This window comes from Pseudomonas lutea, assembly GCF_000759445.1.
In the GTDB taxonomy this organism is placed as follows: domain Bacteria; phylum Pseudomonadota; class Gammaproteobacteria; order Pseudomonadales; family Pseudomonadaceae; genus Aquipseudomonas; species Aquipseudomonas lutea.
In genome coordinates this window covers 1439445-1548450 of the sequence record NZ_JRMB01000001.1, presented here as the reverse complement: position 1 = coordinate 1548450, position 109006 = coordinate 1439445, and the positions used below count along the sequence as shown (strand labels likewise).

123 protein-coding genes, 1 tRNA gene and 7 pseudogenes (1 of these 131 running past the window's edge) are annotated in these 109006 nt (G+C 59.5%); 87 read left to right on the top strand and 44 right to left on the bottom strand.

Translation table 11 applies throughout. The features are described from left to right. The first annotated feature begins 198 nt into the window (after positions 1-198). The 10 genes from LT42_RS06555 (at position 199) to LT42_RS06510 (ending at position 8676) form a co-directional block, all read left to right on the top strand. Positions 199-462, top strand: a complete 264-nt coding sequence (locus LT42_RS06555) for a DUF1652 domain-containing protein (protein ID WP_037010897.1) — start codon at positions 199-201, stop codon at positions 460-462. A gap of 243 nt (positions 463-705) precedes the next feature. Then, a complete protein-coding gene (locus tag LT42_RS06550; protein WP_037010894.1) occupies positions 706-1665 on the top strand; it encodes a sugar ABC transporter substrate-binding protein in 960 nt (319 codons plus the stop codon). Positions 1666-1753: 88 nt separating this feature from the next. After that, positions 1754-3304 (top strand): sugar ABC transporter ATP-binding protein, encoded by a 1551-nt coding sequence (locus LT42_RS06545; RefSeq protein WP_037010890.1) that lies wholly within the window; start codon positions 1754-1756, stop codon positions 3302-3304. Further along, positions 3304-4299 (top strand): ABC transporter permease, encoded by a 996-nt coding sequence (locus LT42_RS06540; RefSeq protein ID WP_037010888.1) that lies wholly within the window; start codon positions 3304-3306, stop codon positions 4297-4299. The genes LT42_RS06545 and LT42_RS06540 overlap by 1 nt, the downstream gene beginning before the upstream one ends. Position 4300: 1 nt before the next feature. Continuing rightward, positions 4301-5314 carry a LacI family DNA-binding transcriptional regulator gene (locus LT42_RS06535; protein WP_037010885.1) on the top strand — a complete coding sequence of 338 codons (1014 nt, stop codon included), beginning with the start codon at positions 4301-4303 and terminating at the stop codon, positions 5312-5314. 59 nt (positions 5315-5373) lie between these two features. Next, the gene (rbsK, locus tag LT42_RS06530) at positions 5374-6306 is read left to right on the top strand and encodes a ribokinase (protein WP_037010883.1); all 933 of its coding nucleotides are present in this window, start codon (positions 5374-5376) and stop codon (positions 6304-6306) included. Further along, the gene (gene rbsD / locus LT42_RS06525; protein WP_037010881.1) at positions 6303-6707 is read left to right on the top strand and encodes a D-ribose pyranase; all 405 of its coding nucleotides are present in this window, start codon (positions 6303-6305) and stop codon (positions 6705-6707) included. Before rbsK ends, rbsD begins: the two co-directional genes overlap by 4 nt. A gap of 44 nt (positions 6708-6751) precedes the next feature. Next, positions 6752-7780, top strand: coding sequence for a nucleoside hydrolase (locus tag LT42_RS06520; protein ID WP_037010879.1), 1029 nt, complete (start codon positions 6752-6754; stop codon positions 7778-7780). A 62-nt stretch (positions 7781-7842) separates the two neighbouring features. Next, positions 7843-8148 carry a hypothetical protein gene (locus tag LT42_RS06515; protein WP_037010878.1) on the top strand — a complete coding sequence of 102 codons (306 nt, stop codon included), beginning with the start codon at positions 7843-7845 and terminating at the stop codon, positions 8146-8148. A 201-nt stretch (positions 8149-8349) separates the two neighbouring features. Further along, on the top strand, positions 8350-8676 hold the full coding sequence (locus LT42_RS06510; protein WP_037010876.1) for an I78 family peptidase inhibitor: 327 nt from the start codon (positions 8350-8352) through the stop codon (positions 8674-8676). Between the two features lie 83 nt (positions 8677-8759). Here LT42_RS06510 and LT42_RS06505 read toward each other — a convergent pair whose 3' ends face one another. Together LT42_RS06505 and LT42_RS06500 are read right to left on the bottom strand one after the other, a co-directional pair. Continuing rightward, positions 8760-8972 carry a cold-shock protein gene (locus LT42_RS06505; protein ID WP_007905882.1) on the bottom strand — a complete coding sequence of 71 codons (213 nt, stop codon included), beginning with the start codon at positions 8970-8972 and terminating at the stop codon, positions 8760-8762. A 297-nt stretch (positions 8973-9269) separates the two neighbouring features. Beyond that, positions 9270-9584 carry a hypothetical protein gene (locus LT42_RS06500; RefSeq protein ID WP_037010873.1) on the bottom strand — a complete coding sequence of 105 codons (315 nt, stop codon included), beginning with the start codon at positions 9582-9584 and terminating at the stop codon, positions 9270-9272. Between the two features lie 383 nt (positions 9585-9967). On the opposite strand from LT42_RS06500, the gene thrS reads away from it, so the two are divergent. The 9 genes from thrS (at position 9968) to LT42_RS06455 (ending at position 17426) form a co-directional block, all read left to right on the top strand. Beyond that, a complete protein-coding gene (gene thrS, locus LT42_RS06495) occupies positions 9968-11890 on the top strand; it encodes a threonine--tRNA ligase (protein ID WP_037010872.1) in 1923 nt (640 codons plus the stop codon). After that, positions 11890-12441 carry a translation initiation factor IF-3 gene (gene infC / locus LT42_RS06490; RefSeq protein ID WP_172613086.1) on the top strand — a complete coding sequence of 184 codons (552 nt, stop codon included), beginning with the start codon at positions 11890-11892 and terminating at the stop codon, positions 12439-12441. The genes thrS and infC overlap by 1 nt, the downstream gene beginning before the upstream one ends. 60 nt (positions 12442-12501) lie before the next feature. Beyond that, on the top strand, positions 12502-12696 hold the full coding sequence (gene rpmI / locus LT42_RS06485) for a 50S ribosomal protein L35 (RefSeq protein ID WP_002553160.1): 195 nt from the start codon (positions 12502-12504) through the stop codon (positions 12694-12696). Positions 12697-12724: 28 nt separating this feature from the next. Beyond that, positions 12725-13081: a 50S ribosomal protein L20 gene (gene rplT, locus LT42_RS06480; protein ID WP_007905879.1), complete on the top strand. Its 357-nt coding sequence runs from the start codon at positions 12725-12727 to the stop codon at positions 13079-13081. A gap of 104 nt (positions 13082-13185) precedes the next feature. Continuing rightward, on the top strand, positions 13186-14202 hold the full coding sequence (gene pheS, locus LT42_RS06475; RefSeq protein ID WP_037010867.1) for a phenylalanine--tRNA ligase subunit alpha: 1017 nt from the start codon (positions 13186-13188) through the stop codon (positions 14200-14202). Between the two features lie 32 nt (positions 14203-14234). Then, positions 14235-16613: a phenylalanine--tRNA ligase subunit beta gene (gene pheT, locus LT42_RS06470; protein WP_037010865.1), complete on the top strand. Its 2379-nt coding sequence runs from the start codon at positions 14235-14237 to the stop codon at positions 16611-16613. Positions 16614-16616: 3 nt separating this feature from the next. Continuing rightward, positions 16617-16919, top strand: coding sequence for an integration host factor subunit alpha (ihfA, locus tag LT42_RS06465; protein WP_002553164.1), 303 nt, complete (start codon positions 16617-16619; stop codon positions 16917-16919). Further along, positions 16900-17256: a MerR family transcriptional regulator gene (locus LT42_RS06460; RefSeq protein ID WP_037010862.1), complete on the top strand. Its 357-nt coding sequence runs from the start codon at positions 16900-16902 to the stop codon at positions 17254-17256. Before ihfA ends, LT42_RS06460 begins: the two co-directional genes overlap by 20 nt. 93 nt (positions 17257-17349) lie before the next feature. Continuing rightward, positions 17350-17426, top strand: a tRNA-Pro gene (locus LT42_RS06455). An 88-nt stretch (positions 17427-17514) separates the two neighbouring features. On the opposite strand, the gene LT42_RS06450 is transcribed toward LT42_RS06455, so the two are convergent. The 7 genes from LT42_RS06450 to LT42_RS06415 form a co-directional block, all read right to left on the bottom strand. Next, complete coding sequence (locus LT42_RS06450) at positions 17515-18627, bottom strand: tyrosine-type recombinase/integrase (RefSeq protein WP_037010859.1); 1113 nt, start codon at positions 18625-18627, stop codon at positions 17515-17517. After that, a complete protein-coding gene (locus tag LT42_RS06445) occupies positions 18627-18839 on the bottom strand; it encodes a hypothetical protein (protein ID WP_037010856.1) in 213 nt (70 codons plus the stop codon). Before LT42_RS06445 ends, LT42_RS06450 begins: the two co-directional genes overlap by 1 nt. Before the next feature lie 20 nt (positions 18840-18859). Beyond that, on the bottom strand, positions 18860-19402 hold the full coding sequence (locus LT42_RS06440; protein ID WP_070356512.1) for a hypothetical protein: 543 nt from the start codon (positions 19400-19402) through the stop codon (positions 18860-18862). A 54-nt stretch (positions 19403-19456) separates the two neighbouring features. Next, on the bottom strand, positions 19457-19675 hold the full coding sequence (locus tag LT42_RS06435; RefSeq protein WP_037010853.1) for a hypothetical protein: 219 nt from the start codon (positions 19673-19675) through the stop codon (positions 19457-19459). Between the two features lie 4 nt (positions 19676-19679). Next, entirely contained in the window at positions 19680-20333 is a 654-nt protein-coding gene (locus LT42_RS26180; RefSeq protein ID WP_037010851.1) for a hypothetical protein, read from the bottom strand. Between the two features lie 662 nt (positions 20334-20995). Further along, complete coding sequence (locus LT42_RS26175) at positions 20996-21133, bottom strand: DUF4406 domain-containing protein (protein WP_081955330.1); 138 nt, start codon at positions 21131-21133, stop codon at positions 20996-20998. A 14-nt stretch (positions 21134-21147) separates the two neighbouring features. Beyond that, positions 21148-21927: a DUF2786 domain-containing protein gene (locus LT42_RS06415; protein WP_037010842.1), complete on the bottom strand. Its 780-nt coding sequence runs from the start codon at positions 21925-21927 to the stop codon at positions 21148-21150. 90 nt (positions 21928-22017) lie between these two features. On the opposite strand from LT42_RS06415, the gene LT42_RS06410 reads away from it, so the two are divergent. The 3 genes from LT42_RS06410 to LT42_RS06395 all read left to right on the top strand — a co-directional run bounded on the left by LT42_RS06410 (position 22018) and on the right by LT42_RS06395 (position 23467). After that, a complete protein-coding gene (locus LT42_RS06410) occupies positions 22018-22587 on the top strand; it encodes a hypothetical protein (RefSeq protein WP_037010840.1) in 570 nt (189 codons plus the stop codon). Between the two features lie 78 nt (positions 22588-22665). After that, entirely contained in the window at positions 22666-22884 is a 219-nt protein-coding gene (locus LT42_RS06405; RefSeq protein ID WP_152597600.1) for a hypothetical protein, read from the top strand. 361 nt (positions 22885-23245) lie between these two features. Next, positions 23246-23467, top strand: coding sequence for a hypothetical protein (locus LT42_RS06395; RefSeq protein WP_037010831.1), 222 nt, complete (start codon positions 23246-23248; stop codon positions 23465-23467). On the opposite strand, the gene LT42_RS06390 is transcribed toward LT42_RS06395, so the two are convergent. The 4 genes from LT42_RS06390 to LT42_RS06375 all read right to left on the bottom strand — a co-directional run bounded on the left by LT42_RS06390 (position 23442) and on the right by LT42_RS06375 (position 25171). Next, entirely contained in the window at positions 23442-23795 is a 354-nt protein-coding gene (locus tag LT42_RS06390; RefSeq protein WP_037010828.1) for a hypothetical protein, read from the bottom strand. The genes LT42_RS06395 and LT42_RS06390 overlap by 26 nt on opposite strands. 84 nt (positions 23796-23879) lie before the next feature. After that, a complete protein-coding gene (locus tag LT42_RS06385) occupies positions 23880-24194 on the bottom strand; it encodes a hypothetical protein (protein ID WP_037010826.1) in 315 nt (104 codons plus the stop codon). Next, positions 24191-24457, bottom strand: a complete 267-nt coding sequence (locus LT42_RS06380) for a hypothetical protein (RefSeq protein WP_052075147.1) — start codon at positions 24455-24457, stop codon at positions 24191-24193. The genes LT42_RS06385 and LT42_RS06380 overlap by 4 nt, the downstream gene beginning before the upstream one ends. A gap of 513 nt (positions 24458-24970) precedes the next feature. Then, positions 24971-25171: a hypothetical protein gene (locus tag LT42_RS06375; RefSeq protein ID WP_037010824.1), complete on the bottom strand. Its 201-nt coding sequence runs from the start codon at positions 25169-25171 to the stop codon at positions 24971-24973. 670 nt (positions 25172-25841) lie between these two features. On the opposite strand from LT42_RS06375, the gene LT42_RS06365 reads away from it, so the two are divergent. Beyond that, positions 25842-26162, top strand: a complete 321-nt coding sequence (locus LT42_RS06365; protein ID WP_037010819.1) for a DUF1654 domain-containing protein — start codon at positions 25842-25844, stop codon at positions 26160-26162. A 38-nt stretch (positions 26163-26200) separates the two neighbouring features. Here the strand turns inward: LT42_RS06365 and LT42_RS24870 are convergent, their stop codons facing one another. From LT42_RS24870 to LT42_RS06350, 3 genes are read right to left on the bottom strand one after another with little or no spacing between them, the layout of a single operon-like run. Continuing rightward, complete coding sequence (locus tag LT42_RS24870) at positions 26201-26818, bottom strand: hypothetical protein (protein ID WP_052075136.1); 618 nt, start codon at positions 26816-26818, stop codon at positions 26201-26203. A 2-nt stretch (positions 26819-26820) separates the two neighbouring features. Beyond that, positions 26821-27123: a hypothetical protein gene (locus LT42_RS06355; RefSeq protein WP_037010817.1), complete on the bottom strand. Its 303-nt coding sequence runs from the start codon at positions 27121-27123 to the stop codon at positions 26821-26823. A gap of 45 nt (positions 27124-27168) precedes the next feature. Then, complete coding sequence (locus LT42_RS06350) at positions 27169-28020, bottom strand: S24 family peptidase (RefSeq protein WP_037010814.1); 852 nt, start codon at positions 28018-28020, stop codon at positions 27169-27171. Positions 28021-28131: 111 nt separating this feature from the next. Between LT42_RS06350 and LT42_RS06345 the strand changes: the two genes are divergently transcribed. The 37 genes from LT42_RS06345 to LT42_RS06170 all read left to right on the top strand — a co-directional run bounded on the left by LT42_RS06345 (position 28132) and on the right by LT42_RS06170 (position 56881). Further along, on the top strand, positions 28132-28368 hold the full coding sequence (locus LT42_RS06345; RefSeq protein WP_037010812.1) for a helix-turn-helix domain-containing protein: 237 nt from the start codon (positions 28132-28134) through the stop codon (positions 28366-28368). Positions 28369-28439: 71 nt separating this feature from the next. Further along, on the top strand, positions 28440-28862 hold the full coding sequence (locus LT42_RS06340; RefSeq protein ID WP_037010810.1) for a phage regulatory CII family protein: 423 nt from the start codon (positions 28440-28442) through the stop codon (positions 28860-28862). A 146-nt stretch (positions 28863-29008) separates the two neighbouring features. Beyond that, complete coding sequence (locus LT42_RS06335; protein WP_037010808.1) at positions 29009-29671, top strand: phage antirepressor KilAC domain-containing protein; 663 nt, start codon at positions 29009-29011, stop codon at positions 29669-29671. An 11-nt stretch (positions 29672-29682) separates the two neighbouring features. Continuing rightward, entirely contained in the window at positions 29683-30465 is a 783-nt protein-coding gene (locus tag LT42_RS06330; RefSeq protein ID WP_037010806.1) for a helix-turn-helix domain-containing protein, read from the top strand. Continuing rightward, positions 30465-31121 (top strand): replication protein P, encoded by a 657-nt coding sequence (locus tag LT42_RS06325; RefSeq protein ID WP_037010803.1) that lies wholly within the window; start codon positions 30465-30467, stop codon positions 31119-31121. Before LT42_RS06330 ends, LT42_RS06325 begins: the two co-directional genes overlap by 1 nt. Next, on the top strand, positions 31118-31318 hold the full coding sequence (locus LT42_RS06320; RefSeq protein ID WP_037010801.1) for a hypothetical protein: 201 nt from the start codon (positions 31118-31120) through the stop codon (positions 31316-31318). The genes LT42_RS06325 and LT42_RS06320 overlap by 4 nt, the downstream gene beginning before the upstream one ends. A gap of 109 nt (positions 31319-31427) precedes the next feature. Beyond that, positions 31428-31733: a DUF1364 domain-containing protein gene (locus LT42_RS06315; protein ID WP_037010799.1), complete on the top strand. Its 306-nt coding sequence runs from the start codon at positions 31428-31430 to the stop codon at positions 31731-31733. Further along, the gene (locus tag LT42_RS06310; RefSeq protein ID WP_037010798.1) at positions 31730-31981 is read left to right on the top strand and encodes a hypothetical protein; all 252 of its coding nucleotides are present in this window, start codon (positions 31730-31732) and stop codon (positions 31979-31981) included. Before LT42_RS06315 ends, LT42_RS06310 begins: the two co-directional genes overlap by 4 nt. 222 nt (positions 31982-32203) lie before the next feature. Further along, on the top strand, positions 32204-32620 hold the full coding sequence (locus LT42_RS06305) for a VRR-NUC domain-containing protein (protein WP_037010797.1): 417 nt from the start codon (positions 32204-32206) through the stop codon (positions 32618-32620). Beyond that, the gene (locus tag LT42_RS06300; protein ID WP_037010796.1) at positions 32617-33912 is read left to right on the top strand and encodes a tyrosine-type recombinase/integrase; all 1296 of its coding nucleotides are present in this window, start codon (positions 32617-32619) and stop codon (positions 33910-33912) included. The genes LT42_RS06305 and LT42_RS06300 overlap by 4 nt, the downstream gene beginning before the upstream one ends. Further along, entirely contained in the window at positions 33909-34223 is a 315-nt protein-coding gene (locus tag LT42_RS06295; RefSeq protein ID WP_037010794.1) for a hypothetical protein, read from the top strand. The genes LT42_RS06300 and LT42_RS06295 overlap by 4 nt, the downstream gene beginning before the upstream one ends. Positions 34224-34226: 3 nt before the next feature. Further along, complete coding sequence (locus tag LT42_RS06290; protein WP_037010791.1) at positions 34227-34790, top strand: hypothetical protein; 564 nt, start codon at positions 34227-34229, stop codon at positions 34788-34790. 179 nt (positions 34791-34969) lie between these two features. Then, entirely contained in the window at positions 34970-35338 is a 369-nt protein-coding gene (locus LT42_RS06285; RefSeq protein WP_037010788.1) for a DUF3450 domain-containing protein, read from the top strand. Next, positions 35338-35676, top strand: coding sequence for a hypothetical protein (locus tag LT42_RS06280; RefSeq protein ID WP_037010785.1), 339 nt, complete (start codon positions 35338-35340; stop codon positions 35674-35676). Before LT42_RS06285 ends, LT42_RS06280 begins: the two co-directional genes overlap by 1 nt. After that, complete coding sequence (locus tag LT42_RS06275) at positions 35676-36173, top strand: DUF2514 family protein (protein ID WP_037010782.1); 498 nt, start codon at positions 35676-35678, stop codon at positions 36171-36173. The genes LT42_RS06280 and LT42_RS06275 overlap by 1 nt, the downstream gene beginning before the upstream one ends. Beyond that, positions 36170-36298 carry a hypothetical protein gene (locus LT42_RS26170; RefSeq protein WP_276209496.1) on the top strand — a complete coding sequence of 43 codons (129 nt, stop codon included), beginning with the start codon at positions 36170-36172 and terminating at the stop codon, positions 36296-36298. The genes LT42_RS06275 and LT42_RS26170 overlap by 4 nt, the downstream gene beginning before the upstream one ends. A 5-nt stretch (positions 36299-36303) precedes the next feature. Continuing rightward, positions 36304-36636, top strand: coding sequence for an HNH endonuclease (locus LT42_RS06270; RefSeq protein ID WP_037010780.1), 333 nt, complete (start codon positions 36304-36306; stop codon positions 36634-36636). A 157-nt stretch (positions 36637-36793) separates the two neighbouring features. Beyond that, on the top strand, positions 36794-37279 hold the full coding sequence (locus LT42_RS06265; RefSeq protein WP_037010779.1) for a terminase small subunit: 486 nt from the start codon (positions 36794-36796) through the stop codon (positions 37277-37279). After that, positions 37280-38962, top strand: a complete 1683-nt coding sequence (locus LT42_RS06260; RefSeq protein ID WP_037010778.1) for a terminase large subunit — start codon at positions 37280-37282, stop codon at positions 38960-38962. Beyond that, positions 38962-40392 carry a phage portal protein gene (locus LT42_RS06255; protein ID WP_037010777.1) on the top strand — a complete coding sequence of 477 codons (1431 nt, stop codon included), beginning with the start codon at positions 38962-38964 and terminating at the stop codon, positions 40390-40392. Before LT42_RS06260 ends, LT42_RS06255 begins: the two co-directional genes overlap by 1 nt. 2 nt (positions 40393-40394) lie before the next feature. Then, positions 40395-41279: a head maturation protease, ClpP-related gene (locus LT42_RS06250; RefSeq protein ID WP_037010775.1), complete on the top strand. Its 885-nt coding sequence runs from the start codon at positions 40395-40397 to the stop codon at positions 41277-41279. 3 nt (positions 41280-41282) lie between these two features. Next, complete coding sequence (locus tag LT42_RS06245) at positions 41283-42488, top strand: phage major capsid protein (protein ID WP_037010772.1); 1206 nt, start codon at positions 41283-41285, stop codon at positions 42486-42488. A gap of 42 nt (positions 42489-42530) precedes the next feature. Beyond that, entirely contained in the window at positions 42531-42782 is a 252-nt protein-coding gene (locus LT42_RS06240; RefSeq protein ID WP_037010771.1) for a DUF7210 family protein, read from the top strand. Position 42783: 1 nt separating this feature from the next. Continuing rightward, a complete protein-coding gene (locus tag LT42_RS06235; RefSeq protein WP_037010769.1) occupies positions 42784-43125 on the top strand; it encodes a head-tail connector protein in 342 nt (113 codons plus the stop codon). After that, entirely contained in the window at positions 43125-43445 is a 321-nt protein-coding gene (locus LT42_RS06230; RefSeq protein WP_037010768.1) for a head-tail adaptor protein, read from the top strand. The genes LT42_RS06235 and LT42_RS06230 overlap by 1 nt, the downstream gene beginning before the upstream one ends. Positions 43446-43452: 7 nt before the next feature. Then, positions 43453-43644: a DUF7210 family protein gene (locus tag LT42_RS06225; protein WP_037010767.1), complete on the top strand. Its 192-nt coding sequence runs from the start codon at positions 43453-43455 to the stop codon at positions 43642-43644. Between the two features lie 2 nt (positions 43645-43646). Beyond that, a complete protein-coding gene (locus LT42_RS06220; RefSeq protein ID WP_037010764.1) occupies positions 43647-44072 on the top strand; it encodes a hypothetical protein in 426 nt (141 codons plus the stop codon). After that, positions 44069-44455 carry a DUF3168 domain-containing protein gene (locus tag LT42_RS06215; RefSeq protein WP_037010761.1) on the top strand — a complete coding sequence of 129 codons (387 nt, stop codon included), beginning with the start codon at positions 44069-44071 and terminating at the stop codon, positions 44453-44455. Before LT42_RS06220 ends, LT42_RS06215 begins: the two co-directional genes overlap by 4 nt. A 79-nt stretch (positions 44456-44534) precedes the next feature. Continuing rightward, entirely contained in the window at positions 44535-45014 is a 480-nt protein-coding gene (locus LT42_RS06210; RefSeq protein ID WP_052075129.1) for a phage tail tube protein, read from the top strand. 83 nt (positions 45015-45097) lie between these two features. Beyond that, positions 45098-45457, top strand: a complete 360-nt coding sequence (locus LT42_RS06205; protein ID WP_037010760.1) for a hypothetical protein — start codon at positions 45098-45100, stop codon at positions 45455-45457. Positions 45458-45804: 347 nt separating this feature from the next. Continuing rightward, positions 45805-52044: a tape measure protein gene (locus LT42_RS24865; protein ID WP_052075128.1), complete on the top strand. Its 6240-nt coding sequence runs from the start codon at positions 45805-45807 to the stop codon at positions 52042-52044. Beyond that, positions 52041-52949, top strand: a complete 909-nt coding sequence (locus LT42_RS06195; protein WP_037010758.1) for a hypothetical protein — start codon at positions 52041-52043, stop codon at positions 52947-52949. The genes LT42_RS24865 and LT42_RS06195 overlap by 4 nt, the downstream gene beginning before the upstream one ends. Further along, positions 52949-54505, top strand: a complete 1557-nt coding sequence (locus tag LT42_RS25190) for a carbohydrate binding domain-containing protein (protein ID WP_081955329.1) — start codon at positions 52949-52951, stop codon at positions 54503-54505. Before LT42_RS06195 ends, LT42_RS25190 begins: the two co-directional genes overlap by 1 nt. Beyond that, complete coding sequence (locus LT42_RS24860; protein WP_052075125.1) at positions 54505-54867, top strand: tail fiber assembly protein; 363 nt, start codon at positions 54505-54507, stop codon at positions 54865-54867. The genes LT42_RS25190 and LT42_RS24860 overlap by 1 nt, the downstream gene beginning before the upstream one ends. A 54-nt stretch (positions 54868-54921) precedes the next feature. After that, entirely contained in the window at positions 54922-55347 is a 426-nt protein-coding gene (locus LT42_RS06180) for a cell wall hydrolase (protein ID WP_037010757.1), read from the top strand. Positions 55348-55421: 74 nt separating this feature from the next. Beyond that, on the top strand, positions 55422-55637 hold the full coding sequence (locus tag LT42_RS06175) for a hypothetical protein (RefSeq protein WP_037013040.1): 216 nt from the start codon (positions 55422-55424) through the stop codon (positions 55635-55637). 2 nt (positions 55638-55639) lie between these two features. Beyond that, positions 55640-56881 carry an SGNH/GDSL hydrolase family protein gene (locus LT42_RS06170; protein WP_420806899.1) on the top strand — a complete coding sequence of 414 codons (1242 nt, stop codon included), beginning with the start codon at positions 55640-55642 and terminating at the stop codon, positions 56879-56881. Positions 56882-57116: 235 nt separating this feature from the next. On the opposite strand, the gene LT42_RS06165 is transcribed toward LT42_RS06170, so the two are convergent. After that, on the bottom strand, positions 57117-59138 hold the full coding sequence (locus tag LT42_RS06165; protein ID WP_037010755.1) for a hypothetical protein: 2022 nt from the start codon (positions 59136-59138) through the stop codon (positions 57117-57119). Between the two features lie 261 nt (positions 59139-59399). Between LT42_RS06165 and LT42_RS06160 the strand changes: the two genes are divergently transcribed. Next, positions 59400-59714 carry a hypothetical protein gene (locus LT42_RS06160; protein WP_052075124.1) on the top strand — a complete coding sequence of 105 codons (315 nt, stop codon included), beginning with the start codon at positions 59400-59402 and terminating at the stop codon, positions 59712-59714. A gap of 743 nt (positions 59715-60457) precedes the next feature. Beyond that, entirely contained in the window at positions 60458-61144 is a 687-nt protein-coding gene (locus LT42_RS25185; protein ID WP_081955328.1) for an FRG domain-containing protein, read from the top strand. A gap of 494 nt (positions 61145-61638) precedes the next feature. Here LT42_RS25185 and LT42_RS06155 read toward each other — a convergent pair. Then, a pseudogene (locus tag LT42_RS06155) lies at positions 61639-62375 on the bottom strand (tyrosine-type recombinase/integrase); the annotation flags it as partial. A 128-nt stretch (positions 62376-62503) separates the two neighbouring features. Here LT42_RS06155 and LT42_RS26000 point away from each other — a divergent pair. Beyond that, positions 62504-62862 (top strand): annotated as a pseudogene (locus LT42_RS26000) (chemotaxis protein). Positions 62863-62921: 59 nt separating this feature from the next. Continuing rightward, positions 62922-63199: pseudogene (locus LT42_RS26165) on the top strand (hypothetical protein). 46 nt (positions 63200-63245) lie between these two features. Here LT42_RS26165 and LT42_RS24855 read toward each other — a convergent pair. From LT42_RS24855 to LT42_RS06115, 6 genes are all read right to left on the bottom strand, one after another. Then, on the bottom strand, positions 63246-63734 hold the full coding sequence (locus LT42_RS24855) for a DUF6530 family protein (protein WP_052075123.1): 489 nt from the start codon (positions 63732-63734) through the stop codon (positions 63246-63248). A 424-nt stretch (positions 63735-64158) separates the two neighbouring features. After that, complete coding sequence (locus LT42_RS06130) at positions 64159-64509, bottom strand: hypothetical protein (RefSeq protein WP_037010753.1); 351 nt, start codon at positions 64507-64509, stop codon at positions 64159-64161. A gap of 181 nt (positions 64510-64690) precedes the next feature. Further along, on the bottom strand, positions 64691-64885 hold the full coding sequence (locus tag LT42_RS25180; protein WP_081955327.1) for a hypothetical protein: 195 nt from the start codon (positions 64883-64885) through the stop codon (positions 64691-64693). Between the two features lie 133 nt (positions 64886-65018). Beyond that, entirely contained in the window at positions 65019-65210 is a 192-nt protein-coding gene (locus LT42_RS06125; protein ID WP_037010752.1) for a hypothetical protein, read from the bottom strand. A 406-nt stretch (positions 65211-65616) separates the two neighbouring features. Further along, positions 65617-66417 carry a hypothetical protein gene (locus LT42_RS24850; protein WP_052075122.1) on the bottom strand — a complete coding sequence of 267 codons (801 nt, stop codon included), beginning with the start codon at positions 66415-66417 and terminating at the stop codon, positions 65617-65619. A 212-nt stretch (positions 66418-66629) separates the two neighbouring features. Beyond that, positions 66630-67058 carry a hypothetical protein gene (locus LT42_RS06115; protein ID WP_052075121.1) on the bottom strand — a complete coding sequence of 143 codons (429 nt, stop codon included), beginning with the start codon at positions 67056-67058 and terminating at the stop codon, positions 66630-66632. A 230-nt stretch (positions 67059-67288) separates the two neighbouring features. On the opposite strand from LT42_RS06115, the gene LT42_RS06110 reads away from it, so the two are divergent. Then, a complete protein-coding gene (locus tag LT42_RS06110) occupies positions 67289-67504 on the top strand; it encodes a hypothetical protein (protein ID WP_152597599.1) in 216 nt (71 codons plus the stop codon). Between the two features lie 87 nt (positions 67505-67591). Here the strand turns inward: LT42_RS06110 and LT42_RS06105 are convergent, their stop codons facing one another. The 5 genes and pseudogenes from LT42_RS06105 to LT42_RS06090 all read right to left on the bottom strand — a co-directional run bounded on the left by LT42_RS06105 (position 67592) and on the right by LT42_RS06090 (position 72893). Next, on the bottom strand, positions 67592-67819 hold the full coding sequence (locus tag LT42_RS06105; RefSeq protein ID WP_037010750.1) for a hypothetical protein: 228 nt from the start codon (positions 67817-67819) through the stop codon (positions 67592-67594). Positions 67820-68142: 323 nt separating this feature from the next. Then, positions 68143-69444 carry an Nramp family divalent metal transporter gene (locus tag LT42_RS06100; protein ID WP_037010748.1) on the bottom strand — a complete coding sequence of 434 codons (1302 nt, stop codon included), beginning with the start codon at positions 69442-69444 and terminating at the stop codon, positions 68143-68145. A 365-nt stretch (positions 69445-69809) separates the two neighbouring features. Then, a pseudogene (locus LT42_RS26510) lies at positions 69810-70247 on the bottom strand (methyl-accepting chemotaxis protein); the annotation flags it as partial. 120 nt (positions 70248-70367) lie between these two features. Then, positions 70368-71144 (bottom strand): annotated as a pseudogene (locus tag LT42_RS26505) (PAS domain-containing protein); the annotation flags it as partial. 123 nt (positions 71145-71267) lie between these two features. Further along, positions 71268-72893: a methyl-accepting chemotaxis protein gene (locus LT42_RS06090; RefSeq protein ID WP_037010746.1), complete on the bottom strand. Its 1626-nt coding sequence runs from the start codon at positions 72891-72893 to the stop codon at positions 71268-71270. A 331-nt stretch (positions 72894-73224) separates the two neighbouring features. Here LT42_RS06090 and LT42_RS06085 point away from each other — a divergent pair, with 331 nt between their 5' ends. Both LT42_RS06085 and LT42_RS06080 read left to right on the top strand, forming a co-directional pair. After that, entirely contained in the window at positions 73225-73452 is a 228-nt protein-coding gene (locus LT42_RS06085; RefSeq protein WP_037010745.1) for a hypothetical protein, read from the top strand. 146 nt (positions 73453-73598) lie between these two features. After that, complete coding sequence (locus tag LT42_RS06080; RefSeq protein ID WP_276209494.1) at positions 73599-73820, top strand: hypothetical protein; 222 nt, start codon at positions 73599-73601, stop codon at positions 73818-73820. A gap of 40 nt (positions 73821-73860) precedes the next feature. Here the strand turns inward: LT42_RS06080 and pseH are convergent, their stop codons facing one another. Next, entirely contained in the window at positions 73861-74415 is a 555-nt protein-coding gene (gene pseH, locus LT42_RS06075) for a UDP-4-amino-4,6-dideoxy-N-acetyl-beta-L-altrosamine N-acetyltransferase (RefSeq protein ID WP_037010741.1), read from the bottom strand. 167 nt (positions 74416-74582) lie between these two features. On the opposite strand from pseH, the gene LT42_RS24845 reads away from it, so the two are divergent. Continuing rightward, entirely contained in the window at positions 74583-74915 is a 333-nt protein-coding gene (locus LT42_RS24845) for an ElaB/YgaM/YqjD family protein (RefSeq protein ID WP_052075119.1), read from the top strand. Positions 74916-75120: 205 nt separating this feature from the next. After that, positions 75121-75252, top strand: a pseudogene (locus tag LT42_RS26500) (DUF2934 domain-containing protein); the annotation flags it as partial. 151 nt (positions 75253-75403) lie between these two features. On the opposite strand, the gene LT42_RS06060 reads toward LT42_RS26500, so the two are convergent. Both LT42_RS06060 and mltA read right to left on the bottom strand, forming a co-directional pair. Next, on the bottom strand, positions 75404-76615 hold the full coding sequence (locus LT42_RS06060) for an MFS transporter (protein WP_052075118.1): 1212 nt from the start codon (positions 76613-76615) through the stop codon (positions 75404-75406). 123 nt (positions 76616-76738) lie between these two features. Continuing rightward, on the bottom strand, positions 76739-77896 hold the full coding sequence (mltA, locus tag LT42_RS06055) for a murein transglycosylase A (protein ID WP_037010738.1): 1158 nt from the start codon (positions 77894-77896) through the stop codon (positions 76739-76741). 231 nt (positions 77897-78127) lie between these two features. Between mltA and LT42_RS06050 the strand changes: the two genes are divergently transcribed. The 3 genes and pseudogenes from LT42_RS06050 to LT42_RS26490 all read left to right on the top strand — a co-directional run bounded on the left by LT42_RS06050 (position 78128) and on the right by LT42_RS26490 (position 80989). Then, positions 78128-78877: a hypothetical protein gene (locus LT42_RS06050; RefSeq protein WP_037010737.1), complete on the top strand. Its 750-nt coding sequence runs from the start codon at positions 78128-78130 to the stop codon at positions 78875-78877. 105 nt (positions 78878-78982) lie between these two features. Continuing rightward, positions 78983-80113, top strand: a pseudogene (locus LT42_RS26495) (HAMP domain-containing protein); the annotation flags it as partial. A 30-nt stretch (positions 80114-80143) separates the two neighbouring features. Then, entirely contained in the window at positions 80144-80989 is an 846-nt protein-coding gene (locus LT42_RS26490; RefSeq protein WP_420806898.1) for a methyl-accepting chemotaxis protein, read from the top strand. A 442-nt stretch (positions 80990-81431) separates the two neighbouring features. Here LT42_RS26490 and LT42_RS06040 read toward each other — a convergent pair whose 3' ends face one another. The 3 genes from LT42_RS06040 to ppnN form a co-directional block, all read right to left on the bottom strand. Continuing rightward, a complete protein-coding gene (locus LT42_RS06040; protein WP_037010735.1) occupies positions 81432-81878 on the bottom strand; it encodes a CBS domain-containing protein in 447 nt (148 codons plus the stop codon). Between the two features lie 211 nt (positions 81879-82089). Further along, positions 82090-82683 (bottom strand): GNAT family N-acetyltransferase, encoded by a 594-nt coding sequence (locus LT42_RS06035; protein ID WP_037010734.1) that lies wholly within the window; start codon positions 82681-82683, stop codon positions 82090-82092. Positions 82684-82897: 214 nt separating this feature from the next. After that, complete coding sequence (ppnN, locus tag LT42_RS06030; protein WP_037010732.1) at positions 82898-84271, bottom strand: nucleotide 5'-monophosphate nucleosidase PpnN; 1374 nt, start codon at positions 84269-84271, stop codon at positions 82898-82900. 199 nt (positions 84272-84470) lie between these two features. Between ppnN and LT42_RS06025 the strand changes: the two genes are divergently transcribed. Continuing rightward, a complete protein-coding gene (locus LT42_RS06025) occupies positions 84471-84989 on the top strand; it encodes a sterol desaturase family protein (RefSeq protein WP_037013028.1) in 519 nt (172 codons plus the stop codon). A gap of 141 nt (positions 84990-85130) precedes the next feature. Next, positions 85131-85850, top strand: coding sequence for a dienelactone hydrolase family protein (locus tag LT42_RS06020; protein ID WP_070356511.1), 720 nt, complete (start codon positions 85131-85133; stop codon positions 85848-85850). 9 nt (positions 85851-85859) lie between these two features. Here the strand turns inward: LT42_RS06020 and LT42_RS06015 are convergent, their stop codons facing one another. From LT42_RS06015 to LT42_RS05995, 5 genes are all read right to left on the bottom strand, one after another. Continuing rightward, positions 85860-86579: an SDR family oxidoreductase gene (locus LT42_RS06015; RefSeq protein ID WP_037010731.1), complete on the bottom strand. Its 720-nt coding sequence runs from the start codon at positions 86577-86579 to the stop codon at positions 85860-85862. Between the two features lie 23 nt (positions 86580-86602). Then, the gene (locus tag LT42_RS06010; protein WP_037010730.1) at positions 86603-87583 is read right to left on the bottom strand and encodes a sugar-binding transcriptional regulator; all 981 of its coding nucleotides are present in this window, start codon (positions 87581-87583) and stop codon (positions 86603-86605) included. A gap of 36 nt (positions 87584-87619) precedes the next feature. Next, the gene (locus LT42_RS06005; protein ID WP_052075117.1) at positions 87620-88486 is read right to left on the bottom strand and encodes a carbohydrate ABC transporter permease; all 867 of its coding nucleotides are present in this window, start codon (positions 88484-88486) and stop codon (positions 87620-87622) included. Between the two features lies 1 nt (position 88487). Continuing rightward, the gene (locus tag LT42_RS06000; protein WP_052075116.1) at positions 88488-89390 is read right to left on the bottom strand and encodes a carbohydrate ABC transporter permease; all 903 of its coding nucleotides are present in this window, start codon (positions 89388-89390) and stop codon (positions 88488-88490) included. Positions 89391-89545: 155 nt separating this feature from the next. Then, entirely contained in the window at positions 89546-90880 is a 1335-nt protein-coding gene (locus LT42_RS05995; RefSeq protein ID WP_037010729.1) for an ABC transporter substrate-binding protein, read from the bottom strand. Between the two features lie 253 nt (positions 90881-91133). On the opposite strand from LT42_RS05995, the gene LT42_RS05990 reads away from it, so the two are divergent. Further along, positions 91134-92279, top strand: a complete 1146-nt coding sequence (locus tag LT42_RS05990; RefSeq protein ID WP_052075115.1) for an ABC transporter ATP-binding protein — start codon at positions 91134-91136, stop codon at positions 92277-92279. A gap of 75 nt (positions 92280-92354) precedes the next feature. Here the strand turns inward: LT42_RS05990 and LT42_RS05985 are convergent, their stop codons facing one another. Continuing rightward, positions 92355-93152, bottom strand: a complete 798-nt coding sequence (locus LT42_RS05985) for a CAP domain-containing protein (RefSeq protein ID WP_420806897.1) — start codon at positions 93150-93152, stop codon at positions 92355-92357. Positions 93153-93337: 185 nt separating this feature from the next. On the opposite strand from LT42_RS05985, the gene LT42_RS05980 reads away from it, so the two are divergent. Beyond that, positions 93338-93643, top strand: a complete 306-nt coding sequence (locus tag LT42_RS05980; RefSeq protein ID WP_052075114.1) for a GNAT family N-acetyltransferase — start codon at positions 93338-93340, stop codon at positions 93641-93643. Positions 93644-93651: 8 nt separating this feature from the next. On the opposite strand, the gene LT42_RS05975 is transcribed toward LT42_RS05980, so the two are convergent. Continuing rightward, positions 93652-94896: a M20/M25/M40 family metallo-hydrolase gene (locus tag LT42_RS05975; protein WP_037010727.1), complete on the bottom strand. Its 1245-nt coding sequence runs from the start codon at positions 94894-94896 to the stop codon at positions 93652-93654. Between the two features lie 246 nt (positions 94897-95142). Here LT42_RS05975 and LT42_RS05965 point away from each other — a divergent pair, with 246 nt between their 5' ends. Continuing rightward, on the top strand, positions 95143-97512 hold the full coding sequence (locus tag LT42_RS05965) for a DNA polymerase II (protein ID WP_052075113.1): 2370 nt from the start codon (positions 95143-95145) through the stop codon (positions 97510-97512). Positions 97513-97624: 112 nt separating this feature from the next. On the opposite strand, the gene LT42_RS05960 is transcribed toward LT42_RS05965, so the two are convergent. Then, entirely contained in the window at positions 97625-98572 is a 948-nt protein-coding gene (locus LT42_RS05960) for an AraC family transcriptional regulator (RefSeq protein ID WP_052075111.1), read from the bottom strand. Here LT42_RS05960 and LT42_RS05955 point away from each other — a divergent pair. The 3 genes from LT42_RS05955 (at position 98571) to LT42_RS05945 (ending at position 101104) form a co-directional block, all read left to right on the top strand. Then, positions 98571-98759: a hypothetical protein gene (locus LT42_RS05955; protein ID WP_037010725.1), complete on the top strand. Its 189-nt coding sequence runs from the start codon at positions 98571-98573 to the stop codon at positions 98757-98759. The genes LT42_RS05960 and LT42_RS05955 overlap by 2 nt on opposite strands. Next, complete coding sequence (locus LT42_RS05950) at positions 98756-99784, top strand: alpha/beta hydrolase (RefSeq protein WP_037010724.1); 1029 nt, start codon at positions 98756-98758, stop codon at positions 99782-99784. The genes LT42_RS05955 and LT42_RS05950 overlap by 4 nt, the downstream gene beginning before the upstream one ends. A gap of 138 nt (positions 99785-99922) precedes the next feature. After that, on the top strand, positions 99923-101104 hold the full coding sequence (locus LT42_RS05945) for an MFS transporter (protein WP_037010722.1): 1182 nt from the start codon (positions 99923-99925) through the stop codon (positions 101102-101104). 48 nt (positions 101105-101152) lie between these two features. On the opposite strand, the gene LT42_RS05940 is transcribed toward LT42_RS05945, so the two are convergent. Further along, positions 101153-102022, bottom strand: coding sequence for an isocitrate lyase/PEP mutase family protein (locus tag LT42_RS05940; RefSeq protein WP_037010721.1), 870 nt, complete (start codon positions 102020-102022; stop codon positions 101153-101155). 235 nt (positions 102023-102257) lie between these two features. On the opposite strand from LT42_RS05940, the gene LT42_RS05935 reads away from it, so the two are divergent. The 7 genes from LT42_RS05935 to xylB all read left to right on the top strand — a co-directional run. After that, on the top strand, positions 102258-102623 hold the full coding sequence (locus tag LT42_RS05935) for a type II toxin-antitoxin system RelE/ParE family toxin (RefSeq protein WP_037010720.1): 366 nt from the start codon (positions 102258-102260) through the stop codon (positions 102621-102623). Further along, positions 102607-102927 carry a helix-turn-helix domain-containing protein gene (locus LT42_RS05930; protein ID WP_037010718.1) on the top strand — a complete coding sequence of 107 codons (321 nt, stop codon included), beginning with the start codon at positions 102607-102609 and terminating at the stop codon, positions 102925-102927. Before LT42_RS05935 ends, LT42_RS05930 begins: the two co-directional genes overlap by 17 nt. A 332-nt stretch (positions 102928-103259) precedes the next feature. Further along, positions 103260-104765, top strand: coding sequence for a sugar ABC transporter ATP-binding protein (locus LT42_RS05925; RefSeq protein WP_037010715.1), 1506 nt, complete (start codon positions 103260-103262; stop codon positions 104763-104765). 343 nt (positions 104766-105108) lie between these two features. After that, positions 105109-106101, top strand: a complete 993-nt coding sequence (locus tag LT42_RS05920) for an ABC transporter permease subunit (protein ID WP_037010714.1) — start codon at positions 105109-105111, stop codon at positions 106099-106101. A 64-nt stretch (positions 106102-106165) separates the two neighbouring features. Continuing rightward, entirely contained in the window at positions 106166-107107 is a 942-nt protein-coding gene (locus LT42_RS05915; protein WP_037010713.1) for an ABC transporter substrate-binding protein, read from the top strand. Positions 107108-107133: 26 nt separating this feature from the next. Further along, positions 107134-108132 (top strand): LacI family DNA-binding transcriptional regulator, encoded by a 999-nt coding sequence (locus LT42_RS05910; RefSeq protein ID WP_037010712.1) that lies wholly within the window; start codon positions 107134-107136, stop codon positions 108130-108132. Between the two features lie 76 nt (positions 108133-108208). Beyond that, positions 108209-109006 carry the 5' portion of a xylulokinase gene (xylB, locus tag LT42_RS05905; RefSeq protein WP_037010711.1) on the top strand. The gene runs 687 nt beyond the window's last position, so only the first 798 of its 1485 coding nucleotides appear in the window; it begins with the start codon at positions 108209-108211; the stop codon falls past the right edge of the window.

The following is a 109006-nucleotide window of genomic DNA, read 5'->3' as shown; positions in this document are numbered from 1 at the left end:
AGAGCAGCCATTTGCGCCATCGGACAGGGTAAAAATGCTCGGACTGAAGCATCATGCCTCGCAAGGCATGCTACGGCAGGCTTATGGACGCCCGGGTTACTGAGCGCGTCATGTCCGTTCGTCCCCTGGTTGCAAGAATCGCGGAATTGCTGGCGCGGCGGGTTATCCACCGTGCATAACTAAATAAGGAAATTTGCCATGATCTCTACCCTTGAACTCTGCCATATCGTCGAATCGGGCTTCCTGCCTGCAAAATGCAAGTGCACCATTGATGCCAAAGACCAGATTATGGTGCAGATATTTGACCGCGAGCGGGGCCATGCCGACCTGCTTGCGTCAGGCATACCGGTCAGCTCTCTCAATTCGAGCCGCGCCATTGCCAACCTCATCGCCACGCTGAAAGAAGGACTGAAGTCCCATTCCACTGCCCGACGGTCCATGCAGCTTCAGGAACGCGCGTAACTTTTTACACCCATCTCAATCCTCCGGTCCGAGCTCCGTTTGCCCTGCGGCAACGCACAGACAGACAGCGATCGGAGGAGCAGGGCACTTAGGCCTTACCCCTCCAGTCCACGTTATCGTGGAGTTGACAAAACCCCCGCCGGTTCTCATAGTTTCGCTCACGCAAACGTTTGCGATTCCGTCTGTCCCACGCTGACGCGTAAACGCTGCCGATAACAACAATCATAATGTCGGAGTGATTCCATGAAGCTGCCATTCGCTGCACGTCTTCTTGCTGTTGCCATGCTCACCGCGTCCGCGGTAACCCTGCCTCTTTCATCCGCCTTCGCCGACGACGCGAAAAAGCCCACCGTCGCGCTGGTGATGAAGTCCCTTGCCAATGAGTTCTTCCTGACCATGGAAGACGGGGCCAAGGATTATCAAAAACAGCACTCGGCTGATTTTGACCTGATCTCCAACGGCATCAAGAACGAGTCCGATACGGCCGCGCAAATCGATATCGTCAACCAGATGATCGTCAAGAAGGTCGACGCGTTGGTGATCGCCCCGGCAGATTCCAAAGCCCTGGCCTCGGTGTTGAAGAAAGCCATGGACGCGGGCATCAAGGTCGTGAACATCGACAACCAGCTGGACGTCGATGTGCTGAAAACCAAAGGCATGGAAGTCCCGTTCGTAGGGCCCAACAACCGCAAGGGCGCCAAGCTCGTGGGTGACTATCTGGCCAAGCAGCTGACTGCAGGTGATCAGGTCGGCATCATCGAAGGCGTGCCCACCACCACCAACGCGCAACAACGCACCGCAGGTTTCAAGGATGCGATGGACGCTGCGCAGATGAAGATCGTCTCCACGCAGTCGGGTAACTGGGAAATCGACAAAGGCAACGCGGTCGCGTCGGCCATGCTCAATGAATACCCGAACTTGAAGGCATTGCTGGCCGGCAACGACAGCATGGCTCTGGGTGCGGTGTCGGCTGTGCGTGCGGCAGGCAAGGCAGGCAAGGTTCAGGTCGTCGGTTACGACAACATCAAGGCCATCCAGCCGATGCTCAAAGACGGTCGTGTGCTGGCAACGGCTGACCAGTTCGCTGCGCGTCAGGCGGTGTTCGGTATCGATACCGCGCTGAAGATGGTCAAGGGCGAGAAACTGGAAATGACCAACGGCGTGATCGAAACCCCGGTCGAGCTGGTCACCAAGCCGCAATAAGCACCTGCGGCGTCCAGTCGACAGTTTCCAACCCGTAGCTTCCAAATAAGTGCCGCCTGCCCGCAAGGGCAGGTGCGTGGAGATCGTTATGTCAGCGTCTGCTCAGGCCGCTGTTCTATCTGTCAGCGGTATTGGCAAAACCTACGCTCAACCCGTACTCGGCGACATTGACCTGACGCTGATGCGTGGGGAAGTGCTTGCCTTGACCGGCGAAAACGGCGCGGGCAAAAGCACGCTGTCGAAAATCATCGGCGGCCTTGTAACCCCCACCACTGGCCAGATGCAATTTCAGGGGCAACCCTACCAGCCTGCCAGTCGTACTCAGGCCGAAAAGCTTGGCGTGCGCATGGTCATGCAAGAACTCAACCTGCTGCCGACGTTGTCGGTGGCTGAAAACCTGTTTCTCGATAACCTGCCCAGTCGCGCCGGGTTCATCAACCGCAGCAAGCTGCGGGAAGATGCGGTCAAGGCCATGGCGCAGGTCGGTCTGGAGGCCATCGACCCCGACACGCTGGTCAGCGAACTGGGCATCGGTCATCAGCAAATGGTCGAGATTGCGCGCAACCTGATCGGCGATTGTCATGTGCTGATTCTCGACGAGCCGACGGCAATGCTCACCGCTCGCGAGGTCGAAATGCTCTTCGAGCAGATCACCCGTTTGCAGGACCGTGGTGTTTCCATCATTTACATCTCTCACCGTCTGGAAGAGCTGGCGCGTGTTGCCCAGCGCATCGCCGTGTTGCGCGATGGCAAGCTGGTGTGTGTCGACGCCATGGCCAACTACAACAGCGAACAGTTGGTGACGCTGATGGTAGGGCGCGAACTGGGCGAGCAGATTGATCTTGGCGTGCGCAAAATCGGCGCAGTGGCCTTGTCGGTCAAAGGCCTGACCCGCTCGGACAAGGTGCGGGACGTCTCTTTTGACGTCCGCGCCGGCGAGATCTTCGGAATCTCTGGCTTGATCGGCGCAGGGCGTACCGAACTGCTGCGCCTTATCTACGGAGCCGATGTAGCTGACGGCGGGTCCATACAGGTCGGCAGGCCGTTGCGGAGCGTGCAGATCAAGTCGCCGGTGGACGCGGTGGGTCACGGCATTGCCTTGATTACCGAAGACCGCAAGGGCGAAGGCCTGCTGCTGTCGCAGTCGATCAGCGCCAACATCGCGCTGGGCAACATGGACGCAATCTCCAGTGCCGGGCTGGTCAAGGGCGATGCGGAAATGGCTCTCGCCAGACGCCAGGTGGACGCCATGCGCATCCGCAGTTCCAGCCCGACCCAACTGGTCTCGGAGCTGTCGGGCGGCAACCAGCAGAAGGTGGTGATCGGCCGCTGGCTGGAGCGCGATTGCCAGGTGATGCTATTCGACGAACCCACCCGCGGCATTGATGTGGGCGCCAAGTTCGACATCTACACGCTACTCGGCGACCTGACTCGCCAGGGCAGGGCGCTGGTGGTGGTTTCCAGCGATCTGCGTGAGCTGATGCTGATCTGCGACCGCATTGGCGTGCTGTCTGCCGGGCGACTGATCGACACCTTCGAGCGCGACACTTGGACCCAGGACGAACTGCTTGCCGCTGCCTTTGCCGGCTACCAAAAACGTGATGCGCTGCTCTCAGAAGCCGCGCCCAGGATTGACTGATGAAAACCTCGACTTCAACTGCCGCGCTGCCCTCTGCAGGCAAGCGCAGCGGCAACTACTTCGGCCTGGGCACTTACCTGGGGCTGGCCGGCGCCTTGCTGGCGATGATCGTATTGTTCTCGCTGCTCAGCGATCATTTCCTTTCCTACGAAACCTTCAGCACCCTGGCCAACCAGATTCCCGACCTGATGGTGCTGGCGGTCGGCATGACGTTCATCCTGATCATTGGTGGCATCGACCTGTCAGTGGGGTCGGTGCTGGCACTGGCGGCGTCAGCGGTCAGTGTCGCCATGCTGGGGTGGGGCTGGGGCGTATTTCCGTCGGCATTGCTGGGCATCGCCTGCGCAACGGCGGCCGGTACGCTGACGGGTTCTATCACAGTCGCCTGGCGCATTCCCTCTTTCATTGTCTCGCTCGGCGTGCTGGAAATGGCCCGCGGCGTGGCGTACCAGTTGACCGATTCGCGCACGGCCTATATCGGTGATTCGTTCGCCTGGCTGTCGAACCCGTTCGCGTTTGGCATCTCGCCGTCGTTTGTCATCGCCCTGATCATTATCTTCGCCGCCCAGGCCGTGCTGACCCGCACCGTGTTTGGACGCTACCTGATCGGCATCGGCACCAACGAGGAAGCCGTACGTCTGGCGGGCATAAATCCCAAGCCCTACAAGATCCTGGTGTTCTCGCTGATGGGGCTTCTGGCGGGCGTCGCTGCGCTGTTCCAGATTTCGCGTCTGGAAGCTGCCGATCCCAATGCCGGCTCTGGCCTGGAACTGCAGGTGATCGCAGCGGTGGTGATTGGCGGTACCAGTCTGATGGGCGGACGCGGTTCTGTGATCAGCACCTTTTTCGGCGTGTTGATCATCTCCGTGCTGGCCGCAGGCCTTGCGCAAATCGGCGCCACCGAGCCGACCAAGCGCATCATCACCGGGGCAGTAATCGTCGTGGCCGTGGTGCTGGACACCTACCGCAGCAATCGCGCACGGCGGCGCGGCTGACATGGCAACCATCAAGGATGTAGCGGCGATTGCCGGGATTTCCTACACCACGGTGTCCCATGTGCTCAATCGCACGCGCCCTGTCAGCGAAGAAGTGCGCAAGAAGGTCGAGGCGGCCATCGTCCAGCTCGATTACGTGCCCAGTGCCGTAGCGCGTTCGCTCAAGGCCAAAGCCACGGCAACGATCGGCCTGTTGATCCCCAACGGTATCAACCCGTACTTCGCCGAGCTGGCGCGGGGCATCGAGGACTACTGCGAGCGCAATGGTTTCTGCGTGATCCTTTGCAACTCGGACGACAACCCCGACAAGCAGCGCAGCTACCTGCGGGTGCTCCTGGAGAAGCGCGTTGATGGCCTGATCGTCTCGTCCGTGGGCGGCGGCGACAGCCTCGTCGAAGGCCTCGCTGCGGTGCGCACGCCGCTGGTCATCGTCGACAGGGACCTGGACGGTGTAACAGCGGATCTGGTGCGTATCGACCACGAGCTCGGCGCTTACCTGGCCACGTCACACCTGCTGTCGCTGGGGCATCGGCACATTGCCTGCATTTGTGGCCCGGCGCAGACCAGTGTCGCCCAGATGCGTCTGGACGGTTACCATCGGGCGATGCGAGAAGGCGGCATCGAAGTGCCGGCCGACTGGGTCGTTGAAAGCGATTTCACCGGGCCGAGCGGCTATCTCGCTGCCGTTAAGCTGTTGCAAAGCGATCCGCCCACGGCCATTTTCGCGGCCAACGACATGGTCGGCATCGGCGTGCTGCGCGCCGCCGCCGAGCGCAACGTGCGGGTGCCGGCCGATCTTTCGGTCATTGGCTTCGACGACATTCAGATGAGCCAATATGTGTATCCAGCCCTGACCACCGTAGGCCAGTCGATCCTGCAACTGGGGGAGCGCGCCGCCGAGGTGCTGCTGCGCCGCATATCGACGCGCGGCGACACCGCTGTTGAGCACTTGATCGTGGCACCGAGTATTGTGTTGCGCGAATCCACCGCACCTCCACCCCCTGCATCACCCTGATTTCGTTGAGCCGAGCGCTTCGTTCGGTGTGAAAAGTGATCTGAAGAGTAAAAGACGTCATGCAAGCAAAAGTAGTGATAGTGGGCAGCCTGAACATGGACCTGGTGACGCGCGCGCCGCGATTGCCGCGTGCAGGCGAAACCCTGGCGGGACAATCGTTCGTCACCGTGCCGGGTGGCAAGGGCGCCAACCAGGCGGTTGCTGCCGCGCGGCTGGGTGCCAGTGTTGCAATGATCGGCTGCGTGGGCGATGACGCCTATGGCGAACAACTGCGCGCCGCGCTGCTTGCCGAGGGCGTCGATTGCCAGGCGGTTACCCCGGTCAGCGGTGAGTCCACCGGCGTAGCGTTGATTGTGGTCGATGACAGCAGCCAGAACGCCATCGTCATTGTGGCTGGCGGCAACGGCCATGTCACCGCGTCTGTGGTGGACAGCTTCGACGCGTTGCTGTGCCAGGCCGAGGTCATCATCTGCCAGCTCGAGGTGCCACTCGACACGGTTGGGCACGTGCTCAAGCGTGGACACGAGTTGGGCAAGACCGTGATTCTCAACCCGGCGCCTGCCAGCGGGCCGCTTCCTGCCCAATGGTTTGCCTGGATCGATTATCTGATCCCCAACGAAAGCGAGGCAACCGCGCTGACCGGCCTTCCAGTGGACAGCACCGCCAGCGCAGACGCTGCGGCCACGGCGCTGCTGGACGCGGGGGTGAGCAAAGTGATCGTGACGCTGGGCGAGCAGGGCGCCTTGTTTGCGAGCAAGTCACGCTCCGAGCATTTCCCGGCGCCCAAGGTCCAGCCGATCGACACCACAGCTGCAGGCGATACCTTTGTCGGCGGCTTTGCAGCGGCACTGGCCGACGGCAAGTCCGAATCCGATGCCATTCGCTTCGGTCAGGTCGCGGCCGCGCTGTCCGTCACCCGTTCCGGGGCACAGCCCTCCATTCCGACGTTCGCAGAGGTTCAGGCCTGTGCGGTTCAGGGGCAACCGTCATGAAGAAAACACCGCTGCTCAACATCGCGCTGTCCCGGGCCATCGCGTCGCTCGGTCACGGCGACATCGTGATGATCGTCGACGCAGGCATGCCGGTGCCGGCGGGGGTTGAGCTGATTGATCTGGCGCTGACCCACGGCGTACCCGATTTCGTCAGCGTGCTGAATGTGGTGCTGACCGAAATGCAAGTCGAAAGCCATGTGCTTGCCGAAGAAATGCTGTCCAGACAACCGCCGGCACTTGCCACGGTTGCGGCATTGCACGCTTCCGGCAGCTTGGGCGAGCAGCGTCTGGTCACCCATGAGGCGCTCAAGCAGCTCAGCCGAGGCGCTCGCGCTATCATCCGCACCGGCGAATGCCAGCCCTACACCAACATTGCGTTGGTGGCCGGGGTGGTGTTCTAAATCGCTGCTTTGCAGGTTCAGCAAAACGGAACAGGGAGTTTCTCATGTACGCAGGTCTTCAATTGTTTACCGGATTGATCAGGAGTGCCGCACTGTTGGCCATTTTATCCGCCGTCTCGGTGCAGGCCGCCGAACGGCGTGACGTGATCATCGACACCGACCCGGGCGCCGACGACGTCGTTGCGCTGTTGTTGGCTTTGGCGTCTCCGAAAGAACTCAACGTCATGGCCATTACCACCGTAGCGGGCAATGTGCGTATCGACAAAACTTCACGCAATGCCCGACTTGCCCGCGAGTGGGCCGGTCGCGAAGACGTGCCCGTTTATGCCGGTGCGGGCAAACCGCTGGTGCGTACGCCGATCTACGCCGAGAACATCCATGGCAAGGAAGGCCTGCCCGGCGTGCAAGTGCATGAGCCGAAACAGCCCTCGGCACAAGGCAATGCGGTGCAGTATTTGATCGACACACTGCACAAGGCTGCGCCGCACAGCGTTACCATCGCCATGCTCGGCCCTCAGACCAATCTGGCGCTCGCGCTGATTCAGGCGCCTGATATCACAGAGGGCATCAAGGAAGTCGTGGTCATGGGCGGCGCCCACTTCAATGGCGGCAATATCACCCCTGTGGCCGAGTTCAATCTGTACGCCGACCCTGACGCCGCGAAAGTGGTTCTCGCCAGCGGCGTGAAACTGACCTACGTGCCACTGGACGTTACCCACAAGATGCTCACCAGCGAGCAGCGTCTCAAGCAAATTGACGGCTTGAATAACCAGGCTGGCAAGTTGGTGAGCGACATCCTGAATGAGTACGTCAAGGCAGACATGGTCCACTACGGGTTGCCCGGGGGGCCGGTACACGATGCAAGCGTGATTGCCTGGCTGCTCAAGCCTGAGTTGTTCTCTGGCAGGCAGGTGAACCTGGTGGTCGACAACCGCGAAGGGCCGACCCATGGCCAGACCATCGTTGACTGGTACGACACCCTCGCTCAGAGCAAGAATGTATTCTGGGTCGAAAACGGCGACGCTCAAGGGTTCTTCGATCTGCTGACCCAGCGCCTCGCCACGCTTAAATAACCGACAAGGCCGCGCCGCAGGGCTTGCAGTCACGCGGCGCAGCGCAATCAAGGCGCAAAATCATGCCCATCAACCTCAACGACCCCGCCTCACTGACCCACGACGCCGTCCGCCAAATGATCGCAGCCGCACAGGACCAGGTGCATAACCAGTTGCGCGTAGCTCGCGACGGCCGCGTATGGATTTCCAGCGGCGCGGTGGGGGGTGTGGACATTGACGGCCTGTTGTTTCGCCTGGAAACCTGGGCGGCCGGCTCGGGTTGTGTAGGGCCGGTGGCTGCCAGTGATGCGGTCTGGGTGGCCCAAATATTCAACGCCATTCGCGATAACTGGGCCGATCCACGCACGGATTACGTCGATATCTATTGAGATAGCTTCCTGCGATGGTGCTCGGTTGAAGTCTTTCCTAACGTTTTGTGACGATTTGTCCAGGCAAGGCAGGCGATGCATGGGTCAGACTCCTGCTCGTTTTGAAGGAGCGAGCTGCCTTCGGGTATCGACCCCTCGGGAAACCAAGCCGCCAAACCGCTGTCGCAGAGGTTCTGCTTTAGTTAAACGTTAGGAGATTGTATGCCCTGGAAATACGCATCATCGGGTCTGGTGCTCGCCGTAGTGGTGCTGGCCGGTTGCAGCAGCACATCCGAGTCCTCAACCAAGCCCGACGAGGGCGTTGCCACCTCCGCCAGCGGCTATTCCCGTTGTGATGCAGCTGCCGTGCAGTACACGGTCGGGAAGCCGGCGTCTGCGGCTTTGCTGGATCAGGCAAAGGCAAAGGCGGGCGCGCAAACGGCCAGGGTGCTCGGGCCACACGATGTGGTGACGTTGGAGTACCGTTCGGACCGTTTGAATCTGAACACTGATGACTCCGGAACGGTAAACCGCGTCAATTGCGGTTGATGCTCCATTCCCGCCTGCTTGCCAGCTCGATTGCAGGCATAAAAAAACCCCGTCAGTGACGGGGTTCTTTCAGAACGCGTGGATTACTCCGCGCGAACCTGAGCAGCTTGCATGCCCTTTTGGCCTTTCTCAGCCACGAAGGAAACAGTCTGGCCTTCTTTCAAGCTTTTGAAACCGTCGGATTCAATGGCTTTGAAATGTACAAAAAGGTCGTCGCCGCCACCCTGTGGGGTGATGAAGCCGAAGCCTTTTTCATCGTTGAACCATTTTACGGTGCCGGTTTGGCGATTAGACATGGTGTATCTCCAGAAACATAATTTTCAGTAGTGCTGTGTTGCTCAGGCCAACTGGGCACACGAGCGCTATCATAGTCGAATTGTGTGAATGCTGGACTTTTTCGATTAGAACTTTGCGTCCGTGTCGTCGATATAACGCCCTGAACAGGCCCCGGTGGCCATATTTTGTCTGCTAGCGGGTGCGGCAACTTACACTCTCGGTGCGCCTGAAGGCCGCTGGAATCGCGGCCTTCAAGGCGTTGGGCTGCACCCGATTTCCAAGGTCTCAGCCCGGTGCATCAAGGAAATGTAAATTTTTTATTTTTTGCCGCTAAGGCAGTTTTTGCTGACTGCAGCCTGCAGGCGAGATGTCATATCGGCACTGGGAGGCGTCGTTTTGTCATTCAGCGACGCGATCTCCTTGTCCGAAAAATTCTTGTTGATCTGTTGAGCTCCGCACTCGCAATGCGCTTTGACGGCAGCTGCGTCCATCGACGGATTGCTTTGTGTGGCCGCAGTGGTGCATTCGTTCATGTAGCTGGTCTTGGTTTTCGCATCCATCGCGGCATGAGCGCTGAGAGGCAGTGTCAGGGCCAGCGGGGCGAGAAGGGCGGCAACGCGTAGAAGCTTCATGGTGATTTCCTTTTTGTCGGTGGCCTTGCTGTCAGGCCTTGAACGTGTGTTACCGATAATCTGAGGTCCATCAAGCAAAGCAGTTCCGTAGGTCTGCCATGGCTTGAGTCCGTCAGTCGCGGAAAAAGGCTCTGCAACCGATTAGCTGACCCTGCCGATGCGCTGTGATAGCATGCGCGCCTGCAGATTAGCTCGCATCTGGCGGGGCACGCGTCCCTGCTGCAAGTTCTGTCGATTTCGTAAGTTCCAGTCACTCTGGTTCGGTCATCAGGTTGGCCTTAGGGCTCCTGCCACTGTGAGGCAGGCACACCACCGAATCGCGTACTGGCTCTATCCCACCCACGTGACCTTTGGTAGGGGTCACCACTAGGAGAGGAGGCGCCATGCCAACTATTACTCTTCCCGACGGCAGTCAACGTTCTTTCGATCACCCGGTATCCGTTGCCGAGGTCGCAGCATCCATTGGTGCAGGCCTGGCCAAAGCCACCGTGGCCGGCAAGGTCAATGGTCAACTGGTCGACGCCAGTGATCTGATCACCACCGATGCGAGCCTGCAAATCATCACCCCAAAGGATCAGGAAGGCCTGGAGATCATTCGTCACTCCTGCGCGCACCTGGTCGGCCATGCCGTCAAGCAGCTGTACCCAACGGCAAAAATGGTGATTGGCCCGGTCATCGATGACGGCTTCTATTACGACATCGCCTATGAGCGTCCTTTTACCCCGGACGACCTGGCGGCGATCGAGCAGCGCATGCAGCAGCTGATCGAGAAAGACTACGACGTCATCAAGAAGGTCACGCCGCGCGCGGAAGTGATCGAAGTGTTTGCGGCGCGGGGCGAGGACTACAAGCTTCGTCTGGTCGAAGACATGCCGAACGAACACGCCATGGGTCTTTATTACCATGAAGAATACGTCGACATGTGCCGCGGTCCACACGTGCCGAACACGCGCTTTCTCAAGTCCTTCAAGCTGACCAAATTGTCCGGCGCCTACTGGCGTGGCGATGCCAAAAACGAACAATTGCAGCGTGTCTACGGCACGGCCTGGGCCGACAAGAAGCAATTGGCGGCCTACATCCAGCGCATTGAAGAAGCCGAGAAGCGCGATCATCGCAAGATCGGCAAGCGTCTTGGCTTGTTCCATACCCAGGAAGAAGCACCGGGCATGGTGTTCTGGCACCCGAACGGCTGGACGCTGTACCAGGTGCTCGAGCAGTACATGCGCACAACCCAGCGCGAAAACGGCTACCTGGAGATCAAGACGCCTCAGGTTGTTGACCGCTCGCTGTGGGAGAAGTCCGGTCACTGGGCCAACTACGCCGAGAACATGTTCACGACTCAGTCGGAAAACCGCGACTACGCCATCAAGCCAATGAACTGCCCTTGCCACGTGCAGGTGTTCAATCAAGGCCTGAAGAGCTACCGCGAACTGCCGATGCGTCTGGCCGAGTTCGGTGCCTGTCACCGCAACGAGCCGTCGGGTGCGCTGCACGGCATCATGCGCGTGCGGGCCTTTACTCAGGACGATGCGCACATCTTCTGCACTGAAGAGCAGATGCAGGCTGAATCCGCAGCGTTCATCAAGCTGACCATGGCGGTGTACGCCGATTTCGGTTTCAAAGACATCGAAATGAAGCTGTCGACCCGTCCCGAGAAGCGTGTCGGCTCCGATGAGCTATGGGATCGCGCCGAGTCTGCACTGGCTGCAGCCCTTGACAGTGCTGGGCTGCCGTACGATCTGCAACCCGGTGAAGGCGCGTTCTACGGTCCGAAGATTGAATTTTCTCTCAAGGATTGCTTGGGTCGCGTCTGGCAATGCGGTACTCTGCAGCTCGATTTCAACCTGCCGATTCGTCTGGGCGCTGAATTTGTGTCCGAAGACAACGGTCGCAAGCACCCGGTCATGTTGCACCGCGCAATCCTTGGCTCCTTCGAGCGCTTCATCGGTATTCTGATCGAGCATTACGAAGGTGCTTTCCCTGCGTGGCTTGCTCCAACTCAAGCAGTGATCATGAACATCACTGATAAACAGGCTGATTTTGCCCTTGAGGTGGAAAAAACATTGGCGCAAAGCGGATTTCGTGCCAAGTCCGACTTGAGAAATGAAAAGATCGGCTTTAAAATCCGCGAGCATACGTTGCTCAAAATTCCGTATCTCCTCGTTATTGGAGACCGGGAGGTTGAAACACAAACTGTCGCTGTGCGTACACGTGAAGGCGCAGACCTTGGCTCAATGCCGGTCGCCCAGTTCTCGGAGTTCCTTGCACAAGCGGTTTCCCGGCGTGGTCGCCAAGATTCGGAGTAATTATTATTAAGCGTGAAATGAGACAAGATAAACGAGCTGCACCGAAGGCCCCGATCAACGAGAATATCTCGGCACGTGAGGTTCGTTTAATTGGGGCTGAGGGTGAGCAGCTTGGGATTGTGTCAATTGAAGACGCGCTTCTTAAGGCTGAAGAGGCCAAACTGGATCTGGTGGAAATCTCCGCCGATGCAGTACCTCCTGTTTGCAAACTGATGGACTACGGCAAATCGATCTTCGAGAAGAAGAAGCAGGTTGCTGCCGCCAAGAAGAATCAGAAGCAGATCCAGGTTAAAGAAATCAAGTTTCGTCCAGGGACGGAGGAAGGGGATTACCAGGTAAAACTACGCAACCTGGTACGTTTCCTGAGTGACGGGGACAGGGCCAAGATCTCGTTGAGATTTCGCGGTCGTGAGATGGCCCACCAGGAGCTGGGGATGGAGCTGTTGAAGCGGGTTGAAGCTGACCTGCTCGAATACGGCTCGGTCGAACAGCATCCTAAGATGGAAGGACGCCAGCTGATCATGGTCATCGCCCCGAAAAAGAAGAAATAACCACCAGGGCACGGCAGGCCTTGCGGTTATGTTTATCAACTGAATGCGGAGTATCCGAACATGCCAAAGATGAAGACTAAAAGTGGTGCAGCTAAGCGGTTTCTGAAAACCGCGAATGGCATCAAGCACAAGCACGCTTTCAAGAGCCACATCCTGACCAAAATGTCGACCAAGCGTAAGCGTCAACTGCGCGGTAGCAGCTTGCTGCATCCGTCTGACGTGGCAAAAGTCGAGCGCATGCTGCGCCTTCGTTAATTTTGATCAAGAATAGAGGAAGTTACTCATGGCTCGTGTAAAGCGTGGCGTCATTGCCCGTAAGCGTCACAAAAAAATTCTGAAACTTGCTAAGGGCTACTACGGTGCGCGTTCACGCGTATTCCGTGTTGCCAAGCAAGCGGTAATCAAGGCTGGCCAATACGCCTACCGTGACCGTCGTCAGAAAAAACGTCAGTTCCGCGCTCTGTGGATCGCTCGTATCAACGCTGGTGCGCGTATCAACGGTCTGTCCTACAGCCGTTTCATCGCTGGCCTGAAAAAAGCGTCGATCGAAATCGACCGTAAGGTTCTGGCTGATCTGGCAGTGAACGAAAAAGCGGCGTTTGCTGCGATTGTCGAGAAAGCTAAAGCCACTTTGGCCTAAGTCCCCGGCAATCACCGGGCCCCGCTCGGGGTTCGGTGTTAAACGTCATAAATAGGGGAAGAGCCTTGTAAGCTCTTCCCCTATTTTGTATCTGGAGTCTGTACATGGAAAACCTGGACGCGCTGGTCTCTCAAGCACTTGAGGCTGTGCAAAGCGCCGAAGATATCAATGCCCTGGAGCAAATCCGGGTTCTTTACCTTGGCAAAAAGGGCGAATTGACTCAGGTGATGAAGACCCTGGGGAATTTGCCAGCTGAAGAGCGTCCGCAAGTCGGTGCGCTGATCAACGTTGCCAAGGAGCGTGTCACAGAGGTTCTCAATGCGCGCAAGGCAGCGTTCGAGCAATCCGACCTTGCGGCCAAGCTTGCGGCCGAGTCCATTGACGTGACTCTGCCTGGCCGTGGCCAGACCACCGGTGGTCTGCATCCGGTTACCCGGACTCTGGAACGAATCGAGCAGTTCTTCACCCACATTGGCTACGGCATCGCCGAAGGCCCTGAGGTCGAAGACGACTATCACAACTTCGAGGCGCTCAACATCCCCGGCCATCACCCGGCCCGGTCGATGCACGACACCTTCTATTTCAATGCGAACATGCTGCTGCGCACCCATACCTCCCCGGTTCAGGTCCGCACCATGGAATCGCAGAAGCCACCGATCCGCATCGTCTGCCCAGGCCGCGTGTATCGCAGTGACTCCGATATCACCCATTCCCCGATGTTCCACCAGGTCGAAGGCCTGCTGGTCGACCGCGATATCAATTTCGCCGACCTGAAGGGCACCATCGAGGAATTCCTGCGCGTGTTCTTTGAAAAAGAGCTGGCAGTGCGTTTCCGTCCTTCGTATTTCCCGTTCACCGAGCCTTCGGCCGAAGTCGATATGGAATGCGTGATGTGCAGCGGCAAGGGCTGCCGCGTCTGCAAGCAGACCGGCTGGCTGGAAGTCATGGGCTGCGGCATGGTCCACCCCAACGTGCTGCGCATGTCGGGCATCGACCCGGAAGAGTTCCAGGGCTTTGCCTTCGGTATGGGCGTAGAACGCTTGGCAATGCTGCGCTATGGCGTCAACGATTTGCGTCTGTTCTTCGACAACGACTTGCGGTTCCTCGCACAATTTCGCTAGGTCGCCCGTAACGAATTCTTTAGGAGAGCAGGATGAAATTCAGTGAACAATGGCTGCGTGGCTGGGTTAGCCCGCAGGTATCCCGCGATGAGCTGGTTGCTCGTCTGTCGATGGCCGGGCTTGAAGTAGACAGCGTTACCCCGGCGGCCGGCGCATTTACTGGCGTGGTCGTTGGCGAGGTGCTGAGCACCGAGCAACACCCGGACGCGGACAAGCTGCGCGTATGCCAGGTCAGTAACGGCGCGGAGACCCTCCAGGTGGTGTGTGGCGCGCCAAACGTGCGCCCCGGCCTGAAGATCCCCTTCGCAATGATCGGCGCCGCATTGCCTGGCGACTTCAAAATCAAGAAGGCCAAGCTGCGGGGCGTCGAGTCCAACGGCATGCTGTGCTCGCAAGCCGAACTGCAGGTGGGTGAGGGCAATGACGGCCTGATGGAACTGCCGGCCGATGCGCCGGTAGGCCAGGATTTCCGCGTTTACCTGGAGCTGGACGACGCGAGCATTGAAGTCGACCTGACGCCCAACCGCGGCGATTGCCTGTCGGTTGCCGGTCTGGCGCGTGAAGTCGGCGCACTCTACGATGCCGCAGTCACTCGCCCGACAGTAGCCACTGTGACGGCAGTACACGATCAAGTCGTTCCGGTCGAAGTGGTAGCGTCTGCCGCTTGCCCTCGCTATCTCGGCCGCGTTATCCGTAATGTCGACCTTTCACGGCCGACACCGTTGTGGATGGTTGAACGGCTACGTCGGTCGGACGTGCGCAGCATTGATGCGGTGGTCGACATCACCAACTACGTCATGCTCGAACTGGGCCAGCCGTTGCATGCATTCGACCTGGCCGAAATCAACGGCGGCATCCGCGTGCGTATGGCGGAAGAGGGCGAGAAGCTGGTGCTGCTGGACGGTCAGGAAGTCAGCCTTCGCGCGGACACCCTGGTCATTGCCGACCACCAGCGTGCGCTGGCCATCGCGGGTGTCATGGGTGGCGAGCACAGCGGCGTTTCGGCAACTACTCGCGATATCTTCCTTGAAAGCGCTTTTTTCGATCAGATCGCAGTCGCTGGCAAAGCCCGTTCCTATGGGTTGCACACTGACGCTTCCCATCGTTACGAGCGAGGCGTTGACTGGCAACTTGCCCGTGAAGCCATGGAGCGGGCCACCGGTCTGCTGCTGGACATCACCGGCGGCGAAGCCGGACCGGTCATTGAGACGGTCAGCGAGCAGCATTTGCCGTCTGTTGAGCCGATCGTGCTGCGTGCCGAGCGCATCGAGCAGATGCTGGGCATGAAGATGGACGCAGCAGAAGTCGAGCGTCTGTTGACTGCGCTGGGTCTCACCGTGAGCTCGCACGCAAGCGAACAGTGGCGCGTCGTAGTACCAAGCCATCGCTTCGACATCGCCCTTGAGGTCGATCTGATCGAAGAGCTGGCGCGCCTTTATGGTTACAACCGCTTGCCGGTTCGTTATCCGCAGGCGCGTCTGGCACCGCAGCCGCGCGCCGAGGCGCAGAGCGATTTGCCAGCGCTGCGTCGTCTGTTGGTGGCTCGCGGCTACCAGGAAGCGATTACCTACAGCTTCATTGACCAGAAGTGGTTCGAGCTGTTTAGCCCCGGCGTAGAGCCGCTGCTGCTGGCGAACCCGATCTCGGCTGATATGTCGGCCATGCGTTCGTCGTTGTGGCCGGGCCTGGTGAAATCGCTGCAGCACAACCTCAACCGCCAGCAGGATCGTGTACGCCTGTTCGAGAGCGGCCTGCGTTTTGTAGGTCAACTGGACGGCCTTAAGCAAGAGCCTATGCTGGCTGGCGTCATCTGCGGCAGCCGTCTGCCGGAAGGCTGGGCGCAGGCCCGCGATGCAATCGACTTCTTCGACGTCAAGGCTGACGTAGAGGCGGTACTCGGCTTCGCGGGTGCTCAGGAAGAATTCCGCTTCGTCCCCGGCAGCCACCCGGCGCTGCACCCGGGCCAAACCGCGCGGATCGAACGTGAAGGGCGCGAGGTTGGCTACCTGGGCGCGCTGCACCCTGAGCTGTCAAAAACCCTGGGGCTGGATCGTCCGGTGTTCGTTTTCGAGCTGGTGCTGGCCGAAGTTGCCGTGGGGCGCCTGCCGAAATTCCATGAGCTGTCGCGCTTCCCTGAAGTACGCCGCGACCTGGCGTTGGTGGCTGATCGTGAGGTATCTGCAACTGCGGTAATGGACGTTATCCGTGAGAGTGCAGGGGAATGGCTGACAGACCTCAGGCTATTTGATGTTTATCAGGGTAAAGGCATTGATCCGCTTAGAAAAAGCCTTGCGGTCGGCTTGACCTGGCAACATCCATCGCGCACTCTTACTGACGATGAGGTAAACGCTTCGACGCAGCAAATTCTCACCTCACTTGAGGAAAGGTTAAACGCCACGTTAAGGAAGTAGCGTATGGGGGCTCTGACGAAAGCTGAGATGGCCGAACGTCTGTACGAAGAGCTAGGCCTGAATAAACGAGAAGCCAAGGAACTGGTCGAGCTGTTCTTTGAGGAAATCAGGCACGCTCTGGAAGATAACGAGCAGGTCAAATTGTCCGGGTTCGGTAATTTTGATCTGCGCGATAAACGCCAGCGACCGGGCCGGAATCCCAAGACAGGGGAAGAAATCCCGATTACCGCTCGCCGTGTGGTCACCTTTCGTCCAGGGCAGAAGTTGAAGGCCCGAGTTGAGGCTTATGCTGGAACCAAGTCATAACGACGAGCTGCCGCCCATCCCCGGCAAACGCTACTTCACCATTGGTGAAGTCAGCGAGCTCTGCGCGGTCAAACCGCACGTTCTGCGTTATTGGGAGCAGGAGTTTCCTCAACTCAACCCGGTCAAGCGCCGCGGGAACCGTCGGTATTATCAGCGACAGGACGTGCTGATGATCCGCCAGATCCGCGGTCTGCTGTACGACCAAGGCTTCACCATTGGCGGCGCCAGGTTGAGGATGTCCAGCGATGAGGTCAAAGATGATTCGCTGCAGTACAAGCAGCTGATCAAGCAGATGATCGTTGAGCTGGAAGATGTGTTGGTGGTGCTACGCAAGTGATGCAGCGCGATCTACCGAATACTTCCATCTTTCAAAAGCTTAGGGTATATTCCTCGACGCTTTCGCAAGAACCCGCAACATATAACGCCTAGTCGGGGCGTAGCGCAGTCCGGTAGCGCACTAGCATGGGGTGCTAGGGGTCGAGTGTTCGAATCACTCCGTCCCGACCATATTTTGTAAACGGAATCAGCCACTTACGGACTTGATTCCCTTTTTCATTTCTGGCTTGCGCAAAACCCGCGCAAAACTGGCGCAAAACTATCCGGCGATTTCGCTGATATCGAGGTCCGGAACGGCCTCGGACCAGATCACCTCGGCGTGCTCCTTCTGGTAGTTTTTGGTCATCCCCTCGCTGGCGTGCCCGGCGATCTTCTGCCCATCTTTCCCGGCTTTCTTGTACAGGTGCAGCGACAGCGCCCTGACTTCATGGAAGCCTGGCATCTCTTCTTCCTTCCATCCCTTGTAGCAATCCGCTGCCTCCCTGGCTTCCTTGAATGCGCGCGTCAGATAGCGTTCCTCAACCTTGGTCCAGTGCTCTTTGGTCTCAGCCTGCTTTTGCCTCTTCCGATCAGGTCTGCGGTGCACCAGGAATGGGGAAACCACGTTGTCACGGCAATGGCTGATCACCCGCTGCAGCTCCGGCGTCACCCTGAACCTGATCCACGCCGCGTCACTGGCTTTTGAAGTCTTTTGCTGCACCACGTAGAGATAGCCGTCCTTCACGTCTTCGAACTTCATCGCGAGGATATCGGTGCGCCGCTGCGCAGTAATCAGCGCCAGGTCGATCGCGTTTTGCAGCCAGGCGGGTGCCTTCTCCCGAATAGCCTTGAGGCCGTCGACCGTATGCCGTTTGCGGGTTTTCTTCTCGATGCGGTTGATTGTGCTCGCCGCTGGGTTGTCTGGGCACAGCCCTTTCGCCGCCGCGTGATTGAAGATGTCGATGAGCAACGCCCGGCACTGGTTGGCCGTGCGCGGCGTCAACAGGTCGAGCATTTGGGCGATCATGCGGATGGAGATCTGGTCGACAGCCTTTCCTTCGAACTCACGCCTGAACCTTCGGAAATGCACGGCATAAAGACCGAGTGTGCCCTTCGACAGCTCGCGCGGCGGTAGCAAATTCTTCTCGTAATCATCCAGGAAGGCGGTGAACATCTCGGCTGATTCGCCCAGTACCACGCCGACCAGATCAGCGCCCTGCATGAATGCTAAGTTCAGTTGCTTGGCCGCATCAACAGCCTTGACCCGGTCGGTGCCGAACTGAAACCACTTCCCATCAGTCGGGCGCCGGTACCGGTATGTCCCGCGCCGGTCATCCAGGTAAAGGTTCTGCGGCAAGCCTTTGTTCGACTTGTTACGCGGCCGTGGGACCATCATGCAGCTCCTTTCAATACCATCGTGACGAGATCGTTGCCGGCGGCGTTGTTGAATGCCGCCCAGTCGATATACCAGAGTTTGCCGATCTGCTCGCCTGGAAGCTTGCCGTCTCGGATGTAGTTGCGGATTGCCTGGGGGCAGGGCGGTGTCCCGTTTTCGCCCCAGCGCCGGCGCTGGAACTCACTGATCTTGATCAGTTCGCGCTTCATGGGTTACCTCGGTCCGGGGTCTATGCGGGGTTGAGTGGCTGGTCCAGCAAAGCGTCGACGCTTCGGTCCAGGTCGTCGCCGTTGATCACTAGGTTGTCCGGCGTCAGGCCGGCGAATAGCCCACCTTTGTGTACGGATTCGACGTCGGCCTCGCGGAGCACGTTGTACCGAGCAGCGTCCCGACGTAGGCGCCGTACCTCGTCGCGCAGGGAATCAAGCTCCTGTCTATCGCCTCCGTGGTCCCGGCCTAAGCCCCAGAACGTGTGGCCCCAATGGTCCGCGGGCGGTGGGCAACGGTCGTCATAGCCGAACTTCATTGATTCAACGATGCTGTCGCATAGATCACGCTTGTAGGCGTTGTCACCGTCGATGCTCAGGCCCGCCCGCCGGAGCGTGCTGACTACCTCATCCAAGCTGATGCCCTTGTCCTTTAGCATGATGTCGAGGCTCGGCTTGCCTTCCTCGTAGACCACTAGGCAAAGCTTGGCGCCCGGCCACAGTTGATCGCTGATCCGGACAAGCGAGTCGTTCGCGACTTCGTGAAATCGTTGAGTTGCAGACATAGGAATTCCTCGCCCGCCGTACACCGGCAGGCATGTGGATAGATGGGGAAGGGGTTAAGCTCGGTTGCCGCGTTTGCAGAACCAGTCGAGCGCATCACAGATGAGGGGGCTTTCGTACCAATCCTCGATTTCTCGCCGCTCGTGCTTGTCGCGGAAGAAAAGCGGGCCGAGATAGCTATGCCAGCTCATATACACGCGGGTGCCATCGGCGAGCGGTAGCCGGAAGAATGGCGAGCCACAAACGAATCCGTGCTCGATGCGCATGCACGCCATGGGGCTACTCCGTACCGATCAGATATTTCGGCTCAGTTGCTTCGCCCAGCCATTGGCGGAGCGTTCCCACGACGAAGTGCTCGTCCTCGTCGCGCCACTCCTGATCCAAGGCGCTATCGCTGGCGAGTTCGACGTCGAAGTCATCCGTGTTTTCATGGAGCCAGTCGCCGCTCATTTCCGCCATAACCGCCAACGCCTGCTCTGGGTTCTGCGCCGCGACCCAGTCGCATTCGCCAACCTGGTAGCAGAGCAGTGGGCCATTTTCAGGATCGAAGGTGTAGCGCTCTCCTGCTATCGCCTCGTCGATAACCCTGTCGAGTTCGGCGCCGTGCAGGATGTCTTCATGGCCGGCCATGCCCACGACAATCCATTGCTCTTCAGGCAGCGTTACCGGTGCGCTAGCTTTTGGCTCCCGAAGGAAGCGGTAACGATCGGCAAGAGGGTGATCTTCTTCAGCGCTGCGTTTCAGCCCTTCGACGTTGGCGATGATGGTGCCAGGGCAGCGCCGGTGATTAGAGCCGATAGACTGCAGAGCCTCGAAAACCCCATCAGCAATTCGGACCAGCTTGTAGACGGCTTCGACCGGATCTTCGCCTTCCTGCAAGTTGAGCAGGCTCAGGAGATGTTGAAGTTCGGAGGGGTTGAGCTTTTCAGGCATGACTTCGTCCTCGCCGCATATGCAGCAGGCAATAAGTGGTAGGTAGGAGTAGGGTGGTCTGGCGATCATGAAAATCTTCATGAGATCGCTGGAGGTCTAGTTGTACGACATACAAGCGTTTCGAAAAGCGATGTGCGCCGCCCTGGCTGAATACCGAGCAGCGAAGATAGATGTGATCGAGGACATGCGCCGATGTAATTATGGAAGAGCTGGCTCGCAGGCAAAGCGAGCTAGGTTCAACCTAGCCATGGATGTTTGGATTGGGCTTCCCCGCTTCTTTTATGGCACCGGGTGAAACCTCGCGCTGAGTGGCCTTGGCGCAGCAGGCAATAGGGATAGGGTTATCAGGGGTGTGTAGCCAAGCTCATGACATGTTCGGGCAGTGTGGAACTAGGCATCCGTCTGAAACGTCGAAGATCAATGCGGTCGATGATCGACTGCCACCAAGGGGCATCCCCATGCAAGCCGCGGACGATTTTAGATACGACTCTCATCACCTCTTGCTCGCGCTTGATGCCTCCACTGTTCAGATGATGAAGCTAGTTATCTTATCCGATATGGGGTCGGTTATTTGGGACAAGGCCGTGCGTGTACATCACGAGGCTTACAAGGCGCTTCATGCACACTTAGAGCATCCTGATGCTGCTGGGCACATGGCAAATTTAGCGCGCTAGACACATCACCTTTTCTGCCATCTCCGTGATGGAGCCGCGTCCAATGCGCGGGGCTTTTGCGTTGAATGCCGGGTAGTTGTAATCGGGCAGGCCCGTCATGGGCCCGCTTAGGTAGATGCGTTGCATGGGGATTTCCTCGATCAGGCCGCGCCTGTGAGCACCAGCTGCTCATCACCGCCGCGCGACAGGCCCGCATGCAGTTCTACCCGCTGGCCCGCAAGCATCCCCGCGATCTGGGCGTTCATGTCGAGCTCGGTTTCTCGCGGTTTTCGCGACTTTCCAACCTTCTTGTCAGCCAGGTATTGATCGATGAGGCCCTTGTCGTGTACTTGCACAGCCACTAGGTCGCGGCTTTCACTCGCCCGAGCAGCGTTGTCGTCTTCGCCGCGTGGGACCAACGCCTTCAGCTTCCCGTATACCTGTCCAACCCAAGCCAGGGCGAAATGATCAGCCGCCGTCTCAGCGCTGTAGGCGCTTCGAAAGACTCCCGCTCGCACTCCTGACGCATAATCTTTGCGGGCCTGGGTTAGCTTGGTAAGAAGCGCTTCATAAGCGTAAAGAGCGATGTGCTGGGCGGGAGTTACGCCGACGAAAACGGCACGCTCAACGAGTCTGTCTTTGATCCTGCACCATTGCTTGCTCCGCAAAGAGGAGCATCCGAATACCTCGGCAACAGCGGCGCCTAACTGCTGATCCCACTGCAGCCGCCGCTCAATGCGGGAAAACTGCGACTCCACCTCTCCGACATCACTTAGCTTCACATCCATTTCGGTGAGGCGGTACTCGCGCATCAACGCCTGGGCCTGGCGAAGCGCTGTTGCTGCTTCGTTCTCGTTGGCGCTTTGAGCCAGAGCCAGGCAATGCTTGATCTTGCGGATCGCCCGCTCAAGCTTTTTATCGTCAATCGGTTCGGTGTTCATACGGGTTCCTCGCCAGTGGTGTGATTCGTGGAAGTCAGGTATTGGTGTGCTGGCCGACATGAAGCCGGTTGCCAAGTGGGGAATATTTAGATGGCTGAAAAACAGTTCCAGACTTTCCAGCTCGATACCCCGCTGCAGCTGTTGTTGAAGCTCGCTTGGGGCGTGAAGGAATTGAGAGCGTCAATGCGGTCTCCCGACGAGGCAGGAGAGTTTTTCCCGACGGTATATAAGGCATTCGACTGCGCCATCACCGCCTGGCACATGGCTGACTGGGTATGGGCAAAGATCGAGGACAAGGATGCGGTTTTGAAGAAAGTCCCTTCTCAGTACGCGAAGCGTCAGCACTTTGCACAGTTCCAGGCTCTGCTATGTCATGAGAACAAATACATTCGTATATGCAGACACATCGCCGACAGCAATAAGCATTTTGGTGTCGACCATCGCCCGGACCCAAACTTGAAGGTTTCCGTGGACTGGACCGTGAAATCCATTTTTGCAGCTGGAACTGCCGTGGGGAGGCCGCTGGTCGATCGATCTTACCAACTGATCGTCAATGACTCGGGGGAGCAGTACGAAGCGCTTGAGGTGATGATTGGCGCATTAGAGTACTGGGCGAACGAACTCGGAGAAACGGCAGTTCTGCAGCTGTTAGACGATTGACTGGCGGCAGCTCTTGGTTCGATCCATATGATGGAAAAAATGGCCTACGCTTACCGCTCCACAGGAAGGGATACGGTCATGAGCGAAGACAGGGAATTGGCATTTAAAATGGCGCTTGAGGCGGTGCTGAACGCTGCGCGCACCCTTTGTGTAGACATCGACGAGCTATGCGAGACGGCTATCAACTCGCTAACAATTATGCCGAGCAACATCTCGCCAGCTGTGGTCTCAGCCATACGAGAGATCGAGGTCGCTGCAGATGCCCTCGATTATGGTACCGGCCCACACCAGGAATGACCTGTGTGACACGTAGAGGTAACGCCGTGGAGCGGCCTGAAAGGGAAACGAGGCTCAAAGAGGCGACGAAGGATTTGCGGTTAGCCATCCGCTGCATACGCGAGCTTTCCAAAACGCCTGGGATCTCTAAGACCGTCTGGGATGCCGCTTGGCAGTGGCAGGATGAGTCGCACAAGCGGTGGCGCCATGAGCTCGATGAAGTCGGGCGGTTATCTTCCATCACGACAGCTACTTCCGACCTGGTGCAAGCCCGCCGCGTAGATGAAGTCTTAAGCCAAATACCCGCCACGTCGAGTGGCAAATAGGTTGGTGGTGGGCTATACGTGGTGACCGGCATTGGGCCGGGTTATGGGAGTGTTATATGGCAAATGTTCGTGAAATAGCGCTGGAGCAAGCATTGATTGCAGTACTGGGCGCAGTCCAGGATATGGGGATTGATGTAAACGAAGTCAGCCAGAAAGCAGGCAGTTTGGTCCTTGGGCACAGCAAGTACCGCCAAGTCGAGCACCCGCATGTGAGCAATGCCCATCAGGAGATTGACCAAGCCCGCGATGCGGTCATGGCGAAAGCGTTGACTGAATAATTTCGTCGCCCGGGTCGGCTCTAAGTTCGGCTTGCGCTTTGCTCTCGTACTGACGCGCTAGTTTCTGGCTAACCACGAAAGCTGGCGCGTCAGGCTTGCGCAGGCGCCGGGCCTGCTCCTCGTAGGGCATCGACAAGAACGACAGAGCCAGATCCTGCCACAGCTCCTGCACTTGGCTGTAACCATGTTCAGCCATCGCAGTATTAATGCCTGATCGTACGCTCGCTGGCGCCTCGATCTTCAGCACTTCGATGCCCATCTTTGCTTTGATTTCTGCCTGCCGCTCCCGGTACGCCGCCGAGTGCTTCGCGGCTGCTGTCTGCTCCATTGCGTGAGTCTCCGATCGGTTGCGCTGGCATGCTGAGCCAGGTCTGCCGCCTGCGCTGGTTGGCGCATTTGAATAGACGCCGCATCAGGTAGCCGCGGTGAATGTGATGCCGTGCTCCCGGGCGGTGAGCGCAACGGTGCGAGTGTCGACGCCGATCTTCATGCCGATCTGGCGAGCGTTCAGGCCGGCCTCTGCAAGCGCCAGGATCCGTGGCGCACGCTTGGCGCGCTTGGCCTTGAGCGTTTCCAGATGATTCGTGGTGCCCAGCAGCGGGGCGTTGGCGCTGACGCCTTGGTCGATGTGCTGGATGCGGTGGCCGGTTGCGAGGAAGTGATCGATCTGCGCGGACAGCTGCGCGATCGCCTGCTTGTGCTGGTCTGGCACGCTCTCGCCGATCATTGCACCAACCTCGAAACAGGCTGTGCCTCAAGTTGCTGCGCGAAGTTCACAGCTTCCTTCCAGTTGTTGAACCCGCCGCGCAGAGCGCCGGTTGCGAGCTCAACGACGCTGTACGAGTTGCGCGCTTTGCTCAGTACCTGAAAGCGGACATTGCTGCCAGGCATGGCCCGGTCGGTCCGTTTGCTGAACTCGCCGCGGGCGGCGCTTGAGCGTTGGAGCAAAGCGCCCAGCTCGACGATACGATCTTGAAATGCCTGGTGCATGGCGATTCCTCTTGTGGTTGTGCGTGTACTCGTCAGCACTCTGGCCACCTGACGAAGGCCGATTGGGCGCAGGGGAGAGTGCTGACGGGTAAACGCTGGGTATAAAAAAGCCCTGTCGACGCAGGGCTTTTCACATCTCGCTGGTTCACAACGCCTCCGTACGTGAACCTTGCTTGCCGGCGCCGCCTGATGCGGTAGGCCGGGGGTCTCTCGTTTACATGGCTGCAAACCCTCGGTGAGTTGATAGGCACAATGCAGGTGGGCGGTTATAGGCCGCATATTCGTCCGCATCGGAGAGTGATCGAAACACCAGGGCGCAACCCCTGCTTGTTTCCCGCCGCGTTTTTGGTATTGGCCGTCTCGCTTGTACCGGCCCAGGACATTCACGGGGCTTTGCGATCCTAGCGCTGCAGCCCGCTCGGGCACGCTTCGCTCACTCTCCGATGCGGCCTGGCGCTGGGGAGTACCAGGGCGTCGGGCAGTTAACGTCAGGCTGACGCTGGCGCTGGTTGTCTATCGATTGGTGCCTTCGATTTCGGCGTGGGCGGCCTGCAGGTCTTCGATCAACCTCAGCCGTTCCTCGCTGCTCAAGTGGCGCACTGCATGCAGCAGGCCCTGGTAGAGCTCGCCGTCGAACTCGGCGTCGCTGTCATGCCCGGTAATCGCGTAGGCGATTCGAGCGCGCGGCGTCGCGCTCCCTTTAGCTGAGCTCACTTCCAGCCGTCACGGTCAAACCATCGCCCGATAGCTGGGCCAACGTTGGCGCCCAGTATGCCAATTGACAGGGCCATGAAGGGCACGCAGAACAGCACGAATATGCTGCCAAGGCCCCAGAAGAAAAGGCTTGTAGAGACTATGAAGACCACGACCGGTAGGACCGTTTTCTTCTGCGTTGCGGTTATTGCCATTGGCTAACTCCGGTTGATTTCCCGTCTGGCCCTGTTGCCAAGGCCAGCCAGTGAAATCTTTCCCATTGCCGCCGGGGTGGCGGGGCGCAGTGCTTGCCGGGTCATTCACGCGGTTCGGACGTTTCGTCGTCGATCAGCCGTCCAGGGTTCTCCCTGTCGTTGGCAGGCTTTCCTCGTTCGCCTGTCTGATCGCCGGTCGCCGGTAGAGGCAATGCGGTCTGTTGATTTGTTGCGGCTGTTTTTTAAAGAGCGCCGCAGCTTTCGCCGCTGGCGCCAGGGTCGCTGGCGTTGAATTTAATTTAGCCCTGAGCTAAACGATAGTCAATAGCTCAGAGCTAAATAATTTCGCTTGTAGTGAAACTACAGTTCGCCAGTGGTTTTGCTGTGATCGCTTCAATTGGGGGTTGTGGCATCCATTAGCAGCCAGCTAATATTCGCCAATACTGTACATGCATACAGCTATCAAGGAGAGGATTATGGCGAAGACGCAAAAAACCGAGCCCCAAGAGCGCGTGACAATGTCTAGCTTGGAGCGCCTCAACCTAAGGGTGGCGAGCATGATCAATCACCCAATCGCCCAAGATCAGATGTGGGTAACGATCCATAAGCTGGAGACTGACGGGGAGAGGGAGTGGGGCGAGGTGATGGGTGCGATCGCGGAGGTGGACGGGATCGAGATGATCTTCAACGATGAGGACTGTTCCGTCACGCTGAAGTGGGAGGCGCCATCAGAGGAGGATCCCCGCGTTCAGCTGCGGGACGAATTCGAAGCGGTGGAGGAGGCTGCGCCTTTCTGACGGGCACAAAAAAGCCCGCCTAAGTTGGCGGGCATTTTTCAGTTTTTGGGCGTTGATGGAGTCGACGATAAAGGCTTGGCAGAGGGCGTAGATTGTGCGGTAGCCGATGAGGCCTGTTCTGACTTTCCTAGTTGGAACGCCGACATCATGTTAGAGGTTAGTGCAGTGTTAAATCCCGCTATTCCAAGCACGATGGCGATTACACTAGATACCGCAGTGACGATGAGCGTTGTTTTCATCGAGCTGATACTAGCCTTCGTCTCTCCATGATCTTTACTGATCTGAGTGAGAGCAGCATCTAGGCGCTTATCTCGTTCAGCCTGTGCAGCCAGAAATCCGTCGATTTTTGACAAAACAGACTCGGCCCGAGCGTCCATCTTAACTTCGATGGTCTCAAGCTTTGCGTTCAGCTCATCGCGAGTAATGTCGCTCATGCTATGACTTTTACCTCGTTGCGGCGGAGTTTTAGCAGTCGATCCTGAGCGGCCGTTCCACATCTCCAATAGCAGACCTTCGTGCAGGGCTTTGTACTCCGTTTCGTGCCAGCCTAACGCCGTGCGAAGATCTATCTCGGCTTTTTCTGTTACCCACCAACCTGATTTAGGCGCATTGCCAGGCTGCGAGCTTACCAGCGTCAGCGAAGGCGGAGGCTGCATTATTAGTCTTCCCGTTTAGGCTGGTTGGCAAGCATAGAGCTCAACAGTTCGACCAGCCCCCGTGCGGCAGTTTCAGACATGGTGATCGTAGCTACATCCAACCGATAAGTGAGGATGTCATCCTCATTCAATGTCAACTGTCCGCCGTCAAGGGTCTCGGAGACCACCTCCGCAGCATCTCTTCCCATAGCGATAGAGAACATTGTCGATTGAGGGCCTTGGAGTCCAGCTACGGCGAACCGTTCGACATGTTCATGAATGTGTGTGGCGGATTTTCTGTGCTCAATCTTTTTCGTATCAGTCATGAAATCGTCCCTTGAAATGCAATGTGATAATTTTAAAAGGCCTCGTCAGGCCTTTCTAGCGTTCCAGATCAGCAGGACCTTGGCATGAATCGTGACGTCGTCGATCCTTGCTGTCTGGTTCTCGTAATGCTGGTTGTCTGAGATCAGCCGGTAATTCTCTTCGTCCAGCCGCATCACGCGCTTGATGTACAGTTCTTGGTGCCAGGTCAGCACGTAGATCCCGTCACCGATGAAGTCTTGCACGCCTTTGTCGACGATCACGAGGTCTTTATCGTTGATGGTTCCTTCCATGCTCTGGCCCCAGCCACTGATCATGGCCAGCGCAGTTTTTGAGGTGTAGCTGACACCCTTCTCGCGGAGGATTTCTTCTCTCACCACCAGGTTACGCACTACCTCGGTGTAATCCGGCGGCACCTGTCCATGGCCCATTGCTGCCCGGATATCGTACTGGCGGATGACGATCTCTTCGTTGGTAGGTCGCAAGCTGGAAAAGTTGCCAGGCAGGATGCTCGACGACCTCTCGTCCGGCTCTTCAGCCGCTGCTACGATCCGATCTCGAGCCTCCAACGACAGCCCCTTCACCTTTGCCAGCATTTTCTTGACCAGGTCCGCTGCCGTCGAATTTTGAATCTCGTCGCCGGCTTGGCTGGGTGCTTGAGTTTGAGGAGCAAGTGCCCCCGCGCCAGCATCTCCAAGTGCGTCGAACCATCCTCTCGGTAGCCCTTCAACCGCTTCGATACGGCGGGCCACGTCATCGCCTAGGTTCTTCGCAGTCTTGTCAGACAGGATCTGGCTCAAATGCGCAGGTGCCATCCCCCAGCGTTCAGCGCAGGCGCCTTTCTTCTGGTTGCCAATTAGGTTGATCAGCTGCTGCTTGCGGATTGCATAGATGTCCATGCGCGCAAGGATGCCAGTGTTTAGCTCAATGCTAAATGTGCTCAAAGCTAAATATTCCTTGCTCTGTTATTAGCCCTAAGCTAAATTTCTCCTATGTTTTAGGAGATCCCTATGAATCACCACCTGCGTGAATGGCTTGCTGCCGCTCCTCCGCCGCGCCGTAAAGAAGTTGCAGCTGCGGCAAACACCACTGTTGGGCACCTCTGGCAGCTCGCCGGCGGTCATCGCAAGGCCTCTGCCGAGCTTGCCGAGCGTTTGCAGGATGCGTCGGGTGGAGAGATCACCATCGCTGGACTTCGTCCTGATTTGCTGTGCCTGGCTCACAAAGTCCTACTCGGCGCTGCATAGGCGCTAGGTGTGGAAACATTTTGCAATGTGTGATGGCACGCAGCCACTGAAACAAATTTGAGGGTTTACGAATGGAAGATTTCTTGCGGGCCTGCCACACGACCGTGAAGGAAAGTGGCGCCGAGGAGCTGGCCGGGAAAATGTGCCTAGCTCACGTGAGCCTGCTGCAGCGCTCTAACCCCGACAACGCGGCTCATCACCTGACCATCGAGCACTTGTTCGGGATTCTGCTGCACACCCAGGACATGCGTCCTCTGCTGGCGCTGGCTGCCGGGTTCAACTTCGACCTGGTGGCGAAAGAGCAGCCTGTGGCGATCGACGTTCACCAAGCGCTGGGGCACGTCGCGCTCGAAATTTCCGAAGTGACCGTGGAAACGCACCGGGCAATAGCTGACGGCCGCGTCGACCAGATGGAGCGTGCGCGAATCCTGCGAGAGATCGCAGAGGCTGAAAAAGCTCTGGACGTACTGAAGGCGTCGGTCAAGGCAGCCTAAATCGCGGGCAATAAAAAAGCCGGTGGCTAGACCGGCTTCTTCAACAACACTTGTGAGGTCCGATTATGCACACCACGAACCCCCAGAGCAATACCCGGCCTGATTCGTCAGTTTTCCACCCGCCTCAAGTAATGACGCGTCAGGTCATGTCGTCTCGCGAGATCGCCGAGCTGACCGGTAAGCAGCACAAGAACGTCAAGCGTGACATAGCGTCGATGCTGGCGGACCTGAAAAAAGATGCGCTCAGTTTTGAGCGCACCTATCTGGACGGTCAGAACCGCAACCAGACCGAGTACCTGCTCGACCGCGAGCATACCGACTGCCTGCTGACCGGCTACAGCGCACCACTTCGAATGGCTGTTGTTCGTCGCTGGCGGGAACTGGAAGAGCAGGCCGTCCCGCGCATCCCGGCCAATTACGCCGAGGCTCTCCAGCTCGCCGCAGACCAGGCCAAGGAAACGCAGCGCCTGCTTGGCGTGCTTGAGCTTCAAGCACCCAAGCTCGCAGCCATCCGCCGGCTTGCCGCAGCTGAGGGCGCGATCTGCATTACTGACGCTGCAAAACAACTCGGCATCGCCCCGTCGAAACTATTTGACTGGCTCCAGGCGAACCGTTGGATTTACCGCCGCGGTGGGTCAACTCGCTGGATCGCAATGCAGCCTCGCATTCGTGACGGCTTCATGAAACACAAGGTGACCGCTCTTAAGCCCGATACCGAAACCGGCGTCGAGCGCGCGGCATATCAACCCCTCGTTACCCCGAAAGGCCTTGCACGCTTGGCCGAAAAGAACATTGGAGCCGCGCTGTGAGCGTTCAAGCTATGTCATGGGCTCTCGCACTGCCGAAGGCTTCCCTCGAAAATCCTGCTGCCCGTCATGTGCTGCTTTGCCTCGCGAACTACGCCGGTAGCGATGGCCGCGGGGCGTTCCCCTCTGCGCTGACCCTGTCAGACGACACCGGCCTTTCCGAGCGCACCGTCCGCCTGAAACTGGATGAGCTGGAGAAGGCCGGCTTCATCACCGAGGGTAATCAGGCCATTGCCGCCGCGTACATCGACCGCCGTGACCGCCGCCCAGTCGTGTACGACCTCCAACTTAAACGGGGTGCAAATGCTGCACCCCGTAAAGAACGGGGTGCAGATAACCGCACGGGGTGCAGCTCACAGCAGAACGGGGTGCAGGAAAACGCAGAACGGGGTGCAGCAGCTGCACCCAATACATCACTTAACCATCAATTAACCGAAGAGCAGCAGCTGCAGCGCGATTTGGCCGCTGAGATTGCCGAGCAAGACCTCGCCGCCGCTGAGTGCCCATCCCCGAACCAGCGCTTCGCCATGTTCGCCGCCTGGGTGCCAAGCGCCAAAGCACTGGCCGACCAGATCGCAATCGCCGGCATCCCAGTCGACGCAGTGCCCGATGCCGCCATTCGCGCGTTCAAGGGCTTCTTCGCTGCCCGACATGGCACGGTCGATTCGGCATCCGGCTGGTGCTACCGCCTGGTGCAGTGGGTGAAGCGTGAGCGAGTCAAGGCGGCAGGCCAAGGCCAAGGCCAGGCGCCAGATTTCGACGACACCAGCTGGGCTGAAAATCTGGGAGGTCTGTGATGAAGTCCGTCGCGAGCATCATGCAGCAACTGCCGAACGTTCCATCTGCCGAGGTCGTGCCGCTCACGATCGACGCGGGCACCGTCCATGTGATCAACCAGCTGTTCCGTGAGCTGAAGGCGATCTTCCCAGCGTGGAAGCAGGCCTGGCCTGACAAGGAAGACATCGGCGCGGCAAAAGCCACTTGGGTAAAGGCGTTCATGGCCGAGAACATTACCCGCATCGAGCAGATCCGCTTCGGCATCGAGCAGTGCCGCAAGCTGGGTTCCGACTTCGCCCCGAGCGTTGGTAAGTTTATCAAGCTCTGCCAGCCCACCCCCGAAATGCTGGGTATCCCACCGCTGGAAAGGGCATTCCGCGAGGCCTGCCGTAACGCTCACCCGTCAATGGCCGGACAGGCAAAGTGGTCGCACCAAGCGGTCTGGCACACAGCCAAAGAGTGCGGCTTTGAACCGCTCAACCGCCTCGAAACTTCGCTGGCCATGAAGCTGTTCGAGCGCAATTACGTCATCACCTGCCGCCGAATGATTGAGGGTCTGCCATTGCAAAAGATGCCCTTGGCGCTGCCGGCCCGCGCCGAAGCCCGGCGCACTCCCGATATCGGAAACAAGGCCTTGGCCGAACTGCGCGCCCGCCGCGCCGGAGCATCAGCATGAGCGACATCAGACTTGCTGCACCTGACCCCGCCGCGTTCCGTTACGCGGTTTACGCGTGCTCTTCGAAGATCGATCTGTCGATTCCGCCGGATCCTGCGGTTGCTCTGTTCGATCACAAGGGCATTGCCGAGTCGTTTGGCCGGTTGATGTGGCCCAGCACCTTTGAAGTCGTCGATCTGATGGAGACCGCACGATGAGAAAGATCAAGGCGCTGGCCCATGTCGCCCGGTGCTTCATCGAGTTCATGGGGGCCAGCTACGACGGGTCTATTCCTCCGGTTGAATCTCAGTACGGGGCGTGGATTTGATGACCAAGCAAACGAAATTCACCAAGGCCGCGCGCGGTCGGGACTGCCAGATCCGTGTGCCCGGCGTGTGCAACGGCAACCCTGAAACCACGGTGCTGGCTCACCTTCGGATGGCTGGCACTCGCTGCGGCACTGGACTCAAACCGCATGATCTGCAGGCCGCCTGGGCTTGCTCTGCCTGTCACGAAGCAGTCGACGCGCGCCGTAATACCGAGTTTAGCCGTGAACAACTCCGCACGATGCACATGGAAGGGATGGTGCGGACCATCGACATTCTGGTGAGCGAAGGGAAGGTGGCGGCATGAACAGCCCAGCACTGATGTTCGGCGGCATCCCAGTGGTAATTTCCGAGCACCTCCCGACCACTAAAACGACCAAGTGGCGTACCGAGCGCAAGTGGTGCCACTGGAAGAACCGGCCACAGCTTCGGTACCGCATCAACGCCAAACAGGTGCCGTGCGAAACGGTGCTGATGTTCAACGGCGGCGCGGTCATGTCTCCCGCCAGTTGGACGAAGATCCAAGTAGAGCTCGCCGCGCGGGGTTCGGTATGAGCCCTTCACGAATCTGGATCTGCATAGCGGCCATCACCCTGGTAACCGCAGTCGGCACCGGGCTCAAAGTTGAGACAGTTATGAAACCGGCTAATTCGCAGGAGTTGTTTCGATGACTTGGACCCAGCTCAAAACACTTCTGAATAACTCCACGGTGCTCAGCTCGGGCCGGGACACCTTTGTCTTTAGCCCGGCGCGGGGCTCAGCGAAAGGCGCTGGCAAATGAAGCCCTTTGAGCCACGGGTAGCCCGCGCCAAGTCGGTGGACCGAGAAGGCCTGGAGCAGGCAGCGCTGATAAAGGAGCTCGAACTGCGCTTTCCAGATGTGGCTGCGTTGATCTACCACGTCCCCAACGGTGGGCACCGTCACAAGATGGTGGCCATCAAGTTGAAAGGGCAGGGCGTGAAAGCGGGCGTGCCCGATCTGGTACTGCCGATGGCGCGCGGCGGTTACTTCGGCCTTTACCTCGAGTTCAAGGCGACGCCGCCGAACGATGCAGCGGTGTCGGCCAGCCAGCACGCGTGGATCCGCCGGCTGAGCGATCAGGGCTATCTGGCGATCGTGTGCCCGGGCCACTTTGATGCGATGGAGCAGATCCGCGCATACCTTCGACTCGCTCCGACTGTGGTGGCTGCATGACGATGACCGTTGCGTTCTCCGACGCTGAGCTGCGGCGCCGTGCCGAAGACCCTGCTGCGGTGCTGATGCGTGATCCACGGCACCCCGGACTGTATTTCCGATTCACCGAGGCACGTCCGCGTGGCACGTGGAGTCTGGTGGTGCGCAAGAAGTGGCTGCGCATCGGCTCATACCCTGAGTTGTCCGCCAAAGCGGTGCTGGCCGCTCTGCCTGAAACTCGGCAGCGCCTGTCCGCCGATGCAAAGGCCACCGCCGCCATTTCCCCGTGGGCCACCCTTGGCGAGCTGCTGGCCTGGTACAGCGACAGGATGAGTCGCGACCGGCATCTGTCAGCCAAGCGGAAGGCTACGGCCAAGTCGGCCATCGCCTGCCACCTGATACCGCGCGTTGGCGACCTGGCGCTGGGCGAGATCGATCGAGCGACGTTGGACACGAAACTGATGTGGCCGCTGCAGGAGACGCTGTCGCTGGAATTCGTGCGGCTGATCTTCGCGCTGCTGGTGCTGGCCTGCCGCCAAGCTCACACGCTGGGCTCGATCCCGGCCAACCCAATGACGGGGATCAAATTCAGCGACTTCTCGAAGACCAAGATCAAAGCCAAGTCCGCGCGCCTGCGTGGTGTCCAGGTGGAAGGCCTGCTGGGTCAACTGGCCGAAGCCTTCGAACGGCGCCCGGCTCAGGGCATGTTGGCCTTGATGATGCTCTGTCACGGCACCCGTGTTGGCGAAACCCGCATGGCGCTCTGGTCGCACATCAGCCTGGCTGACCGCACGTGGCATCTGCCGGCCGCGCACACCAAGACCCGCGTCGAGCATTCGCTGCCACTCACCGAGCAGGTTTGCGCGCTGCTGACCCAGTACCGAGCCCGTCAGGCTGCCACCGGTTACACCGGGCAGTACCTGTTCCCGGCCCGACACGGCAAGGGCATGAGCGAGGGCCAAGCCAGCATGGTATTCACGCAGCTCGGGCAAGGCGAGTGGACCAGCCACGACCTGCGCAAGTTGGCGCGCACTGGCTGGGCAGATCTCGGCATCGACTTCCTGATCGGCGAGATGCTGATCAACCACGCCATGGGCCACAACGTGCAGGCCTACATCCACACCACCGTTGAGACCCGCAAACGCGAGGCGCTGGAGAAGTGGCACGCCCATCTAGACGCCAAGGGATTTACCGCCATTCACGGGTTGGAGGGAGTCGGAAACAGAGAGTCCAGCATCCCGCTACAGGCCGCGCCTCATATGGCCTGCAACCCCATTCAAGAATCAACCATAGGCGAGGTTTCAAAAGCATGAAAAAGAGCCATGGCCCTGCCTTTCGCCGGGAATTGAAGTTCATCGTTGAGTGCAACATCTGTCGAGGCACAGGCATTTACACCGGGGTCTTTCACCAGATGACCTGTGAAAACTGTCACGCCTCGGGCTGGGTGTGTGGCCGCACCCTGAAGACCCTGCCGCTAATCGACGTTGTCCAGGTGCTTAACGTCAGGCTGCGGGAAGCGCTTGCAGAAATAGCCAAAGCCAACCGCGCCATTGGCGGCGCGCACGAACAATACGAACAGAACAACCGCCGCGGTGCCGGCGGCTCGAACTACACAGGGGATTGATCGATGGGCATGTACAAAGATGTGATGAGTACCCTGGTGCGCGTGCTGGCCGCTGACAACATCGACAACAGCACAAAGCAGTCGTGGCAGAAGCTCATCGACGCCGATCTGCGACAAGGCGGAAATGGCAGCACTCTGTCGCCGCGAGACAAGTTCGATTACGACTGCTGCCTTTATGCGCTGTTGCATCGCCAGCTGGAGGTTGCTCACTGGGATGTGCTTGTCGCGAAGTACTCGACGCACAAGGCGAACAAGGTGGCCGCCATCGGGCGTCTCGTCAGTCGTATTTCATCGCCCGCGCCGCAGCTGTTCATCTATAAGGGGCTCACGGCCTGGGCAATCCCAAAGCTCAAGGGCGTCCAGAGCGGCAAGCGCTCCACTGACATGATCGTGCTCCCACCTGATTTCTACGACATGAACACATGGGACGTGGATGCCTCCCCTGAGCGGACTCGCCGCAACTGGAGAGCAGGCATCCACAAGCGGCTCGAACAACTGGAAGAGGCGGCCGTCATTCACGCGACCCACATCTTTGACGCCGAACAGATCTTCGTCGATGCCGCTTGACCATGATGGCCGTTTGGCCGTAAATTAACCCCATCATGTCGATCTTGCGTGCGGTGATGCGCGGCGACAAACAAACATCAGAAACCCGGCCCTCGCGCCGGGTTTTTTCGTTTTCAGCCCCGCCACACCCATCGCTCTGAGCTGGGAGTGCTGCGGGGCTGATTCATTCTGGAGTAGCAATGGACCCAACCGACCTCGGCCCAGGCACCGCCACCTGGCTGGGCGGTACTGGGACTGTGCTGCTGGCAGGTTTCCTATGGTTGAGGAAGTTCCTGTCACGTGACGCCGCAGATCGCGCCATGGACAACGCCGATATCGGCACCGTCCGGAGGCTTAACGAACTGCTCGACTCTGAGCGCGCCGCCCGGAAGGAGTCGGACGCTCGCGCTGATCAGTTCGCGAAAGAGCGCAACGAACTCGCTGCCGCAGTTGGCCGGATGGAGGGAAAGATTGAAGCCCTCACCAGCCAGGTCGCACAACTCACAGATAAGGTGGCCAGCCAGAGCTCAGAAATCGCCCGGCTGTCCCAGCTTGGAGGAGCAGCCTGATGGACAGATGCGCAATGGAGTTCATCGCACGCCGCTGGTGGCGTCGAGTGGAGGTATGGGTCATCGCTCTACTTATGGTAGCCGGATCGTTTTCTTTGGGATTCGGCGCATCGCAATGGTCGCTTGCGAGTTGGTACAGCAATCAGGTTGCACAGGTACGCACGGGCTACGACGAAGCTCTGAAGCAACGCGATCTGCGTCTGAACACGCTCGCAGACAAGGCGGGCAAGGCTGCGGAGAAGGTGGAAGCTGCGGCCAGTACGGCAACCGAAGCCGCCGGCGTTGCCAGCAAGGCTGCTGACAAGGTCAACGAGGCCGTCGACAGAGTGTCGCCGTAATGGGCGCGCTCAAGCTGGTGCCTGTGTGGGCCTGGCTGCTGTTGGTACTATTGGCAGCGGCCGGTTACCTGTACGTCCGGCTGGATCACACGACCACAGCCCTGGCCAATGTGACAGGCGAGCGTGACGTCGCCACTGCTCGCGCCGCGTCGATCAGCAAGACGCTCAGTCTGCAACGCCAACTCACTGAAGACTCGAACAAGGCAACAGACCATGCGACCGAACAAGCTCAACATGTTACGGCTGCCGTTGCTGTTGCTGATGGCCGCGCTCGCAGCCTGCAGCAACAAGTCACCGATCTGCTTGCCAACCGAAAGCCTTGTTCTACCGACCTTGCCAGCACAGGCAAGACAAGAGACGACCTCGCCGCTGTGCTCGCCGAGCTGCGTCGAAGCGCTGACGAAGAAGCGGGAAGCTTGGCAGCAGCGCTTGACCGAAGCCGAATAGCCGGCCAGCTGTGCGAGTCGATGTACTCGGCAGCCATGAAGGCCAGATGAAGAAGTCCTGGTACGTCACAGTGCCGGGCTACCCACCATTCCCCATGATCATGCCGGAAGACCACGACCAGCCAGCCGCGTTGGCATTTGCGCGCTGCAAGTGGCCGACCTGCTCCGTTGAGTGAACCCCATGACCCGCTTGAAGACGCTTGGCAATCGAGTCAGCACACAGGCGAGCAAGGTTCCTATCGCTCAGCCTGGGTCGTGGCGCAACGACAAAGCCACATCGGGCCAGCGCGGCTACACCTACGCGTGGCAGAAGGCGAGCAAGGCCTTCATCCTCGATAACCCGCTGTGTGTGATGTGTGATGCGTCAGGTCGAGTGACGGCGACGGCGCTGGTCGACCACATCGAGCCGCACCGCGGTGACATGACGCTGTTCTGGGACCGCACCAACTGGCAACCGCTATGCGTCACCTGTCACTCGTCCGTGAAGCAGCGCGAGGAGGCCGCCGGCCTGTAGCACGTCAACTCCCCGGAATGGGCCTGCCCCAAAACGGTGCGGCACGTCACTGGTGTGCGACAAAGGCAGGGGGTGCCTCGAAAGTTCGGAGCCTTGGCGCTCTAGACCACCCGGTCCCGCATTCAGAGTTTTTTTCCCATTTTGAGGTTTTTTGTTAATGGCTTTAACACCCAAAAAGCGCGCATTCGCCGACGCTTTGAGGGGAGGTGCGTCCAACAAAGAAGCAGCGATAGCGGCAGGCTATAGCGCTTCCAGCGCATCGGCCGCCGGATCACGGCTTGCAAAAGACCCGCACGTTCTGGCCGAGCTGGCGAATGGGGCCGTTAACAAAAATGTTAAAGCTCAGCCGAAGGCCAAGGCGCCCAAATTGGTCGAGCCCGAAGCGGACGATGAGGACTCAGGACCGACATTCGACCTGGCCCGCGCGCTGACCTTCACTGACCCCAAGGCATTCCTAATTGCCGCGATGAACGACCCGGAAGCCGAGGCAAAACTCAGAGTCGACGCCGCGAAGGCGCTCATGCCGTTCATGCACCAGCGCAAAGGCGAGTCGGGTAAGAAGGAAGACAGGCAGACCGCGGCGGAAGAGGCGGCGGCCGGCATGTACGGGACGAGCAAGCCACCGCTCAGATCGGTGAAGTAGGTGGAGTGGTCCACCGCGTGCCTCGATTGGGAGAGGCGGATTCTCTCTCGCCAATCTCTGATTCCGTTTCCGCCACTGTTTCGTTCTGAGGCGGACGCCGCGCTTGAGCTGTTCAAGTCGCTCAAGGTGGTGGATGTGCCGGGCCAGCCGACCTTCGGCCAGTGCTGCGAGCAGTGGGTATTTGATTTCGTGGCCGCCATCTTCGGCGCTTACGACGCCGAGACCGGCAACCAGAAGATCCGCGAGTACTTCCTGCTGATCAGCAAGAAGAACGCCAAATCAACAATAGCCGCCGGGATCATGGTCACCGCCTTGGTGCGCAACTGGCGCGACAACGAAGAGCTGTTGATTCTGGCGCCGACCATCGAGGTCGCGCAGAACAGTTACAAGCCTGCTGCTGCGATGGTCCGGGCCAATCCCCGACTGGAAAAGATGCTCCACGTCCAGGACCACATTCGGACCATCACGCACCTGACCACCAAGGCTGCGTTGAAGGTGGTCGCTGCCGACTCGGACACGGTGTCCGGTAAGAAGTCCGGCAAGATCCTGGTCGACGAACTCTGGGTGTTCGGCAAGCGCCCGAACGCTGACGCGATGCTGATGGAAGCCACCGGCGGCCAGATTTCGCGGGATGAAGGTTTCGTGATTTTCCTTTCGACTCAGAGCGACGAGCCGCCGGCGGGGGTTTTCAAGGAAAAGCTCGATTACTACCGCGACGTTCGGGACGGCAAGATCCAGGACAAGAAGTCGCTGGGCGTGTTGTACGAATTTCCGAAGGCGATGGTGGAGTCTGAGGAATACCTGAAGCCTGAAAACTTCTACATCACCAATCCCAACATGGGACGGTCGGTCAGCCGGGAATGGCTTGAAGACCAGATGGTCAAGGAGGCGAAGAAAGAGCCAGGCGCGCAGCGCAAGTTCCTCGCCAAGCACTTGAACGTTGAAATAGGCATGAACCTTCGCGCCAACCGGTGGGCGGGCGCCGAGTTCTGGCAGGCGCAGGCCAAAGCGAAGAACCTAACGCTCTCCCAGCTCATCGCCCGCTGTGAGGTTATCGACGTCGGCATTGACGGCGGTGGTCTTGACGACCTGCTGGGCTTCGCAGTGCTGGGCCGTGAGACCGAATCGCGCAACTGGCTTCTGTGGACGCATGCCTGGGCCCACCCTTCGGTGCTCGAGCGCCGTAAGAGCGAAGCGCCGCGGCTTCACGACTTTGCCAAAGACGGCAACTTGACGCTGGTGGAGTACATCGGCAAGGACGTTGCCGAGGTGGCTGAGCTGGTGGCAGAAATCTACGCGTCCGGGAAGCTCGACATGATCGGCGTCGACCCGGCCGGCGTCGGCGGCATCCTTGACGGCCTGATCGAAGCGGAGATACCGCAGGACAAGGTCATTGGCATCTCGCAAGGCTGGAAGCTGGGCGGCTCGATCAAAACCGCCGAGCGCAAGCTGGCGGAAGGCGGAATGGTCCACGGCGGTCAGCCGATGATGTCCTGGTGCTGCGGCAATGCGAAGGTCGTTCCGGCCGGCAACTCGATCCTGATAACAAAACAAGCGTCGGGGACGGCGAAGATTGACCCGTTGATGGCGCTCTTCAACGCCGTGGCCCTGTTGTCGCTCAACCCCGTCGCGCGGGGGAATGTCGACGATTTCTTTGATGACCCAATAATGGCAGGGCTCTAATGGCGAGCAAAAACAAACCGGGGCGTATTCGCTCTGCGCTACAGAGCTGGCTGGGTGTTCCTGTTGGGCTTACCAATGAGGCGTTCTGGCAGGAGTGGTTCGGCACTTCCAACAGCGGCAAGCATGTTACCGTCGACGGTGCGGTGCGCCTGTCCACCGTCTGGGCGTGTGTTCGGCTGCTGTCAGAGTCCGTCTCGACGCTGCCCTTGAAGCTCTACCGCCGGATGCCGGATGGTTCGCGCGAATCCGCCCGGGATCATCCGCTTTTCCGTGTCCTGTGCCGCTCCCCAAATGCCGAAATGACCCCGCAGCGTTTCATGTTGCAGGTTGTGGCCAGCATCTGCCTGCGCGGTAACGCTTTCGTCGAGAAGAAATTCATCGGGACACGGATCGTCGCTCTTGATCCGCTGTTGCCTCAGTGTATGACGGTCAAGCGGCTGGACAATGGGCGCTTGAAGTACACCTACAACGAGAACGGCACCGAGCGCGACATCCCGGAAAAGAACCTGATGCACATCCGCGGCTTTGGCCTGGACGGTGTGTGCGGGATGCTTCCGGTGACCACGGGCCGCGACGTCATTGGCACTGCGCTGTCATCGGAAGAAGCCGCAGCCAAGGTATTTGCCAACGGCCTGCAGGCATCCGGGTTTCTTACCGTCGAAGGCGGTGCGGCGCAGGGCTCTGGCACGCTGACCCCGAAACAGCGGGAGCAGTTGAAGAAGAGCCTGGCCGCGTTCAGCAGCTCGAAGAACGCCGGCAAGACGATGGTGCTGGAAGCGGGCCTCAAATACCAAAGCGTCACGATGAACCCAGAAGCGGCACAGATGCTGGAAACCCGGGCGTTCAACGTCGAGGAAATCTGCCGCTGGTTCCGCGTGCCGCCGTTCATGGTCGGGCACATGGACAAGCAGTCGAGCTGGGCGGCGAGTGTCGAGGCGCAGAACCTGCACTTCCTCACCAACAGCCTGCGGCCGCTGCTGGTCAACATCGAGCAGGAAATCACCCGCTGCCTGATCGGCGAGGCGGATGCCGAAGAGTTCTTCGCCGAGTTCGCAGTGGAAGGCTTGCTGCGTGCCGACAGTGCTGGCCGTGGCGCCTGGTACAACACCGCGCTTATGAATGGCTGGATGTCCCGCAACGAGGTCCGGCGTTTGGAAAACCTGCCGCCGATTCCTGGTGGCGACATCTACACCGTGCAGTCGGCGATGGTCGCGCTGGAGAGCCTGGAGCAGGGCGACGATATCTCGGCCAAGTTCAACCGCTTCATGTCCAAGGCGCTCCACGCGCACAAGGACGGCAACCACGAAGCAACCCGCGAATTGCTCCAGGACATCTGCTCTGCGCTTGAGGGCGGGGATCCAGACGCCCCGACCATGGCTCACGCCCTTATATCGATTTCACGCCTCAGCATCACCGAACCAGCGGAGTAACCATGACGATCAGAACCCTGCCTGCAGCGCCGGCGGAGCGACCGCGCGCGAGCGCTTCCTCGGATCTGCTGCCGATGGCGCTCGAGCGCTGGAACCCGGACATCCGCGCCGCGGCTGACGACGAGAACACCATTTCGATGTTCGACCCGATCGGCTACGACTACTGGACGGGCGACGGCGTTACCGCGAAGCGGGTCAGCGCGGTACTGCGCAACCTGGCCGGCGCGGACGTCACGGTGAACATCAACTCGCCGGGCGGCGACATGTTCGAGGGCCTGGCGATCTACAACATCTTGCGCGAGTACAAAGGCAAGGTGACCGTCAAGATTCTCGGCATCGCCGCCTCGGCCGCATCTGTCATCGCCATGGCCGGCGACGAAATCCGCATGGGCCTCGGGGCTTTCCTGATGATCCACAACTGCTGGGTGGGTGTGGCTGGGAACCGCATTGGCTTGCGGGAAATGGCCGACACGTTGGAGCCGTTCGACAAAGCCATGGCGAACATCTATGCAGCGCGCACCGGTGACGACGTCGCCGCGATGCAGACGCTGATGGATGCCGAAAGCTGGATCGGCGGCGGTGATGCTGTCGATCAGGGTTTCGCCGACTCGCTGCTCGACAGTGCCGACTTGAAGGAAGGCACCAAAGCATCCACACCGCAGCAGATCGCCGCACACCGCCTCGATGTGATCTTGGCGAAGCAGGGCATGCCGCGCTCCGAACGCCGCGCAATGATTCAAGAGCTCAAAACCGGTACGCCCAGCGCTGCCGGACCTGGTACGCCGAGCGCTACCGAACCCCCGGCCGTTTCGGCCTCCGTAATCGCTGATTTCGAAAAGGCTCTCGCCTCTTTCAAGTCGGCAGCCTCTACCGTACCCGGAGTTTGACCCATGTCCGATACAAACGAACTGCTCAAGAGCGTCTCTGCTGAACTGGCGAAGGCCACTAGCGAGTTCAGCACCAAAGCCGAAGCCGCATTGGCCGAAGCGAAAAAGGCGGGCAACTTGTCTGCTGAAACCAAAGCTACCGTCGACGAACTGGCGTTGAAATTCAACTCCTTGACCGAGGCCGAGAAGCAGCTCAAGGCTAAACTCGGCGAAGTCGAGCAGGAATTCGCGCGTCTGCCGTCTGCCAGCTCGCCGCAGAATCGCGACAGCCTTGGCCAGACCGTCATCAAAAGCGAGGCGCTTAAGAACTTCGCCGCCAGCGTCGAGGGCGGCAAACGCGTCAACATCCCGGTGAATGCTGCACTGCTTTCGACAGGTGTTGCACAGGGCGTCGTCGAACCGCAGCGTCTGCCTGGCATTGACGTCGCGCCGAAGCAGCGCTTGTTCATTCGCGACCTGATTGCGCCAGGCCGTACCGGTGCGCCGGCTATCTTCTGGGTTCAGCAAACCGGCTTCACCAACGCGGCGCGCGTGGTGGCAGAGGGCACCGCCAAGCCCTATAGCGATATCCAGTTCGCCACCAAGATCACACCGGTGAGCACCATCGCTCACATGTTCAAAGCCTCCAAGCAGATCTTGGACGATTTTGCACAGCTGCAATCCACCATCGACGTGGAAATGCGGTATGGCCTGAAATACGCCGAAGAGGGCGAGATTCTGTTCGGCGATGGCACCGGTGTTCACTTGCCGGGCATCGTGCCGCAGGCTTCGGTCTACAACCCGGCGTTTGAACCGGAAGGCATGACCCAGATCGATCAGCTGCGCTTGGCCATGCTGCAGGCCCAATTGGCCCGCCTGCCTGCCAGCGGCCATGTGCTGCACTTCACCGACTGGGCGAAAATCGAGCTGACCAAGGACACGCTTGGCCGCTACATCATCGGCAATCCGCTGAGTTTGGCCGGGCCTACCCTGTGGGGTCTGCCTGTCGTGGCAACCGAGCTGGCTGCCTTCCTCGGCAAGTTCCTCACCGGTGCCTTCCAGACCGGCGCGCAGATCTTCGATCGCGAAGACGCCAACGTGGTGATCTCGACCGAGAACGCCGACGACTTCGAGAAAAACATGATCTCGATCCGCTGCGAAGAGCGCCTGGCCTTGGCGGTTAAGCGTCCCGAGGCGTTTATCTACGGCACCTTCGCCCCAGCCGCTTAACTTCAAGCGGGCCGTCCGAGAGGCGGCCCACCGGAGCCAATCATGAAGCTGAAAACCTTGAAACCGCTGTACCTCGGCGGGGTTACCTTGACCGAAGGCAGTCCGTTCGAAACGCTTGAACAGCATGGTCGCGAGTTGATCCGCAAGGGCTACGCCGAGCCGGATACGTCCGACGATGAGCCTGTTGTGACCCTGAAAGACGAGGGCGCTGCGCCTGGTCTGGCGCTGACCAGCGATGCTTTGGTGACACCGCCAAAGTCCGAGAAGCCGAAAAAGCCTGCGAAGGGCGAGTGACATGTCGGTCATCGATATCGAAGTCGCCATGCGGCATTGCCGCGCCGAGGAAGGCGATCGGGCGGACGTGCTGCTGAAGCTAGAGGCGGCTGAGGAATCGGCGGCCCTCTACCTGAATCGCTCGTTCTACGCAGATAAGGACGCCATGGCCGCCGCCGTGCTGGATGGTACTGCTGGCGCCGATCCGATCGTTGTCACCAAGTCCATCACGGCTGCCTGCCTGCTGATTCTGGGAAACCTGTACGCCAATCGGGAAGATGTGGTGGTGGGTGTCAGCGTCGCCGACTTGCCGCAGGGCTCCCGCTCGCTGCTGAGCCCCTACCGCGTTGATATGGGGGTTTGATGAGAGCAGGAAACCTTCGGCATGAGTGTTCTGTGCAGACAAAGCAGCGCGTGCCTGACGGCATGGGCGGCGGGGTCGATGGCTGGATTGAAAGTCGCAAGATATGGGCTGAGATCACCGCACCCACTGGCCGGACGTCTCCCGTTTCCCAGCAACTCACCGCGCTGGTGACCGCAGAGATAAAGGTCAGGCCCGCGCCGGATCTGGTGGCTGGGGTTCGCTTGGTCAATTCGGGCGTTACCTATCTCATCGAGGCAGCGCTGCCGGACAACGACCGCTCCATGCTCCGTCTGTTGTGTTCAAACGTTCCCCACCCATGAGGTCATCATGAAAGTAAAAGCACTGGCAAGCCTGTCCACTGCCCAAGGCTGGAAAGCTGCGGGCGAAGAATTCACCGTGAATGCGGCCGACGCCGAAGAGCTGATCGAGCGCGGTTTGGTTGAGCGTTCTGCCGCCGAACCCGTCGCCGAGCCTGAGCCCGCTCCGAAAGCACCCAAGCCTTCCAAGTCGAAAGCCTGATCATGGCCCGGCGCTCAAGCGTTCAGGGTGATATCAAGCTTCGCAGCTTGTTGCGCCGGATCGGCAACGAGATCGAGAGCGACCTGCGCCCTGCAATGGTTCAAGCGGCTGACCTGGTGCTGCAGACCCAGACGTTCCTGATTCCCCGTGACACTGGCGACGCTGCGGAAACGCTGACGTCGTTCGTCTCCAAAAGCGGGCTGGATGCGGAAATCGGCCTCAGGGGCAAGAAGAACAACACGCGGTATTTCTATACGAAATTCCTCGAGTACGGCACCAAGGGTTACGCCCGCGGTGAAACGCAAATCCCGGCCCGGCCAGCGCATCCGTGGTTGCGCCCATCCTACGATCTCAACCGTGAGCAGATCATCTTGCTGATCAGCAGGGCGATCGATTCCACGTTGCGCAAGGCTGCGGAGGCTAAATGAGTGATCCAGGCCTCGCGCTACAGAAGGCGCTATTTGAGAAATTATCGGCCAGTCTGACGGCGCCGGTGTTCGACGCAGTCCCCGCCGGGACGCCGTATCCGTATGTGACCTTGGATTACGAGGTCACCGACAACACGACGCCGGTCAGCGGCAAGAAGCGCGAAAACCGCCTGTTCTACCTGTCGGTCTGGTCGGACTATCAGGGCCAGGCGGAAGTGAAGCGTATCAACGGCGAGATTGCTGACGCCTTGGACGAGGTTGCGCTGCCGCTGAGCATTGGTACGGCGGTTTCGGTCCGTGTGCTGCGCACGGAAACGAACCGCGAACCGGACGGCAAGACCTATATGGGATCGGTGACCCTTCGGATCATCACCCAGCACTGAAACCGCCGAGCAACACCAACACCCGCCATCGAGCGGGTTTTTTATTGCCAAAAAACCACCCGCGCCCTGGAGGGCAACCATGACTATCAAAACTTCCGCCGGCGTCCGATTCCTTATCGGCCCGGCCCACAACATCACCTATGCCGAGGACACCGCCGGCCGCGCCGCAGCGCTGACCGCCCTGAAAGGGCTGACCTTCGTGGAAGTTGGCGAAGTGGAAGACGCTGGCGAGCTGGGCGACGAGGCCAGCACTGCTGACTTCACCGCGCTGGCCAACCGTCGCAAACGCAAGGTGAAAGGCACCTTCGACGCCGGTACCCAGCAGATCACCTTGGGTTCCGATCCAGTTGATCTCGGCCAGAAAGCGTTGAAGGCAGCTCTGTCCAGCGACTCCAACTTCGCTTTCCAGATGGACTACGGCGACGGAACGGCCGATTTCTACCTCGGCCAGGTTCTGAGCTGCCGCAAGCAGATCGGTACTGCTGAGTCGATCCGCAAGGCCTCGGTGTCGGTCGCGATTAATTCTGCGATTTACGAGCAAGCGGCACCGGCAGCGTAAGGCCCGCTCTTCAACGCAATTACGGGCGCTGCCATCGCGGCGCCTGTTTGGAACCTTTCCCTCTCTGCAAGGAACACCGATCCATGTCCAAGACTGACCACGGCGCAACTGAAGTAATCGTCGGTGCTGAAACCTACAGCCTGGCATTCACCCTCAAGGCGGTGAAGAACATCGAACGTCGTTTTGGCGGCCTGTCCCCGGCTCTGCAGGAGGTTCAGAAACTCAGCCTCAACGTGGCAGCCTCCATCATCGCGGCCGGCGCGAATCTGACACTGAAGCCGAAAGAGTTTGAAGCCCTTGAGGAAGAAATCTACGAGCACGGCATCGGGGAGGTGACGCCGCCGCTGATCCAGTACCTGCTGGCGCTGCTTAACCCTGCGGCCAAGAGCGAGGAAGAGCTCGCCAAGGATGCCGAAGAGGGCACCGGCAAAGCAAAAAAGTAACCCGGCCGGGCAACGGTAGCTATGTGGACGAGGTTTTCTGTCTGGCTACCGGCAGTCTTCAATGGTCGCCGCGCGACGCGTGGGAAACGCCGGTGCCTCAAATTCTGATGGCTTGGGAAGCTCGCATGGAGTTCCTACGGGCCACGAATCCGTTTGGTAAGGCGGATAAACCAGTCGGCCCACCGCCAGGCGAGACACCTGAGGAAAAACGACAGCGAATCAAAGCGCAAATACGTGGTGCACGTGGCTGATGCCCGACACCGCCCAGCCATGCCCAGTCCCGCTGCGGCCATTTAATTTCATCGAACCGGCTCAACAGCCGGTTTTTTTTCGCCCGGAGAAAGTGCATGGCAGGTCAAGAAGTTCGCGGGATGCTGATCCGGCTTGAGGCGACAACTGCACAGCTCCGTCAAGAAATGGATCGAGCAGACGCGTCTGTCACGAAGGCAACCGGGCGGATCGATGCCCAGCTGAGCAAAGTTGATACCGCATTTGATCGTGCTGCCAAAAGTGCGCAGTCAGCAGCAGGGATCCTCAAGGGAGCCTTGACGCTCGCGATCGGCGGCGCAAGCGTAAGCGCCATCATTGATCAGGCGGAGGCATATACCACCGTCGCCAACCGACTGAAGCTGGTTACGTCGTCCAGCAAGGAATTCACCGAGGCGCAGAGCGCTGTCTTCAGCATCGCGCAGAAGTCAGGGCAGCCGCTTGGCGCGACTGCAGAGCTGTATCAGCGCATCGCTACAAACCAGAAAGAGCTGAAGCTCAGCGGCCAGGGCGTTGCCGGGATTGTCGAAACGATCTCCAAAACTCTCGTTATCAGTGGCGCTTCCGCTTCGTCGGCGGATGCTGCCCTTGTGCAACTCGGCCAGGCATTCGCTTCGGGGACGCTGCGCGGCGAAGAGCTCAACTCCGTTCTGGAGCAGGCTCCAGCACTGGCGCAAGCGATCGCTAAGGGCATGGGAAAAACCGTAGGCGAGCTTCGAAATCTGGGTACTGAAGGGAAGTTGACCTCCGCCGCTGTTGTGGCAGCGTTGCAAGCCCAAGCCGCCGCTGTGGACGGTCTTTTCAACCAGATGCAGAGCACCATCGGAACCGCGCTCACCCGCATCCAAACGTCCTTCACGCGAATAATCGGCGAGACGGACAAGCTGTCCGGAACCAGCGTCTCGCTCGCTGGCGCCGTCAACCAGGCGTCGCGGGCGCTTGACCAGATCAAGGTCCCTGAAGCGTTCGCGGTCATTTCGCAGCACGCCGAGACGTTGTCGACGGTGTTGAACGTTGTTCTGTACGCAGCCTTGGGCAAGGTCGCCGCAGGTCTCGCGCAGTGGACCGCCGCGTCTGGTGCGTCAGTCATCGCCAACCAGAAAGCCCTCTCAGCTGCTGCGAAGACTGCGCAGCAGGACCTGCTGGCAGCTGAGGCGAAGCAGTTGGATGCCCGCGTGCTTGTGTCGCGTGCTGCTCAGGAGCTGCAGTCCGCCCAGACAAAGGTCGCAGCGGATCGCTTGCGTCAAGAGTCGGACCTGGCAGGCGTGCGCTCGGTGCAGACGGCTTTGGCAGCGGAGTTGGCGCTTGAGCAGCAGCGGCTTAAGGCGCAGATCTCTGAAACGGGTCGCAACGCGGCGCTGGCGCGCATGGTGGAGATCCGCGGTGCTCAGATCGCGATCACTAAGCAGATGGAAGCCGCCGAGCGCTCGCTTGCCGCCACGACGGTAGCGACTTCAACCCAAATTCAAGCAGCGAACGCGCAGGTTACGGCCTCCAAAGTCGCCCTCGCTGAAACAACTCTCGCAGTAAATGCGGCATCTGTTGCATCACAGAATGCAGCCGCATCGGCATCTATCGCCGCACGTGCGTGGGGCAGCTTGAGGGCTGGCGCGGCTGGGCTTCTCGGTCTGCTGGGAGGTCCGGTTGGTTTGGCGTTTATGGCTGGCGCAGTAGCTCTGTCGTTCGTCGACTTCAGTGACAAGTCCAAAACCTTGATGGGAGATCTGGGCGACCTCGGCAAGTCCGTTGATCAGGTGCGTGCCGAATTCAACAAGCTGAACGAGGATCAACAGCGCGCTCAGGTCAACACATGGAAGGACAAGCAGCTTGGGGCAACGCTCGCCGTCGAGAATGCGTACAAGGACCTGAAAAGCGCGGTCCAGGGTGCGCTGATCGAGCCACCCAACCCGGACATGGTCGATACGGCAAAAATCGCCGACCAAGTTCGCTCGTATGACGAGCTTGTCGCCAAGATGGATGCCGCTCGCGCTTCGGGGCAGTCGCTTGGCCCCACCCTCCGGGAAGCCGCCGCAAACGGGCAGATATCGCCGGAACAGCTTCGTCAGTGGGAAACCCTTGCTGGCTCTCTGAGCGATAACGCTTCTGTCGCCGCCCAGGTGAAAACGCGTCTAGACGAGCTGACTGGCGCGCTCAACCAGAATACGGTCGCTACCCAGGCCAACAACCAGGCCAAAGCTGGTTTTTCTGCTGATGGGCAGAAGTACCTGGACACGATTCAGAAGCAGCTGGCTGGCCTGCAGGATGGTGGCGATGCCATCAAAGAGGCAAACCGATACATCGCAGAACATTCGGCGCTCTCTGAGTCCGACCGGATAGCAATCCTTTCGACGGCCAATGCAATCGAGGTGAACAAGGCCGCCACAAAGGCTTCGAAGGACGAAACCAAACTCGGGAACGCTGCTGCCCGCGAAGCGGCCACGGAGCTGAAGAACCAGCAAAAGGCTCTCGAAGATCTCACGACGAAATCGGGAATTTCCGCCAAGGCTGCCAACGATCTCGCAGACGCTTATCTCGCCGGGGTCGACAACATCCGCGCAATCACCCTTCAACAAAAGGTTGAAGAAGAACTGCTCAAAACTGGCGCCGCAGCGCGTGGAAGAGTCACGGCAGCCATAAACGCTCAGATGGCGGCGGAAGACCGCCGTGACGTGGCGAAGAGCATCGCGGATCTGCGCGTGGAAGCAACGCAGACTCTTGCTCAGGCAACCGCCACCCTGCAGGGCGCAGACGCACTTGAAACTTTCAATGTGCAGAAGTCGATGCAGCTGGCGTTGGTAGGGAAAAGCATCGAGTACGGCTCTAAAGAGTATGACCAGTTGCTTCAGTCTACGCGGGCCCAACTGGAGCACAACAAAGCTCTGGAGCAGGCGGGTGCTGCAAACAGCATCGTCGACCGGCTCTACCCGCAGACGAAGTTGTTGCGCGATTACACACAAGCGCAAGAAGCGCTGAACAAGGCGATTGAGCTATATCCAGAAAAAGCTGACGCCTATCGCGATGCGCTTGCGCGACTCGGTGTGGAGTACCAGCAGAACAAGAACGCCGCGTCGAGTTGGGGTCAGTTCACCGAAGGCGCGATCGACCGAATTGACGATGCATTTGCGGACATGTGGAAGTCCGTCCTCAGCAAATCCGGCAATTTCATGGACACGCTCAAGGACAGTTTTAGGCAGTTCCTCGCGGAAATGCTTCACATGGCGATCACCAAGCCGATTCTGGTTCAGTTTGCCAGTGCGCTGGGTGTTGGGGGCGCGCAGGCTCAATCCTCCGGACTGTTCGGAGATTTAACTGGTGGTAGTGGGGGCGGGCTGACGTCGTGGCTCGGAACCGCTAAAAACGTGTTTTCGGTGGCTAGCAGCAACTTCGGGCAGTCGATCATGGCTGGCTGGAATGCAGGCGAAGGTATTGTCGGCGGCATTCAAGGAGCGTTTGGTAACGGTGCTTCCTACGTCAAAGAGGCGATCGCCAGCGGTTTCACTGCAGGCTCGGCGACAGCCAGCGCCGTGGCATCCACGACAGCAGAAAGTCTGACAACCACTTTAGCCAACTCCTACGCCAGTTACGGCGCACAGTTCGGCACTGGTGTGGCTCAAGGTTCGTTCAGCGGTGCGGCTTCATCAGCCTCAGCGTCAGCGGCTTCCTCTAGTCTCAGCGCCTTGAGCGCCACGTTAAGTTACGTCGGCGCGGTGTATGCAGTGATTCAGTCGTATCAAGCCTATGGGGCCAAAGGCGCCGCTACCACGGCAGGTTTTGCCGCCGCTGGCGCTGCCATCGGTTCCGTAGTGCCAATTATCGGTACCGCACTTGGTGCCGCAATCGGCGCAGTGATCGGTTCGATCGCTTCCAGTTCGCTGTTCGGGAGCGGGGAGAAGTACCCAGATCTGAGCACATCGGCTACTGGGCGGTATGTCGGCGGCCAGTACGTGGATACAGGCATCGCCCAGTCCTGGCAGCGCAAAGCCCCCAAGTACGGCGCTGCGGCTGATAACGCTATGTCGTCCACGCTGAACAAGTTCAGCTCTACGCTCGGTAACTTGTATACAGCGCTCGGCAATGGCGCGCCTGTCGTTGCCTACAGCACGCTGCAGCAGCGCAAAACCTCGGGGAAATACTCGAGCACGTTCGGCGCTCAGCTTGATGATGGTTCGGTGATCACCGGCAAGCAACAGTTCAAGGCCGATGACATCGCGGCGGCGTTGACTGCCGATTATGACGACATCATGGGCACCTTCCTCGCGAAGGCAATCGTGAGTTCGAAGTCGCTGCCGGAGTACTTCAAATCTCAGTTCACGGCATTTTCCAACGACTGGAACACCACGGCTGACCAGGTCATCAAGGCAATTGAGGGTGTATTCACGCGCTTCAATGGCGTGAACGATGCGCTTTCGCTCATCAACGTGGCCAACCTGAAACTGGACAATACCGGGCTGATCGCGTCGGACTCGATCCTCAACATGATCGGTGCGATTTCTGACCTGGACACCACGACGGCTACGGCGAAGGAAAAGGTCGATGCGCTCAACAAGAGCGTAGGCACTTACTACCAGGCGTTTTTCAGCGCGGACGAGCAATTCGCCGACCTGACCAAAAGTCTGCAGGGAGCGTTTGCCGGATTCGGTCTGAAACTGCCGGACACTCGCTCCGCCTACCGGAAAATGGTTGAAGACATTGATGTCACGACCACGGCCGGCCAAGCGATGTTCGCGACCATGATGGGGCTGGCCACCAACGCGGACACCTACTACACCCAAATCGACAAGCAGGCGCAGGCCGCCGTGGACGCAGCCAACGAGGCAGCACAGGCAGCGGCAGGCGCATGGTCGAATTATTACGGCCTGTTCGCTACTGACACGCAGAAGGCTGGGGACGCCCTAATGCGCGCCAGTGCGGAGTTCGGCGCGCTTGGGCTTGGGTTACCAGCCAGTCGCGGCGATTTTGCTGCGATGGTCAACGCGATCGATCAAACAACGGTGGCTGGCAAGGCGCTTTTCAACTCGCTGTTGGGTCTGGCAACCGATGCCGATGCTGCCTTTGACGTGATGGAAGCCAGTGCGGCGACGGCAACTCAGGCAGCCCAAGATGCTGCAAAAGCTCAGGCTGACGCGGCACAGGCGGCCAAGGAGGCGGCCGAAGCCGCCGCGCAGGCAATCAAGGATGCCCTGGATCAGGCGGTCAGCAACAGCTTTGCCGCTGTACAGCGCGCAGTCAGTGCCCAACAGAAAGCAGCCGAGGCGGCCTACAACGCCACGAATGCCTCGCTCAGCGACATGCTTGAAACGGCGAACAGCCTGGTTGGCGATCTAACCGGCGTCAGCAATGACCTTGGCTCGGCGCTGAAATCGCTGCGCGGGGATTCGGAGGGCGCCGTGCAGATGTTGCGCCGCCAAGCACAGGCGACGCTGCAAAGCGCGCTCGCCACTGCGCGTGCTGGCGGATCGTTGGCGAACTTCACCGGTTTGAGTGACGCGCTCACCACCGTGAGCAGCAACAGTACCGGTCTGTATTCCTCGCTTGAAGAGTTCAACCGCGATCAAGGCCGGACGGCCAATGTGGTGGGGGAACTTAACTCGCTGAACGGGAAGCAGCTCACCAACGCCGAGAAATCGGCCGCAGCGCTGCAGGAGCAGTTGGATCAGGCGAAGAAGGCTTATGACGCCCAAGTCGCGCAATTTGACTCGCAACTGGCGTTTGCACAGTCACAGCTGGACGCGCTCAACGGTGTCGACACCACTGTGCAATCGGTGACAGACGCCGTGGATCGCATGAATGCTGACGTTGTTCGGGCTTTGGCCGGCCAAGCGCCTGGCGCTGCCACCGGTAACACCTACACCAACAATGCCGCTCTTGTTGAGTCGGTGTATCAGCGAGTGCTCGGGCGAACTGCCGAAGCTGGCGGGGTCTCGTACTGGTCGTCACTGCTGGCAAATGGATCTGTGACCTACGCAGACCTAGCTGATGCCATCGCTCGCGGCGGCAAGGCCAACGGCGAAACCGTGAAAATCCCAGGCTATGCCGCCGGCGGCAGCTTCGGTGGAGGGCTGCGCCTGGTTGGCGAGAACGGGCCGGAGCTCGAGGTCACCGGGCCGAGCCGGATATTCGATGCGCGCACAACAGCAGCAATGCTCAACGGTGGAGGTTCGGATGCCGCCGTTGTGGCAGAACTGCGCGCGCTGCGCGGCGAGCTGGAGATGATCAAGGCCAACACCCAGGCCAGTGCCGTGAATGTCAGCAAGGTCGCAAGGACCCTTGACCGTGTCACCGAGGGCGGCAACGCCATGCTAACCAAGGAACTTGCATGAAGGTCATAAAGCCGCACGTCATCACTGACCTGATGATGCTGAGTTCGTCGATTCAGGAAAATGACTACCCGGCATGGGTGTCCGGAACCTCCTACGTCTTGGGCGCGAGAGTAACTCGGACAAACGTCCACCGGATATTCGAAAGGCTGGTAGCGGGGGCGGGGACAGTCGCCCCCGAGCTGGATACCACCAGCCCGCCGGTGTGGCTTGACGTAGGCCCGACGGACAAGTGGGCGCCATTCGACGATGTGGTCGGGACGCTTGCCACCGGGCCGTCTCCGCTCAGCTACGTGCTCAGTGTGGGGTTCACCGACAGCCTGGCGCTGTTTGAGCTGAGCGGCCGGTACGTGGATGTCGTGATGAAGGACGGCACCGGCGGTGTCGTTGTGTACCAGGAAAGGATCGACCTGGAAGTCACCGATATCGAGACGATTTTCGACTGGTTCTTCAGCGATCTTGATTTGCGAACTGACATCGTCATAACCGACCTGCCCGGGCAATACGCGAGCGCCGAGCTCGCCGTGACGGTCACCTCGACCAGCGGGGGCGCGTCCGTTGGTGTCATAAAGCCTGGGCTGATCAGCGACTTGGGGGAAACCCAATACGGCGCCCGGGTCGGCATCGACGACTACAGCCGTAAGGAACGCGACGACTTCGGCAACACGGTCATCACCAAGCGGGCGTACAGCAAGCGCGGCAGTTTCACGATGTTGACCACGCTGGGCACCTTCAACCGGATATACCGAACGCTGGCGGCGTTGCGGGCAACGCCTTGCGTATACATCGGCACGGAGGCCGCCGGGTATGAGCCGCTGCTGATCTATGGGTTCTTCACCAGCTTCAACATCGACATTTCATATCCCAGTTACCACCTTTGCTCGCTTGATATCGAGGGCCTTATCTAATGGCAGTTACTCCACTTCCGTTCCTTGACCGAACGGCCGCAACGTTCAAATCCGATGTGGATGCGTTCTTTGCCCAGAAGCTGCCGCAGTTCTCCGTGGAGGTGAATCAGGTAGCCACCGCGGCTGACGCTTCTGCCGAATCGGCAAATGCCGCCAAAACCGCAGCAGCAACGAGCGCCAATAATGCTGGCACAAGCGCAACGAATGCTGCGAACTCGGCCAGCGCTGCGAGCAGCTCGAAGACAGCAGCGGCGGCCAGTGAAACCAACGCTGCGAACTCAGCCAGCGCTGCGAGCAGCTCGAAAAGCGCAGCGGCAACCAGTGAAACCAACGCAGCGCAGTCGGCAGCTGCTGCAAAGGCCTCAGCCGACAGTATCGGCAGTGGGCCAGTAACCAGCGTCAATACAAAAACCGGTGTTGTAAGTCTTAGTGCCGCTGATGTTGGAGCCTTGGCAAGCGGAGGAACGGCTGTCGCTGCTACAAAGCTCGCGACAGCTCGAACCATAGCAGTTGGCGGCGATGCGACAGGTTCGGCAAGCTTTGACGGCGCCGGGAACATCAGCATCCCGATTGTTGTTCTTGATGACAGCCACAATCATGTCATTTCAAATATTGATAATTTGCAGGAAGCTTTGGATGCTACTGCAAATTTGATGACCAAAAACTTCTTGATTAACGGTAACTTTGACATTTGGCAGCGAGGCGTATCGCAGACTGTTGCAGGGTTTGGATCGGCTGACCGCTGGAATATGGGTCACAGCGGTGGAAGTAAAACTGCAAGTCTTCAGGAGTTTCCATTTGGGTCATTGGTGCCTCTTGCGAGATTTTTTTGCCGGCACGTAGTTGTTGGGGGCTCTGCAGCTGCCGACTTTACAATAATGAGTCAGGCCATCGAAGATCTACAGCGATATAGTTCGGGGCAATATACTGTTTCTTTCTGGGCGAAAGCTGATGCTGCCCGAAGTATTTCTATAGAGGTTGTTCAGTCTTTCGGAACTGGGGGAAGTCCCTCTTCGGCGGTGACAGGAATCGGCTCTACGAAAATTGCCGTGACGACTACTTGGAACAAATATTCTGTCACGGTAACTCTGCCGTCCATCAGCGGTAAAACGTTAGGCACAAATGGCGACGCAACTCTTGTTTTGAACGTTTGGTACAGCGGCGGTACAGGTAACAACTCGCGCACTGGCTCGCTCGGCGTTCAATCAGGCACATTTGACATTGCGCAAATTCAGCTTGAGAAGGGCGCGCATGCAACCGCGTTCCAAGTCCAAAACTATAGCGATATTGTTCTTCAGTGTCAGCGCTACTATCAAGCGGGTAGTATCACCTTTGCCGGCTATTCAACTACCGGAGTAGCAAACGCATTCACAGTCAAGCTACCCGTCGTTATGCGAGTTGTACCTTCAATCGCATGGATGCAAACATCAAGCCCAAACATTTTAAGCAGTGGGCTGGCTAGCATGGGGGCTGATGCGATTCAACCAAATGCCCAAGTAGCTGCTAACGGCGGATTTGCTTTAAACGGAAATTATCAACTGAATGCGGAGTATTGATGGTGGGCGACTATCTGAGATTGACCAACGGAATAATCCGCCGTTCTGACAACATACTGATTCCAACAGATCCGGGTAACCGAGATTTTCAAGAGTACCAAGCATGGCTTGAGGCAGGTAATGCGCCAGACGAGCTGCCGCCCCCTACGCCTGCCGAAAACCTTGCAACGAATATCCAGGTGCGAAACTCGCTTTTGGGCATTGCTACTCTGGCAATCGATCCACTGAAAGATGCTATTGATCTTGATATTGCGACAGAGAATGACGGTGCCATGCTAGGGGCATGGAAGCTGTACCGAGTTCTCGTCAACCGAACGGATTTGAATGTGCTCGATCCAACTTGGCCCACCCAACCCATTTAATCAAATTTTTGAAGATCCCGCCTTAAGGCGGTTTTTTTTGCCCGGAGAAAAGTGATGACCGTGACTGATAAAGATCGCGATGTGCTCGCGCGCACGCTGTGGGGCGAAGCTCGTGGAGAAGGTCTTGCCGGGATGGTGGCCGTGGCCTGGGCAATCCGCAACCGGGTTGAAGACGGCAAGGACAAGTCATGGTGGGGTGAAGGTTACGCCGGCGTCTGCCAGAAGCCATACCAGTTCAGCTGCTGGAATCGGAGCGACCCGAACTATCAGTTTCTGAGCGGCGCGCGCCAGATCCCATTCCGGGATCTGGCGCAGTGCCAGATTGCTGCTGACCAGGTGATTGACGGCAAGGTGCCGGACCCTACGGGCGGGGCGACTCACTACTACGCGACCACCATGCCAAAGGCGCCTGATTGGGCGGCCAAGGCGAAGCGCACCCTGAGGCTCGGCAACCATGTCTTTTTTAAGGACGTGCCCTAAGCATTCGGCTGGTGCTGGCGCCGGGCGCACCCAGCCCCAACCACCCACCCATCTATGAAGGCCCCGGAGGCGCAGTGCGTACAGATCAATTTGTGATGAAGTACAGCTACGGACCGCACACGCTGTCTGTGAAAGCAAATGGCGGAAGCGTGCTTGTGGAAAAAGCTGTGGGCACTGACTGGGTTACCGCAGACACATTTGCCACTGATGGCGCTTGGCGTCTGGATCTGGGCAACTCGCCCACACGCTTCACGCCTAAAGGCGGCGCGGCTTATGAGGTGGCTAAGTGACCTTGGTAATTGGGGGTGCCCCTTCCACCAAAAGACGCATTCGGCGTGGGCTGGGCCTGCTGGGCGACAGCTTCAGCGCGAACTGCCACACGATTGATCCGAAGGCATACGGCACAGAGGCCTACGGTTACGCGGGCGCGATTGCCGCGAAGACAGGTCTGTTTCCCAGCTATCTGGACAATCAGGGCAAGGTGGGCGACCACTCTGGACAGTTCATGCCGCGGCTGCCGTCCTGCCTGACTTCAGCGACAGCCGATTTGTGGATGCTGCTGTCGCGGACGAACGACAGCACGACTCCCGGCATGACGCTCGCCGACAGCAAGGCCAACGTGATGAAGGCCATCACAGCGTTCCAGAACACGCCCGGGAAGTACCTGATCGTCGGCACTGGCACGCCGCGTTTCGGCGCGAAGGCTTTGACCGGCCAGGCGCTGGCGGACGCGATTGCTTACAAGGACTGGGTGCTGACCTACGTCATACAGTTCGTGCCGGTCGTGAATATCTGGGATGGCTTCACCCAGGCGATGACCGTTGATGACTTGCACCCGAATCTGATCGGCGCAGATTTCATCCAGTCCAAGTGCGTGCCGATCATCAATGCCAACTTCGAGTTCTTCGGCGTGCCACTGCCGACGGACGCCGCCGACCTCTACTCGGCGATTCGCCCGTTCGGCTGTCTGAACGCCAACCCGTTGATGACGGGCTCGACCGGTGTGATCAACGCATCGGTCAATCCGGTGGGCGGATCGGTGCTGGCGGACAACTACAAAGCCTCCGGCTCAGGCCTGAACGGAATCACTACTCGGTGGTACAAGGAGCCGGCCGCATATGGGGAGGCACAGTGCATAGAGCTGGCCGGTGCAATGGCGGCCGCCGGCGGCTACATCTATGTGCAGCCAGCTGCGAACGTTACGCTGTCGAATGTGCTGGCAGGGGATGTGATCGAGATGGTTTCGGCGCCGGAGATTGTAGGCAACAGCCGTGGGATCCTCGGCTGGGAGGCGGAGCTGATTATTACCAAGCCGGTGTCCAGCACTTCCACCACCATCTATTACCGCTCGATGGACAAATACCAGGAACCGTTCACGTTTCCGGCGAGCTGGAGGGGTGCCCTTGAGACCCAGCGGTATACAGGCGATGTCACCGAGACAGTCGTCACATCGCGCATGGGGCTGTACCTGGCTGCCGGCGTAGCTCAGGACTCCAGAGTGAAGGTGGCGCAGTTCGGAATCCGGAAGGTGTAAACGCGCCTCTGGTCAGAGGCAGTCGGATCGCCGCTGACCATGGGCCGTCAAATATTCTTCAAAGATGCTGCATGGATGCCAGTCTGGCGTTGCCACATAGGGTATGTCAGCCATCTTTGCAGCATTGACGTTTAGTGAACTGTTACGGCGCGCTGCCAACCGAGCGTGAGGGCGGGCAAAAGCCTATGACGCAACCACAATAGCGGCAATAGCGTACGAGCATGCATACGACTCTCTACTGAGCGGGCACTGATGTGGGGGGTTCCAACAGCAGAAGGGTGCCGAGATCATTTTGAGCGCTCACTGGATACTTCGAGATGAGTTTGTCGTCATCCAGCTTCAGTAATGTCTGCGAATATGAACCGACGCCAAGATAGATGCACTCCAACGGTTTGCTGAGGGCACCAGCCATGAGCCCATCAAGGTCACTCTGCAGGAGGGTTTCGATCAGACCTGGCCCAGTTAAAGGCGACGCTGTTTTCAATTCCGCGTGATAGATCGCTTGGCGCTGGGCCAGTATCAGGCAGTCGCGGCCCTTTGACGTTGCACGAAGGAACGCTAGCTCGCTTGCGATTACAGGATCTCTATCTTTATCGTAGTTCACGACATTACCCACACCGGCCAGGACCAGGTCTCGCGCTGAGAATGCCAGCGTTACGGTGCCAAGGCTCACGAAGAACACGAACGGCAGCGCCAGTAGGCCTGAAACAAAGGATGTTGAGCGTTTGCGCATCGAACGGAGTATCAGGTCGGTCAGGATGGCGCCAACGATAAGCGCAGGCCACAGCACCATCATCAGGCAATAAATATGAGATCTGCCCTGATAATAAGTAAACAGCCCAAGGCCCATTATCCCCGCACAAAACAACACATCATAAACGTGGTTATTAACGTGTCGACGCCATGCAGATACAGCTGCGACTGCCGCCGCAGCATACGCCACCAAAACGAGTTGCCAAGGATGGAACGTGAGCGGCATTGGCAGCATCATGAACCCCGACCCGTAAAACAGCTTCTGCGCCGAGGCGGCTTCCTGAATTCCGAGTGGGCCGCCCGCCTTGAGTCTCAGGATTGCCATCAATAGCCCAAAGGTAAGGGCTGCAAAAATCGAGAATGCGAACGCTGGCCCGAGTACCCTCCACCTCAACGGCTGGATAAAAAACGGCTTCACCAATAGCGTGGCCCCGATCGATACCAGCACCGGAATGCCGGAATCAAAATTCCAGAACACGGCGACGCCTGATGCGATGCCCAGCACCGTCAGCCTTGTACGCGTTGACTCCAAGCAATATCTGGCGAAAAGGAACAACGCCACTGAAGGGCAGATGAAGCGAATCGGGTAGTACTGCACATAGATCTCTTGCTTGATGTCGTTCAGGTACAGAAACAACCCTGTCGATATCAAAAGGCACAAGAACGTCATGGCCCGAAGTAGGGGATTGCGAACATGAATATGCAGGACGGCAGCAAGGCACGAAAGCGCGATCAGCTGAAGGACAATGAACAAGGTGCTGACCGTAAGAACGCTGATGTCTATCAATTTGAAGATCGGCGCAATTAGCTCCGGAAATAGACCGTATTGGGAAGGCAGGTCGTGCAGAAGAGTCTTTCCTCCGACGACCTGGGTGAGCGCATAGGTGGCAGCGTCGTAGCTGACCGACCATTGGCTTGCGAGCGTTACCATTCGGTCTGACGCGAGCCGGTAAGGAGCCACCTGAAATACTATCGCAGCGGCGACGGCTGTCCCGATGGTCCAACCCATGTACGAACGGCGGCCTGCAATGCCTTTGAAGCTAATTAACACCGCCGCGGCTGAAAGCAGCGCTGCTAGTACCAGCATGATCAGCCTGTTGGCGCTTATCAAGCTGGTAGGGAAAAACATCACTCCTGCGAAATCAGAAGTGACAAAAGGTGCTACTAGTAGAATGCAAGCGGCCGTGGACAGTAGGATGTAGCCCCAAAAGCCTGGGTCAAATCCCCGGAACAGCTTCCCAGCGATGACCAAGCCGATGGGGGCAAGCGCGGCTAGGAGGATGAACACTGATCTCTCAATGGGCTCGGGGTTTAGCTGAGAGGGTGCTGGGACACGCACTTCCGCAAACACGGGTATTTCGGCATTCATCCCTATGTGCCAATACTGGAAAAGATAGCTCAGTGCCAAGGCCGCAAGCACCAGACATGCGATGAAGAAGATAAGCCCGAGCGCCTTAGTGCGAATAACGTCATGTCTTGGCTGCGAGGCAGCATCATTGATCATTGTTGAGATCGGCCTGATAGGGAGCTGGTGAGGAAAGGGGTTAATTCAATCACAAGCAGCATTGGGAACGCCATCGAGGCGGAAAACCTCACCTAGCATCTAACATTCCTAAATCCCTAATCTCGGCATTGAACCTCGGCAGAACGCCGGGAACTTGGGCGTCGTAATAAGCTGGACGAGTCAGTCCTCGGGTCGGTAGCAATTGACGCCAGCATCGCCGCTTCTGTTAACTGTACGTATGTCCAGCATTCAGATATTCCCATGATCCCACTCACAAAGAACGTTGCCGACCCGCTGGTCGAATGGAAGCGCATGGTTGAGGAAAGGCAAGACCTTGTCACCGACCCTGACGGCCAGCGGGTGAAGCTCCGCGAATTGGCAATGCTTGCGTATCAGCGCTATCAGGTCGATGCGGATGAGCTGTCAGACATGCTGGAGATAACAGAGGCCGCGCGCGAGTGGGGTCTGCTGGAGCTAGAGGAAGGTTTCCGCCTGGGCATGTTCGACAGTCCTGAATTCGGCCTTCAGGCGGGGACGCAGTATTTCGACGGGAAGAAGATGGTGAGGGCTGGGTGATCGTCGGCAGGACGCCGGGGAGGGTTGCTGAAGTGTCTAATACTACGCCGGCCTACCTTGAATCTATTGGCCCTAAGCTTGGCTATCAGAACGTTTCTTTTTAGACAGATTAAATGCGCAGGCCCTTCAGCTGCTTGCCCGCGCATCGATTTTCACGCTACTGCTGCATCACTGGAGTGTGTACGAAGCGACGCCCAGCGCAGGAGAAAATCTCCCCCAAAACGCAACCGTTTGGACCAGTGTTTATTGAGTTTAGAAGTGTCGAAAAGAAGGGTGTTTTTGCAGGGCTTTTTTAGGGGTAAAGCATTGATTCAGAAGTGATTAACCGATTCTTATACCGAGTCCCATGCCTTGATGCGAGAGAGGGCTGCGCAATGGCTCTGGAGGCGTGTAGGCATAGCTGGCGGCCCATGGGTAGGACTGTATTCGACCCAGCAGCTGCCGCAGTTGGACGCCGCCGCCCCGCCAACTGTTGCCTTTCCCACCCCTAGGAAATTTCGACGATGGACAGCGTGGGAAGGAGAGCGGTGTGAAGGCCTTCCCCAGGGTCTCGCATTAGTATATAAACACGCTTTATTAGGTCAGGCGCTCCGTATTTCAAGGAGCTGACAAATTTTGATTTTGCTAATCATGGGTGGAAATTGGCTAGGACTTCAAGGTGGAAAATCGCTAAGTATGAAAGCGGCGTTGGGGAGTATGTGCTAAGTTCTTGGAAGTATTTTTCTGATTTCGTCAGCCAAGAAATGCTCAACTACACGAGCTACGTATATCGTGGGCACGCTGACAGTAGCTGGAAGCTGGAACCCACACTCGATAGGATTATAAAAACCCCGACTTCATCCAAGAGGGCGTCTCACCTTGAGCGATTCAAGTTTGAAACGAGAGGGCGCCGAGGCTCTTCTCCCGTAAAGATGGAAGATGATAATGATTGGTGGGCGTTAGGGCAGCACCATGGTCTAGCGACTCCATTGTTGGACTGGACAGAGTCGCCTTTTGTAGCTCTTTTCTTTGCTGCAAGTGCTGCTAGCGAGCTTTCTTCCGGTGGTTATAGTGTGTATGCAATACACCAAACTTCAATAAAGAAAATAAACGAACGAGTCAATAATGAAGTAGGCTCCCCGTTAGTCAACGGAAGGAGACAAACTGTGAAAGTTGTGAGACCGCTGAGTGATGAAAACAAAAGACTTGTGAGTCAGCGGGGATTATTTACAAGGGGTCCAAATAATGTGAATCTAGAAGATTGGGTTCGCAAAAACACAGATAAAACCTCAAAGGAACTTTGTATCATCAAGGTTACCATACCGAACCTGGACTCAAAAGAGTGTTTGCGGTATCTCAATCGTATGAATATTAGTCACTCCACGTTGTTTCCAGATCTGCCTGGAGCATCTGACTTTTGCAATATGCATCTTAGTATCGATAAGTATTGATATTCAAATTTCAGTGGCACCTGCGAGTGGGCGAAATCTGTTCCGAAACTCAACGAGCCCCCGGCGTGGAATGCGGCCTGTAGCCCAGTCGTTTTGAAGAAGTATGGGAACGCCAATCGCCTCCAAAGGGGCGGCCCGCTGGTTTTTCCATAACGGTCTTGAAAACCGGTGCCTTGATCGTGAGGTTGGTTTAATAGGTCGGCAGAACGCCGGAGACGTGCGCAAAACCTCCTCTGGAGGCCGCGTGTTTTCGTTTGCGAAATCACAAAAAGGGCCGTATTTTGCGGCGCTGATTAGGTGCATTTCTCATTACATTTCAATGGCTTGCGGTCCTACAGCCCCCAGCATGGGGTGCTAGGGGTCGAGTGTTCGAATCACTCCGTCCCGACCATATATTTCACTGACTGAGCCGCCTTTGTGCGGCTTTGTCGTTTCTGCCTCAGTGACTTTCCGAGTGACCCCGGGTGACCCCGGTCTTTTTGCCCATGCGTGCTTTTTCTCAGTATGGTGAGCGCTGGCGCGCGCGAGTCGGTTGCTGATACCTTATTTGCAGCTGCATTCAGTTGATCCAGTTCCGCTGCCGAGTAGTGACTGGTTACTGTGTCCGAGCAACGCTTTGCGATCATCTTCTGTCACCCCGGCCGCTCGCAACCTTCTGCCAAAGGTATGCTTGAGGTTGTGGATGCGAACTCGCAAAAACCCGTCATGGGCCTTTCGCAGAAAGTTCTCCCCCCATTTGGTCGCCGCTGTGACCCGCGCCTTCTTCCAAGCCGAGTCATTCATGCGGTGAGCCGTCGTCTCTTTCCCTTCTTGATCAGGCTTGCCGATCGGAAACACGAACGTGTCGTGGTTGCCGCGTTGCTGATGGCCTTCGCGCTTCGGCCGCCAAACCCCGCAGGGATCAGAAACACACTGGTCTCCAGCTCCGGTACCGCAATCTCCCAATCCGACTGCAATTTGCAAACTTCCTGCTCTCGGCAGCCCGTGTTCACACTTTAAACAGGGCCATCGTCTGCAGGTGAGCCGGCAGTTCGGCAAACAGCATCGATTGCTCTTCCCACGAAAGCGGGCAAGGCTTCCGACTTGCTGTCTTTTCGTCGAGCAGGCTGATCATCGGCACAACGTCCAACCAGGGCCGGCGCTCCTCATCCCGCCACTTGCGCGCGCACGGGTTTAGAACCCTGATCACTCGCTGCAGCGCGATATTTACCGTTCGGTTGGTGACCGGCTTGCCCTCGGCAGGATGAAGCTTGGACTGGACAGATCAATCCACTGCGGCATGCTGACATGAGTAGCGTGGCCGTAGTCGCACTTTATTTCGGGCATACGAATTCCCGCCTGCCGTACACCGGCAGGCATGTGGATAGATGGGGAAGGGGTACCCAGCTGGGCGGTACAGGAACCGTTTTGCTGGGTGGCTTCTTATGGCTGAAGTGTTTCCTCGCCAAGGAAGCAACAGAACATGCAATAGACAACGCCGACATCGGCACAGTACGCCGGCTTACGAGTTGCTCGACACTGAGTGGACAGGGGCCAATGCCGACGAAGCACGGGCAGATCAACTCGCCAAAGAACGCAACGAACTCGCCGCGGCATTAGTTCGGATGATGGGGAAGGTAGAAGCCCTCACCAGTCAGGTCGCGCAGCTCACTGACAAGGTAACCAGCTCAAGCGCAGAGAACGCTCGGCTACGGGCCCAGATCGGAGGCGCCACCTGATGCACTGAATCGCACTGGAGTTCGTGGCTCGCCAATGGTGAAGGCACGCACAGGTTTGGCTGATCCCGTCCTGCTGATAGCTGGCGGCTCAGTCCTGGGCTTCCGGGCGGCTCAATGGGCGCTCCCCAGCAACTACACTAAACAAGTCGCCGAGGTACGTTGCGCATACGACGAAGCGATGGGGCAGTGTGACCTTCGCCTGAATACGCTCGCGGACAAGCCAGGTAAAGCGGCAGAGAAGGTGGAGGCTGCAGCGAGTAACGCGACCCAACCCGCAGGAGTTGCCAGTAAAGCAGCAGACAAGGCAGACGAAGCCCCCGAAAGGGCCAGCCAGTAGCGCGCCACGAAATGAGATGCTCCCGTTTCGTGGCGCGAGACTTACGTCAAAGCTTGCCCTGCGTTTTCAGGGATGTAAGGAGCTGGTGAAGTTTGTTTAACCGAAGTTTCAAATCGTCACTGTGATTGTCCAAGAACACGTCAAATTTCTGAATCTCGCTCGCGTTCAATGGCTCCTGTTTGACTAAAAACCCTTCGGGCTGATCATCGAAAAGGTTCCGTTCTATTTCTATGCTCGAACGCTCCCGGTCTAGTAAAACCTTTGCCAAGAACACAGTCGAGTCAATCACGCGATGAAGGGGTATTTCTTCGGACTGCGGAGACCATTGCTTGGTGTAGCGCATGATCTTGAGAGACAGGTCCTCATGTCCCCATTGGGAAAGGCCAACGGATAAATAGCGAACGTCCGTTTTCTTTCGGTACATGCCGTCGAACCCCTGATAGGGCATCGCATAAACGGGTCTGTGACTTAGATTGTCAGCCAGCGCTGGTTTTAATGCGTAGAGTGATTTGCCACCAAACTCTTCGATGGGCATGCTGCGGGTCCTTTGCGTGTTGCTGGGATTGGATGTGCCGCAGGGTTAGTGCGGCACGGGATATCACCTCTTGGCAATAGCAGCCTGGATCAGGTCGCATATTCAGAGAGTTTCTTGAGCTCTGCAGACAAGAAGTTTGCATCGGTGCTAGTTGCCACTGCGACAGAGATCATCTCGAGCGCTGCTGCCACGGCGGCAGATCTTGCCGCGCTCGGATTGCTTTGAACGGAGGCGTGCCCCGATTTGATTACTGAGTCTGCGACGTTGGACATGTTGTGTTGCCTTCGCTAATTGGATCCATACCAATACCGACAACAACCCGTCATTACAATGGGCAGATATGACAACCAAGCAATCCGAATGGGAGGCGACAGAACGTGCCTGCCGGGCCGGGTCGCCTTGATTTGCGGCACCAATTCAAGGTTTAGCTATTCACGGCAATCAGCGCACGTTGCTCCGAGATTGGAGTCAGCACCGGATCAGCTCCTTGCACATGGGTGTAGGCGAACCAGCTAGTTGGCGGAGCGTGGACTACTCGATAGACCTCGAATGGCGCGTCTTTTCTGCCTTTCCTGCCTAGGTTTACATCGTCCTTGAGTATGACCGCCTGGCTCATGTCATGGAGACCAATTGCGGCGATAAAAGCTTCCTCAATCACTCGCTTGTTGCGGATCTTTAGCTCGCGGCCCGCAGCGAGGGCTTTGTAAGCCATGAGTACTGTTGGGACTGCCAGACAGCTGATGATCAAAACGTTAGTCGCGTATGCGGAGTTCATGACCTGTCTCTTGGCTACCTGCTCGTTGCCAATAGTATCAACAAGTGGTCTGTGTCCCCCGAGGGAAATTAATGACTAGGCCGCATCCTCCACTCGCTCCCTTGCCGCTTTCAGACCTTAATGACTTAGTGCCGAGGCTTTGAGCCTGCACCTAATGTGTGGGAGTGGGCGCAGGCGGTGACTAGGGACGAATTCGCACTTCGATGCTTCGACCTAGCATGGTGGCAGCAAGCGGTAGGGGAAGATCGCACACACGCATATCACGGGGCTTCCCGATCACTTCATTGAAGGGCAGGCCAAACCCAAAAATCGGGTGGGGACGTTCGGGGCGATCGAGTTGCTGGGCCGGCGAGGAATTACGTTGGGCATTGCTCATGTCGATATCCTCGGCCGGCGAGCTATAGCTCTTTTCAGCCTCTCGCAACAGTGAATGAATTCTTGTGGGGTATAGCGTTGCTATCGGCCAGATAAATGATTTGTTTAAGCATCAAGCTCTGGAGTAGTCGAGGTTAGTGGGGCTTGATAGCGCAGAAGCCAGAAGCCAGAAGCCAGAAGCCCAGTGCAACCCAGTCGTAACGCGCCTGGTCTCTGGCAAAGCCTTGGCAGCGTGCCAGGCGAAGCGCGATGTCTCGCATCTTGCCCCCGGACTTGACTTCTTCGATCTGCTCTTCGATCAGCGAGTTGACGATGGCCAGGTTCATGCTGCGCTCCTGAAATCAACAGCTTAGAAATATCGTCAAGGACGTCTCGGATCTCATGCCGGTGTCGCCTTGAATATTGTTAGGGCCAGTCTAGGTAGATCGATCGCCGACCATGCTTGCAGTTTCTATCAGCTTCAAAGCCAGGCTTTAAGTGGTGGAGTTGACGCTGCCGCTCATCTGCCCGAGCATTGCTTTCCGGGCTTCCTCACTGAGACCCGCACAAGCGGCACGCCAAACGTGGCCTTCAAATCGTGCACGCTGATGGGAGTGTCTCGAGTGAGCGGAGCAAAGTTTTCTCCCGCCAGAGGTTCGGCTGCGTGCGCCCCTGTTTTCCTCCATACCGAGGCGCCGGGAAGACGACCGGAACGCTCCGCTGCAATCAGCCACACTCAGAAGACGGCGAACGTCAGGGGCTTTTACTTTCCATATCTTTTGACAGCGCCTGGAGATTGAAGGGATCTAGACAATCGGGTGCTAGCATCTGGACCTGCTTGAAAAAGGCCCGAACCTTGGGGCTCGCGATATCGCCCTGAAGTGCTAACAAGTAATAACCGTCGCCGCGGAACTGTTCAAGGCTCAATGAAACGGGTTGCAAGGCGTCTCTCACGGTAGCCAACGGCTGTTTTGGATTGACTTGAGGCACCCCTAAATCCTGGAAACAGTACGAGCCTCTCGCTGGCAGCGGATAATAGTCAGAATACAAATCTGGCTGCTCTAAAGCGTTGACCAACTGGCTATGCTTGCGCAGGAGCTCGGGATCATCCAACTGGAATCGCAAAAACGCTTCGTCACAGTTGCGAAGCACTATCACCGCCGCGGCAATCAAGCCCTGATCCAGGGCGTGCTGGTACGTCGAGCAGGCCTCAGCATGCCTCTCCTTAGAGTCACCTAAAAATGTTGCCGCACGCCCGTCCTGCATGTTCGCCAATACATAAGTCGCAACACCATGTCCTCCTGCGCTAGCTTTGCGCAGTTCCGCCTCAACCTCCTCTGTACCTTTCGTTGCTTCCTGAATGGATTGGCTCATTGTGAACTTGTCAATTTTGCCTTCCTGTTCTTTTACAATCAGCTGACCAATCCGCTCCTGTATGGAATTACCTAAAAGCATCGCGTGCTCAAAGACAGCTTGGTTTTCGGGGGTTGGTGCAGCCTCTGCCTCAACGCACAAAGTGATGCTGAAAAGCAGAATTGAAAAACGGAACTTCAAAGGGTTTCTTCCCTGATTACAGTTGCATGAACCCCTGTCACTGCTCACGGGATGATGGGGTTAGGGCTACGCGCGCCAAGGCAGCATTACCGCATCATGTCCCACTGGAGCCTGGATTGCCGTGGATGGCGCCAGCCCCATAAGCCAGGCGCTTCAACGATTCAGACGCATAAAGAGCCCGCAGCGGCAGCGGGCTCGTCAACAGCTAGAAATCATTCACAGTCGGACTTTCCGACCTTGACGTCGTCTATCAAAGCGTCACTCGAATCGCTGAAAGTGTAGTTAACGACCAGGCCCATCTTCACAAACTGCCCTAATCCCTTCTCATCACAACTGGCAGTGACCAAAGGTGGTTTTCTATCAGCTTTAAACGCCGCAACGTCGATTTCGCTCTTGGTCACTTCCGTCAGTGTGTAGGGGATATGAAGCACTCCAGCGTCATAAGTGACACGCCCAAGGCGGACCGAGTCGTCCGGCATCTGCGGCGGGTTTACGTTCATGAAGATCGCCATCGCCTGAAACGTGCGTTCCCGTTCCAGCTTTTGCTCCTCTGGAGCTGATTTGAGATGCCAGACCTGGACCAGCACGAAGAGTGAAACCATTGTTGCGATGAAAAGGATGAGCCCGCGGTACTGCTTCATTGAATCCTCCATGGCGAAAGGCCAGCAGCTATTCGATCATGTTGCATGGCCTAACTCAAGTTCATCGCCATGAGGGGCCGCTTTCACGGTATGAACGATTACGTCCCGCGAGATACGAGGGTTCGCTCTCGATTGACGTCAAGCGGCTACCGTTCGTCAGGACGTCATGGCGATTTGCAATGAAGGGCCTATGCAGCGGTCCTAGCTATCCCATCGCCATGAGCAAGAATATGCGTGTCGCAGATATAAACTCGGAGAACAGCGAGTACCTGCTGAATGAGCTCAACCAGGCCACAGCAGAGCTGATGTCGATTGACAAGGCGTCTTTCGGGGGGGAGCAGTGGCAGATCGCGCATCGTCGTCAACAGGCGGCTTTTGGCACCTGGCTTCGTTTCATCCGTAAAGATCCAGTCTTCCAGACCAGGTCGAAGGCGATGGCAGGCTGAGGCGACCCTGACGAAGCCGCTGCTTACATGCTAACCGCGGCAGCCAGCGCCGCGCTTCAAAGGATTATCAAACCGACACTCCCGCCGTTATCTCGCGCCTTTGGCGATTCGTAACGCAGCGGATTTGATGTAGGTCATCGACTTCGCAAGATTGCCAGCGTGGCTTTCAAGAAGCTTAAGGTCCTCGTTTCCGCACTCGGTGCTTTGAGCTTTCAAGTACGTGGCGTGGCCGTCGAAGATCTGTGACAGAGATTCAAAATACGCAGCGGACTGTTCAAGATCCAAGCGCATATCTTTCAAGCTTAAAATTGACATCAAGACTCCAGAGACGCTATTGAAGCAGGCGTCCTGGCCTGACGGGGTGGGGGTGTTAAATCGCTATCCTGTTTAATGTATATCGGCAACTTGCAGGAAACTTGAGGTGATAATTTTCGCGGTCACGCCGGCCTTTCCATCACCGATTTCTTCGCACGACCCGAGCGTGGAGCCGATGCGAAGCGTCAGATAGAGGCAAGCAGCCGAAGTGCCTGAGTCGCAGGCCACGACGGCGCCGCCTCGGTGGTGAGCGTTCGTCGTCGCGACCGATTGGCCGTGTCGAAGATGTCCGGAGCGCGAACGCTCCGAGCACCAGCCACAAATCAGGTAAACAAATCCACACCCAGCTGGAAAGCGACCCACAGCGCAAGCCCGGTCGCAAATACCAGCGCGATGTTCTCCAGGATGTTGTTGCGGTACTGCTTATCCAGCAACGACTTCTGATTGGACATGATCAACAACCCCAGGGAAATCACCGGCAGGCCGATGATATTCAGGGCGTTGACGCCGATGGTCAGCGTGACAAAGTCAGGCATGCCTGGCAGCGACCAGACCAGAGGGGTGACGAGGATGAACAACATGAACCACTTGTGCATCGGGTCGCGGTGGAATTCTTTACCGTAACGTTCGCGGCGGCCGGGGCTGACGTGCTGGAAGGCGTCGGTGATCAGCATTGGGAAGGCAGTGGTCTTGCCCGCGATACTGGCGAACAGGGTGGCGAACACGCCGACGAAAAACACATACCAGCCGATCGAACCGAAGAACATTTCCAGGGCTTTGCCCAAGTCAGCCAGCGTGTTCACTTCAATGCCGTTGGGTCGCAGGATCTCGGCGCCGACGATCCAGATCGCCAGGTTGATGATGATGCCGACGAACACGGCGAACAGCAGGTCATTGCGCTGCACGCGCTTGTGCTCCGGTCCGACCCAGCCCTTCTGGCGCATGACGTAGGGATGTACGAAGTTGGCGACTGAGCCAGCCACGGCGCCGATGACCGAGACCGCCACCAGCAGAGCGCCGTGGACGCCTTCGTCGGGTGGAATGCTGAAACCAATGGTGCCCTTGATGATGCCTGTCACGTCCGGACCGGACATCACCGCGAGGGCCAGGAATGCCAGCGTCATCACAGCCAGCAGGGCCTTCATCACGCCTTCGATCAACGAATAGATATTACGGCCTACCAGCATCCATACCGCCAGCACGACGGCCACGGAGCACAGCAGCGGGTAATCAATCTTCAACAGCATGGCCAGGGCTTCGCCGGCGCCCTTGATCATGTAGGCATTCATCAGGTGCCCCATCAGCAAGGCGTACACCAGCAGGAACCAGCCGAAAAAAGGGTTCAACTGGGCGTAGCCCTGAAGGATGGTCATGCCCTGGTTATTGCAGAGCTGGAAGCGGGCAATGATGTTGACGATCAGGTAGCGGAGCAGCAGCGAGACGGCCAGCACCCACATCATGGCGTAGCCGTAGTTCGCACCTGCGACGGAAGAGGTAATCAAGTCACCCGCGCCCAGCCAGGCAAGGACGGCGATGATTCCGGGACCGAGAAGCTTGAACAGCTTGACGATGCGGCTTTGCGAGGACGTTGCAGCCTGTGCTTCAGCGGAGGGAGTGCTCGGCATCAGGAATCTCCATTGTTATATTTTTAGGAAGGAGCACAGTCGATCACAATACATATGACGTCGTACGACTTAATTTGTAACGAATTGCCACGACATTGGCCGCGACACACGACCGTAGGAGCCGGCTTGCTGGCGAACCCGTGAGCGGAGTCGATATCTACGCAGCTGACCCAACGCTTTCGCCAGCAAGCCGGCTCCTACAGGTTCCCGGTCAATACGTGGATCTTGCATTGGGCTTTTCACCCTTAGGCATGAAGGCGTCATTTGGCGTCGGCTGCGGGGGAGGGCCGCCCCTCCAGGGGCGGCATTTGAGCTGGAATGAGACAAGAGGGCGGAGCGGAAGGATCATCCGTCCAGGGGTTTAATCAACGAGCGTCGTTCTCAGACGCCATCGACTGATCAGTGAATTTTCCCACTGCAGAGACAATGCTGTTGGCGCCTTGGCGAATCTCGGTGATCACCCCATCCGCCTCGTTCGCCAACGAGAGCGCCGCTGCGGCTTGCTCCTTGCTTTGCGCAATGACGCTCACCGAACTGGACGCCAGGCCCTGATTTCTCATGACCACCTCGACAATCTCGACAGTGGCTTTTGACGTGCGAGACGCCAGTTGCCGAACTTCATCCGCCACCACGGCGAACCCTCGACCCTGTTCGCCCGCCCGCGCGGCTTCGATAGCCGCGTTGAGGGCAAGTAGATTGGTCTGGTCGGCGATGCTGCTGATGGTTTTGACGATGGTGCCGATGATCTGGCTCTGCGCGTCCAGCGCCTGGATGCCTTGCGCGGCATCTTCCATCAGGCCCGACAAACGATCCAATACCGCCACGGTGTTCTGGACGACCTCATGGCCCTGGGCTGCGCTGGCCTCGGTGCGGATGGACGTGCCATGGGCAATGTCTGCGGCCTCAACGACTGCCCGCTCGCGGTTCACCTGATCCGTGATCACCGTGGCGAACTTCACGATCTTGTACAACGTGCCGTTGGCATCCAGTATCGGGTTGTAGGACGCTTCCAGCCAGACTTCGCGCCCCATGCTGTCCAGGCGCTTGAAACGGCCCGCCACGAACGAACCCTGCCTGAGGGTTTCCCAGAACTGTTCATACTTCGCCGAGCGCGTCTCATCTTCCGGGCAGAACATCTTGTGATGTTTGCCCTGGATCTGGGTCAGTTTGTACCCCATGCCGTTGAGGAAGTTGTCGTTCGCCGCCAAGACCAAACCGTCCAGTGAAAATTCGATGACGGCGGTAGAGCGCATCAAGGCGCCCACCAGCGCTTCCTTTTCGCGGGATGCTTCGATGGTGCGGGTCAGCACGCTGGAGTAAATCGCAATTCGTTCCACGCGTCCGTGTTCACCCGCAAATGGCATGACCATGGCGCGCAACCACACGTGCACATCACTGCGGCTGCGCAGCCGCAGGGTGCCGCTGAAGTGCTTGCCACTGGCAATGGCTTCCAGCGCACGCCGCTGATGCACGTCACCCGCCAGCTCGACAGGGCTAAGCTCGCGCAGCAGACGTCCGCTCAGTTCGGCTTTGGAATAGCCCAGCTCCGTTTCAAACAGTGAATTCGCTTCCAGAATTCTGCCTTCCTGATCCAGGGTGACCGCAACTGTTTCACGATCAAGCGTTTCCTTTACGTGCTCTAACGCCGCAAGACGTTGTTCTAAAGACAGGATGTGCGACTTCAATCTGGAGTTGAACATGACGGGGCTCACTTGGGTTATCCAAACATATCGGCATGCCCCCGTATCGTCTTTAATGCGGCTGTGTCATCACGTACAAGAGGACCGATCAGGGGGCTTTGATACACAGCTTTCTGCGCAGCGCTAGATGCGGAATTTACCGACCATGTCATTGAGCCTGACGGCCAGGTTGGACAGCTCATTGCTTGCGATGAGGGTCTGTCGCGCACCCTCGGTGCTTTGCATGGCCAGGTCCCGGATGCTGATGAGGTTTCTGTCTACATCACGGGCCACATGAGCCTGCTCCTCGGAAGCGGTCGCAATCTGCATGTTTCTTTCGTTGATCTGCAGAACGGCATGAGTAATCAGGCGAAGTGAATCGCCGGCTTCTTTTGCAGAGGTCAGTGTGCTGTGGACCTCTTGCCGGCTGCGGTCCATCGAACCCACGGCGGCCGTTGAGCCTGACTGAACCTTGGTGATCATATGCTCTATTTCTTGAGTCGATTGCTGAGTCCGGTGCGCCAGCGCTCTGACTTCGTCCGCAACCACTGCAAAACCTCGACCCTGCTCGCCAGCCCGTGCGGCCTCGATCGCCGCATTCAGAGCGAGAAGGTTGGTCTGCTCGGCGATGGCTCGGATGACGCCCAGCACCTTGGTGATGTCCTCAGCCTGACTGGCGAGTGCTTTCACCTGAGTCGCCGAATCGTCCACCAGATCAGCAAGGTTGGTCATGGCCTTGACCGTGTTCATGACCTTGCCATCGCCGTCTTCAGCAGAAGTACTCGACGACTTTGCTGCCTCGGACGTGGAGTTCGCATTTCGCGCAACTTCCTCCACCGCTGCACTCATTTCATTGACCGCTGTGGCTGCCTGCTCGATTTCGCTGTTTTGCTTTTGCAGGGTACGGTCGGCGTTTTCGGTGATGGACGTCATCTCGACGGAGGCAGTGCTGAGCTGATCGGCAGCGCCTGATATTTCCATGATCGTGGAGCGCAGATTCCCGGCCATCACGTTGAGCGCAGTCATCAAGCCGGATATTTCGTCTCGCCCCGAGACCGCCAGCACCGCCGAGAGGTCTCCGGTGGCAATCCGTTGAGCGAACACCAGAGAGGTTTCCACCGGTTTAACGATGCTTCGGGTGAGCGCAAATGCCAGGCCGACTGTCAGGCCTGCAGCGATCAGTACAACGGTAATCAAAACAATGACGCTGTGGTTGTAAACATCGTCAGCACGCACGCCTGCGCTAACAGCGTTCTGTGCGTTGAGGTCGCGCAGCTTGGTCAGCTCTGCCTGATAGTGGGTAGCGGTTTGTGCCTGGGTGGTATTGGCGTAGGTTAACGCGCCGTCATGATCAGACGTGTTAAGCGCAATGATGTCCCTGACACCCGAGATGTATTTGTCCATCAGGGCGTTGGCGGTTTCGAATTGCTGTTTGTCCTGCTCGTCGGTGACCAAATGTTCCCGGTAGTAGGAGGTCTTTTCTTGCAGGGTTTTTATCTCCCTTGCGATGCTGTCCGTCACTCGGTTTTCTGCCTCTGACCCCGTCACCGCCAGCAACCTCACACTTTCCAGGCGGGTATGCAGCAATGCAATCTGGATGTCATCGATCACTTGAATGCTGGGCACTACATCGGTTTCCAGCGTCTGCTCGGTGGCTCGCATGTCACCGATCTGGAGGTAGGCGAACGCCCCCAGCCCCAGCAGGATGACGGTAATAAGGCCAAAGCACAGCAGAGCTCTGGCGGAAATCTTCAGGTTCTGTAACGGCATAGAGTTCTCCAGAGCTCCGTTTATGGGTGCTGAGGGTCCGTTCCAGCCATCATCTTGTCTGCTGTAGTTTCGATTCCTTTAGAGCGCGTTGAACGGCAAAAAAGCAAAAGGCCATCATCCCCGCACGCTGTCGCACTTCGGCATAGTCAATTAACTATTTGTTCATCTGGCGACCGCTTTCGGCTTGGCAAATCCTCATGAAAAAGCGGGCGAAAGCAGCCCGCCGAGCAAAGGCGTAGACAGCCATTCATCCCCCGCCGGGCACTTATTCCACTTTGTTCTGCTCTGTCCTTTAAGCGCAGATTTCCTGCGCCTTGTACTGGAGGTCAGAATGGGTATCGAAGACAACGGGCCAGAGAATGCTTATCAAGGCCCCGCAGAGCCGGGCAGCGAAGAAGAGATCTATCCTGATGTAAGCGAAGACACTGATTCCGGCGAAGACGCCGGCGCTTCGGAGGACGCGCAGACCGCGGCCCGAAACAAAGGTCTGGACGAGATGGAAATTCCGGACAACCCGCCTGTCGATGAGGCTGAGGAGCCATCTCCGGGCAACAGCTGATCATACGGTTCGCCGCGAACCCCACCTCTGGTGGGGTTTTTTTACACCTTGCGAACTGAAGTGTTAAGCAGATGAGCCACTCGTCGGAACGTATGCACTATCAAGGAGTTGGCTACTCAATTCTGTAGCCAAAAAAACAGGGATGCATGATGAGACCCCAGACCTTTGATATTCCCAACGCACTTGACCTGATCAACGAACTGGACCAGGCGACCGAACAGATGATGTCTATTCCGGTCGAGCATATTGGCGGGGCGCACTGGGAAGAAGCATTCGTCCGCCAGCAGAGCGCTTTCAGAAAATGGCGCGACTATCTTTACTGCAAGGCCGATGAACGTCCTGCCGTGCGGTTGCTGAACATTGCTTGAGGCGCGTCTCTTCATCGCTGCGCGCTTGCAGAGCCGTTCGCTAGCGGTGCCCCGCCAGCCGCTCCACGACAGGCAAAAGCCCCGGCCTACGTGCCTGCCACTCGCTTTTAGTGATCCCCAGTAGCGCCACGCCGATGCGCTTGCCGTTGCGCAGAATATTCTCCCGGCGCAGACCTTCAATCGAGAAGCCGAACTTCTGGTGCAGCTTGATCACTGCCGGGTTGATCTCCAGCACCTCGCAGTTGAGCTTTTCAAGCCCGGCAGACCCAAACGCGTAATCCAGCATCCAGAACTCCACCTGACTGCCCAGGCCTTTGCCCTGCAGCGCGGTGTCGAGGTAAAAGGCCCAGTCGGCCGTACGATGGATGGAGCTGATGGCGCTCAGGGACACCACGCCCGCCGGCGTGTCGTCTATCAAGATGACGAACACCTGCTGGCGCGTATTGCCGCTCAGGCTTTTAATCCAATTAGCGTGCTCGGCTTCACTGATCTCATGATCGGTGTACATGAAGCTGCGCACTTGCGGCTGGTTGCGCAGATGCCGGATCCGGGCTTGTCGGTCGGCGGGCAGGTCAAGGATTGGCACGAATTGCATAACGGTCCCTTTGACTGGACGGGAGGGCAGCGATTGCCCCTGGCAGGTAGCGCGTCCATTGGCCTGCAGGCCAGCGACGAACGCAGAAAGGCTAATTTCAAAGTCACTGGAACGAATGGGCTGGCACTTTAGTCAACCTTTCTCACACCCAGGAGGCTTTATCTACCATGGCAAGCGATATCACAGAAAAACTGCGTGACGATCTTTATCAGAAAACCCGTTCCGAGTTGAACACTTTTCTTGATGAGACCAATGCCTTGCTGGCGGCAGGTGATGCCTTGAACGAGGATCGCACCTCGCAGGCTCACGAACGGCTCAAGGATTTCCTGGCGCGGGGCACCAGCCCGGTTCTGGACGTCGAGCTGAACGCGCAGCCGACCCTGACCCGCGCGGTCAACAGCACCAAATCCTACGTCACTGCCCATCCATGGGCAGCAGTGGGTGTGGCCGCAAGCCTGGGTCTGGTGGCCAGTCTACTGCTCAAGCGCAACAGGGACTGAGGAGGCCATCGTGGTTCGCCGTCGATTTCCGGTGGATCCTTTGAGTCCCACCAGTGGCCGGCTCGCGTTCGCCGGTCTTTGCACGCCCGTCATTTACCCTCGTTACCGGCTGGTACTGTTTATGGCGGGTACCGTCTCGGACGATGGATTCGGCACCGCTCTGGCGCCGGCCAATGTCTTGCGCAAGCATAAATGGGGGATACGCATGAATGTCGACGAAGACACTGTTCGTCAGTTGGCCCAGTTGATCTGGGAGACCGAAGGCAAGCCCGAAGGGCAGGAATCGCGACACTGGGAAATGGCCACGCGTCTGGCTGAATCCGCAGCGATGGCACCGGTTCGCAGTTTAAGCAAGCACAAGGTCGATACGTTGTTCCCGTCGCCGGATCAAGCAGACAACGACGTATGACAGAGCCGAGTCGCGCCCTGCCGGATGGCGGGGCGCCGCTTCGAGTCAGAGACCGGAGCTTCTTAAAGGCGCTCCGACTTCAAACCGGGCCGGACGCCTGGCGCGTGAAGCTGTTATCCGCCCGCCGCGCGTCCACCAGCGCCCAATACCACATTCCCAAACCGCCAAGTGTCAACGCCGCCGCGGCATAGCCTGTGGCCGGCAGGCCGTAACCTGCGGATATCACCACGCCGCCCACCAGAGGGCCAATGGCATTGGCCATGTTGAAGGCGCTCTGTACCAGTGCGCCAGCCAGTGACTGCGCATGGGGGGCAACGTCCATCAGCCGGGTTTGCAGAATGGCCGCCAACCCCACGCCACAACCGATGAAAAAGACCAGCGGGATCAGCAGCCACAGGTTCTCGGTAGTCGAGGGGTACAGCGCAAGGACCAGCGCGGTGAAGCCCAGCGAAACGCCGGCGGCGAGCATGGTGGCCCGGTCGGCCGCCCAGCCGCAGACCAGGTTACCCACTGTGGTGCCCAGACCGAACACCGCCATCACCACTGGGATCATGAAGGCCGAGGCGTGAGTGACTTCGATCAGCGTGGCCGCCAGGTAGGTGTACACGCAGAAGATCCCGCCGAAGCCGATACCGGCGATGCCCAGGGTCAGCCAGACTTGCCGTGAACGCAGCGCGTTGAGTTCGCGCAACGGGCTGGCATCAGCCTCGGCGGGGGACGCAGGCGCCAGCCAGCGGATCAACAGCGCCGTGATCGCGGCAAGCCCGGCGACGATGGCCATGCCCCAGCGCCAGCCAATGGTCTGCCCGATCCAGGTGGCGAAGGGCACGCCGATGATCGTAGCAATGGTCAGCCCCATGAACACTCGGGAGACGGCTTGGGCACGGCGGTTCTTCGGCACCAGCGAGGCAGCGAGGAGCATCGCGACCCCGAAGTATGCGCCATGGGGAAAGCCGCTGAGGAAGCGGAAAAACACCAGCCACGGCAGCGACGGCGCGATGGCACTCAGGGCGTTGGCGATGCCGATGAAGGCTGCCAGTGCTACCAGTAACGCTCGTCGTGGCAGGCGCACGCCGAGCACCATGATCACCGGCGAGCCAACGACCACGCCTAACGCGTAAGCGCTGATGGCGTGGCCGGCCAATGGTTGCGTGCTGTGAAAATCGCTGGCGATGAAGGGCAGCAGGGTCATCGAGGCAAATTCGGTCGTGCCGATGGCGAACGCGCCCATGGCCAGGGCAAAAAGCAGCCAGCCCATGTTGAAATCATGCGGGGTTTGGGAGGTAGTCATGGGGAAATCGGGAGGAGGGTCCGGTGAGAAACATGCTGTTATACCTGAAACCGGTTTCAGATCAACCTTGAAGCGGCGCCGGCGAGCGCATTTCAAGCGACTCGGCCGGCAATCTGCCCCCGGTTATTCCTTCGGCTTGGCATCCGGCAGGGCAGCGCCCTTGGGCCATAGCATCCAGATCTGTCCTTGCTGCTTCATGTTGCCGGCCAGCTCGCCGGCGGCATCGCCCGTGCCCCAGAACATGTCAGCGCGCACTTCGCCAGCGATGGCGCCGCCGGTGTCCTGTGCGGCAACTGGCCGCACCAGTGGCGAGCCGTCCGGGCGAGTGGAGGACAGCCACAGCAAGCTGCCAAGCGGGATGACCTTGCGGTCGATCGCCACGCTGTAACCGGCGGTAAGCGGCACATTCAGCGAGCCGCGCGGCCCTTCGGTGCTGTCAGGCCTCAAGGTGAAGAACACATAGCTCGGGTTGCTGCCCAGCAGTTCATGCACACGCTCGGGATGGGCAATGGCCCAGTCTCGGATGCGTCCCATCGAGACCTCGTCCTTGGTCAGCTGCCCTTGCTCCACCAGCCAGCGGCCGATCGGCTTGTAGGGGTAACCGTTCTGGTCGGCATAAGCGATGCGCAATTGACGGCCGCTCTCCAGCTGGACCCGACCCGAGCCCTGGATTTGCAGGAACTGCAGGTCGATGGGGTTTTCCAGCCAGGCCAGTACAGGCGCATTCGCCCCCTTGTCGCCGATAGTCGCGGCGTCGTCATAAGGGCGCAGCACGCGGCCGTCGAGCCGCCCGCGCAGGCGTTTACCCTTGAGCTCGGGATAGATACTGTCGAGGTTGACGATGATCAGGTCATCGGGCACGCCATAGACAGCCACCGGGTGCTGGTCGTTGCGCTGCTCGCTGCCTTTGTAGATCGGCTCGTAATAGCCGGTGATCAGACCATTGGGGCCGTGCTCGGACGAGCGCAGGCTGTAGACCTGCAGCTGGGTTTTGAGAAATTCGCGGACAGCCGCAGGAGTTGGCGGCACTTGTGCCGCCAGCGCGCACGTGCCGCCCCAGACCGGGTCTTTGGCCAGACGCTTGCACGCGGAGAACCAGCTGTTGTAGCCGGCCATCAGGTCGGTGTCGTTCACTGCGGGCAGTTTGTCCCACTCGACGCTGACATAGGTCGTCGCCTCGGAGGGCTTGGTTTTCGGCGTACCGCCGTCGCACGCGGCGAGCAGGGCGATCAGTGGGGCGAGGCAGAATACAAAGCGGCGCCAGTGCAGGCTTGGGATCATCACGCGGGGTGTTTCCTGAAAATCATGCGAGGGCGGCTAGCTTGGTGAAAGCCGAGGGCTGCGTCAAATGGGCTGAGCCCTCATTTATACGAAAACCGCCTTCAGCGCGGCCTTGCGCCCGGGTACGGGCTGATTTGCCTGCCCGATTGCACTTTTTTGCTCCAGGCGGCTCTGACCTTGGCCGGGACGCCGCGACCCACGCAGCGCCCAGATCGTAAAAGCTTTGGATTGATGTTTACCGTGTTCAGCGTTTCAACCGCCTTTCGACGCCATATTGTCCCGCTTGCAGTGTGCATTCTTTGCTTGGGCGCATCAGGGTGTACGCGTCAGGACGGCAAGGACGTCGCCAGCCAGTTCAGCGAGACGCGTCCGCAGGAATTTTTCCAGACCAGCGTAGACCGAATGGCGACGCTGGCGATGCGCGATAACCTCGACAGCCTTTATCTGCTGATGAGCAAGCTGTACCTGCGTAACCCCAGTGAGTGGCGCAAGTCCGGCTTCCTGGATGCAGCCGCTGCGGAGCGCAACGTGCGCGAGGCCATCGAGCAGCAAAAACCGTTACCGCAACTGGGCAACCGTCGCGACCTTGCAGCGCTGAGCTACGCGTTGAGTCCGGAGTTTCTCGGGGATCGCGTGGGTGCCTTCATCTATGCCATTGGCAGCATGCTGGTGACCGCCCACGGTGGGCGCCTTGAGTTTTTCATGACGGACCAGATCAACCCTACGTTCGTCAGTAATGCCGCGCGCAATATCGAAAAGGCCACGTGGCTGTTGAGTCAGCGGCAGAACGCCAACGGCGAGTTGATGCTGTTCTCCAATGAGATCTCGGAGGAGGGCAGCAACCTCAGTTTTGCCACTGAGTTCGGCAAGATCGTGGCGCGTCTTGACCTGCTTACGCAGATGCTTGACGAGCGTTATAGACGGATCGGTCTCAACTACGCGCAAAGCCTGCTTTTCCTGAACTTCCTGCCGGTGCAGTGAGCGGAACCATTCCCTGAAAAAAGCTTTTTGACGGCCCCTCATCCTTGTCGGCTTTCGGTCGATAGCTAATTTGGCGTTGTGCAAAACAACAACAAATTTCACGGCATGGGGTCGACGATGTTTAAAACAGTGCAGGCGCGCTACACGGTCATATTTGTGGCCTTGATACTGGTGATAGCGGTCATCACCGAGCAGGGGATTGTGCACTTCGTAACCCCCAAGGTTCGCGCGACTCAGGAACAGGTGGTGCTCAGCCAGGTTGACCAGATCGGCACGCGGATTCTTTCGGACCTGGCCCGTGTCGAGGCCCAGTCCCGCGCGATCACCCAGGCGGTGCCGCTGCTGGACAGCGATGGGATCGATAGCGTGCTGCCGGGGCTGGTCGATCAATACGGCGATCAGAAAGTCTTCGGCGGTGGCGTTTGGCCGATGCCGAACAAGCGCACTCAGGGGCGCAACAAACACAGCTCGTTTTATCACCGCGACGGCAGCGGCCAGCTGGTGGTGAGCACCTACTGGAACTCCGACCCTGCGCCCAATTACTGGGAACAACCCTGGCACCGTGCCGGCCAGAACGCACCCAAGGGCAAATGCGCCTGGGCCGCCGCTTACCAGGACGAAGCCAGCCCGCAGCCGCGCACCAACTGCGCGATGGGTATCTACAAGGACGGCGCTCTGTACGGCGTCTCGACGATCGACGTCACCCTGGGCTTTTTCAACGGCCTGATTCAGGACAAGGAAAAGGAAATCCAGGGGCAGGTGATGATTGTCGAGCGCGACGGCAAGATCCTGACCAACCAGAGCCGCATCCCCGGCGAGATCATTCTCAAGAACATTTCCGGTTTCAGTGGCCAGTCGATGTTTGCCAAGGCCATTCAGGACGGCTTGGGCAAAGTCTCCGGCGACGCTGTGTATTCCCAGGAATACATCGACCCGCAACTCGGTGACCTGACCTTTTTCCTGCGCCCGGTTGCCGGTACGCCGTGGGTCATCGCCACGTCGCTGCCGACCGCCATGCTCACCGCCAGCAGCACCGAAGTGCTGAAAACCCTCGGTTGGTTGCAGATTCCGCTGGTCATCGTGTTGCTGCTGGTGCTGGGTTTTGCCTTCCATCGCTTGCTGGCGCGTCTGACTGTTCTGCGCACCAACATCGACGCGCTGTCCTCGGGTGAAGCCGACCTGACGCGCCGCATTCCGATCAAGGGCGAAGACGAACTCGACGCGGTCGGGCAGTCGGTGAACAAGTTCATCTCCTTCCAGCAGGCCATGATTGTCGAAGTGCGCAGCGGCACCGAGCAGATTTCCGCCGGCTTGGTGCAGTTGCAAGAGCAGTCGCGCAACATCAACCAGATCCTCAACCGCCACGCTTCGGAGACCGATCAGGCGGTGACCGCGATCAACGAGATGAGCGCCACCGCCGACAGCGTCGCCGAAAGTGCTACGCAGACGGCGAGCTTTACCCAATCGGCCAACGATGCCGCGCAGCGCTCGCGGGACGTGGTCGACGAAGCCTCAGTGAGCGTGCGGGCCTTGGTGGCAGAAGTTGAAGACGCCACCAAATACGTGCAGGAAATGCAGGTCGACGCCAAGCGCATCACCGATGTACTCGGCGTGATTGGCGGCATTGCCCAGCAAACCAACCTCTTGGCGCTCAACGCGGCCATCGAGGCAGCACGGGCGGGCGAGCAGGGTCGTGGCTTCGCGGTGGTGGCTGACGAAGTACGGGCGCTGGCCGGTCGTACCCAGCAGAGCACCTCGGAGATCAACGAGATGCTGGCACGGCTTGAGCAGGGCGTGAGCACGGCCGTCGGCGCCATGGAGAAGACCAAGGTCAGCTGCCAGTCCACCGCCGACCGCACCTCGCGGGTCAACGAAGGTCTGGATGGCATGGCCGGTTCGGTGCTGCGTATTCACGACCTCAGCGCGCACATCGCCACGGCGGCCGAGGAGCAGAGCGCGGTGACCGAGGAGATCAACCAGAACATGATCGCCATTCGGCACATGGTTGGGGAGCTGGTAGGCTGCGGTCAGCAGACCGACACCAGCGTTGACTCGTTGATGGCGTCCAACGAACGGCTGGTGGCGATGATCGATCGCTTCAAGGTCCGCTAGTCGACGCCGGTTTCGCAGCCAACAGCAAAGCCGGAGCCCCTCAAGCTCCGGTTTTTTTTGGCGGTCTATTCTCAAATGACGATTTCCCGGCTGAGGCCGGTTCTGGATGAATCCCAGTCCTGCTGATACACGCAATTTCACCGTAGGAGCCGGCTTGCTGGCGAATGCATTGGGTAAGACGCTGCAGCAGTGGGCGTCGAGATGGGGTTCGTCCGACCGCGGCCCGCAGCACGCCGGCTCCTGCAGGTCCATCGGCAGCGTCCATTTTGCGGTGTAGCAAATCACGCCTTCCCGGCTGAAGCCGGTCCCACTGACCAGACCACCCTGTAGGACCGGCTGAAGCCGGTCCCACTGACCAGACCGCCCTGTAGGACCGGCTTTAGCCGGGAATACGCAGGCGGTCACACTGCAAGTTTGATGTGGCCCGCCGATTGACCGCCGCTCAGTAGCTCTCGCCGCGGATGTATTCCTGCATCTTTTCGATGAGCCTCGCCTGTTCCGCGATGGCGGCTTTGACCAGGTCGCCGATGGACAGCAGGCCCACCAGTTGACCCTCGTCCACCACTGGCAAATGTCGCAGCCGCCGGTCGGTCATGATGTTCATGCATTGATCGACGGTGTGCTGCGAATCCACGGTTTTGACGTCGTGGGTCATGATGTCGCTGACCGGGGTGCCTGCCGAGGCGCGTCCTTTGAGTTCCATCTTGCGGGCGTAATCACGCTCGCTGACGATGCCCACCACCTTGCCCTCGCGTACAACCGGAACTGCACCGATGTTTTTCTCGGCCATCAACTTGATCGCCTCAAGCACCATCTGCTCAGGCCTGACGGTGTGTACTTCGTTCTGGTGAGTGTCTTTCAACTTCAGTAGTTCGGCTACGGTCGTCATGCTGGCCTCTCCGGCGCGATTCTTGTGAGCACGGCAGGAATCGCCGTGCATAGAGAATCGTAGAGAGATGCCATTCCGGCAAGTTTGAAAGAGCCATGCAGCGCGCCAAAAGCGTCAGCCCGCCAAATCGACGGTTGCAGCGGCGCCGCGCCGACGTGCCATCAGCCAATCCGTTGCGCGCGTGCGGGCGGCTGCCGATCTTTTAGACCCGTCACACGGACTTGTCGGGCGGCGCGCGGCGGGGACGGGAAATCACCGATTCGATGTTCTTGCGCCCGATCAACAACGGACTTTTGGCTCTGCGCGAGGCCGGCATGTCGGCCAGCCATTTGTACATCACCAGGCAATCCACCAGCCCAAGGCGAGCGTGGCGGTAGGCTCTGGGCAGGCGGCCTACCACCTCGAACCCCAGCTTTTGCCAGAGCCCGACGGCCACTTCGTTAGTGGCCACGACTGAATTGAATTGCATGGCCGAGAAGCCGCTGTCCAGCGCCAGTTGCTGGGAGTGCTCGCACATCAGCCGGGCAATGCCACGACCACGCGCAGCCTGGCTGACCATGTAGCCGCAGTTGCTGACATGGCTGCCCGGGCCCGCAGCGTTGGCCTTGAGGTAGTAACTGCCGAGCAGCACGCCGTCTTCCTCGGCGACCAAAGTGTGCAGCGGGTATTCAAGCCAAAGGTGCAAGGCTTGCTCATACGTCAGGTCAGCGTCGTAGGCATAGGTTTCCTGCGCCTGAACCACTGCCTGGAACGTGGGCCAAAAGCCGTCGAAATCGGCGGCGGTCATGGGGCGGATGTGGATCATGAGGTTTTCCATGGATTGCGAACATCACCCGTAGGAGCCGGCTTGCTGGCGAATGGGACGGTTCATTCGCCGGTAAAGTGTCTGGATGGACACCTTCGTCCGACCGCGGGCCGGCAGCAAGCCGGCTCCCGGATGCGCTACGTTCAATCGGCAGCGTGGGAAGCTGCCGATGATCGGGCGAGCGTATGTATCAGATAGCGCTACTTGAGTTAAGTCAGGACACCACCCGGTAGCAGGGCACATACGCCGCGCCGCCCGGCAGTTTCATCCGGTGCTGCTCGACGAACGCCTGCAACAGTTTGTCCAGCGGCTGCATGACCTCCGCGTCGCCGTGAATTTCATACGGGCCGTGTTCCTCGATCAGGCGGATGCCTTTGTCCTTGACGTTGCCCGCAACGATGCCGGAGAACGCGCGGCGCAGGTTGGCGGCCAATTCGTGAGGCGGCAGGTCTCGACGCAATTGCAGGCTGGCCATGTTGGCGTGGGTCGGGTCGAACGGACGCTGGAAGCTCTCTTCGATCTTCAGCAGCCAGTTGAAGTGGAACGCGTCCGCGCGGTCGCGGCGGAACTGGCGCACGGCGGCAAGGCCCAGGGTCATCTGGCGAGCCACTTCCGACGGGTTGTCGATGATGATCTGATAATGCTTGTGCGCTTCTTCACCCAGCGTGGCGCTGACGAAGGCGTGCAGTTGCTCCAGATACGGGGCCGTGCTCTGCGGGCCGGTGAGGATGACCGGGAACGGCAGCGCCTGGTTGTCGGGGTGCATCAGGATGCCGAGCAGGTAGAGGAATTCTTCGGCCGTGCCCGCGCCGCCGGGGAAGATGATGATGCCGTGGCCGACCCGCACGAAGGCTTCCAGACGCTTTTCGATGTCCGGCAGGATCACCAGTTCGTTGACGATCGGGTTCGGCGCCTCGGCCGCGATGATGCCCGGCTCGGTCAGGCCCAGGTAACGACCGCCGCTGATACGTTGCTTGGCGTGGGCAATGGTGGCGCCCTTCATCGGGCCCTTCATCACCCCCGGACCGCAACCGGTGCAGATGTCGAGCTTGCGCAGGCCCAGCTCATGGCCGACCTTCTTGGTGTATTTGTATTCTTCGGTGTTGATCGAGTGGCCGCCCCAGCACACGACCATCTTTGGCTCGACGCCGGGGCGCAGGGTGCGGGCGTTGCGCAGCAGGTGGAAAACGTAATCGGTGATGCCTTGAGAGCTGCTCAGGTCGATGCGCTGGCTGTCGAGTTCGCTCTCGGTGTAGACGATGTCGCGCAGGGCGCTGAACAGCATCTCGCGGGTGCTGGCGATCATTTCGCCATCGACGAAGGCATCGGCCGGGGCGTTGAGCAGTTCCAGGCGCACGCCACGGTCCTGCTGATGAATACGCACCTCGAAGTCCTGATAGGCCTCAAGGATGGTTTTGGCGTTATCGACATGGGCGCCGGTGTTGAGAATGGCCAGGGCGCACTGGCGGAAGAGGGTATAAGTGCTGCCGGAGCCTGCGGCGCTGAGCTGCTGGACTTCACGTTGTGACAGGGTTTCCAGGCTGCCTTTGGGGCTGACGGTAGCGTTGATGACGTGTCTTGGAGCCATTCTTGATTCCTTGAAAGCGGTGCCGGCCGCCACGTAGGGGCAGGGCACGAATACAGTGAGCGCCCGAGGCGTTCACCCATGAGCCATTTTTTACATCGGTTGGTCAGGAAAGCAAACGTTGTAAGCGTGAATCTGGAAATTTCCCATGACCCCGGTATGCTGCACCTCGACGCCCAGACCCATCGGCCTTCCCGACGCTATGATCTTCAACTTCACGGTTTTTCTCCTCACCCTTGTCGCCATGGAAGGTGTCGGCTTTCTGGCCCACAAGTACGTCATGCACGGCTGGGGCTGGTGCCTGCACAAGTCCCATCACGAAGAACACCTGGGCGCGTTCGAAACCAATGACTTCTATCTGCTGGCGCTGGCCCTAGTGGCGATTGCCCTGATCGTCGCGGGTAACCACGGCTACGATCCCCTGCAATGGGTGGGCGCCGGGGTGACGGCGTTCGGCCTGATCTACGTGTTCGTTCACGACGGCATGGTCCACCGCCATTGGCCGGCCCGGCCACGGCCGCGCAGTCGCTACCTCAAACGTCTCTATAGCGCGCACCTGTTGCACCACTCGGTCAAAGGCCGGCGCAACAGCGTGTCGTTCGGTTTCCTGTACGCGCCTTCTGCCGCTACCTTGAAGAGACAACTGCGCAACAGCCGCGCGGCCCCTGCTACCGAGAGCAGGGGTGACGACGCCATGGGTGCCGATTTGCAGAACGGTTGAGCCTGGTGCCTGTCGAAACGTTCACTGATCTGCCGCCGACGGTACAGCGCGGCCAGACTTTGGCTGTGCTGAAACGGCGGCCTGAACCCTGTGCTTCATACTCCTTAACGTCCAATTTCGTATTCCTGCCGGGAGCATCCCATGACGCAAGCACTGACACACGCAACGGGCACCACCGTCACGTTCAAACGCCCTGACGGCAAAGAAGTCAGCGGCTATCTCGCCAGTCCGGCCAAGACCGAAGGGGCGCCGGCGGTGGTGGTCATCCAGGAGTGGTGGGGCTTGAACGATCAAATCCGCGGGGTTGCCGATCGCCTTGCCGCGTCTGGTTATTTTGCGCTGGTGCCTGACCTCTACCGTGGCGAAGTGACGGTGGAGGAAGAAGAAGCCCATCACCTGATGGACAAACTCGACTTCGCCGACGCAGCAACCCAGGACATCCGCGGCGCGGTGGATTACCTCAAAGGCCACAGCCTGAAAGTCGGCGTAACCGGCTTCTGCATGGGCGGCGCGTTGACTTTGCTGGCCCTGAACTTTATTCCCGAGCTGTCCGCCGGGGTGGTGTTTTATGGCATGCCGCCGCTGGAATTCCTCGACCCTGCGGCCATCAAGGTGCCGGTGCAAGGGCATTGGGGCACTCAGGACGAGTTTTTCCCGGTGCAGGGCGTCGACCAGCTCGAAGCCAAACTCAGCGAAGGCGGCGTCGACCTGGAGTTTTACCGCTACCTGGCCCACCACGCCTTTACCAACGAAACGGCAGTCGGGCCTGGCCGGATTGCCGGTACGCAATACGATCCGGTCTGGTCGCAACTGGCGTGGGACCGCACACTGACCTTCTTCGGCCGGACGCTGTGGGGCTGAGTCCGGTCCTCAACCGGCGCTGAAGCCGCCGTCCACGGTCAGGGTGATGCCGTTGATCATGCCGGCGTCGTCGCTTAGCAGAAAGGCGATGGTCGCCGCGATTTCGCTTGGCTGAACAAAACGGCCCAGCGGTATCCGGGCAAGCATCGCGCCGGCCTTCACCGGGTCGCTCCAGGCCTTGTCGGCCATGGGCGTCAGCGTCACCACCGGGTTCACGCTGTTGACGCGAATGCCGTGGGGCCCCAGCTCCACGGCCATGACCCGGGTCATGGCGTCCAGGGCCGCTTTCGAGGCGCAATAGGCCAGGTGGTCACGGGTGCCGACCGCTGCGGCGAGGCTCGAGACATTGACAATGGCGCCCGGCATGCTGCGGGTCATCAGGTCCTTGGCGACGACTTGGGCGATCACCATCGGCGCGCGGGTATTCACTGCCATCAAGTGATCGAAGGTCTCGATCGACGTATCGAGAAACGATTGCAGTTCGACAACCCCTGCGCAATTCACCAATCCATCGAGCGGCAGCGCCGACATCACCGCTGCGCGGGTTGCGGCGACGTCGGCCAGGTCTGCCACCAGCGGGCGATCAGCGTACGCCAGGTCGTCGGGATTGCGGCCCATGGCGATAACCTCCGCGCCACAACGTTTTAGCCACTCCACGGTTTCCCGGCCGATGCCTTTGCCCGCACCGGTCACCAGAATCCGCTTGCTGTTGAAGTCATGCCGGGCCATCGCCGTCTCTCCCGTGATTAACGTCAGTCGTGCTGATCGAGCAGTTGCCGGGCTGCGCGTTCGTCGATGACCAGTTCGTGGATGAAGTTACGCAGCAGCACCGCGCGAATGATGTCGGCCTTGTACGGGCCACCGGACACCAGCACCACCTTCTTGATCCGGCGCAGGTCGTCCAGGTCCAGCGCAATGGCGCGGCGGTTCAGCGGGTGATTGACTTCGAGGCCTTCGCGGTCCAGCCAGCGGCCGAGCAGATCACCCACCGCACCGGCGGCACGCAGCGAGCGCGCGTCCTCAGCGTTGACCATACCCAGTTCCAGCATCAGTGAACGCTCACTTAAGTCGCCCACCGTGATGACCGCCAGATCAGCCTGCCGAGCTTTGCCCAGCACGCCCTGTACCGAGGGTTCCGCGAGGATCATGTCGCGGTATTGCTCGGACGGTGCGAACACCGGCGCCGCGAGGTAGTAATAAGCCCCTCCGAACAGCCCGGCGAAACTCGACGCGATTTCCACGGTGTTATTCGCCGAGCCGTAATGCAGACCGCCGAGCAGCGACAGCACGGTGAGGTCCGGCAAAGGGCGGGCGCGCAACTGGCGCACGGCCTGGCGCAACGTACGCCCCCAGCCCACCGCGACGGTGCAGCCGTCAACGAGGTATTCCTCAAGGCTCGGCGCAACGCCAACGCCCAGCACCCGGAACAGATTCGACGGGTCGTCGGGCGAGGGCACCACCGTCACGCGGCGCAGGCCGAAGCGTGCCTGCAGGCGGTCTTCCAGCGCGATGCACGCGGCCAGGGGCGAATTGATGCGGATCTGCACCACGCCGGTTTCGCGGCAGGTCGCCAGCGCCTTGTTCACCCGGACCCGGGTGATGCCGAGGCGGTCGGCGATCTGCTGCTGGGTCATGTTGTTGACGTAGTAGCACCAGGCGATGCGGATGTTGTGCTGGTCCTCGGCGTGCACCGGTTCGGTGTCGGCGCCGGCTTGCGGGTAATGACTGTGCACGATGGTGTCCTTGCGATGGCCGCTAAAACAGGGCGTTTACTTCACTGCACCCATGGTCAGCCCTTGCACCAGATGCTTGGAAACCATCAGCGCGAAGATAATCACCGGGAACACAATCAGCGTGCCGGTGGCCATGATTTCGCCCCACGGCAAGTCGTAGCCGCTCATGAAGCTCGTCGCAGTCACTGGCGCAGTGCGCGCGGCGCTGCGGGTCAGCACCAGCGCATACAGCAGCTCGTTCCAGGAAAAGATAAAGGAGAAGATCGCCGAGACCGCCACCCCAGGCATCGCCAGCGGCAGGGCGATGCGCCAGAAGATGGTAAAGCGCGATGCGCCCGACAGCCGCGCGGCCTCGTCCAGGTCTTTCGGTACGCCGCGAAACTGATCGGTGCAGATCCACACCACAATGGGCAGGTTGAAGGTCAGGTAAATGAGGATGAGCACCAGGTGCGTGTCGATCAGGCCCATGTTGCGCGCCATCAGGAAAATAGGCAGTGCCACCACGATCGGGCTGAGCATGCGGTTGGTGATGAACCAGAACCACAAGTCTTCCTTGCCCTTGAATTCAAACCGCGCCAGCGCATAGGCGGCCGGCGTGCCAAGCCCGACCGCCAGCACCGTGGTGCTCACCGCCACGATCAGCGAATTGCCGAGGCTGTGCAGCACGTCGCGCTCGAACAGCACTTTCACGTAATTATCCAGGTGCGGGGTAAAGGCCCAGATCGGCGGCGAGGCCAGCGCTTCGGCCTGGGTTTTGAGGCTGGTGGCGACCATCCAGTAGAACGGAAAGACCGCAAACAGAAAGATCGCCAGCAGGCCGACGAGGTGCCAGGCGTTGACCCTGGCGCGTGGCCGGACGAAGGCGGGGGAGGTCGGAGGTTTTGCAGCCGGTACGGTGGCCATGTCAGATCTCCCGGTAAACGAATTTGATGTACAGCCGAGCCAGCACGATGGTCAGGATCAGCATCAGGATGGCTTGGGCCGAGGCCACGCCCTGATCGAACACGCGAAAGCCGATGCGCTGGATGTACACGCTGACCAGTTCGGTGGCTGCGCCGGGCCCGCCACGGGTCATGGTGAACACGGTGTCGAACATCTTCAGGATGTCGGCGGTGCGCAGGATCAGGATCACCGTCGCGCTCGGCAGCAGGAAGGGCAGCTGCACGTAGCGCACGATTTGCCAGCGACTGCGGGTTTCCAGGCGCGCGGCTTCTTCGATTTCATTGGGCACCATGGTCAGCCCGGCTAGCAACACCAGCGCGCAGAAGGGCGTCCACTGCCAGATGTCCATCAACGCCACTGCGATGAACGCGTTGGTGGTGTCGCCCAGCCATTCGACGGGCCCGGCATTGACCAGCGTCAGCAACGCGTTGGCCACGCCGAAATCGCGGTTGAAGATCAGCCGGCCGATCAGCCCGGCGACGGCGGGCGCTGTGGCCAGGGGAATCACCAGGCTCATGCGCGCCAGCAATTTGAAACCTGACAGCCCGGGCTTGTGCAGCATCAGCGCGATGATCAGGCCCAGCGCCAGCTGGATCGGCACCACAGTGATCAGGAACAGCCCGGTTCGACCCAATGCCGCCCAGAACGAAGCGTCGTTCAGCACGTTGAGGTAGTTGTCGAAGCCAATGAACGGCGTCGCATCTTTGGGCCGGGCGAGGTTGTACTGGCGGAACGAGTTGACCAGCGCAAACACGGTGGGAAAGATGCCGATCAGCGCCAGTGCAACGGTGGCCGGCGCGAGAAAGGCAAACGCCGCGCGGGTGTTGTTCCACAAGGTCGGGAACGGTTTTTTGTTCTTCGGCATGGGGGTTGAGTCTCGAGGCTACACACATCTGGCGGCACTTCGCTGATCCCTGTAGGAGCCGGCTTGCTGGCGAATGCGGCAGGCCACTCAACGCAGCGGTGTCTGCCCTGTCGCGTTCGCCAGCAAGCCGGCTCCTACGGGTTGTGATCAGCCCGTCACTTCAGCAATTTGGCTTTGCCGTCGTAATACCCTGCCTTCTTGAGGATGTCCTCCATGCGGCTGCCGATCGCCTTGGCCCCGGCCTCCACGCTCATTTTGCCGAGCATGATCGCGGTGCCGTTCTCGCCGACCACTTCGGAAATTTCAGGCCACTGCGGGAAGCGTGGGCGGTAGTCAGGCACGCCGCCTTCCCACGAGGTCACCATCGGCTGCACGAACGGGTATTTCTTCTGCACCTCGGCGTCCTTGTACACCGACATGCGCCCGCTGACGCCGCCGGCTTCCAGGTACGGTTTGGCCATGGCTTCGGAGGTGACCCACTGAATGAACAGCCACGCCGCGGCTTTTTGTTTGTCTTCTGATTTGGCGTTAACGCCCAGGGAGAATCCACCCAACGCAGGTTTCAGCCCGGCAGGTCCTTTGGGTTCTGTGGCCACGGCAAGGCAGTCGGTGATTTTTGATTTCCCGGGGTCCGCCAGGGTGCTGTAGAACGCGGACCACTCGGTGATCATCGCTACTTTGCCCTGGGCGAGGGCGTTGACCGCTTCGTTGTGGTCGTAATCGACGATGCCCGGTGGCATGAACTTCATCAGGTCCTGGCGAAACTGCAGGCCCTGCTGAGATGCCTTGGAATTGAGGTTGGACTTGAACTGATCGTCCAGCAGTGAGCCACCGAATGGCCAGAGGAAGCGCATGAAGCTGTCGGCGGACTGCGTTTCACCGCGTCGAGATTGCAGGGCGTAGGCGTAGCGATCCTTGCTCTTGTCAGTGAGTTTGGGCGCGTAGTCCTTGAGCAGCTCATCCCACGTCGCTGGCGGCTTGTCGAAGCCGGCGTCCCTGAGCATGCATTTGTTGTAGAAGAGCAGGCCGGAATAGTTATCGAACGGCAGGCCGTAAGTCTGTTTATCCCAGCCACCGAACGACTCCAGCAGAATCGGAAAAAAGCCGTCGAGGTTGAGCGCAGGGTCGGCGAGCTTGGCGTCCTGCGTGAAGGTGGTGACCGGTTCGAGCCAGCCATTGCCGGCGAATTCGCCAATCCACACCACGTCCGTCAGCACCACGTCGAGCTGTTCGCCTGAGGTAAAGCTCAGCACCTCACGCTCGCGGCTGTTCTCGTAAGGGATGGTTTCGTAGCTGACCTTGATGCCCGTCTTCTTCTCGAATTCGGGCAATAGTTTGATCGCGGCGGCGTAACCGGGACGGTCGAGGAAAATCGCCTTGATCTCGGTGCCCTTGTACGGCGCGGCCGCTTCCTCCAGCGTCCAGGCCTGTGCAGCGCCGGACCCCAGCGCAATGGACACGGCAAGGGCATTCCATACCAGCTTCTTCATTTACGTGACCTCGTTATTGTTGTGGGTGAGGGTTACGCGGGATGTGGGGGCGATCTCGTTTTTTTCGCACGTCGGTGCGCCATGGCGCTCGGTGCTCGGGCCTGATCCGTCCGTCTTGGGGCAGCTCCTTGACATTTGTAATTTACGAATTACAAATGATCGTAGGACGAAATGTCTGGCTGTCAAGTCGGTGCATTGCTTCGTCAACGCAGGTGCCCATTACCCCACAACAATAACTTCAGGGGACACGATTTTGACTGAGCTCAGTTTGAGTGGCGTCGAGAAAGCCTACGGCGAGATCAAGGTCTTGCATGACATCCACCTGAGCATCGAGAGCCGCGAGTTCGTGGTCTTCGTCGGGCCGTCCGGGTGTGGCAAATCGACTTTGCTGCGCTGCATCGCCGGGCTTGAGAGCATCACTCAGGGGCAGATTCGCATCGGTGCGCGGGACGTGACTTATCTGGAGCCGGCCGACCGCGGTGTGGCCATGGTCTTCCAGTCCTACGCGCTGTACCCGCACATGTCGGTCTACGACAACATCGCCTTCGGGCTGAAGATGCAAAAAAACCCAAAGGATCAGATCGAAGCCAAAGTGCGCAACGCCGCGCGCATCCTGCAGCTGGAACCGCTGCTGGATCGCAAACCCAAGGCGTTGTCGGGCGGCCAGCGTCAGCGCGTGGCCATTGGTCGCGCCATCGTGCATGAGCCTGAAGTCTTTCTGTTCGACGAGCCGCTCTCCAACCTGGACGCATCGCTGCGGGTGCAGATGCGCATCGAGATCGCCAGGTTACACGCCGACTTGCAGGCGACCATGGTCTACGTGACCCATGATCAGGTCGAAGCGATGACCCTCGCTGACAAGATCGTCGTGCTCAACAAGGGCTGCATCGAGCAGGTCGGCTCACCGCTGGAGCTCTACCATCATCCGCGCAACCGCTTCGTCGCAGGCTTCATCGGCTCGCCGCAGATGAGCTTTCTGCCGGTCACCGCCGTCGCAGCCGATGCCACCGGCGTGCAGGTCAGCCTGCCGGGCGGTGGGCTGTTGCGGGTGCCAGTGAAGGGCGAGCAGATCAAGGCGGGCGATGCGTTGACCCTGGGCCTGCGTCCCGAGCATTTGTCGGAGCGCGGCGAAGGCGATGCGCAGATCCCGGTGAAAGCCCTGGTCGTCGAGCATCTCGGCGGGGAAACCTTCACCCATGCCCAGACCGACGAGGCCCATGACCTGATGATCAAGGGGGAGGGCATGTCGACGGTCAAGGCCGGTCAGCTGTTGCGGGTCGGTGTGCAGGGCCATCGCTGCCATCTGTTCGATGCGCAGGGGCAGGCGCTGGCCTATCAGCGGCATTACACGGAAGTGAGCGGCGATGACGCAGCGACTGGCTACGTCACACAGGCCTGAGCACTGACAATCTTGACAGGCCATTGGCCGGCGCCGTGCCGCCGACCGCAAGACACGCGCCTGTCACTGTGTCGGTTACTGCACGCCGAACAGCGCCGTCCAGTAGATGCCCGCGTCGCTTTTCGGGTCCACGGCGTAGGCGGCGCCCAAGTCGTGAAACTGCGGGTTCATCAGGTTGGCGCAATGCCCCGGACTGGCCAGCCAACCCTCCACCACCTTGCGCGCGTTGTCCTGGCCGGCGGCGATGTTTTCGCCGATCTGCTGGCCGATGTAACCGGCCAGTTCGGCGCGGTCGCCCGGGGTGCCACCGTTGCGGCCTTTGTGGTCAAAGTAATTGTTGTTGGCCATGGAGCGCGAATGGCTTTCGGCTGCGCTCATCAGCGTGTCGTTCCAGACCAGCGGCGCCGCGGCGGCGAATGGCTGGCCGCCGCATTGTTGCGGTTGCTTGCGCACGTCGTTGATCAGGCCCAGCAGCTTCTGGCCCTCCGCCTGGGCATTGCCCAAACCGCCTGCCAGCAGCGGGCGGGCCAGCACGATGCGCCAGTCGCGGTCGTTGCGGCTGACGCCGATATCAACGAACTGCGGGTTCAGCACCACCTGACAAAAACTTTCCTGAATGGCTGCCATGGCCGCTTGCGCGTCGCGCGGGCCGGAGAGGGTGATCGCCTGGACGCTGACCATTGGGTAGGACGCCCGCGACAGCATCGGCTGCAGATCCACCGTGCCACTGGCGGGCAGGTTCAGGCGCGGGTCGCTGTTGAGCGGCGGCAGCTCGGTGGACGCGACATTGGCGCAAGGCTGAGCCTGGCTGCGGTAGCTGTTGATTGACTGGATCAGCTGCGTTTCTTCGCTGGCAACGGCCGTCCCTGCCATCAGCAGCGCCAGCGGCACCGCAGCAAGACACTGGATGAATGATCTGAAACGCATGTAAATCTCCCTCGAAACTGACGCGCCCACGCTGCGCGATTTGCCGGTTGCGAATAGTCTGAGCCGCACAAACCGTGGAGGTTGCAGTCGGCAGCAGGGTTTTTGCAATAGGCGGCGGGAAAAGCCGCTGAATGAGTGCAGCGCCGGCACTGTCGTGGCGCCTTGCGAAGGACCACTGGATCTTCGGCGAACCTCAAGCACAGCGGGGCAAAGGCATCGGGGCAGAGCTTGTTAGACGCGTGCTGGACCATGCGCGCGCGCAGCCACAGCTGTTGCTGGTGCAGCTGACGGTGACGCAAGGCAATCACGGTGCGCAGGGCTTGTACGAACGGCAGGGCTTCACACCCTTTGGTGTGGAGCCCTGTGCCGTGGCGGTGGGAGAACGCTATGTGTCAAAAGTGCATATGTGGTGTGATCTACGCACAGCGCTGGGGTAACAGCCGGATCATTTGCCCGACAGTTGCATGATCAATGCTGCCGTCAGGTACAGCCGAGGGGCGATGCTGGACAGCTCCATGTACTCGTCGTCGGCATGCAGACCGGCACCGACCACGCCCATGGTTTCCAGCACGGCCGGCTTTTGACTGTCGGGCACATAGGCGTAACCGGCGTCGGTGCCGAAGCGCATGGCAATCGGTTCCAGCGTGCGGCCGATCTTGCCGTAAAGCGCTTGTGCCGTTTTCGCCAGATCATCGGTTGCAGGGTTTTTTGCCAGCGGCGGACGGCCTTTGTCGAGGCGGAAGCTGACCTCGGTGCCGTCGATCATTTTGCTTTGCACGATGCGCTGGCCGTCCGCGAGCACGCGGTCGGATTCACTCAGGTCCGAATAACGCATGTCACCTTCCGCCGCCGCGCTCGATGGGATGATGTTGCGCTTCTCGCCGCCTTTGATGAGCGTCCAGTTGACGGTGGTGCCCTTGGCGGGATCGCCCAGATCCTTGAGCTGCACCAGCTGATGCGCCAGCTCCATGGCCGCATTGCGCCCGGCTTCCGGCGCGGAGCCGGCGTGGGATGATTTGCCTTTCACGTCAACGAACACGCCGTTGATGCCGTTGGTCGCGACCGTGACGGCGTCCTTGTCCGGCGGCTCGAACGAGAACACGTAGTCATGCTTGCGGGCCAGTTCGGCGATGAGGGTTTTCGAGCCTGCCGAACCGGTTTCTTCGTCGGGGTTGAACAGCACCGTGAGCGTGCCGAAGTCTTTGAATTTCTCATCCTTGAGCAACTGCAAGGTGTGCAGCACCATGGCCACACCGCCTTTGGCATCAGCCACGCCCGGCCCGTAGGCGCGCTCGGCGTCAACACGGAACGGCCGTTTCGCTGCGGTTCCGGGGCCGAACACGGTGTCGTAGTGGATCATCAGCAGGAACGATTTGCTGCCCGTGCCCTTAATCGTACCGACGATGTTGTCGCCTGCCGATGGCGTGGCTGGCGAGGTTTCAACGCTCGCGCCCAAGGCTTTCAAACGCTCGACCAGCACCGCGCTGACCATCTTCAGGCCGGCGGCCTGACCCGTGCCAGTGTCGATGTCCACCAGTTGCTTGACGGTTGCCAGATAAGGCTTCTGTTCGGCCTGGGCTTTTTTCAACAGAAGGTCGGGGGCGACTTCGGCGGCGTTGGCGGCCTGGATGCCGCAGCTGAAAAGGGTGGCAAGAATGGAAGCGGTCAGTGCGTTGCGTCGAACGTGCATGCTGGATCCCTCAGATGATGTACGAGCCATTGTGATGCCCGCAGGGCTCACATCGTTCCCGAAGGATAGGCCGTCAGCGCTGACCGCCCAAGTGGCCTCGCTTCAAGTGGCCTCCCTTCTAGTGACCGCGCCTCAAGCGAACAAGGTGTGGCAGCGTGCTGACGCGCCTGTGGTCTGTCGCCGCGCTTTTCCTGTCGCGTTCACCGTAGAATCGCTGTCTGAAATGATGGCGACGAGGTTGCGAAGGTGGATTTACAGCAGGGCTTCGTCCTGACCCGGCATTGGCGCGACACCGACGCGGGGACCGAGGTGGAATTCTGGCTGGCCACCGACGACGGGCCGCGCCAGGTGCGCCTGCCGTACCAGACCTCCGTGGCGTTTATCCCGGCCCAGCATCGCGAGCGCGCCGAGGTGGTGCTGCGCAACGAGCGCAATGTCGAGCTCAAACCCCTTGAACTGTGTGACTTTCGTCATCGCCCGGTGCTCGGTCTGTACGCGCGTCAGCATCGCCAGTTGATGAGCCTGGAAAGCGATCTGCGCAAAGCCAGCGTCGATGTGTACGAAGCCGATGTGCGTCCGCCCGAGCGTTACCTGATGGAGCGTTTCATCACCGCGCCGGTGCAGTTCAGTGGTCGGCCGGATGCCAACGGCCTGCTGCTCGACGCTCAGCTCAAGCCGGCGCCGGGCTATCGGCCCACTCTGAAACTGGTGTCGTTGGACATCGAAACCACCGAGCGCGGCGAGCTTTATTGCATTGGCCTGCACGGCTGCGGCGAGCGGCAGGTGTACATGCTCGGCCCGCCCAACGGCGATGCCACGCAGGTGAATTTCAAGCTGGAGTATTGCGACACCCGCGCAGGCCTGCTGGAAAAGCTCAACGCCTGGATGGCGCTGCATGACCCGGACGGCATCATCGGCTGGAACGTTGTGCAGTTCGACCTGCGCGTTCTGCACGAGCATTCGCGGCGCTTGAATGTGCCGCTGCGTCTGGGGCGGGGCGGTGAGGTCATGACCTGGCGCGAACACGGTGCGCGCAACAACCATTTTTTCGCCGCGGCGGCCGGGCGTCTGATCATCGACGGCATCGAGGCGCTGCGCTCGGCCACCTGGAGTTTCCCCTCGTTCAGCCTGGAAAACGTCTCGCAGACGCTGCTGGGTGAAGGCAAGGCCATCGACAATCCGTATCAGCGTATGGATGAGATTAACCGCATGTTCGCCGAGGACAAGCCGGCACTGGCGCGCTACAACCTCAAGGACTGCGAGCTGGTGACGCAGATCTTCGACAAGACCGAGCTGCTGACCTTCCTGCTGGAACGCGCCACGGTCACCGGTCTGCCGGTGGATCGCAACGGCGGCTCGGTGGCGGCATTCGAGCACTTGTACATCCCGCTGATGCACCGGCAGGGCTTCGTCGCGCCGAACCTGGGCGAGCGCATGCCCGAGGCCAGCCCCGGTGGCTTCGTCATGGACTCGCGGCCGGGCCTTTACGAGTCGGTTCTGGTGCTCGATTACAAAAGCCTGTACCCGTCGATCATCCGCACGTTTCTGATCGACCCGGTGGGCTTGATCGAGGGCCTCAAACACCCCGACGACAGTGACTCGGTGGAGGGCTTTCGTGGGGCGCGCTTTTCGCGGACGCGGCACTGTCTGCCGGCCATCGTCGAACGGGTCGCGGAGGGGCGCGAGGTGGCGAAGCGCGAAGGCAATGCGCCGCTGTCCCAGGCCCTGAAAATCATCATGAACGCTTTCTACGGCGTGCTGGGCTCAAGCGGTTGCCGCTTCTTCGACACCCGTCTGGCCTCGTCGATCACCTTGCGCGGCCACCAGATCATGCACCAGACCCGCCTGCTCATCGAAGCGCAGGGTTATGAGGTGATTTACGGCGACACCGACTCCACGTTCGTCTGGCTGAAAAAGGCCCATGAACAGGCCGAGGCGGCGCAGATCGGCAGCGCGCTCGTCCGGCAAGTCAATGACTGGTGGCGCGCCCATGTGAAGACAGAATACGGCCTGGAGAGCGCCCTTGAGCTGCAGTTCGAAACCCACTTCAAGCGCTTTCTCATGCCGACCATCCGCGGTGCCGAGGAGGGCAGCAAGAAGCGCTATGCGGGCCTGGTCACCCGAGCCAATGGCCAGGACGAAATGGTCTACAAGGGCCTTGAAGTGGTGCGCACCGATTGGTCGCCGCTGGCCCGCACCTTCCAGCAGGAGCTTTACCTGCGGATCTTCCAGCGCCAGCCGTTCCAGGAATACATCCGCGATTACGTGCGCCGGACCCTGGCCGGCGAGCTGGACAGCCAGCTCATCTACCGCAAGCGCCTGCGCCGGGCGCTCGACGATTACGAGCGCAATGTGCCGCCTCACGTGCGCGCGGCGCGCCTGGCTGATGCCTACAACCGTCAGCAGGGTCGACCGTTGCAGTACCAGAATCGCGGCTGGATCAGCTACGTGATCACCGTCGCCGGCCCCGAGCCATTGGAAGTGCGCACCGCGGCCATCGACTACGACCACTACATCAGCAAACAGCTGCAACCGATTGCTGATGCGATCCTGCCGTTCGTGCTGTCGCGCACCCTCGATCTCAGCGCTCAGGACCAGTTCAGTTTCGACTTCTAGTGCGGCCGTCTTGTGGCGGCTCCAGACTGCGCCTGACGGTTAAGAGTTGTTGACTGATGAGACCTGCTTCGCCGGACTGGTGAATAAGGGACCACCACCGCGATCGATCAGGTCAGGACATCACCAGCGCCCGGCTGCGCAGCCTCGCGATGTCCTTTTTCGGTGGCGCACCGAACAGCCGGCCGTACTCGCGGCTGAACTGCGACGGGCTCTCGTAACCGACTTTGAAGGCGGCGCTGGCGGCATCCAGATGTTCGTTGAGCATCAGGCGGCGGGCTTCGTTAAGGCGCAACCATTTCTGATATTGCAGCGGGCTCATCGACGTCAGGTTGCGAAAATGCAGGTGGAAATTCGGCGCGCTCATCTGCACGCGTGCCGCCAGGTCCTCGACGCGCAACGCCGCCGTGTAGTTGAGCTTCAGCCAGTCGATGGCCCGGGCGATCCGGTGACCCTGGCTGTCGACGGAGGCGATGTGCCGCAGCAGCGGCGCTTGATCGCATTTGAGCAGCCGATAGTGGATTTCCCGCTGCAGCAAGGGCCACAGGACGGGGATGGCCTCAGGCTCCTGCAGCAGTTCGACGAGCCGGCCGACGGGGTCGAGCAACCCTGAGGTGAGTGACGCAATGCCGGCGCTTTTACGCACGGCGCGCTCTTTGGGCGCCGGCGCGTTGCCCTGGGCAATCAGCTCGGTCAGCGTGCGCAGGTCGAGCTTGAGCACCAGGCCCAGGCACGGGACGTTCGCGCTGGCGAGGGTCACGGCGGAGTTGGCTGGCAGGTCCAGCGAGGTGATGAGAAAGCGCGTCGTGTCGTAAGGGTAGACGTCGCCGCCAATCACCATTTCCTTGGCGCCCTGAACCACCAGCACGATGCTCGGCGCCAGGATGCAGGTGACTGGCGGCGAGGGCTCGTTGCGACGAAACAGTCCCAGACCGTCGATGGCGGTAGGAAAGTCCCCCGGGCCGGGCGTCATGGCTCCGATGATGCTCGCCAGCGAAGCCCGTGATGCCTGCGATGCAGCATCGGCTGCGCCGGAGTCGGTTATCGAAGGAAGTGGTGGCATGGCTGCGGCCCTCTGGATCAGGCCGGCACTGTACGTGCGCGGCAAAACGGCTGTCCAGCCGACCGCAGCGGGTCTGATCGGATCAGGCAAGAAAACCACCGGATCGCTCTACTGGTTCACCCGGCATCGCCATGACTATGTGCATCGCACACTCATCGCGCCGTGCCGGCGCCGGAGACATTCATGAAACGACTGATGATAGGACTGGCCCTGCTGGCCAGCTCCTTCGTAACGATGGGGGCCGATATGTCCAATGGAGCTGACAATTTCTACGTGAGCGAACAGGTCACCCGGCAAAAGGTGACGTTCAACAACCAGTACCAGCTGAAGACAGTCGGCAATCTGTTCGTGCCGAAAAACATGATCAGCGGGCGGCAATACCCGGCGATCATCGTCGGCCACCCCATGGGCGCGGTGAAGGAGCAGAGCTCGAACCTGTACGCACAAAAGCTGGCAGAGCAGGGGTTCATCACCCTGGCGATCGATCTGTCGTATTGGGGTGAGAGCGAAGGCCGACCGCGCAACGCGGTTGCGCCGGAAATGTACGCCGAGGATTTCAGCGCGGCGGTTGATTACCTGGGCAGTCAGGGCTTTGTGAATCGCGAGCGCATCGGCGTGCTGGGTATCTGCGGCAGCGGCAGTTTCGCCATCAGCGCCGCGAAGATCGACCCGCGCATGAAGGCCGTGGCGACGGTCAGCATGTATGACATGGGCGGGGTCAATCGCAATGGCCTGCAGCATTCGGTCAGCGTTGAACAACGCAAGGCCGCCATTGCCGCGGCGGCTGCACAGCGTGATGTCGAGTTCGCAGGCGGCAAGACCCTTTACACCAGCGGCACGGTGGACGCGCTGACGGAGAAATCCAATCCCATCGAGCGCGAGTTTTATGATTTCTACCGCACGGTAAGGGGCGAGTTCACGCCGTCGGGTCAGTCGCCGCTGTTAACCACTCATCCCACGCTGAGCAGCAACGTCAAGTTCATGAACTTCTACCCGTTTGCTGACATCGAGACGATCTCGCCGCGGCCGATGCTGTTCATCGCCGGTGAAAACGCACACTCGCGTGAATTCAGCGAGGAAGCCTATCGCCTTGCCGGTCAGCCCAAAGAACTGGTGATTATCCCCGGCGCCGGGCATGTGGACCTTTACGACCGGGTCGATCTGATTCCTTTCGCCCGGCTGACTTCTTTTTTCCAGACCCACCTGGAATAACCACCGACGCGTGTGCTTGCCAGCCAATCCGGCGAGCCGCCCGATCGGCCATCGACGCCGGGCGCGCAATTGGGCGCGTCTGCGGTTGATAAAAGGCCCCTGCACTCTGCCAGGGGTTGAAACATGTAGGAGTTTTTCATGGGCACCCCTGCTGCACCGTTTACCGCTGCGACCCGCCACGTGTGGGGCGCTGTGCTGGCCATGGCCCTGTGCGCGTTCGCGCTGGTGGCTTCGGAGTTCTTGCCGGTCAGCCTGCTGACGCCCATCGCTACTGACTTGAGCCTGAGTGAAGGGCAGGCCGGGCAGGCGATCGGCATTTCGGGTTTCTTTGCGGTGATCGCCAGCCTGTTCCTGTCGACGCTGACGCGGGGGCTGGACCGCAAACCGGTCCTGCTGAGCATGACCGTGCTGCTGGTGATTTCCGGGATCATGGTCGCCTTCGCGCCGAATTATCCTGTACTGATGCTGGGCAGGGCGGTGTTGGGCATCGCGATTGGCGGTTCATGGTCGATGAGCACCGCGGTGATGATGCGCATCGCACCTGAGTCGGTCGTGCCCAAAGCCATTGCGATGGTCCAGAGCGGCACCGCGCTGGCCACCGCCGTCGCCGCGCCCTTGGGCAGCTTTCTGGGTGGCCTGATCGGCTGGCGCGGTGCGTTTTTCTGCGTGGTGCCGCTCGCTGCGCTGGCGCTGTGCTGGCAGGCGTTTACCCTGCCGCGCATGCCCAGTGACCGCGGCGCGGGGTCGGCAACTCAGGTATTCCGTTTGCTCGGCTGTGCCAAGGTGTTCTACGGCATGGTGGCAGTGGCTTTGCTGTTCATGGGGCAGTTCGCGCTGTTCACCTACCTGCGGCCGTTTCTGGAATCGGTGACCGGGGTGGACGTGCCGGGCCTGTCGATGCTGCTGCTGATCATCGGCGTCTCGGGGTTGGCCGGCACCCTGCTGATTGGCGCGCTGCTGGCCAGGCATCTGTACCGGGTGCTGATGGTGATTCCGTTGCTGATGGCCGTTATTGCCGTCGCCCTGATGGTCTGCGGTCAGTCATTCGGCATGACCGCCGTGCTGCTCGGCGCCTGGGGCCTGATCTCGACCTGCGCACCGGTGGGGTGGTTTACCTGGTTGACGCGCACCCTGCCCAGAGACGCCGAGGCGGGGGGCGGCCTGATGGTAGCGGTCATCCAGTTGGCGATCACGCTGGGCGCGACCGCAGGCGGTTGGCTGTACGACGGGGTCGGCTACAGCGCGACGTTTATCGCCAGTGGGGTGTTGCTGTTGATGGCCGCCGTGCTGGCGTGGAAGGTGTCGCGCACGGCGGTTTGAGTCGCAGGTGTGACACGGCGCGCTGCCAGGCGTCAGCACGCTTGGGCGTCACTCCTTAACGTCCATGAAGTCCTTCGCCCAGGCCACATAGCTTTCCGGGAAGGTATAGGTGTGGGTCAACTCGGTGGCGCTGTGGTTCGAGGTGCTGTGCGTGACCTGACGTTGCGCGCGAAGGCTGTCGTAGGTGGCCTTGATTGCCGCAAAGTAGGCGGCATGGCCGGCAACCACCACCCGCACGCCGCAGTCGGCGAGGCGTTGGCGGTCGCTGAGTTTCGGGTTGCCGTACGTCACCAGCATCAATGGCACGCTGAGGTTTTCCGAAATCTGTTCCAGGTGCTCGAAGTCCTTGATGCCGACGATGCAGATGCCATCGGCACCGGCTTTTTCATAAGCCAGGGTGCGTTCGATGATGTCCTGTACCGGCAGGACTCCGGCGTTGGTCCGCGCCACAATCGACAGTTCCGGATCGACCCGGGCTTCAAGCGCGGCCCTGACCTTGCCAATGCCTTCTTCGATGGACACCAGGTCCGTCGACTTGCGCCCGAATTGCGCGGGCAGCAACGTGTCTTCGATGGTCAGCGCCGCCACACCGGCGCGCTCCAGCTCTTCAACGGTGCGCATTACATTCAGCGCGTTGCCATAGCCGTGGTCGGCATCGGCGATGAAGGGCAACTGCGCAACGCGACCGATGCGCGTGGCCTGCTCGACGAATTCACTGAGGGTGATCAAGGCGAAATCCGGCGCGGCCAGCACCTGCAGCGACGCCACCGACCCGCCCAGGATACCGACCTCGAAACCCAGATCGGCCGCGATGCGCGCGGACATGGGGTCAAACACCGAAGCCGTCTCGACGCATTGCTGCGACGCCAACTGCTCACGGAATTTGCGACGCAAAGCGGAGTGGGAAATTCTGGACATAGGGCTTCCTGATTCTGGCGTCATCGAAATGCCGGCAATGCTACCGCAAATTTCGGCTGAAACGACTCACCTCGACGAGCGACGTGCGCGGTTTGATCAAATATCACACGGTCATGAATTCCCACAGCGTTTGAAGTAAAGACCGCAGCGATGCGTCGTCGGTGAGGCGACGAAACAGAGCTGGAGAGGTATACCACCAAGTGGTAGATTTCTCTCTTGGCGTAGGTGCACCGATATGACGGAAAGGGTTTTCAAAACGAAGGGCTTCAGCGCAGCGGCAAAGAAGGCGCTCATAGACGACGATGAGCTGTGCAACGCGCTGGAGGACGTCAGGAACGGCCAAGCAGATGACTTGGGAGGTGGGGTCTGGAAGAAGAGACTCAACAATAATCGTCATCGCTCGATCATTTTGGCCAAAGGCCGGTTTTACTGGATTTACCAATTCGTGTTTGCGAAACAGACCCAGTCGAACATCAGCAAGCAAGAACTCCTCGCCTTCAGGAAACTCGCCAAAGTTTACGAAAAAATCAGCTGTCACCACGTTCAGATGTTGCTGGATCGTCGGGAGCTAACGGAGATATGTCATGCGAAAGAAAATTGAAAGCGAGGCGCTCGCGTCCGTGCACGAGTCAGCCGAGGCGTTGTTGGCGATTGGCGCCATCGATAAGGCGACGATGCGCGAGTTCGACCAGTGCTGCATCGCCGAGATGCCTGCAGAGATCAACCCCGCGCAGATCAAGGAGATCCGCGAGCGCAGCCACGTAAGTCAGCCGGTATTTGCGCGTTACCTCAACACCAGCACATCCACGATCAAGCAATGGGAGGCGGGGTCCAAGCGGCCAGGCGGCATGGGCCTCAAGCTGCTCAGCATCGTTCAGAAGCACGGGCTGCAGATATTGGCTTGAGGCAAGACTATGAGTCGGGGGGCGTGCTACCGACCGACCGACCTGCGTAGCGCTGCCTCAATGGCAGCCACAAATAAAAACGCAAGCGCTTGCGTGAATCGATTCAGCTGATCTAGAGTGTTTCAAAGTAATTCCCGAGCGCCGCCCGACAGAGGCGGCCCGAACATAAAAACAAGAAACCCGGAGTTCTGCATGAAGTTAGACAGGTTCAGCTCGTCTGCTTGCCCGCCACGCGTCTCGTCCCCGGCCATCCTTCTGTTTCCTCTGGTCACTCAGCCGTGAGTGCCGTTCCGTTGACCTCGCCTCAATCCGCCCCTCAGCCCGTACTGGAAATGCGCGCCATCTCCAAGACGTTCAACGGTCTGCGCGTGCTCAAAAACGTCGCCCTCAAGGTGTACGCCGGTGAGGTGCATGCCTTGATGGGCGAGAACGGCGCCGGCAAGTCCACGCTGATGAAGATCCTGTCCGGCGCTTATCAGGCCGATGCCGGTGGAGAAATTTGCATCGAGGGCCAGACACTTGGCGCGTTCAATCCGCTGACGGCAAAGGCGCGCGGCATTGCCGTGATTTATCAGGAACTGAGCCTCTGCCCGAACCTCAGCGTGGCCGAGAATATTTACCTGGGCCGCGAGCTTCGGCGCGGCTGGAGCATCGATCGCAAAGCGATGGAAGCGGGCTGCGTTGAGGTGCTGGTGCGGCTGGGCGCCGATTTCAAACCGTCGACCAAGGTCAGCGTGCTGTCGATTGCCGAGCGGCAGCTGGTCGAAATCGCCCGAGCGCTGCACGCCAACGCCAAAATCCTGGTGATGGACGAGCCGACCACACCGCTGTCGTCGCGCGAGACCGACCGGCTGTTCGCGCTGATCAAACAACTGCGCGACCAGGGGCTTGCCATTATCTACATCAGCCATCGCATGGCCGAGATCTACGAACTGTCCGACCGGGTGTCGGTGCTGCGTGATGGTGAATACGTCGGCATGCTGGAGCGCGACGGGCTGTCCGCCGAAGCCTTGGTCAAGATGATGGTGGGCCGTGATCTCTCCGGCTTCTACAAAAAAGAGCACGCCGCCTACGACCCCGGCGCAGTGGTCATGCGGGTGCGCGACATGGCCGATGGCAAGCGCGTCAAGCCGTGCAGTTTCGATCTGCACGCCGGGGAGGTGCTGGGCATTGCCGGGTTGGTCGGGGCAGGGCGCACCGAGCTGGCGCGCCTGATCTTTGCCGCCGATGCGCGCGTCTCCGGCAGCCTGGAAGTGGCCGGCAAAGCGGTCACTGACCTGCGCGATCCTGCCGACGCGATTCGTGCGGGGGTGGTGTACCTGACCGAAGACCGCAAGGCCCAAGGGCTGTTTCTGGACATGAGCGTGCGCGACAACATCAACGTCTGCGCCTGCGTGCCGGATGCCCATGCCGGCGGCGTACTGGATCGCGGGCGTGGAGCGCAGCGGGCCATTGAGGCGATTCGCTCGCTGTCGATTCGGGTGGCGTCGGGCAAGGTGAACGTTGGCGCGCTGTCTGGTGGCAATCAGCAGAAGGTGCTGCTGGCGCGGTTGCTGGAGGTCAAGCCTCACGTGCTGATACTCGACGAACCTACGCGCGGCGTGGACATCGGCTCGAAGTCGGAAATCTACCGCATCATCAATGAATTGGCCAAAGCCGGCGTCGGCATTGTTGTCATCTCCAGTGAGCTGCCGGAAATCATCGGCACCTGCGACCGGGTCCTGATCATGCGCGAAGGCGAGTTGGTGGCCGAAGTCGGCGGCGCCTCCGGCCAGGAAATCTCCCAGGAGCGGATCATTGATCTGGCAACCGGAAGTGCGCAGGTGGCGCATGCCTAGGCCTCTCTTTCACGGTCGACACGAAACCTGTAGGAGCGCGCTTGCCCGAGAAAGCATTCCGACAGCGCCAAATGCATCGCCTGACACAGCGCCTTCGCGGGCAAGCGCGCTCCTACAGAAAATCGCTTCTTCATCACCTTTGATGGCCAAGCGCTGGGACGTGCGCAGGTGGCGCATGCCTAGGCCTCTCTTTCACGGTCGACACGAAACCTGTAGGAGCGCGCTTGCCCGCGAAAGCTTTCCGACAGCGCCCAATGCATCGCCTGACACCGCGCCATCGCGGGCAAGCGCGCTCCTACAGAAAACCGTCTTTCATCAACAACAATAAAAAGGAACCCAGGCCATGAGTCTGCCCCTGGAAAATTCGCCCACCGTTGCCGCCATCAGCAAACGTGAACGTGTGCGCGAACTGATGCGCACCGTTGGCATGCTGCCTGTGCTGGTGTTGTTGTTGATCGGCTTTACGCTGATGACCGACACCTTCATGAGCTGGCAGAACCTGTCGATCATCACCCAGCAGGCCTCGGTCAACGTGGTGTTGGCGGCGGGCATGACCTTCGTGATCCTGACCGCTGGCATCGACCTTTCCGTGGGCGCCATTCTGGCGGCCTCGGCGGTGGTTGCGCTGCAAGCGTCGATGTCGCCGCAGTTCGGCATGTTCGGCATCGCCGCCGGCATCGGCTTCGGTCTGTTGCTGGGGCTGGTAAACGGCGGTCTGATTGCCTTCATGCGCCTGCCGCCGTTCATCGTCACCCTCGGTGCGCTCACCGCCATGCGTGGCCTGGCGCGGTTGCTGGCCGACGACAAAACCGTGTTCAACCCGGACCTGCCGTTTGCCTTCATCGGCAACGACTCGGTGCTCGGTGTGCCGTGGCTGGTGATCATCGCCGTCGCGGTCATCGTGGTCTCGTGGTTCATCCTGCGCCGCACGGTCATGGGCGTGCAGATCTACTCGGTGGGCGGCAACCCGGAAGCGGCGCGGCTGTCCGGGATCAAGGTGTGGAAGGTATTGCTGTTCGTCTACGCCGTCTCCGGCGCCCTGGCCGGGCTCGGCGCCGTGATGAGTGCCTCGCGCCTGTTCGCCGCCAATGGCTTGCAACTGGGCCAGTCTTACGAGCTCGATGCCATCGCCGCGGTGATCCTCGGCGGCACCAGCTTTACCGGCGGGGTCGGCACCATTGGCGGCACGCTGATCGGCGCGCTGATCATCGCCGTGCTCACCAATGGCCTGGTGCTGCTTGGGGTGTCCGACATCTGGCAGTACATCATCAAGGGCATCGTGATCATCGGCGCGGTGGCGCTTGATCGCTATCGCCAGTCCGGTGCGCGAACCTGATTCACAGCTGTTGCTTGCACGCGTTTCAACGACTCACTCTGACAATAATCACAAGAGAGCATCCATGAACTTCAAACGTAAATTCCCCGCGGTCGTGTCCCTTTGCTTGGCTGCGCTGCTGTCCCAGGGCGTCGAAGCGCGCGAACTGAAATCCGTCGGCATCAGCCTGGGGTCGCTCGGCAATCCCTACTTTGTGACCCTGGCTGACGGCGCCAAGGCCAAGGCCCTGGAGCTCAATCCCAACGCCAAGGTCACGGCCGTGTCCGCCGACTACGACCTGAGCAAGCAGTTCTCGCAGATCGATAACTTCATTGCGTCGGGCGTCGATTTGATCCTCATCAACGCAGTGGACCCGAAGGCCATTGCCTCGGCCATCAAAAAAGCCCAGGCCGCCGGTATTAAAGTGGTCGCCGTTGACGTCAGCGCCACTGGCGTCGATGCCACCGTGCAGACCGACAACGTGGAAGCCGGCAAGCTTGCCTGCCAGTTCATCGTCGACAAGCTGTCGGGCAAGGGCAACGTCATCATCCAGAACGGCCCTCAAGTCACCGCCGTGACCGACCGTGTCACCGGTTGCAAATCCGCATTCGCCGCAGCGCCGGACATCAAGGTGCTGTCTGACGACCAGGACGCCAAGGGCTCGCGCGAAGGTGGCCTGAACGCCATGCAGGGTTACCTGACGCGCTTCCCGAAAATCGACGGCCTGTTTGCGATCAACGACCCTCAAGCCATCGGCAGTGACCTGGCCGCCAAGCAGCTCAAACGCAGCGGCATCATCATCACCTCGGTCGACGGTGCACCGGACATCGAGCAGGCCCTAAAAGCCGACACCTCTATCCAGGCCTCGGCGAGCCAGGACCCATGGGCGATGGCGCAGCAGGCCGTGGTGATCGGCAATGACTTGCTCAACGACAAGAAGCCGGCCGAAGCAGTGACACAACTGACGCCCAAGCTGATCACCCGCGACAACGTCGGGTCCTACAACGGCTGGTCGAGCAAGCGCTGAGTCGCTGCCATCAAGGAGTCACTGCGGTGATCAAAATGGAGGACGTGGCGCGGCAGGCGCGGGTCTCGACGTCGACTGTCTCCCACGTGCTCAACGGCACGCGCAAGGTCAGCGTGAAGACGGTGGAAGCAGTGCAGCGAGCGGTCCGGGACTTGGGCTACATCCCCAACACCCTGGCGCGTTCGCTGGCCCGCTCGCGCAGCCACACCATCGGCGTGGCGATCTCGGCGCTGTCGAACCACTATTTCAGCGAAACGGTGCATGCCATTGAAACCGAGTGCGCGCGCCACGGCATCATGATGCTGTTCGTCGATACCCATGACGATCCGGACCAGGAGCTGCGTGTAGTGCAAGCCCTGCATCACCGCCGCGTGGACGGCATTCTGCTCGCGCCGTCCAGCGACCCGCAGCAGGCGGCGCTGAAATACCTCACCGGCAATGCCATCCCCAGCGTGCTGGTGGACCGAATGGCTGTCGAAGGGTTTGATCAGGTCGGCGTCGAGAATCGTCAGTCCACGGGCGAACTGGTGGACCATCTGGTCCACCACGGGCACCGGCGCATCGGCATGATCGCCGGGCATCGCGGCCTGAGCACGACCGAGGAGCGGATCGAAGGCTATCGTATGGCGCTTGATCGTGCGGGTCTTACCTGGGACCGACAATTGCTGGTCGATGGTGAATCCAACAGCGAGTCGGCGCGTGTCGCCACCACCACACTTCTGCAGCTGGAGACGCCGCCCACTGCGATTCTGGCGGCCAATAACCTGATGACCATCGGCGCCATGCACGCCTTGCGTGATGCCAACATTGCCGTCCCGGAGCAAATGGCCCTGGTCGGTTTTGATGATTTTGATTGGGCGGATTTTTTTCTGCCGCGCCTGAGTGTGGTTGCTCAGCCAGTCCAGGCCCTCGGTGCGCGGGCGGTGCAGCTGCTGCTGCAACGCATCGAAGACCCGGACGGCGAGCGCCTGACCGAGCAATTGGCACCCACCTTACGCATTCGCAATTCGTGCGGCTGCCGCTGATTCGCCTCATTGAGCCGCTGTTTACTGGCCAGGCGCATTGCCGCAGTCGGTGGTTGAAGACAGGAACCTGAATGCAATGAACGACGCTGTTTCTCTGGGCATCGACCTCGGCACCTCCGAGCTCAAAGCCATTTTGCTGGACGCCGAAGGGGCGGTTCTCGCGCAGGCGGGTGCGCGTATCGACATCAGCCGCCGCCAGGCTGGCTGGTCGGAGCAGAACCCCGCCGACTGGTGGCACGCATGCTCTTCGGCGCTGGAGCGGTTGCGCCAACAGTCGCCCGAGGCCTGGGCCCGGGTAGCGTGCATCGGCCTGTCGGGTCAGATGCATGGCGCAGTGCTGCTGGATGCGGCGGAGCAGGTGCTGTATCCGGCGATCCTCTGGGACGACTCCCGTGCCGTGCATCAGGCGGCGCAACTCAATGAGGATTTCCCCGATTACGCGCAGGTCACCGGCAGCCTGGCCATGGCCGGACTCACCGCGCCGAAGCTGTTGTGGATGCAGCAAGACGAGCCCGAGGTATTCGCGCGTATTGCCAGCGTGCTGTCGCCCAAGGATTACCTGCGCTTGCTGCTGACGGGCGAGCAGGTCAGTGACATGTCGGACGCCGCCGGGACCTTGTGGCTGGATGTGGCGCAGCGCCAGTGGTACGCGCCGATGCTCCACGCCACGGGTCTTTCGGTTGAGCACATGCCGAGGCTGCTGGAGGCTAACGAATGCTCTGGCGGACTGAGCGCGCAAGTGGCCGACATGCTCGGCCTGGCTCCGAATCTTCCGGTGGCGGCGGGGGGCGGGGACAACCCGGTCTCGGCCGTGGGCATCGGTGCGGTCAATGCCGGTGATGCCTTCGTCACCCTGGGCACCAGCGCAGCGATT

What these genes read in the sequence shown, in the direction of transcription:
- LT42_RS06300 (WP_037010796.1), top strand. Translation starts at nt 32,617, where the DNA reads ATGACGATGACCGTTGCGTTCTCCGACGCTGAGCTGCGGCGCCGTGCC.
- LT42_RS06035 (WP_037010734.1), bottom strand. Translation starts at nt 82,683, where the DNA reads ATGATCCACATCCGCCCCATGACCGCCGCCGATTTCGACGGCTTTTGG.
- LT42_RS06205 (WP_037010760.1), top strand. Translation starts at nt 45,098, where the DNA reads ATGTCCAAGACTGACCACGGCGCAACTGAAGTAATCGTCGGTGCTGAA.
- LT42_RS06385 (WP_037010826.1), bottom strand. Translation starts at nt 24,194, where the DNA reads ATGATCGGCGAGAGCGTGCCAGACCAGCACAAGCAGGCGATCGCGCAG.
- LT42_RS06020 (WP_070356511.1), top strand. Translation starts at nt 85,131, where the DNA reads ATGACGCAAGCACTGACACACGCAACGGGCACCACCGTCACGTTCAAA.
- rplT (WP_007905879.1), top strand. Translation starts at nt 12,725, where the DNA reads ATGGCTCGTGTAAAGCGTGGCGTCATTGCCCGTAAGCGTCACAAAAAA.
- LT42_RS05945 (WP_037010722.1), top strand. Translation starts at nt 99,923, where the DNA reads ATGGGCACCCCTGCTGCACCGTTTACCGCTGCGACCCGCCACGTGTGG.
- LT42_RS06270 (WP_037010780.1), top strand. Translation starts at nt 36,304, where the DNA reads ATGACCCGCTTGAAGACGCTTGGCAATCGAGTCAGCACACAGGCGAGC.
- LT42_RS06130 (WP_037010753.1), bottom strand. Translation starts at nt 64,509, where the DNA reads ATGAACTCCGCATACGCGACTAACGTTTTGATCATCAGCTGTCTGGCA.
- LT42_RS06215 (WP_037010761.1), top strand. Translation starts at nt 44,069, where the DNA reads ATGAGTGATCCAGGCCTCGCGCTACAGAAGGCGCTATTTGAGAAATTA.
- LT42_RS06180 (WP_037010757.1), top strand. Translation starts at nt 54,922, where the DNA reads ATGACCGTGACTGATAAAGATCGCGATGTGCTCGCGCGCACGCTGTGG.
- LT42_RS06315 (WP_037010799.1), top strand. Translation starts at nt 31,428, where the DNA reads ATGACCAAGCAAACGAAATTCACCAAGGCCGCGCGCGGTCGGGACTGC.
- LT42_RS06405 (WP_152597600.1), top strand. Translation starts at nt 22,666, where the DNA reads ATGAGCGAAGACAGGGAATTGGCATTTAAAATGGCGCTTGAGGCGGTG.
- LT42_RS25180 (WP_081955327.1), bottom strand. Translation starts at nt 64,885, where the DNA reads ATGAGCAATGCCCAACGTAATTCCTCGCCGGCCCAGCAACTCGATCGC.
- thrS (WP_037010872.1), top strand. Translation starts at nt 9,968, where the DNA reads ATGCCAACTATTACTCTTCCCGACGGCAGTCAACGTTCTTTCGATCAC.
- LT42_RS06255 (WP_037010777.1), top strand. Translation starts at nt 38,962, where the DNA reads ATGGCGAGCAAAAACAAACCGGGGCGTATTCGCTCTGCGCTACAGAGC.
- LT42_RS05930 (WP_037010718.1), top strand. Translation starts at nt 102,607, where the DNA reads ATGCGAAAGAAAATTGAAAGCGAGGCGCTCGCGTCCGTGCACGAGTCA.
- LT42_RS06125 (WP_037010752.1), bottom strand. Translation starts at nt 65,210, where the DNA reads ATGAACCTGGCCATCGTCAACTCGCTGATCGAAGAGCAGATCGAAGAA.
- LT42_RS06265 (WP_037010779.1), top strand. Translation starts at nt 36,794, where the DNA reads ATGGCTTTAACACCCAAAAAGCGCGCATTCGCCGACGCTTTGAGGGGA.
- LT42_RS05925 (WP_037010715.1), top strand. Translation starts at nt 103,260, where the DNA reads ATGCGCGCCATCTCCAAGACGTTCAACGGTCTGCGCGTGCTCAAAAAC.
- LT42_RS26490 (WP_420806898.1), top strand. Translation starts at nt 80,144, where the DNA reads ATGATTGTCGAAGTGCGCAGCGGCACCGAGCAGATTTCCGCCGGCTTG.
- LT42_RS06355 (WP_037010817.1), bottom strand. Translation starts at nt 27,123, where the DNA reads ATGACTGATACGAAAAAGATTGAGCACAGAAAATCCGCCACACACATT.
- LT42_RS06015 (WP_037010731.1), bottom strand. Translation starts at nt 86,579, where the DNA reads ATGGCCCGGCATGACTTCAACAGCAAGCGGATTCTGGTGACCGGTGCG.
- LT42_RS25185 (WP_081955328.1), top strand. Translation starts at nt 60,458, where the DNA reads ATGCTCAACTACACGAGCTACGTATATCGTGGGCACGCTGACAGTAGC.
- LT42_RS06440 (WP_070356512.1), bottom strand. Translation starts at nt 19,402, where the DNA reads ATGTCTGCAACTCAACGATTTCACGAAGTCGCGAACGACTCGCTTGTC.
- LT42_RS06160 (WP_052075124.1), top strand. Translation starts at nt 59,400, where the DNA reads ATGATCCCACTCACAAAGAACGTTGCCGACCCGCTGGTCGAATGGAAG.
- rpmI (WP_002553160.1), top strand. Translation starts at nt 12,502, where the DNA reads ATGCCAAAGATGAAGACTAAAAGTGGTGCAGCTAAGCGGTTTCTGAAA.
- LT42_RS06285 (WP_037010788.1), top strand. Translation starts at nt 34,970, where the DNA reads ATGGACCCAACCGACCTCGGCCCAGGCACCGCCACCTGGCTGGGCGGT.
- LT42_RS06105 (WP_037010750.1), bottom strand. Translation starts at nt 67,819, where the DNA reads ATGTCAATTTTAAGCTTGAAAGATATGCGCTTGGATCTTGAACAGTCC.
- LT42_RS06310 (WP_037010798.1), top strand. Translation starts at nt 31,730, where the DNA reads ATGAACAGCCCAGCACTGATGTTCGGCGGCATCCCAGTGGTAATTTCC.
- LT42_RS06555 (WP_037010897.1), top strand. Translation starts at nt 199, where the DNA reads ATGATCTCTACCCTTGAACTCTGCCATATCGTCGAATCGGGCTTCCTG.
- LT42_RS06025 (WP_037013028.1), top strand. Translation starts at nt 84,471, where the DNA reads ATGATCTTCAACTTCACGGTTTTTCTCCTCACCCTTGTCGCCATGGAA.
- LT42_RS06415 (WP_037010842.1), bottom strand. Translation starts at nt 21,927, where the DNA reads ATGAACACCGAACCGATTGACGATAAAAAGCTTGAGCGGGCGATCCGC.
- LT42_RS26175 (WP_081955330.1), bottom strand. Translation starts at nt 21,133, where the DNA reads ATGCAACGCATCTACCTAAGCGGGCCCATGACGGGCCTGCCCGATTAC.
- LT42_RS05920 (WP_037010714.1), top strand. Translation starts at nt 105,109, where the DNA reads ATGAGTCTGCCCCTGGAAAATTCGCCCACCGTTGCCGCCATCAGCAAA.
- LT42_RS05985 (WP_420806897.1), bottom strand. Translation starts at nt 93,152, where the DNA reads ATGGCAGGGACGGCCGTTGCCAGCGAAGAAACGCAGCTGATCCAGTCA.
- LT42_RS06460 (WP_037010862.1), top strand. Translation starts at nt 16,900, where the DNA reads ATGCTGGAACCAAGTCATAACGACGAGCTGCCGCCCATCCCCGGCAAA.
- LT42_RS06290 (WP_037010791.1), top strand. Translation starts at nt 34,227, where the DNA reads ATGGGCATGTACAAAGATGTGATGAGTACCCTGGTGCGCGTGCTGGCC.
- LT42_RS06005 (WP_052075117.1), bottom strand. Translation starts at nt 88,486, where the DNA reads ATGGCCACCGTACCGGCTGCAAAACCTCCGACCTCCCCCGCCTTCGTC.
- LT42_RS05940 (WP_037010721.1), bottom strand. Translation starts at nt 102,022, where the DNA reads ATGTCCAGAATTTCCCACTCCGCTTTGCGTCGCAAATTCCGTGAGCAG.
- LT42_RS06390 (WP_037010828.1), bottom strand. Translation starts at nt 23,795, where the DNA reads ATGGAGCAGACAGCAGCCGCGAAGCACTCGGCGGCGTACCGGGAGCGG.
- LT42_RS06225 (WP_037010767.1), top strand. Translation starts at nt 43,453, where the DNA reads ATGAAAGTAAAAGCACTGGCAAGCCTGTCCACTGCCCAAGGCTGGAAA.
- LT42_RS24860 (WP_052075125.1), top strand. Translation starts at nt 54,505, where the DNA reads ATGGTGGGCGACTATCTGAGATTGACCAACGGAATAATCCGCCGTTCT.
- rbsK (WP_037010883.1), top strand. Translation starts at nt 5,374, where the DNA reads ATGCAAGCAAAAGTAGTGATAGTGGGCAGCCTGAACATGGACCTGGTG.
- LT42_RS06165 (WP_037010755.1), bottom strand. Translation starts at nt 59,138, where the DNA reads ATGATCAATGATGCTGCCTCGCAGCCAAGACATGACGTTATTCGCACT.
- LT42_RS06280 (WP_037010785.1), top strand. Translation starts at nt 35,338, where the DNA reads ATGGACAGATGCGCAATGGAGTTCATCGCACGCCGCTGGTGGCGTCGA.
- LT42_RS05915 (WP_037010713.1), top strand. Translation starts at nt 106,166, where the DNA reads ATGAACTTCAAACGTAAATTCCCCGCGGTCGTGTCCCTTTGCTTGGCT.
- ppnN (WP_037010732.1), bottom strand. Translation starts at nt 84,271, where the DNA reads ATGGCTCCAAGACACGTCATCAACGCTACCGTCAGCCCCAAAGGCAGC.
- LT42_RS05950 (WP_037010724.1), top strand. Translation starts at nt 98,756, where the DNA reads ATGAAACGACTGATGATAGGACTGGCCCTGCTGGCCAGCTCCTTCGTA.
- LT42_RS06550 (WP_037010894.1), top strand. Translation starts at nt 706, where the DNA reads ATGAAGCTGCCATTCGCTGCACGTCTTCTTGCTGTTGCCATGCTCACC.
- LT42_RS06380 (WP_052075147.1), bottom strand. Translation starts at nt 24,457, where the DNA reads ATGCACCAGGCATTTCAAGATCGTATCGTCGAGCTGGGCGCTTTGCTC.
- LT42_RS06535 (WP_037010885.1), top strand. Translation starts at nt 4,301, where the DNA reads ATGGCAACCATCAAGGATGTAGCGGCGATTGCCGGGATTTCCTACACC.
- pseH (WP_037010741.1), bottom strand. Translation starts at nt 74,415, where the DNA reads ATGCAATTCGTGCCAATCCTTGACCTGCCCGCCGACCGACAAGCCCGG.
- LT42_RS26180 (WP_037010851.1), bottom strand. Translation starts at nt 20,333, where the DNA reads ATGCCTGAAAAGCTCAACCCCTCCGAACTTCAACATCTCCTGAGCCTG.
- LT42_RS06040 (WP_037010735.1), bottom strand. Translation starts at nt 81,878, where the DNA reads ATGACGACCGTAGCCGAACTACTGAAGTTGAAAGACACTCACCAGAAC.
- LT42_RS06445 (WP_037010856.1), bottom strand. Translation starts at nt 18,839, where the DNA reads ATGAAGCGCGAACTGATCAAGATCAGTGAGTTCCAGCGCCGGCGCTGG.
- LT42_RS06505 (WP_007905882.1), bottom strand. Translation starts at nt 8,972, where the DNA reads ATGTCTAATCGCCAAACCGGCACCGTAAAATGGTTCAACGATGAAAAA.
- LT42_RS25190 (WP_081955329.1), top strand. Translation starts at nt 52,949, where the DNA reads ATGGCAGTTACTCCACTTCCGTTCCTTGACCGAACGGCCGCAACGTTC.
- LT42_RS06275 (WP_037010782.1), top strand. Translation starts at nt 35,676, where the DNA reads ATGGGCGCGCTCAAGCTGGTGCCTGTGTGGGCCTGGCTGCTGTTGGTA.
- LT42_RS06540 (WP_037010888.1), top strand. Translation starts at nt 3,304, where the DNA reads ATGAAAACCTCGACTTCAACTGCCGCGCTGCCCTCTGCAGGCAAGCGC.
- LT42_RS06325 (WP_037010803.1), top strand. Translation starts at nt 30,465, where the DNA reads ATGAAGTCCGTCGCGAGCATCATGCAGCAACTGCCGAACGTTCCATCT.
- LT42_RS06450 (WP_037010859.1), bottom strand. Translation starts at nt 18,627, where the DNA reads ATGGTCCCACGGCCGCGTAACAAGTCGAACAAAGGCTTGCCGCAGAAC.
- pheT (WP_037010865.1), top strand. Translation starts at nt 14,235, where the DNA reads ATGAAATTCAGTGAACAATGGCTGCGTGGCTGGGTTAGCCCGCAGGTA.
- LT42_RS24845 (WP_052075119.1), top strand. Translation starts at nt 74,583, where the DNA reads ATGGCAAGCGATATCACAGAAAAACTGCGTGACGATCTTTATCAGAAA.
- LT42_RS06295 (WP_037010794.1), top strand. Translation starts at nt 33,909, where the DNA reads ATGAAAAAGAGCCATGGCCCTGCCTTTCGCCGGGAATTGAAGTTCATC.
- LT42_RS06335 (WP_037010808.1), top strand. Translation starts at nt 29,009, where the DNA reads ATGTCGTCTCGCGAGATCGCCGAGCTGACCGGTAAGCAGCACAAGAAC.
- LT42_RS06230 (WP_037010768.1), top strand. Translation starts at nt 43,125, where the DNA reads ATGAGAGCAGGAAACCTTCGGCATGAGTGTTCTGTGCAGACAAAGCAG.
- LT42_RS06515 (WP_037010878.1), top strand. Translation starts at nt 7,843, where the DNA reads ATGCCCATCAACCTCAACGACCCCGCCTCACTGACCCACGACGCCGTC.
- pheS (WP_037010867.1), top strand. Translation starts at nt 13,186, where the DNA reads ATGGAAAACCTGGACGCGCTGGTCTCTCAAGCACTTGAGGCTGTGCAA.
- LT42_RS06060 (WP_052075118.1), bottom strand. Translation starts at nt 76,615, where the DNA reads ATGACTACCTCCCAAACCCCGCATGATTTCAACATGGGCTGGCTGCTT.
- LT42_RS06410 (WP_037010840.1), top strand. Translation starts at nt 22,018, where the DNA reads ATGGCTGAAAAACAGTTCCAGACTTTCCAGCTCGATACCCCGCTGCAG.
- LT42_RS06500 (WP_037010873.1), bottom strand. Translation starts at nt 9,584, where the DNA reads ATGAAGCTTCTACGCGTTGCCGCCCTTCTCGCCCCGCTGGCCCTGACA.
- LT42_RS05980 (WP_052075114.1), top strand. Translation starts at nt 93,338, where the DNA reads ATGAGTGCAGCGCCGGCACTGTCGTGGCGCCTTGCGAAGGACCACTGG.
- LT42_RS06305 (WP_037010797.1), top strand. Translation starts at nt 32,204, where the DNA reads ATGAAGCCCTTTGAGCCACGGGTAGCCCGCGCCAAGTCGGTGGACCGA.
- LT42_RS06545 (WP_037010890.1), top strand. Translation starts at nt 1,754, where the DNA reads ATGTCAGCGTCTGCTCAGGCCGCTGTTCTATCTGTCAGCGGTATTGGC.
- LT42_RS05960 (WP_052075111.1), bottom strand. Translation starts at nt 98,572, where the DNA reads ATGCCACCACTTCCTTCGATAACCGACTCCGGCGCAGCCGATGCTGCA.
- LT42_RS06340 (WP_037010810.1), top strand. Translation starts at nt 28,440, where the DNA reads ATGGAAGATTTCTTGCGGGCCTGCCACACGACCGTGAAGGAAAGTGGC.
- LT42_RS05955 (WP_037010725.1), top strand. Translation starts at nt 98,571, where the DNA reads ATGGCTGCGGCCCTCTGGATCAGGCCGGCACTGTACGTGCGCGGCAAA.
- LT42_RS06395 (WP_037010831.1), top strand. Translation starts at nt 23,246, where the DNA reads ATGGCAAATGTTCGTGAAATAGCGCTGGAGCAAGCATTGATTGCAGTA.
- LT42_RS06115 (WP_052075121.1), bottom strand. Translation starts at nt 67,058, where the DNA reads ATGAAGCAGTACCGCGGGCTCATCCTTTTCATCGCAACAATGGTTTCA.
- LT42_RS06085 (WP_037010745.1), top strand. Translation starts at nt 73,225, where the DNA reads ATGGGTATCGAAGACAACGGGCCAGAGAATGCTTATCAAGGCCCCGCA.
- LT42_RS06245 (WP_037010772.1), top strand. Translation starts at nt 41,283, where the DNA reads ATGTCCGATACAAACGAACTGCTCAAGAGCGTCTCTGCTGAACTGGCG.
- LT42_RS06090 (WP_037010746.1), bottom strand. Translation starts at nt 72,893, where the DNA reads ATGCCGTTACAGAACCTGAAGATTTCCGCCAGAGCTCTGCTGTGCTTT.
- LT42_RS05995 (WP_037010729.1), bottom strand. Translation starts at nt 90,880, where the DNA reads ATGAAGAAGCTGGTATGGAATGCCCTTGCCGTGTCCATTGCGCTGGGG.
- LT42_RS26170 (WP_276209496.1), top strand. Translation starts at nt 36,170, where the DNA reads ATGAAGAAGTCCTGGTACGTCACAGTGCCGGGCTACCCACCATTCCCC.
- LT42_RS06110 (WP_152597599.1), top strand. Translation starts at nt 67,289, where the DNA reads ATGCGTGTCGCAGATATAAACTCGGAGAACAGCGAGTACCTGCTGAAT.
- LT42_RS06235 (WP_037010769.1), top strand. Translation starts at nt 42,784, where the DNA reads ATGTCGGTCATCGATATCGAAGTCGCCATGCGGCATTGCCGCGCCGAG.
- rbsD (WP_037010881.1), top strand. Translation starts at nt 6,303, where the DNA reads ATGAAGAAAACACCGCTGCTCAACATCGCGCTGTCCCGGGCCATCGCG.
- LT42_RS06210 (WP_052075129.1), top strand. Translation starts at nt 44,535, where the DNA reads ATGACTATCAAAACTTCCGCCGGCGTCCGATTCCTTATCGGCCCGGCC.
- LT42_RS06520 (WP_037010879.1), top strand. Translation starts at nt 6,752, where the DNA reads ATGTACGCAGGTCTTCAATTGTTTACCGGATTGATCAGGAGTGCCGCA.
- mltA (WP_037010738.1), bottom strand. Translation starts at nt 77,896, where the DNA reads ATGATCCCAAGCCTGCACTGGCGCCGCTTTGTATTCTGCCTCGCCCCA.
- LT42_RS06250 (WP_037010775.1), top strand. Translation starts at nt 40,395, where the DNA reads ATGACGATCAGAACCCTGCCTGCAGCGCCGGCGGAGCGACCGCGCGCG.
- LT42_RS06345 (WP_037010812.1), top strand. Translation starts at nt 28,132, where the DNA reads ATGAATCACCACCTGCGTGAATGGCTTGCTGCCGCTCCTCCGCCGCGC.
- LT42_RS06100 (WP_037010748.1), bottom strand. Translation starts at nt 69,444, where the DNA reads ATGCCGAGCACTCCCTCCGCTGAAGCACAGGCTGCAACGTCCTCGCAA.
- LT42_RS05975 (WP_037010727.1), bottom strand. Translation starts at nt 94,896, where the DNA reads ATGCACGTTCGACGCAACGCACTGACCGCTTCCATTCTTGCCACCCTT.
- LT42_RS06365 (WP_037010819.1), top strand. Translation starts at nt 25,842, where the DNA reads ATGGCGAAGACGCAAAAAACCGAGCCCCAAGAGCGCGTGACAATGTCT.
- LT42_RS06050 (WP_037010737.1), top strand. Translation starts at nt 78,128, where the DNA reads ATGTTTACCGTGTTCAGCGTTTCAACCGCCTTTCGACGCCATATTGTC.
- LT42_RS06510 (WP_037010876.1), top strand. Translation starts at nt 8,350, where the DNA reads ATGCCCTGGAAATACGCATCATCGGGTCTGGTGCTCGCCGTAGTGGTG.
- LT42_RS06220 (WP_037010764.1), top strand. Translation starts at nt 43,647, where the DNA reads ATGGCCCGGCGCTCAAGCGTTCAGGGTGATATCAAGCTTCGCAGCTTG.
- LT42_RS05935 (WP_037010720.1), top strand. Translation starts at nt 102,258, where the DNA reads ATGACGGAAAGGGTTTTCAAAACGAAGGGCTTCAGCGCAGCGGCAAAG.
- LT42_RS24865 (WP_052075128.1), top strand. Translation starts at nt 45,805, where the DNA reads ATGGCAGGTCAAGAAGTTCGCGGGATGCTGATCCGGCTTGAGGCGACA.
- ihfA (WP_002553164.1), top strand. Translation starts at nt 16,617, where the DNA reads ATGGGGGCTCTGACGAAAGCTGAGATGGCCGAACGTCTGTACGAAGAG.
- LT42_RS24855 (WP_052075123.1), bottom strand. Translation starts at nt 63,734, where the DNA reads ATGCCCATCGAAGAGTTTGGTGGCAAATCACTCTACGCATTAAAACCA.
- LT42_RS06320 (WP_037010801.1), top strand. Translation starts at nt 31,118, where the DNA reads ATGAGCGACATCAGACTTGCTGCACCTGACCCCGCCGCGTTCCGTTAC.
- LT42_RS06080 (WP_276209494.1), top strand. Translation starts at nt 73,599, where the DNA reads ATGATGAGACCCCAGACCTTTGATATTCCCAACGCACTTGACCTGATC.
- LT42_RS24870 (WP_052075136.1), bottom strand. Translation starts at nt 26,818, where the DNA reads ATGCAGCCTCCGCCTTCGCTGACGCTGGTAAGCTCGCAGCCTGGCAAT.
- LT42_RS06000 (WP_052075116.1), bottom strand. Translation starts at nt 89,390, where the DNA reads ATGCCGAAGAACAAAAAACCGTTCCCGACCTTGTGGAACAACACCCGC.
- LT42_RS06330 (WP_037010806.1), top strand. Translation starts at nt 29,683, where the DNA reads ATGTCATGGGCTCTCGCACTGCCGAAGGCTTCCCTCGAAAATCCTGCT.
- LT42_RS06435 (WP_037010853.1), bottom strand. Translation starts at nt 19,675, where the DNA reads ATGGCGTGCATGCGCATCGAGCACGGATTCGTTTGTGGCTCGCCATTC.
- LT42_RS06195 (WP_037010758.1), top strand. Translation starts at nt 52,041, where the DNA reads ATGAAGGTCATAAAGCCGCACGTCATCACTGACCTGATGATGCTGAGT.
- LT42_RS06240 (WP_037010771.1), top strand. Translation starts at nt 42,531, where the DNA reads ATGAAGCTGAAAACCTTGAAACCGCTGTACCTCGGCGGGGTTACCTTG.
- LT42_RS06350 (WP_037010814.1), bottom strand. Translation starts at nt 28,020, where the DNA reads ATGGACATCTATGCAATCCGCAAGCAGCAGCTGATCAACCTAATTGGC.